The following is a 115,343-nucleotide window of genomic DNA, read 5'->3' as shown; positions in this document are numbered from 1 at the left end:
TGGAAAATGGCGCGACGGTCATCATCTCCAGCCGCAAGGCCAGTGATTGCGATGCCCTGGCCGCCGAACTTGGCCCGGCCTGCATCGCCCTGCCCGCCGATCTGTCGCAGATGGCCGAGGTCGAACGCTTCGCCGCGGCCGTGGCAGAGCGGTTTCCGCGGCTGGATATCCTGTTCAACAATGCCGGCGCAAGCTGGGGCGCCGGCATCGATGCGTTCCCGGAAATCGGCTGGGACAAGGTGATGGACCTGAATGTGAAGTCGGTGTTCTTTCTCACCCAGAAACTGCTGCCGAACCTCGCCGCCGCCGCCAGCCCCGAACAGATGGCGCGCGTCATCAACATCGGCAGCATCGATGGCCAGCATGTTTCCGATCTGGAAACCTACAGCTATGCCGCGTCCAAGGCCGGCGTGCTGCACCTGACCCGGATGATGGCGAAGTTCCTTGGCCCGCGCCACATTGCCGTCAACGCCATCGCGCCGGGGTACTTCCCGTCGAAGATGACCGCCGCCATCGCCGAGGAATTCCGCGAAGCCTTCCGCGCCGCCACGCCGATGCAGCGCTGGGGCAATGAAGACGACATGGCCGGCGTCGCGCTGTTCCTCGCCAGCCGGGCCAGCGGCTTCATGACCGGCAGCGTGATCACCGTCGATGGCGGTTATGCCACGACCGTGTGATGCGGCTGGCGAGCGCCTGCGGGCGCCTCAAGGATTATAGGCGCGTTCGCCGTGCTCGCCCAGGTCCAGCCCTTCCTGCTCGACATCGCGACTGACGCGCAGGCCGGTCACCGCCTTGGCCACATAAATGGCGATCGCCGTGCCGACCGCCGACCAGAGGATGGTGGTGGCCACCGTTGCCAGCTGCACGCCCAATTGGCTGGCCATGTCGAAATCATCGCCGCCGGGGCCGCCCAGTGCGGGTGAATAGAAGATCCCGGTGCCGATGGCGCCGACAATCCCGCCAATCCCGTGGATGCCAAAGGAATCGAGCGAGTCGTCATAGCCCAGCCTGGGCTTGAGCACGGCGACCGCGAAATAGCAGAACATCGCCCCGAGCGCGCCGAGCAGGATCGCACCCAGCGGGCCGGCATTGCCGGCGGCCGGTGTGACCGCCACCAGCCCGGAAACGATACCGGAGGCCAGGCCAAGCGCCGACGGCTTGTGGCCGGCCAGCTTTTCCACAGCGAGCCAGGCCAGCGCGCCCCCGGCAGGGGCCACGAACGTGTTGATCATCGCCAGCGCCGCCGAGCCATTGGCCTCCAGCGCCGAACCGGCATTGAAACCGAACCAGCCGACCCACAGCAGGCCGGTGCCGACCAGCGTGAGGGTCAGGGAATGCGGCGCAGTATTGTCCCTGCCATAGCCGATGCGCTTGCCCAGAAGCAGCGCCGCAACCAGCGCCGATACGCCGGCATTGATGTGCACCACGGTGCCGCCGGCAAAATCGAGCGCGCCCATGGCGAAGAACAGGCCAGAAGAGGCCCACACCATATGGGCGATCGGCAGATAGACCAGCGGCAGCCAGATCAGCGTGAACACCATAACGGCCGAGAATTTGATCCGCTCCACAACCGAACCGAGCACCAGGCTGACCGTGATGGCGGCGAAGGTCATCTGGAAGCAGACGAAGACATATTCGGGGATGACCACGCCGTCGGTGAACGTCGGTGCCGTAGAGCCGGCGGTGATCCCGGCCAGGAACAGCCGATCCAGGCTGGCGATGAACGGCTTCATCGCGCCGGCACTGTCCGGCCCGAAGGCGAGAGAATAGCCGAACACCACCCAAAGCAGCATCGCCAGACACGAGGCCGCTGCAATCTGGGTCATCGTGGCCAGCATGTTCTTGGAGCGGGTCAGGCCGCCGTAAAACAGCTGCAGGCCTGGCAGGATCATCAACAGCACAAGCAGCGTGGATACCAGCATCCATGCCGTGTCGCCCTTGTCGGGAACCGGCACCATATCCTGAGCGAAGGCCGGTGCCGATGCCATGAGCATTGTGCCGGCCAGCATTGCGGGGCCGCGCAGTCTGCCAAAGATACTCGTCATCAACTTCCCCTGCGTTGCGGCATTGTTGCCGCCTGCGTTGCATCGTTCGTGCGGTGGCCAGATGCGCGATGTCGGCCCAGCCTGGCCAACAACAGATGCATGGCTGCCGCGATGCCGGCCGCCCAAGGCTTCTGCGCCGTTCGACCGAAAACATCCCTTAGATGCCCGGCGCTGTCGCCTTGAAACATAAGGCGTTTGACGGTGGGGAGCGTCCCGCTTATCGGCTGAACCGCAAGGCATGGGGCGCGATTGCCCGGCAAGCTCAGGCCATTAAGCGGGATTCATATAAGCCAAATTACGGTGGCGCGGGCCTGGCAAATGGCGCAAGAGACGGTGCCTTCAGCCACCACGACGACGGTTCGTTGCGGGATCGTTCTGGCGGGCTTTGTGGGCGGGAGAAGGATGTGAAGAAGATCGAAGCCGTCATCAAGCCGTTCAAGCTGGACGACGTGAAGGAAGCCCTCAATGAAGTGGGCGTTTCCGGCATCACCGCCATCGAAGCCAAGGGCTTCGGCCGACAGAAGGGCCACACCGAATTATATCGTGGTGCCGAATATGTCGTGGATTTCCTGCCCAAGGTGAAGCTGGAGGTCATCGTTGACGATGATCAGGTCGAACGCGTGGTGGAAGCCATCACCAACGCGGCGCGCACCGGTCGCATCGGCGATGGGAAGATCTTCGTTTCAGCCATCGAATCGGCCGTGCGCATCCGCACCGGCGAGCGCGACAGCGACGCGATCTGATCCGCCCGCCACATACGTTTTCAATACCACCAACCAACATCCAACAGGGGAAGAGCCGAATGGCCACTGTCGCAGACATCTTGAGCCTGATCAAAGACAAGGACATCGAGTGGGTTGACCTGCGCTTCACCGATCCCAAGGGCAAGTGGCAGCACCTGACCATGGTGTCGGGCGTGATCGATGAAGACATGCTCACCGATGGTTTCATGTTCGACGGGTCGTCGATCGCCGGCTGGAAGGCGATCAACGAAAGCGACATGATCCTGATGCCGGATCTGGACGCGACCTATATCGATCCGTTCTCGGCCACCCCGATGCTGATCCTGGTGTGCGACGTGGTCGAACCCTCGACCGGCCAGCTGTACAGCCGCGATCCGCGCAGCACGGCCAAGCGCGGCGAAGCCTATCTGAAGGCCACCGGCATCGGCGACACGGTGTTCGTCGGCCCGGAAGCCGAATTCTTCGTGTTCGACGATGTGCGCTTCGGCCTCGGCTACAACGAAGGCTTTTTCCATCTGGATGACATCGAGCTGCCGACCAATAGCGGCCGCCAGTATGAACAGGGCAACATGGCCCACCGGCCGCGCGCCAAGGGCGGTTATTTCCCGGTGGCGCCGGTCGATTCGGCCGTGGATCTGCGCGGCGAAATGGTCGCCACCATGCTGGAAATGGGCCTGCCCTGCGACAAGCATCACCATGAAGTCGCCTCCGCCCAGCACGAGCTGGGCCTGACCTATGGCAAGCTGGTCGAAACCGCGGACCGCATGCAGGTGTACAAATATGTCGTGCACCAGGTCGCCCATGCCTATGGCAAGACGGCCACCTTCATGCCCAAGCCGATCAAGGACGACAACGGCAGCGGCATGCACACCCACCTGTCGATCTGGAACGGCAAGACGCCGCTGTTCGCTGGCGATGAATATGCCGGCCTGTCGGAAATGGCGCTGTTCTTCATTGGCGGCATCATCAAGCACGCCAAGGCCTGCAACGCCTTCACCAACCCCGGCACCAACAGCTACAAGCGGCTGGTGCCCGGCTTCGAAGCGCCGGTGCTGCTCGCCTACTCCAGCCGCAACCGTTCGGCGTCGTGCCGCATTCCTTATGGCACCGGCGCCAAATCCAAGCGCGTGGAAGTGCGCTTCCCCGATGCACTGGCCAATCCCTATCTCTGCTACACGGCGTTGCTGATGGCCGGCCTGGACGGCATCGAGAACCGCATCCACCCCGGCCCGGCCATGGACAAGAATCTCTATGACCTGCCGCCGCGCGAACTGAAGAAGGTGCCGACCGTGTGCGCCTCGCTGCGGGAAGCCCTGGCCGCGCTCGACAAGAGCCGGGCGGTGTTCACCAAGGGCGGCGTGTTCACCGACGACCAGATTGATTCGTACATCGAACTCAAGATGGAAGAGGTGCAGCGTTGGGAAATGACCCCGGCGCCGGTCGAGTTCGATATGTACTACAGCGCGTAAGCGGCGTGTGGGGAGTGCGCAGCACTCCCCACCGACTCGCGTCGCGCTCGGGCAGCGAGCAACAAAAGGGCGGCCCCAACAGGCCGCCCTTTTTTTGGCTCGTCTGACCCCGGATCAAGTCCGGGGCGGGCATTGCGGCTCCGCCACGCTCTTCCTCTCTCTTGCTTCTTGTACGCAAAACGGACTCGGCGGCTTTGCCGCCGGCCGTTCGGCATTGGGAATCAACCACCCCAACACCCTTCATTCTGGCGCCATATTGTGCACTGCAACAAAGGCGTCGCGCGGTGGGGCGCAGCCCGCTCTACCCAAGCCGACGCTGTCAAATATCTGACATATATATAAAAAAGGGGCCGGAACCTGAGTTCCGGCCCGAGTAAATCCTTGGGGAGGATCGCCATATCGGCCTGTCCCTTTTGCACCGCACAACGCCCAAATTCAATGCGCGAAATGGCGTAGATGGCCAAAAAATTGTCGCAGTCGGCAAAGCCCGACTTTGCGCCGCAACTGGCAGGCGGCGGCCAAGCTGCTATACCCCCCCCATGTCCGATCTGTTTGCCGCCACCCAAAGCTCCGCCGATTATGATGCCAGCCACATCGAAGTGCTGGAGGGGCTGGAACCGGTGCGGCGGCGGCCGGGCATGTATATCGGCGGCACCGATGAACGCGCCCTGCACCATCTCGCCGCCGAAGTGCTTGATAACGCGATGGACGAAGCCGTCGCCGGCCACGCCAGCCGCATCGAGGTCAGCCTGGAGGCCGATGGCAGCCTGACCATCGTCGACAATGGCCGCGGCATCCCGGTCGATCCGCACCCGCGCTTTCCCGACAAATCGGCGCTGGAGGTGATCCTGACCATGCTCCATTCAGGCGGCAAGTTCAGCGGCAAGGCCTATGCCACCAGCGGCGGCCTGCACGGCGTCGGCATCAGCGTGGTCAACGCGCTGTCGGACGACACCATAATCGAAGTGGCGCGCGACAAGCAGCTGTATCGGCAGCGTTTTTCGCGCGGCCTGCCCTTGGGGCCCGTGGAAAAACTGGGTGCGGTCGCCAACCGCCGGGGCACTTCGGTGCGCTTTCACCCTGACGCACAGATCTTCGGGGCGGAGGCGGCCTTCCGCGCCAGCCGCCTGTACAAGCTGGCGCGATCAAAGGCCTATCTGTTCGGTGGTGTCGAAATCCGCTGGCGTTGCGCGGCCGAACGGCGCGATGGCCCCGGCGAAAAGGATGTGCCGGAATCGGCGGTGTTCACCTTCCCCGGCGGCCTCGCCGATCATTTGCGCGAACGGCTCGATGATCGCCCATTGGTGGTGGCCGATCTGTTTGCCGGCCGCGCCGATCTGGCGGCCGGCGCCGATGGCAAGCCGATGGGCGCGGTGGAATGGGCCTGCGCCTGGCCGCAATGGGGGGAAGGTTCGGCCAGCTTTTATTGCAACACCATCCCCACCCCGGATGGCGGCACCCACGAAGCCGGGCTGCGGCTGGCACTGACGCGCGGCCTCAAGAATTTCGCCACCCTGTCCGGCAATAAGAAGGCTGGCGAACTGGCCGGCGAGGATGTGTTTTCCGGCGCCGAACTGATGCTGTCGCTGTTCATCCGCGATCCACAGTTCCAGAGCCAGACCAAGGACCGTCTGACCAGCCCGGAAGCCACGAAGCTGGTGGAAAATGCCATCAAGGATCATTTCGATCACTGGCTGACCGGCAGCGGCGATCGCGGCAAGGCGCTGCTGGCGTTCGTGCTGGAGCGCATGGAAGACCGGCTGCGCCGCCGCCAGGAAGCGCTGGTGAAACGCAAGACCGCCACCAGCAAATCGTCGTTGCGCCTGCCCGGCAAGCTGACGGATTGCGCGCGCGGCGATGCGCCGGGCACCGAATTGTTCATCGTGGAAGGTGATTCTGCCGGTGGCAGTGCCAAGCAGGCGCGCAACCGCAACACCCAGGCGATCTTGCCGATCCGCGGCAAGATCCTGAACGTGGCCAGCGCCAACACCGCCAAGATCGGCGCCAACAGCGAAATCGGCGATCTGATTCAGGCGCTGGGCTGCGGCACGCGCGAACGCTACACGCCCGAAAGCCTGCGCTATGAACGCATCATCATCATGACCGATGCCGATGTCGATGGCGCACACATCGCCACCCTGCTGATGACCTTCTTCTTCCGCGAGATGGCCGGGCTGGTGCGCGATGGCCGCCTCTATCTGGCGCAGCCGCCATTGTATCGCCTGTCGGCCGGCGGCACCGTCGCCTATGCCCGCGACGATGCCCACCGCGCCGAACTGATGGGCACGACGTTCTCCAGCCGCAGCAAGGTGGAGGTCAGCCGCTTCAAGGGCCTGGGCGAAATGAACCCGCAGCAATTGAAGGAAACCACCATGGATCCGGACAGCCGCTGCCTGATCCGGGTGCGCCTGCCCGAAAATGCCGAAGGCCGCGCCGATGTGGCCGATCTGGTCGAACGGCTGATGGGCCGCAATCCGGAGCACCGCTTCAACTTCATCCAGAGCCACGCCACTTCGATCGACGCCGAGGCACTGGACGCCTGACGGCGGCAAAACCGCCAAACTGGATGGATCTATGGCAGCAACAGGCGCGTTGCCTGCCGAACTGGTGGCATGGCGCCTGTCATCCCGATCGCATCCGATCAATCATCCCGTCATCCGGGGGATATTCAGGATGGCAGACAGCAACCGCACGCCAGGACAATCAGGTGCGGGAATATCAGGTCCGCCGGGACGCCACCGCCGGGTTGCCGGTGGCGACATGATCGTCGGGGACGTCCCGGTTGACCAAGGCTCCCGGCTGGACCACGCAATTCCGGCCCACGGTCACACCGGGCAGAAGGATGGCACGGGCGCCGATCTGCGTGCCGGGGCCGACATGCGTATCCACATAGATGCCACGGGTCAGATCGTGGGTGAGGATCACGACCTCCTCCCCGATCACGCAATCCGGCCCGATGTGAACGCCGCGCGGCCACGTGCGATCGATCAGGGCAGTCTCGGCGATCCAGGCGGTGGGATGCACGTCCATGGCCCAGATGCGATCCCGCACAAATCTTTGCCAGTGCTGCCGCAAACTCAATCGACGCATGGTGAACCTTCCCCTGCCGGCGCTGCAATCTCACGGCCCAAGTTCATTTACAAGCGGCCAAAATGGTCGTTATTTGAAGATGTCATGGCCATCGGCTCCCTCAACCGTTTGCGCAAGCTGCGCTTGCTGCTTACTGGCCTGCGCCGGCACTGGTTGCAGTTGCGATCCGGCGTGGCGATTGATCCAACCGCCAGCATCTCGTTGTCGAGCCGGTTCATGGCCGGGCGGCCGGGCGGCGTGCAGGTGGGCGCCTATTCGCTGGTCGCGTTCAAGACGTTGCTGGATGCGCGTGATCTGGCCACCGGCGCCATCAATCCGATCCGCATCGGCCAGCGCTGTTTCATCGGCGGCGGATCGATGATCATGCCGGGCGTCACGGTGGGCGATGAATCGATCGTGGCGGCCGGTGCCGTGGTGTTCGATGATGTGCCGCCCCGTTCGATCGTGGCCGGCAATCCCGCCCGTGTCGTGCGTTCGGACATCAAGGTCGGCAACTTCGGCCGGCTGGAAGGTGCCGACGACAACACACGGCGGATGTACGATCTCTGAGGCGCGATTGCATTTTGGTTGAATCACGTCAGTTCCCTCCCCCTTGCGGGGAGGGCGAGAGACGAGCCGAAGGCGAGGCCCGTGGGGGTTTCGGATGCGGCCATTCGCAGCAACCCCCACCCCCCCGGATCAAGTCCGGGGCAGGCTGCTCGGCTGGCGCCGAGTCGCCCTCCCCGCAAGGGGGAGGGCGTTAACTGCTTCAATTTACGCGCAATCGCCTCTGCGTATTGTGGTCTGCTGGTCGGGCGGGTTTGCTTCAGGATTTGCCAGACGGCCCGCCCGACTGGGCCGCATCAAGCGCCGTGCTGGCCACCAGCCATTCCGCCTCCGCCGCCGCCAGGCTGGCTTCGATCTGGCCGCGCTGCTTGAGCAGCGCCGCGCTGTTGGCTCCGGGCAGCGCGAGCCGCACGTCCAGGCCATCGCGCTCCGCCGTCACCCGGGCAATACGCTGTTCGGCAGCGCTCAACGCCTTGCGCAGCACCGCGGTGGCTTCGCGCTGGGCGGCGGCGCGGCGGCGGGCTTCCTTCGGGTCTTCGCGCGGTGCGGCAGGTGCCTTGGGGGCGTCGGCCTTCTTTGGCGGGCCGCCGACGATCAACGCTTCATAATCATCGATGCTGCCATCGAAATTGCGCGCATGGCCGGCATCGACCAGCACCAGCCGATCGGCGCTGGCTTCGATCATGTGGCGATCATGGCTGACCACCACCACCGCGCCTTCGTAACCATTCAGCGCCTGCACCAGGGCCTCGCGCGTATCGACATCAAGGTGGTTGGTCGGTTCATCGAGGATCAGCAGGTGCGGCGCATCGCGGGTGATCAGCGCCAGCGCCAGCCGGGCGCGTTCACCGCCGCTCATGTGGCCGACCTTCTGTTCGGCCATGCCGCCGGTAAAGCCGAATCGCCCCAGTTGCGCGCGCACCGCCGATGGGTTGGCACCGCGCATCAGCCGGGTCATATGCTCCAGCGGCGTATCATCGCGGTCGAGCTCCTCGACCTGATATTGGGTGAAATAACCGACGCGCAATTTGCCCGGCGCGTGCTTCGATCCGGCCATTGCCGGCAGTTGCCCGCACAGCAACCGCGCCAGCGTGGTCTTGCCATTGCCGTTGCGCCCCAGCAGGGCCAGCCGATCATCGGGATCGAGCGTGAGATCGAGGCCGGTCAATATGGCGGTGCCATCATAGCCGACCGCCGCACCATCGAGTTGCACCAGCGGCGGCTTGAGTGGCGGTGGCGAGGGAAAATCGAACTTCAGACTGGGATCGACCGCCGTTTCGGCAATCGGCTGCATCTTGGCCAGCGCCTTTTGCCGGCTCTGCGCCTGCTTGGCGGTGGAGGCGCGCGCCGAGTTGCGGGCGATATAATCCTGCAGCTTGGCGCGTTGGGTGGCCTGGGCTTCGCGGGCGGCGGCAAGTTGCGCCAGCCGTTCGGCGCGCTGACGTTCGAAACTGTCGTAGTTGCCGGCGTACAGCGTCGCCTTGCCCTGTTCGAGGTGCAGGATGTTATCGACGACATTGTTGAGCAGATCGCGTTCATGGCTGATCAGCAGGATCGTGCCGCGATAGGATTTCAGGAAACTTTCCAGCCACATCGCCGCTTCGAGATCGAGGTGGTTCGACGGTTCGTCCAGCAGCAGCAGATCGGGCTGGCTGAACAGCAGGGCGGCCAGCGCCACGCGCATCTTCCAGCCGCCGGAAAAACTGTCGAGCGGGCGCTGCTGCGCTGCCGCATCAAAGCCCAGGCCATCGAGGATGCGCCCGGCGCGGGCCGGCGCGGTATAGGCGTCGATGGCCACCAGCCGTTCATGCACTTCGGCCAGCCGCAACGGGTCGGCGCCGCTGGCGGCCAGCGCGTCTTCCTCCAGCATCAGCGCGGCGCGCTCGGTGTCGGCGGCCAGCACCGTATCGAACGGTGTGCCCTGCCCGGCCGGCGCTTCCTGCGCGATATAGCCCAGCCGTGTGGCGCGCGGCATGTCGATGCTGCCGGCGTCCAGCTCCTGCTGCCCGGCAATCGCCTTCATCAGCGTGGATTTGCCGGCGCCATTGCGCCCGATCAGGCCGATGCAGGCGCGCGGCGGCAGCGTGGCATTGATGCCATCGAGGATGGTGCGCCCGCCAAGGCGAACGGTAACAGTGGAGATCGACAGCATGCGCAGCGCCCTAGCAGGCCAAGCGCGCTGCGGCTAGGCTATGGCCATGATCGATCGCCGTCTCCTGCTTGTCCTGCCCCTGGCGTTGGCCCTGCCCGCGAAGGCGCAGCCCGCCGATGCGCTGCCAGCCGCGCTGGTGACCTGCTGGCAGGCGCGCGGCGTGCGCTTCACGACGGCGCAGGTGGCGGCGCGCATCGGCGGCAAGGTCGGTCGCGCCGCGCTGGCGGCCGTCGCCGGCGCCTGGACCGACGCCAATGATGACGATCAGGAAACAATGGTCGAAATCGTCTGGGAAGCCGGCCGCCCACCCTCCCCGGCCTGGCCGCTGCTCGGGCGCGATCTGGCCGCCCGCCGGCCGGCGCTGCTGCTCACCCGCGATGGCCATTGGTGGCTGCTGGAGGCGTTGGATCAGGAACGGCTGAGCGTGGGCGATCCGCTGACCGGCGAGGGCCGGGTCATGTCGCTGGAATCGGCGGAATTGATCGGCCGGCCGGTGATTGCCGGGGCCTGAATCCCGGCGTCAGGCGGCGCCCGGCTGTACGTCGTCCGCCAGAAACGCCACCAGCGCGCGCACCTTGGCCTGGCGCCATTGCGGCGTCGGCGCGGTCAGCCACCAGGTGCCAGTGGCCGGTTCGCCGGCATCCAGCATGACCACCCGGCCGGCGGCGAGGTCAGCCGCCGCCAGCAGCGCCGGCACCCGCGTGCGTCCCAACCCGGCCGCCGCGGCATCGATGGCGAGGCCGGCATCGGCAAAGGTGAAGGCGCTGGCCACGCAGGGCGTTTCGGGATCGAGCGGGTGGGCGATGCACGGTGCATCGGCGCCTGCGCCCGGTGCTGCGACGGTGATGCGCCGCTCGGCCCCCAGCGTGCGGCCGTGGATGCCTTCGGCTTGCGGCTCATCGCCATAATGGATCGCCAGATCGAGATTGGCCTGGGTGAAATCGACTTCACCGGCATCGTGGGCAACGATCGAGAAGCGCAGCCCGGGATACAGGCGGCCATAATCGGCCAAGCGCGGTGCCAGCCATTTCGCCACCAGCGCGCGCGGTGCCGCCAGGCTGAGCACCCGGCTGGATTGCCCGGCCTGCATCAGCCGCACCGTCTCTTCAAAGGCCAGAAACCCCTGTTGCAGCGCCGGCAGCGCCTGTTCGGCTTCGGGGGTCAGCTCCAGATTGCGGGTCAGGCGACGAAACAGCACGACGCCCAGCGTTTCCTCCAGCGCGCGGATCTGCTGGCCCACCGCTGCCGGCGTGACCGCCAGTTCATCGGCAGCGCGCGTGAACGACAGGTGGCGCGCCGCGGCCTCGAACACACGCAAGGCATTCAAGGGCAGATGGGTGCGTTTCATCGATCAGTGCACGGCCGGGCGGGCGCCGGGCAATTCCAGCTTGAATTGCGGGATGGCGACCATGAAGCGCTCCCCATCATCGGCCTGCATCACATAGCGGCCGTGCATCCGCCCCGATGCCGTGGCGAGCGGGCAGCCCGACACATAATCATAGGCGCCGCCCGGCGCGATCAACGGCTGCACACCGACCACGCCATCGCCGACGACTTCCTCGATGCGCCCTGTCGCGTCGATGATCGTCCAGCGTCGCGACAACAACCGCACGCCCTGCGTGCCGCCATTTTCCACCCGAACATGATAGGCCCACACATGATAACCGCGGTCCGGATCGGATTGTTCGGGCAGATAATGCGGTGCCACCCGCACGGTGATGTCGGCAGTGGTTTCGGCGTACGGGAAAATCTGCCGGATCATGGCGATTACAGTCCGGCAGCGCCGAGCGCCTGGCCGAGATCGTCGATCAGATCGTCCGGGTCTTCCAGCCCGATCGACAGCCGCAGCATGCCCTCGCTGATGCCCATTTCCGCGCGCACCGCTTCCGAGACGCTATAGTGTGTGGTGCTGGCCGGATGCGTCATCAAGCTGCGCGAATCGCCAAGATTGTTGGAAATATCGATCAGTTGCAGCGCATCGAGCAGCGCGTGTGCCTGCGCACGATCGTCCAGATGCATGGCGATGATGGTGCCGCCCGCCTTCATCTGGCGCCGGGCCAGATCATGCTGCGGATGGCTGGCCAGGCCCGGATAGACCAGGTTCGACACGCGGCTCGCCAGGAAGGTCGCCACCTTCAGGGCATTGTCACACTGACGGCGCACGCGCAGGTCAAGCGTTTCCAGGCTTTTCAGCACCACCCAGGCGTTGAACGGCGACAGGTTCGGGCCCGTGTGGCGCGCAAACGCCAGATAGGTGTCGTTCATCCATTTCTCGCTGCCGACAACCGCACCGGCCAGCACCCGGCCCTGCCCGTCCATCAACTTGGTGGCGCTGTAGGCGACGATATCGGCGCCCAATTCCAGCGGCCGCTGCACGATCGGCGAGGCAAAGGCATTATCGACCATCACCAGCGCGCCGGCATCATGGGCGATATCGGCGATCGCGCCTATGTCGCACAGATCCAGGCCGGGATTGGTGGGCGTTTCCAGGAAAAACGCCTTGGTGTTGGGCCGGCGGGCGTTCGCCCAGGCGTCCACATCGCGGGCATCGACCGTCGTGGTTTCGATGCCAAAGCGCGGCAGGATGGTATCGACCAGCACGCGGCACGATCCGAACAGCGCGCGCCCGGCGACCAGATGGTCGCCGGCGGACAGGGTTGAAAGCAGCATGCCGCTCATCGCTGCCATCCCGGTGGTGGTGGCGCGCGCGGCTTCGGCACCCTCGATCAGGGCGATGCGCTGCTCCAGCATTTCCACGGTGGGGTTCTGCAGACGGCTGTAGGTCATGCCCGGCCGTTCGCCCCGGAAGCGCGCAGCGGCCTCCTCGGCGCTGTCATAGCAATAGCCCGACGTCATGAAGATGGCTTCGGACGTCTCCCCCACTTCGGTGCGCATGGTGCCGCCACGCACCATTTGCGTGGCAGGCCGCCACGTCTTCACAATCTCAGGGTTCTGGCCAGCATTTCGTTTCATGGTGTCCGGGATAGTGCGGCCTTTGTTGCAGTGCAATCAAGCATGGGATTTTTCTTGGGAAAGCTCAGCTTCATTCGGCCGGCAAGGCCGCAGCCGTTGCCGGCGGCCGCTTGGCGTCCCCCTGCACGATCAGCAGATACATCACCGGCGTCACCACACGGCTGAGCAGGGTGGACGACACCAGCCCACCGATGATCACCCAGGCCAGCGGACTGTAAAGCCCGGAACCGGACAGGGCGAGCGGCAGCAGGCCGCCGATGGCCGTCACGCTGGTCAACAGCACCGGCAGGAAGCGCACCTCGCCGGCTTCCTCGATGGCATCGCGCAAAGCCCGGCCGCTTTCCCGCAACTGGGTCGTGAAATCGACCAGCAGCAGGCTGTTCTTGATCTCGATCCCGATCAGCGCGACGAAACCGATGACGGCGGTATAGCTGAGCGAATTGCCGGTGAGGAACAGTGCCACCAGGCCGCCGAACAACCCGAGCGGGATGACCCCGGCCACCACCAGCGTCTCGCGGAAGCGGCCGAATTCGATCACCAGCACCGCCAGGATGCCGAACACCGCCAGCGCGATGATCGGCCCCAGCCCGCCAAAGCTGCGCGCCGCGGTTTCGGCTTCGCCGCCAATGTCGAAGCGATAGCCATCGGGCAGTTCGACTTGGCTGATGGCCTCGACCACCGCCTTGTTGACCTTGGCGGTCAGATAGCCGTCTGCCACCTGGGTATCGACATAGACCACACGGCTCTGGCGTTCGCGATTGATGCGCGGCGGCGCCGAATCCAGATAGGGTGTCGCGATCTCGCGCAGCGGCACCGGGCCGACGCTGCCCGGCACATAGATATCATCCAGCATCCGCACGCTGTGGCGCTCCGCCAAGGGCAGCCGCACCACGACATTGTAGCTGTCGCCTTCCACATCGCGGAACCGCCCGGCCGCTTCACCGGCCAGCGCCAGCCGCAGCGCCCGGCGCGGCGCGCCCGGCTGCACACCCAGCAGCGCGGCCTTGTCGTTGTCCAGCCCCAGATTCAGGCGCGGCTGGTCGACCGCCACGGCATTGCGCACATCGCGCGTGCCCGGCACGCCGCGCATCACCGCTTCCACTTCGCCGGCCAGCCGTTTCAGCACCGGCAATTCCGGCCCGACAATGCGGATCTGGATGGGGGAATCGATCGGCGGGCCGTTCTGGAAGATCTTCACCACATATTGCGCATCCGGGCTGGCATCCAGCTTGGCGCGCAGCCGCTCCACCAGCGCCGGGCCGCCAAATTCATCCCATTTGTTCAGCACCACCAGCACTTCGCCAATGTTGCTGCGCTGGTCGAAATTGCGTTGGTTGTAAAAGATCTGCGGGTTGCCGCGGCCGACATTGGCCATCACCCCCGTCACGGCGGGCTCATCCTTCACCGCAGCTTCCACATAGGCGACGGCGCGGTCGGTGGCCGGAATGGCGGTGCCTTCCGGCGCCGTCACCTGCACGAGGAAATAGGGCGTTTCGGCTGGCGGGAACAGGCTGGAGCCGATGAACGGCACCAATCCCAATCCGGAAATGATCAATACGGTCGCCGCCGCCATCGCCCGCCACGGATGAGTGAGGCTCCAGTGCAGCACCGGCTGATAGAAACGGTGGATGCCGCCATTCACCCATTGCAGGAAGCGGTTGCCTTCCTCCTTCTCTTCACGCGGCAGGATGCGGCTGGCCAGGAATGGCACAATCGTCAGCGATACGAGCAGCGAAGCGGCCACCGTGCCGAGCACCGCCACCGGCAGGCTGCGCGTGAACTTGCCGGCGCCTTCGGGCAGCATGGTCAACGGCAGGAACGCGAACAGCAGCACGAAGGTGCAGCCGATCACCGCCACCGCAATCTGGGTGGTGCCATCCACCGCGGCCTGGCCGCGCGTTTTGCCCATGCGCAGGTGGCGGGCAATGTTTTCCGTCACCACGATACTGTCGTCCACCAGCAGGCCGAGCGCGATGATAAAACCGGAAATCGCCAACTGATTCAGCGTGAAACCGCTCCAGCTGAGCACCGCCACGCCCATCGCCAAGCTGAGCGGCACCGACACCATCACCACGATGCTGGCGCGCCAGCCAAGCGGCAACAGCGTGATCAGCACCAGGCCGAGCGCGATGGCAAAATCCCGGCCGAGCTGGTCGAGCTTGCGCGCGATATCGTCGCTCTGATCAAATCCCACCACCATCTGCACATCCGGCGGCAACAGCGCCCGATAGGCGTCGACCGCCTTCACCGCATTGTTGCGGATGTCGAGCACATTGAGCCCGTCCTTCTGGGTCATCGTCACCCACACCGCACGCTTGCCGTTGTAACGGGCGAAATGCGGTTGTTCCTCGTAAGCCCAGCCGACGGTGGCGATATCCTTCACCCGCACGATGCGGCCCCCCTGGGCGCGCACCGGTTCATCGGCCAGTTCCGCCACCGATTTATAGGCGCCGCCGGCCTGCACATTCAGCCGCGCGTCGCCAGCCTGCACCGCGCCGGGCGGCAGATCCTGCCCGCCGCTGCGCAGCGCGTCGGTCACCGCGGTGACCGGTATGCCCAATTGCGCCATGCGCCCGGTATCCAGCGCCACCCGCATTTCCGGCGTCGGCAGCGCCCACACCCGCGTGCCGCGCACGCCGGGCACCCGGATCAGCCGCTCGCGCAGATCCTTGGCGACCTTTTCCAGCCGCCGGTAACTGGCAGTGTCCGAAACCAGGGCGAATTGCAGCACGGCGGCTTCGGTGGTGCGGGTCTTCTGGAATTCCAGCCGGGTCAGCGCCGATGGCAGGCTGTTGCGGATGGCGTTCACCTCACGCACCACCTCGTCGTAATTCTTTTCCGGATCGCCATCCCAGCTGAATTCGGCGGTGATCACCGCGCTGGAATCGGTCGATCGCGATTGCACCTTCACGATCCCGTCCAGGCCCTGCACGACATCCTCGATCGGCTTGGCAATGGTCGATTCCATGTCTGCCGGCTCGGCGCCGGGCACGGTGGCGATGACGTTGATGAACGGCGACGGGAAATGCGGATCAACCGAGCGCGGGATGGCGAAAAACGCCGACAGCCCCAGCGCCGCCAGCGCCAGAAACACCACCAAAGTGATCTGCCATTTTTCGATGGCAAAACGGATGATTGCGTTCATTTTGCCGCCACAGGGCTGGCGATCTGCACCACCTGGCCATTACGCAGCCGATCGATGCCGGTGGTGACCACCTGTTCGCCCGGCTGCAGGCCCGCCGTGACGATCACGCCGGCCTCTGCCACCTCACCCAGCGCCACCTGCCGCTGCCGCACCCGGCGCGTTACCGGTTCCAGCACATAGACAAAGCCTTCATCGGCGCGCGCCGCAAACACCGCCGTGGCCGGCACGATCAACGGCGCGCCGGCATGCGCTGCGCCCAGCAGCAGTTCCGCTTCGCCGATCTGGCCGGATGCGAGCCGCGCATTGGCCGGCAATTTCACTTCGATGCGGAAGGTGCCGGTGCCATCATCGCCGCGCGCGCCCACTTCGCTCACCTGTCCCGAAAAGGGCGCCGGGCCCAGCGCAGCAATGCGCACCGTCGCCGGTTGCCCCAGCTTCACCCGCGCGGCATCCCGATCGGCGAGCGGCACGCGCAGCACAAAGCCCTGCCCCATCTCGCCCAACGTCAGCACCGCCTGGCCGGGCTGGGCAATCTGCCCCGGCTCGCCCGGCCGGCTGAGCACCACACCGGCCGATGGCGCGCGCAGCACCGCCAGCCCGACATCGAAACCGGCGGCCCGCTGCCGCGCTTGCGCCGCAGCCATGGTGGCGCGCGCCTGCTCGACGCGCGGCGCCGTGATCCAGCCCTTCTTGAACAGATCCTCCAACCGGGTGAGATCGGATTTGGCGCGCACCACTTCAGCCTGCGCCGAGGCCTCGTTCGCGCCCAGAGCGGTGATATCAAGCCGCGCCAGCACCTGGCCGGCCACCACGCGGTCGCCGTCGCGCACCAGGATCGCGGCGATGCGGCCCGGTGTGTTGAACGACAGCGGCGTCTCGCGCTTCAGCCGCACCGTGCCCGACACCAGCAGCACACTGTTGCCGTTGACCAGGCGCACCGTCGCCAGCCGCACCGGCAGGGCCTGCGCCGCCTTGGGCGGCGGCGGCGCCTCGCTGCTGCACGCGGCCAGCGCAACCGACAGCAGGATCACGCCAGGCAGGCGACGAGCCCTACCGGAGGGCACCAACCGATGGGCAAGTTGGTGGGCAAATGCTCGATTGCTCATGGGCGGTGCCTGCGATCCCGGTCGGTTGAGCCGGGCAAGGCCATGTTTGGCCCTGCCCGGCTTTTGATTCCGACTCATATCTAGCCCGTTCATTCATCGTGGCGCAAGATATTTGAGCATTGCTCAGAATGGTCGCAGGCCGCTTCTCTCAATCGTTGATCACCAACGCACACAAGGTCAGCGAAACCCCGTTGTCGTCGGCACTGCCCGGCTCCACCAGCAGTTCCGCCAGCAATTGCCCGGCTATGGTGATGGTTTCATGCGGCAATTGCGCCGCCACGGCGGCCAGTGCGGCCGCAGCGCCGGGGCCATCGAGCCGCACATCAAGCTCGTGGCGGGCGCCGGCCAGCGTCAGGCTGGCCCAATCGCGCGCGCGCAGTTCCTCGATCACCAGGCGGGCCCCATGGGGCAAGGCGATGGCCGCCACGGCGCGCAAGATGGCGGCCTGGGCGCGATCACAATGCGGTCGCATGCGGCCCCTCCCTGGTTGCAGCGACAGGCGAGGCGCTGGCGCTGGCGATATGCGCCAGCACGCGATCGCGCGTGGCGGCGCGCGGTTCCCGGCCACGACGCAGATCAAACACGAAACGCGGATCGCCGGTGGCCATGCGACCAAAACGCGAGGCCGGGATGGCGTGGGCGCGCAAATGGCGCTCCACGACAGGCAAAAGGCACATGTCGTCAACTCCCTTCGAATTGGGCTTAATTGCCGGCCTATCCCTCGCGATTCGGCTGACAAGACACTTTATCCAAGTCAAAATCCTACTAGTCTAGGAAAAAAACTACTGCTATAGGGTCCAAATCGGGCCAGGAGAGGAGGCCCGTGGGTCATGGACAGCATTGCCATCAGGCAGAGGCTGGACGCGCTGATCACGTCGCGCGGTGAGGATTATGCCTCGCTGTCGCGGCGGCTTGGGCGCAACGCCAGCTATATCCAGCAATTCATCAAGCGCGGCGTGCCGCGGCGCTTGTCAGAATCCGATCGCCAATTGCTGGCGCAACATTTTGGAATCGCCGAACATCTGCTCGGCGGCTCACCAGCGGATCCCGGCCGCGCCCTGCTGCCCCGCCCCGGCCTTGCCCGCGCGGCAGAGGATTATGTGCTGGTACCGCAATATCAGCTCAACGCCTCGGCCGGCCCCGGCGCCCTGCCCGGCGTCGAAGTGCCCACCGCCGCCATCGCCTTCCAGGCCGGCTTCATCCGCGACCTTTCGTCCAACCCGCCCGAAGGTCTCGCCGTGTTGGGCGTCGAAGGCGATTCGATGTTCCCCACCCTCGCCCACGGTGATCAGATATTGGTGGACACGAACGACCACCTGCGCCTGCGCGACGGCATCTATGTGCTGCGCAGCGACGACGCCCTGCTGGTCAAACGCCTGTCGCTCAACCCCATCGCCCGGCGCATCACCATCCGTTCCGACAACGAAGCCTACCCAAGCTGGCCCGATTGCGACCCGGACAGCATCACCGTGATCGGCCGCGTCGTGTGGGTGGGGCGGAAGTTGGGATAGGGATTTGCCGGTCAGTAGCCGCTGATCAGCATGTCCAGCGCATTGAGGATGGTTGCATCCGCTGCCGCCAGCGTTGCCACGATCGGCCCGCACTCGCGCTTGGGGATGGTTGCTGCCTGCTGCGTCATCATCACGAATTCATCCCCGCCAATCTGGAATACCGGGTTGAGCCGCCGAATGGGCGGCGGTGCGTTTCGGACCGGTCGCAACGGCACTACAAACCGCGTCTGCATGTCGGCCAGCAGGTTGGATTGGCAATCAAGCAGGAACTCGCCGCCGCCAAACCCTTCATAAACGTCAAATCGAGCCATCAGAATTGGCGGAAACGAGCCAGCGGTAAGCCATGCTGTTCAACATGTTCGTTATAGGCCGAAATCGCCACACGGTTCTCTGCAAGCCAATGCTCGGCCTTCACCTTCGCCACTTGCTCGGCGATGCCGCGCTCGCAGGCCTGCGAAAGATTGATGCCGTGGGCACGCGCCTCTTCGACGAGCCCGCGATCAAGCGACACATTGGTCGGCCGACGGGTGGCCCGAACATCGGGTGCATTAGAGAGCTTGGTAGCCATGGGCACATCCTTGCGCATTGAATATGCCCACCATAGTGGGAAAGCCGCGCGTTGCCAATGATGCCGCCGCCGCCAGCCTGGCAGACCTGACCCTGGGGGCGAATTGACTTTTGCCGCCCACAAGGCGAGATTCGGCCGATGGACAACACGCCCAACCGCCTCGCCGAACCGGCGCGCGAATGGATCGCCAGCCAAGTCGCCAGCGGCGCCTGGCCGGACGAAGCGGCCTATCTGAACGATCTGGTGGCGCGCGACCGGGACGATGTGGAGAAGCTGGCCGCCCTGCACGCGGCGCTGGATGAAGGCGAGGCCAGCGGGCTCAGCGACCTCACCATAGAGGACATCATCGCCCAAGCCCGCGCGCGCAACCTTGCCAAGGCTTAGGCTCACCGCCGCCACGCGGCGCGATCTTGATGCCATTTACGATCATGGCTTTGTCACCTTCGGTCAAGCCACCGCCGATCGCTATGCGGCGATGCTGGTGGCGACGGCACAGTCCTTGCTGGCGTTCCCGTTGATGGGACCGGAAGTGCCAGGCCGCAATCCACCGCTGCGCCGCTTTTCGGCGGAAAGCCATGTGATTTACTATCGCCCCGATGCCGACGGAATCTTGGTAACGCGCGTTTTGCATGCGCGGATGGCAACCCGTGGAAGGGTTTAATTCCAAGGAACGTGGAAGCGACCAAGATGAAAGAGAAATTATTATAGTGTATCGCTAATTAGCTCTATCCTAATTGTTCACTAACAATTCGCGCTGGGAAACCATAATTTATGCCTTACTTGATATTACTAAAATCAGGCAGCGCTTTTATTTGATCTGATGATATACTGTCTGTGACATTGGTTTTAAACTGTTCAGAAACGGCATTTAAAATATCCTGACCAATTTTGTCCTTTGCATCGCCCAAATTTACATCAAGCTCTTGCGCTGTTTGCTCAAACGCCTTATAAAATTGACCCAATATTGGCGCATCCTTCAGAAATTCTGATAACAAATTTGGAATAAAGCGCCTGGCAAACTGCCAAGTCGAAACTTCTGAAATAAATGTTCCAGATCTAGAATGATTTAACATTCCGATAATTCGTTCAAGATCATGACGTACTTTTACGCTATCCAGTTCTTCGCATAGCACCATTTTTTCTAATGTCGCGACTATTTTGTCAAATAGACTGTCGATCGCGAACTCTTTCCTTGCATCGTCGACGATTTGATCGATATCAATATACATTTTCTCATCTTTGGGTGCGAACCAGTGATAATTTAACATGGCGTCGCGGTTATTAATTAGCGACAGTAAATGAGCTTTCCAGGTAGCAAGGCCGTTCCTATGATTGGTTTCGTAATTTCGACAGTTACTTACAAGATCAGAAAGCCACTGTGGCCAATCCTGGCGCGCAACCACCATTCCCAGCGCTTCAAGGTCTTTCAGTAGATCGACATTTGCTTTGGCAACGTTTTCAGGCACGTTTTGCGCCAGAGCATCTAATAGACGATCAAAACTTGTCCGAATGGCCGAATGTCGCTCGTCTATGAGCGCCGCAATATGGTCTGTTGAAGCCTTCAATCGACAACCTCCAACGAGTTCCTAAGCTAACTACTCCGCCGCCATCCCCAGCAGCCCGCCCTGGCGGTCATCCACGTTGGCGGCTGGGGTTTCGCTCATCGCCTTGGCGGCCTTGCGGCTGTCGAAGGCGTTCCACACTTCGTTCCAGTCGCCCTTGGTCGCGGCCTTCGAATATTCGGTCGAGCGCGCTTCGAAGAAATTGGCGTGTTCGACGCCGTTGAGCAGCGGCGTCAGCCACGGCAGCGGGTGTTCCTCGATCATGTAGATCGGTTGCAGGCCGAGCTGCTGCAGGCGCCAATCGGCGATGTAGCGGACGTAGCGCTTGATATCCTTGGGCGTCATGCCGGAAACCGGGCCCTGTTCGAAGGCCAGATCGATGAAGGCATCTTCCAAGCGCACGGTGCGCTGGCAGACGTCGGCGATATCGTCGCGGATGCGGCTGGTGAGCACGCCGGTTTCCGCGCAAAACGCGTGGAACAGCTTGATGATGCCTTCGCAGTGCAGCGATTCATCGCGCACACTCCACGACACGATCTGCCCCATGCCCTTCATCTTGTTGAAGCGCGGGAAGTTCATCAGCATGGCAAAGCTGGCGAACAATTGCAGGCCTTCGGTGAAACCGCCGAACATCGCCAATGTCTTGGCAATATCCTCGTTGTTGCTCACGCCGAACGTGCCCATATAATCATGCTTGTCGCGCATTTCCTTGTAATTCAGGAAGGCGCTATATTCGCTTTCGGGCATCCCGATCGTGTCGAGCAGGTGGCTGTAGGCGGCGATGTGGATCGTTTCCATGTTGGAAAACGACGTCAGCATCATCTTGACTTCGGTCGGCTTGAACACGCTGCCATATTTGTCGTGATAGCAATCCTGCACCTCGACATCGGCCTGGGTGAAGAAGCGGAAGATCTGCGTCAGCAGGTTGCGCTCGTGATCGGTCAGCTTCTGCGCCCAATCGCGGCAATCTTCGCCCAACGGCACTTCTTCCGGCATCCAGTGGATCTGCTGCTGGCGCTTCCAGAAATCATAGGCCCAGGGATATTCGAACGGCTTGTAGCTCTTGGAGGCCTTGAGGAGAGACATGGGGGTAATCCTGATCAGAAGGTCTTGAAAAAATTGGCATTTGGGAGGGGGGCATTTGGGAGGGGGTCGGGGTCACGAGCCGTGGAAGTCGTGGCGCCGGCCCCCTCACCCTCCGGCCGGTCAGCAACCCGGCCGGTGCATTGCCCTGCGGGATGGCAGGGCAAGCCCGAGGCGCTGGCCGCCATCACTGGCAGGCCAGGCATTCATCATAATCGCGCCGCTCCATGGTGACCACCGGCGCCTCGGCCGTGTTGTCGGCCTCCACGCCGCCGGCAAAGCCCGCGCGCTGCACGCTCATCGAGCGCAGATAATAAAGGGATTTGATGCCCAGTTCCCAGGCGCGGTAATGCAGCATCAGCAGATCCCATTTCTCGACATCGGCCGGGATGAACAGATTGAGCGACTGCGCCTGATCGATATACGGCGTGCGATCGGCCGCCAGTTCGAGCATCCAGCGCTGATCAATCTCGAACGCGGTGCGATAGGTGGCCTTCTCCTCGGGCGTCAGAAACTCCAGATGCTGCACCGAACCGCCGCGTTCCAGCATGCTATTCCACACCGCATCGCTGTTCTTCGCCTTGGAAATCAGCAGCTTTTCCAGATAGATGTTCTTGACGACGAACGAGCCCGACAGCGTCTTGTGGGTATAGACATTGGCCGGAATCGGCTCCACGCAGGCCGAGGTGCCGCCGCAGATGATGCTGATGCTTGCCGTCGGCGCGATCGCCATCTTGCAGCTGAAACGCTCCATCACGCCCATGTCGGCGGCGTCCGGGCAGGGCCCGCGTTCAGCGGCCAGGTTCATCGATGCCTGATCGACCTGCGCGCGGATATGCTTGAAAATCTTCATGTTCCAGGCTTTCGCCGGCGCGCTTTCAAAGGGCAGGCCGCGCGCCTGGAAGAAGCTGTGCAGGCCCATCACGCCCAGGCCGACCGAGCGTTCACGCATCGCCGCATAGGCCGCGCGGTGCATCGCCGGTTCGGAACGGTCGATATAATCCTGCAGCACATTATCCAGGAAGCGCATGCAATCCTCGATGAACAGCGGATCGCCCTGCCATTGGTCCCACGTCTCGATGTTGAGCGAGGACAGGCAGCACACCGCGGTGCGATCGTTGCCCAGATGATCCTTGCCGGTCGGCAGGGTGATTTCCGAACACAGGTTGGAGGTGGACACCTTCAGCCCCAGATCGCGCTGGTGCTTGGGCATGGTGCGGTTCACTTCATCGATGAAGATGATGTAGGGCTCGCCGGTCGCCAGCCTTGTTTCGACCAGCTTGGTGAACAACGCGCGCGCATCCACCTCGGCGCGTTTCTCGCCGGTCTTGGGGCTGACCAGATCGAAACTGGTGCCATCGCGCACCGCCGCCATGAACTTGTCGGTCAGCAGCACGCCATGATGCAGATTGAGCGCCTTGCGGTTGAAATCACCCGACGGCTTGCGGATTTCGAGGAACTCCTCGATTTCCGGATGGCTGATGTCGAGATAGACCGCCGCCGAACCGCGCCGCAGCGAGCCTTGCGAAATGGCCAGCGTCAGGCTGTCCATCACCCGCACGAACGGGATGATGCCGCTGGTCTTGCCGTTCAGGCCGACCGGTTCGCCGATGCCGCGCACATTGCCCCAATAGGTGCCGATGCCGCCGCCGCGCGACGCCAGCCAGACATTCTCGTTCCAGGTACCGACAATGCCTTCCAGGCTGTCCGACACGCTGTTCAGATAGCAGCTGATCGGCAGACCGCGCCCGGTGCCACCATTGGATAGCACCGGGGTGGCCGGCATGAACCACAGCCGGCTGATGTAGTCATAGAGGCGCTGGGCGTGCGGCGCATCATCGGCATAGGCCGCCGCCACGCGCGCAAACAGATCCTGATAGGATTCGCCCGGCAGCAGATAGCGATCATCCAGCGTGTCCCGGCCGAAATCGGTGAGCAGCGCATCGCGGCTGCGATCCACCGTCACCGGGAAGCGCCACGGCAGCACCTCGCTGGTGCCCGGCCTCGTCGGCGCTGGTGCCTGCGCAGCCGCCATCGCGCCTTGGGCCAGCGCTGCGAACAGCGTTTCCGTTCCCTCGGCCGGCGCGTCGGTCGGCCGGTCGGCAATGTTCAGGTCGGCGCTGCTGTCTGTCATTCTGAATTCGCTCATTCTTCTGCTGTCCTTGGATCATAGGAGAAGAACAAACCGGGGTCACGCACCAAACGTGTGGCGGTGTGATTTGTCCCCGATATTCACAATTGACCGACCTGGCCCATTGCCCATTCCTCGCCCGACGCCACCAGAATTAGTGCCTGAAGCGTTTCGATACGCAACAGATAGTGCCACAGCAGGTCTGCCGTGCAAGCCAAAAGTTTACTTGACGCCATGTAACGGGCGCCAGACCGGCGCTGTTCCCGGCGATTCCTCCACAGGAAAATTGGCCGGCTATTCTGCATCAAGGGCTTGGCGGAAATTGCTGCAAGGGCCGTGCAGGCCGGCGCGACGGTCGATATGGACGCAGCCACGGTCGCAGCCTATCTTGCCTGGCAAATGCCGCTGCCGCGACGCTGCGGCCACACCACAACAGGGGCCAGTTCATGACCGTGATCCGCGAAGCCGATGTGATCGAATCCGTCGCCGATGCGCTGCAATATATCAGTTACTTCCATCCGATGGATTATATCCGCGCGCTGGGCCGCGCCTGGGAACTCGAAGAATCACCGGCCGCCCGCGACGCCATCGCGCAGATCCTCACCAACAGCCGCATGTGCGCCGAAGGCCATCGCCCGATCTGCCAGGATACCGGCATTGTCGTGGTGTTCGTGAAAGTCGGCATGAACATTCGCTGGGAATCGACCAGAAGCCTTGAAGACATGATCAACGAAGGCGTGCGCCGCGCTTATCTGCACCCCGAAAACAAGCTGCGCGCCTCCATCGTCGCCGATCCGGCCTTCACCCGCGTCAACACCCGCGACAACACGCCAGCGGTGGTGCACGTGGAACTGGTGCCCGGCGACACGCTCGACATCATCGTCTCGGCCAAGGGCGGCGGCAGCGAGAACAAGGCCAAGTTCGCCATGCTGAACCCCAGCGATTCCATCCGCGACTGGGTGGTGAACACCGTGCCATTGATGGGCGCCGGCTGGTGCCCGCCCGGCATGCTTGGCATCGGCATCGGCGGCTCGGCGGAAAAGGCGATGCTGCTCGCCAAGAAATCGCTGATGGACCCGATCGACATGGCCGAATTGAAGGCGCGCGGGCCGACCTCACCCCTGGAGGAGTTGCGCATCGAACTGCATGATGCGGTCAACGATCTCGGCATCGGTGCGCAAGGGTTAGGCGGCCTGTCCACCGTGCTCGATGTGAAGATCCTCGACACGCCGACCCATGCCGCGTCGAAACCCATCGCCATGATCCCCAATTGCGCCGCCACCCGCCACGCCCATTTCGTGCTCACCGGCAATGGCCCGGCCTATCTGGCGCAGCCCGATCTGGCCGATTGGCCGAAGGTGAACTGGACGCCGGACAAGGCCTCGATTCCGGTCAATCTCGACACGCTGACCCCGGCCGAAGTCGCCAACTGGAAGCCCGGCGACCGGCTGCTCTTGAATGGCAAGATGCTCACCGGGCGCGATGCCGCCCACAAGCGCATGACCGACATGCTGGCCCGCGGCGAGACGCTGCCGGTCGATTTCACCAACCGCGTCATCTATTATGTCGGCCCGGTCGATCCGGTGGGCGATGAAGTTGTCGGCCCGGCCGGCCCCACCACGGCGACGCGCATGGACAAGTTCACCGAAGCCATGCTGGCACAGACCGGCCTGATCGCCATGATCGGCAAGGCAGAACGCGGCCCGGCGGGCATCGAGGCGATCAAGCGCCACAAGGCGGCCTATCTGATGGCGGTGGGCGGCGCGGCCTATCTGGTGGCGAAGGCGATCAAGGGCGCCAAGGTTCTGGCCTTTGCCGATCTCGGCATGGAAGCAATTTATGAATTCGAGGTCAAGGACATGCCGGTGACGGTTGCCGTGGATTCTGAAGGCACCAGCGTCCACCAGACCGGCCCGGCCGACTGGCGCGCCCGCATCGCGGCCGCAAGAGAGAAGCAATTGGCATAAAGCGTCGTCACGCCAGCCGTGACGTTTGCGCGATACAGCAACCCACAGCATGATCACCACCCGCCCCGCCGCCATTCTGTTCGATATGGATGGCCTGCTGCTCGATAGCGAGCGGCTGATCCGCGATGTGATGATCGCGGTGATGGCAGACACGGGCTTTGCCATGACGACCGGCGATTTCGCTGCGCTGATCGGACTGCCCGAAGCCGCCATCCGCCTGTGGATGCAGGACCGCTTTGCCGGACTGGACTATGCTGTCATGCGCGCCGCCGTCGCCGCCCGCATCACGGCGCAGTGGGGTCCGCGCCGGCCACTGAAGCCGGGCGCGGCCGAATTGCTGGCACAGGTGCGCGCGGCCGGCATCCCGGCCATGCTGGTCACCTCCACGGCGCAGCGCCAGGCGCACCGCCATCTGCATCACGCCGGCCTGCGCGATCATTTCGTCGGCATCGTGGGCGGCGACGATGTGGCCAACGGCAAACCGCACCCTGAACCTTATCTCGCCGCCGCCGCCTGCCTCGGCCTGGCGCCGGCTCATTGCCTGGCGCTGGAGGACAGCCACAATGGCGTGATCGCGGCCCACGCGGCTGGCGTCCCGGTGATCATGGTGCCCGATCTGCTGCCGGCCACGCCGCCGATCCGCGCGCGGGCGCTGGCGGTGGCACCCGAACTTGCCACGGTTGGCGCCTGGCTTGCTGCGGTGACATGACGCAGCCAGCCCCGTTCAGCCCCCCGAAAGCGGCATGCGTATCTCCTGCAGACCCCAGCAAGGAGCGCCCATGATCCAGTTTTCGCCGCTTGTTCCCTTCAGCCGCCGCGTCGGCTCGCTGCTTGCCGGCCTGGCCGTGGCTGGCTGTGTCGCCAACACGGCGCCCGTTCCGGTGGCCGCCGTCAAGCCGGCCGTCCTGACACCCGTGGCCGCCAGCGACGCGCTGCCTGCCACCGAAGCCGCGGCCGAAACAGCCAGCGCCCAGATGGTCTGGGCTTTGCGCGGCGGGCTGAATGTCGCTGCCTTGTTATGCCAGGATCGTTTGATTACTGATAACTACAACCGAATGCTGAAAGTGCATCGCAATATTCTGGATGAAGCCTATGCCGCCGAACAGCGTCGGTTCCGCGCTCTCCACGGCAATGCCGGGCAGGATCGCCACAGCCGGGCGATGACCCGACTGTATAACGGCTTTGCCAGCGTGCCTGATCGCCGCCGTTTCTGCACCATGGCGACACGGATTGTGGCCGATATGGTCGCCATGCCATCGGCGCTGGTGGCGGCCAACGCACGGCGCGCGCTCACCACGCTGGAACCGGGCGCCGTGCAGTTGGTGAACAGCGCCAATTAGCGATTGAGCGCCGCCACGATGGCATCGAATGCCGGCACGGTCACCGCCATGTTGCCGCGGTTGCTGGCCACCGGGTGGCTGCCCAATCGGGCGATGACCACGCCGGCCTTGCGGTCGATATAGATGGCCTGGCCATGGATACCCAGGGCCATGGTCTGCCCGCCGGCGCGGTGCCACCATTGACTGCCATAATTGCCATCGAGATTGCCCGGATATTTCGTCGCCACAAACGCCGCTGGATCGCCACCGGCAAAGATGCGCTCGACAGCGGCCGGCGGCACGATCTGCTGGCCATCATGGCGACCGCCCAGCCGCATCATTTCGCCAAAGCGGGCGATGTCGCGCAGGGACGCCATCAGGCCGCCGCCGCCAAAGGCCGTGCCGAGGCGATCGACGCCGATCGCCGCATCCTGCTCCATGCCCAGAAGTGACCAGTAACGCGCCTGGATCTGCGCGGCCAGGCTCTGCCCGGTCACCCGTTCGATGATCCATTGCAGGGCATTGGTGTTGGGCGTGCGATAGACGAAATCCTGCCCATGCGGCCCATTCTGGCCCAGGCTGGCGGTGAAGCTGTGGTGGCCATCCGGCCCGTCATAGTCGACGGGACGCGGGCCCCAGGCGCCGGCAATGCTCATGCGCTGCACATCGGTCAGCCCGGTTTGCCCGGCGACATAATCCTCGTTGAACGCCAGGCCGGTGCGCATGTCGAGGATCTGCCGGATCGTGGCATTGCCCAGCCCAGTCCCTTTCAGTTCAGCCACATAAACCTCTGCCTTCGCATCGGGATTGAGCGTTCCCTCATCGATCAGCGTTTCGGCCAACGTGCCGACAAAGCTTTTGGTCACCGAGAACAAGATATGCTGCGTCTCCGGCCCGGTGGCGCCGAACCAGCGTTCATACACGACCACACCATCCTTCATCACCAGGATCGCATCGGTGTAGGTGGCAGCGAGGCTGTCCCGCCAGGTCATAGCCTGACCGTCCAGCGTGGTCAGCGGCACATTGTCCAGATCAGCGCGCAAGGCCCGTGGCAGCGCCGCCACCGGGCCGCCGCGCGCAATGTTGGCCGTCGGCACCAGTTCGCGCATGTGGCTGTATCCCCAGCGGAACTGTGGGAAACGCCACATCGATCCATCATCCCAGCGCACTTGCTTGTCGGCCGGGACGGGCAAGCCCTGCATCCAGCCCATCGCCACTGGATCGGTGTCGGCTGCGCTTTGGCGGCCATCCTGCGCGTGGCCGGGAACATGAAGCGATGCAGCTATGGTCATGATCATCAATGCGTGGCGCAACGCCTCGCCCTCCCCTTGGTCTGTTGTTGCAGGGATGCTAGGCCGGGCCATTGCAACCGGCAAGGAGCCTCCATGCGCATCCTCTTCATATCGTTTGCCCTGCTTGCCGCCGCACCGGCCTGGTGCGAAACGCCGGAACAGCGGCTGGCGGCCGCCGGCCTCAGGCTGCCGCCGCCCAACAGCCCCATCGGCCTTTATGTGCCGGCCGTGCAGTCCGGCAAATTGCTGTTCCTGGCCGGCCACACCGAATGCCCGGTCAAGGCCACCGGCAAGCTGGGTGCAACCATGGATGTCGCCGCCGGCAAGGCCAACGCCGCCAGCGTCGCGCTGTGCATGCTGGCCACGCTGAAGGCCCAGCTTGGCGAATTGAGCCGCGTCAAGCGCGTGGTGCGCGTCATGGGCCTGGTCAACGCCACGCCGGACTTCACCGATCACCCCGCCGTGATGAACGGCTTTTCCGAAGTGATGGTGACGGCCTTTGGCGAGGCGGGCAAGGCGCCGCGCACCGCCGCCGGCGCCGGCAGCCTGCCGCGCGGCATCCCGGTGGAGGTGGAAGCGATTGTCGAGCTGAAATGAGCGGCGAAGACCTGCCCGCCATCCTCGCCCACGCCTGGAGCCTGCTGGTGCGCGGCGGCGCCGACCGCAAGAGCCCGCTGCACACGCCAGCCGTGGCCAGCGTCGATGCCGCCGGCCTGCCGCAGGCCCGGGTGATGGTGCTGCGCAAGGCCGATCCGATGACGGCGGCCTTGCGCTTCCACACCGACGCGCGCAGTCCGAAGGTGGCAGAGCTGGATGGACAGCCGGTGAGTGTGCTGGCCTATCATCCGGGTGAGAATATCCAGTTGCGCATCGCTGGGCTGGCCCGCGTCGGCCGCAATGAAGCCGACGTCGATCAATATTGGCAGCAATCGACCACCTTTGCCCGGCGCTGTTATCTGGCCGAACAAGCCCCCGGCACCCCCCTGCCCGGCCCGGCTTCCGGCCTGCCGGCCTGGGCGGAAGGCCTGCAACCCAGCGAAGACCAAGTCGCTCCGGCGCGGCCGAATTTTGCCGTGCTGTGGGTGAACGTGACGGCGATCGACTGGCTGCACCTGGCCAACAGCGGGCATCGCCGGGCGCGGTTCAGCGCGGCGGACGGCTGGGTGGGGGCGTGGGTGGCGCCGTGAGCGCGTTGGATTCGACGCGCGGGTGATGGGCCCCGGCGTTCGCCGGGGTGACGGGGATGGCGATTTATCGGGTCAACTTCTTGTACGTCAACGCATGCGGCCGGTCCGCGGCATCGCCCAGCCGCCTGCGCTTGTCTTCTTCATAGGCCTGGAAATTGCCTTCGAACCATTCGACATGGCTGTCGCCTTCAAACGCCAATATGTGCGTGGCCAGCCGATCGAGGAAGAAGCGATCGTGGCTGATCACCACGGCGCAACCGGCATAGCTTTCCAGCGCTTCTTCCAGCGCGCGCAGCGTTTCGACATCAAGATCGTTGGTCGGTTCGTCGAGCAGCAGCACGTTGCCGCCCTTCACCAGCATCTTGGCCATGTGCACGCGGTTGCGTTCCCCGCCCGACAGCAGGCCGACCTTCTTCTGCTGATCCGGCCCCTTGAAGTTGAACGCGCCGACATAGGCCCGCGTCAGCACTTCGTTCTTGCCGAAATAGAATTTGTCGTTGCCGCCGGAAATCTCTTCCCAGACATTCTTGTCGCCGGCCAACGCGTCGCGGCTCTGATCGACATAGGCCATCTTCACCGTTTCACCGATGACGATGTCGCCGCTGTCCGGGGTTTCCTGACCGGTGATCATGCGGAACAAGGTCGTCTTGCCGGCGCCGTTGGGGCCGATGATGCCGACGATGCCGCCCGGCGGCAGGCTGAACGACAGATTCTCGAACAGCAACTTGTCGCCATAGCTCTTGGTGAGATTGGTCGCCTCAATCACCTTGTTGCCCAGGCGTTCCGGGATCTGGATGAGGATCTGGGCTTCGCCGAGGCGGCGGTTGGCCTGTTTTTCCACCAGTTCGTCAAAGGCCTTGATGCGGGCCTTGCTCTTGGTCTGGCGGGCCTTGGGGCTGGCACGGATCCACTCCAGCTCCTGCTTGATCGCCTTTTCGCGGCTGGCATCTTCACGATCTTCCTGGGAAAGCCGCTTCTGCTTGGCTTCCAGCCAGTCGGAATAATTGCCTTCGAAGGGAATGGCGCGGCCGCGATCAAGCTCCAGCACCCATTTCACGACGTTATCGAGGAAATAGCGATCGTGGGTGACCAGGATCACCATGCCCTTATATTCTTTCAGATGGTTTTCCAGCCACGACACGCTTTCGGCATCGAGATGGTTGGTCGGCTCATCGAGCAGCAGGATTTCCGGCTTTTCCAGCAGCAGCTTGCACAGCGCGACGCGGCGCTTTTCGCCGCCCGAAAGCCGCTCCACGCCGCTGTCACCGGGCGGACAGCGCAGCGCGTCCATGGCGATTTCCAACTGGTTGTCGAGCGTCCAGCCATCGACCGCGTCGATCTTTTCCTGCAGCGTGCCCATTTCCTCGAGCAGCTTGTCGAAATCGGTATCGTCCTTGGGATCGGCCATTTCGGCGCTGATCGCGTTGAAGCGGTCCACCAGATCGGCCACGGGGCGCACCCCGTCCATCACATTGCCCTTCACGTCCTTGGTCGGATCGAGATGCGGTTCCTGCGGCAGATAACCGACGCGCACGCCTTCGGCGGCCCAGGCCTCGCCCTGAAATTCCTTGTCCAGCCCGGCGATGACTTTCATCAGAGTCGATTTGCCGGCGCCGTTCGGCCCGATGATGGCGATCTTGGCGCCGGGCAGGAACGACAGGGTGATGTCCTTGAAACAGGGCTTGTTGGCACCCGGATAGGTCTTGGACAGGCCCTTCATGACATAGGCATATTGGTAGGCCACGGTTTGGCTCCGGTCGCAAATTGGTGGGGAAATGACGGTGAAGCCCTTAGCCGATGGCGTGCGCGCGCGCAAACCGGGGGCCGCAGTTTCCGGCAGATCAACCTGCGCACAACCTGCCCGCCCCACACGCCGAACTGCAACCAGCACTTGTGCAGCAACCCCCGGCAATGCCAAACCGATGCCCAAGGGAGACACGCCATGACGATCAGGACCATCATTGCCGCCACCTTGGCGCTCGCCACATCGGCGCAGGCCGCACCCGATGACCGCATCGCCATCGCGGCCAAGCTGCGCGATACCGCGCTGGCCAGCAACCCGGCCTGGCCGCTGCTCGTCGATCTCACCGACAGCGTCGGCCAGCGCCTGGCCGGCAGCGAGGCCGAAGCGCGCGGCCGCGCCTGGGCCAAGGCCGCCATGCAGAAACTCGGCCTCGTCAACATCCGCGAGGAAGCCTTCCCCATCACCTTCTGGCAGCGCGGCCAGGAAAGCGCCCGCGTGCTGGGTAGCAACCACAGCCTGGCCATCACGGCGCTGGGCAATTCGGGCGCGACGCCGGCCGCCGGCCTCACCGCGCCGGTCGCCTGTTTCGATACGCTGGCCGCCCTGCGCGCCGCCCCCGATGCGGCGGTGAAAGGCCGCATCGTCTTCATCGATCATCGCATGACCGTCACGCAGGATGGCAGCAGCTATGGCATCAACGGCGGCGTGCGCCGCGCCGGCCCGGCCGTCGCCGCGCAGAAAGGCGCCGCGGCGGTGATGATCCGCAGCCTGGGCACCGATCACCACCGCAACCCACACACGGGCAGCACGAGCTTCCCCGCCGGCACACCGGCCATCCCGGCGGTGGCGCTGGCGCTGCCCGATGCCGAGCTGGTCGGGCGCTTGTGCGCGCGCGGGCCTGTGCAGGTGCATCTGGTCTCCACCCCGACCAGCCAGCCCGGCCAATCGGCCAACATCAGCGGCGAGATCCCCGGCAGCGTTCCCGGCGAGATCGTCGTGCTGGGTGGGCATCTCGATAGCTGGGATATCGGCCAGGGCGTGTTCGACGATGGCGCCGGCGTCGCCATCACGCTCGCCGCGGCTGCCACCATCAAGGCGAGCGGACCGCAACCGCGCCGCACCGTGCGCGTCGTGCTGTGGGGGTCCGAAGAAATCGGCGTGGTCGGCGGGCGCGCCTATGGCGAAGCCCATAAGCAAGAGAATATCGTGCTGGCCGGCGAAAGCGATTTCGGCGCCGATCGCGTCTGGCGGGTGGAATCGCGCGTGGCCGCGACCGGCCTGCCCTTGTTCAGCGAAATCGCCGCCGCGTTGGCGCCGCTGGGCGTGCAGCCGCAGCCGGGCAACGACAGCGGTGGCGGTGCCGATGTGGGCCCGCTGGCGGCGCTGGGCAGCGGCGTGCTGGAACTGGCGCAGGATGGCACCCGCTATTTCGATTATCACCACACGCCCGACGACACGCTCGACAAGGTGGACCGCGCCCAGCTCGATCAGAATGTCGCCGCGTGGACCACGGCGATCTGGCTGGCCGCCAGCGATGATCGCCCATTGCGCACCAAGCCGTGAGCGGTTGAAGACGGCCGCTGGCCATGCTCTAACCGTCTCGAAACGGGGAGGCAGACATGCGGGGCAAATATCAGATCGCGGCGATGGCGGCATTGCTGGCCAGTTCAGCGCACGCCACCGATTTCCGCATCACCCTGCCGGCCACCGGCGTGGACGCCAGCACCGATGGCCGCATCATCCTGGTGATCACGCCGGATGCGTCGTCGGAACCGCGTTTCCAGGTCAAGCTCGGCGCCGATGCGCCGCAAGTGCTGGGCATCGATGTCGATGGGCTGAAACCCGGCGGCGCCGCGATGATCGGCGCGGGCGTGCTCGGCTATCCGGCGGAATCCCTCAGCGCCGTGCCGGCCGGTGACTATATGGTGCAGGCCGTGCTGCACAAATATCAGACCTACAAGCTCAGCACTGGCCACACGGTGAAACTGCCGGCGGCGCGCGGTGCCGGGCAGAACTGGCGTCTGGAACCGGGCAACATCATTTCGGAGCCGATGAAGATCCGCTTCAATCCGCAGGCCAAGGATATTGTCACCATCCCGCTGACAAAGGTGCTGCCGCCGATCGCCGAGGCGAAGGACAGCGAATTTATCCGGCATTTCAAATATAAATCGGAGCGCCTGACCAAATTCTGGGGCACGGATGTGTTCATCACCGGGCACATATTGGTGCCCAAGGATTTCGACAAGCACCCCGAAGCGCGTTACCCGCTGGTGATCAACCACGGGCATTTCCCGGACGATTTCGGCGGTTTCAGCACCACGCCGCCCGATCCCAACGCCAAATGCGTGCCCGCCGCGCGCTTCTCGGAACCGTGCTACAACCGCATTGAGGCGCAGGAGGCCTACGACTTCTACAAGAAATGGACGTCCCCGGATTTCCCGCGGATGCTCATCGTGGAGATCGACCACAGCAATCCCTATTATGACGACAGCTATGCGGTGAACTCCGCCAATCTCGGCCCCTATGGCGATGCCATCATGAAGGAATTCGTGCCGGCCCTGGAAAAACAATATCGCGGGATCGGCGAAGGCTGGGCGCGCTTCACTTACGGTGGCTCCACCGGCGGTTGGGAAGCGCTGGCCGTGCAGCTTTTCTACCCGGATGATTTCAACGGCGCCTTTGCCGCCTGCCCCGATCCCATTGATTTCCGCCAATATACCAACATCAACCTCTATGAAGAGAAGAATCTGTTCTTCAAGGAGGGCCCCTTCAACAAGGTGCCGCGCCCGGCGCACCGCAATTATCTCGGCCAGGTTGATTATACGGTCGCGGAAGAACAGCGGCTCGAACTGGTGCTGGGCACCCACAGCCGCTCCGGCCAGCAGTGGGACATCTGGGAAGCCGTCTATTCCCCGCAAGGCGCCGACGGCTATCCGCAGCGCATCTTCGACAAGCGCACCGGCGTGATCGATCCCAAGGTCGCCGCCTATTGGCGCGAGAATTTCGATCTCGTCCACATCATGAAACGCGACTGGAAGACGCTCGGCCCCAAGGTGAAGGACAAGATCAACCTCTATGTCGGCGACATGGACAATTATTATCTGAACAACGCTGTCTATCTTGCCGAAGATTTCCTGCGCAGCGCCGAACCGAAATTCACCGGCGAAATCCTCTATGGCGACCGCGCCGAGCACTGCTGGAACGGCGACCCCACCCAGCCCAACAAGATCAGCCGCCTGCGTTATAACAGCATGTATGTCGGCAAGATGATGAAGCGCATCGAAACCACCGCCCCGCCCGGCGCCGACCTGAAAAGCTGGCGCTACTGATGGCACGCGCCCGAACCCCCACCCGCACCCCCACCGCCGAACTGCCGCTGCGCGGCCTCTACGGCTTGCAGCAACGCGTGCTGGCCTTCACGCTGCTGGTGCCGCCGCTGATCTGGCTGATCCCCTGGCCCCAGGCCTTGCGTGTGCTGTCGCTGCTGCTGCCCTTGATGTTCCTCGCAATCGGCCTGCTGGTCGTTGTCCTGCTGCGCTGCCCGGCCTGCACCAAGGTCCTGATGCTCAGGGGCCTGATCCTGGCCCCCCGCCACAAATGCCCGCACTGCCGGGAAGTGGTGGCCTGAACTTGACCTCGTCTCTCCGAAGTTGATGCGGCGCGTCGTCCCGCCGAACGCCATGACCCAACGCCGGGGCCTTGCAGGCGCGGATGAAGAACCAAGAAGCAGCCTCCGCCCCGGATCAAGTCCGGGTTGACTTAGGCAGGGGCGAGCCCACTGCACCCATCAGTTTTCCATTGCTCACACACTGCTGGGCCAGCCCATCTACACTGTCTTGCAGTATCTGTCCGGCCGAGGGCAAGGGCGCTGCGCTCGTCCTGCCCCGCTGCAACACCGAAGGGATGACGCTCCACCTTGCCGAGATATCCGCTGCCGTGGCGCCCGGCGCCCATGCCGTGCTGATCCTTGACCAGGCAGGCCGGCACATCTCGGCGGGTCTGGTCATCCCGGCCAACATCACCCTGCGACTGCTGCAGGCAAAATGCCCCGAGCTCAACCCCGTCGAAAACGTCTGGCAGTTCATGCGCGACAACTGGCTGTCAAACCGTATCTTCAAATCCTACGACGACATCCTCGACCATTGCTGCTTCGCATGGAACCGCCTCACCGATCAGCCTTGGCGCATCATGTCCATCGGACTGCGCCAATGGGCGCATGGGTGAGTATCAGTCAGAGTTGGTATTATGGAAGCTTTTTGCTCCCCCGGAACGCGGGATACCGCTTGCCCGCGCAGATGGTAAATTATATTGAGATATCGGTTGTGGTGCGTTTTGATGGGGCGGTGGCCGGCATCCCAACTCCGGCTGCGGGTGAAAACGGTTCACTTTCGCGGTTATGATTGCTGCACGCAAGTTATTTGCGGGCAAGCCATGAAGCTGTTCCGGAAAGGTTATAGATATGAAAAAAATTGCTTTCGCCGCGATGCTTTGTGCGAGTGCTTCGTTCTCGCCGGTTCATGCACAAGTTGCGGCGGCTTGTCCGACTGCTGCGCAGCTTTGTCCGAGTACTCCGCCCTCACAATCAAATGATACCGGTACTGTAACTTCTATTAATCAGCAGCCGACAGTTAAAGTAGAGATAAACTTAAACGTCCCGGGCAAAACGGGAAGGCGGCGTATAGTTGTGGAACAGATTTTGCTCAACAAAAGGTCTTTAATTGGACTTGCCACTGGCCCGAGCGGCCCGATGGCAGTTGTTGACCCAAAACTTTCAGAAAAGCTTGTAGGTGCGACCTGCACATATCTTCCTTCGCCGAATCTCCCCACTGCTGAATGCACGAAGTAATTTGTTGATGCGGCACCGCGCCAGGGCAGGCTTTTATGCTGTTCCGGCGCAGTGCCACCTATCAAGTCCGGCAACGAAGGCGGGTCGTGAGCGATAAGCGGTTGCGGCTACGATTGCATTGGCGGCTTTATCCAGGCCGACAACTTCGTTTTTGACAATGTCGGCGCGACCGTTCCCGAGCCCGCCAGCTGGGCGATGCTGATCGCCGGTTTCGGCCTGACCGGCGCCGCCATGCGCCGCCGTCGTGTTGCCGCCAACATCGCCTGAACCAGGCAGGAGCGTCGACGGAAGGGGCGGCCGGCGACGGCTGCCCCTTTTCCTGCCGGAATCCTGCGCATCGTGATCAGGTCCACGCTCCGGCGGCGAGCTGTTCATCGGCAGGCGGAAGCCGAAGCATTATTGATGTTGGCGTCGTCCGTGCAGATTGATGACGCGCGGGCATATGCCCAAAGGCGGGTCTTGGCAGAACCAGACGTTCAGCGACCCCGCCAGACATGACGGCATTGTCCCATGGCCAGCCATCGTGCTGCGACCGGCTTGAAGTGAACGAACCGCTGCTTCCGGGAAGCATTCGATCGTGCGGGAACGTCAAACTCTGGGGAGCAAGCAGACCGTTATGTTGCGCATCACCACCTCGACCGCCAGCGCGCATGATAGCGAAAGTGGGTGCAGGGCCTCAGGCCCTGCCCGCCGGAGGCTAATCTTCCTTTAATTTCAACCTCCAGGCGCCCACCCCGGCGCGGCCAGCACGAAGCCCGCAAAATCGAAGCCCGGTGCCACCACGCAGCTGACCAGTGCCCAGCCGTCGCGCGCTTCGGCGGCTTGCCAGTGGCCGGTAGGGATGGTGAGTTGCGGGGCGTGGCCGGCCAGCACGTCGCCGCCGAGGATGGTCCACACCGGCGCGGCATCGTCGGCCGGCGCGCAGCCCACCCACAGGGGCGAACCCGCGTGCCAGCACCAGATTTCGGTGGCGTCGACCGTGTGCCAATGGGAGCGCTGGCCCGCATCCAGAAGGAAATGGATCGCGGTCACGACCGCTCGCCCATCCCCGGCCACGCGCAAAGTCTCGCGATACCAGCCGCCTTCGGGGTGGGGAAACAGGCCCAGCGCCGCGATCAGGCGCTGGGCTTCGTCCAAATCACGCGGCCTTGTCGGCGATCATCAGGCGTTCCGGCTGTTTCAGGCCGGCGACGACATCCTTGTCGACTTCGATGCTTTCCAGGCCTTCGATACCCGGCAGATCGAACATGGTTTCCAGCAGGATGCCTTCCATGATCGAGCGCAGGCCACGCGCGCCGGTCTTGCGTTCGATGGCGCGTTTGGCGATGGCGGAGAGCGCATCGACGCTGAAGTTGAGCTTCACGCCTTCCATTTCGAACAGGCGGGCATATTGCTTGACCAGTGCATTCTTCGGCTCGGTGAGGATCTTGATCAGCGCCGGTTCGTCCAGGTCTTCCAGAGTGGCGATCACCGGCAGACGGCCGATGAATTCCGGGATCAGGCCGAAGCGCAGCAGATCTTCCGGCTCGCACTTGCGCAGCAGTTCGCCGACGCGGCGTTCATCCGGCCCGGCGACATGCGCGCCAAAGCCGATGGAGCGGCCCTGCATGCGATCGCCGATGATGCGATCGAGGCCGGAGAAGGCGCCGCCGCAGATGAACAGGATGTTCGTCGTGTCCACCTGCAGGAATTCCTGCTGCGGATGCTTGCGGCCACCCTGCGGCGGCACCGATGCCGTGGTGCCTTCCATGATCTTCAGCAGGGCCTGCTGCACGCCTTCGCCGGACACGTCGCGGGTGATCGACGGATTGTCGGACTTGCGGCTGATCTTGTCGATTTCGTCGATGTAGACGATACCGCGCTGGGCGCGTTCGACATTGTAATCGCTGGCCTGCAGCAATTTCAGGATGATGTTTTCAACATCTTCCCCCACGTAACCGGCTTCGGTCAGCGTGGTGGCGTCGGCCATGGTGAACGGCACGTCCAGGATGCGCGCCAGCGTTTGCGCCAGCAACGTCTTGCCGCAGCCGGTGGGGCCGACGAGCAGGATGTTGGACTTGGCCAGTTCAACCTCGGAGCCCTTGCCGCCGTGGTTCAGGCGCTTGTAGTGATTGTGGACCGCCACCGAAAGCACGCGCTTGGCGTGGAACTGGCCGATCACATAATCATCGAGCACCTTGCAGATTTCGCGCGGGGTCGGCACGTCGCCGGATTTCTTCACCAGCGCCGTCTTGGTTTCCTCGCGGATGATGTCGTTGCACAGCTCCACGCATTCATCGCAGATGAACACGGTCGGCCCGGCGATCAGCTTCCTGACCTCGTGCTGGCTCTTGCCGCAGAAGCTGCAGTAGAGGGTGCCTTTGCTGTCGCTGCCGCCCAGCTTGGTCATGGTCGTCCTTCCTCACGCCGGTCGGCCCCTACCGGCTTACAAACACGCCAGATTTGCCACTGACATGACAGTTTAACGGCAATTCGCCCTTGACCGCAAGGGCAGCCGCACGCTGCCCCACCAAGGGCAACAGCAATTAACTGTAATTTTGCACGACTTGGCAGTGTGCCATCACGCCGCCAACGAATCGCCTTCGGTCGGCAACGGCCGCTTTTCGGTGACTTCGTCGATCAGGCCAAAATCCTTGGCTTCCTCGGAGCTCATGAACTTGTCACGCTCCATGGCCTTTTCGATGACGTCCAGATCCTTGCCGGTGTGCTTCACATAGAGATCGTTCATGATGCCACGGATGCGCAGGATTTCGCGCGCCTGGATTTCGATGTCGGTGGCCTGGCCCTGTGCACCGCCCGATGGCTGGTGCACCATGATGCGGCTGTGCTTGAGCGCCTTGCGCATGCCGGGCTCGCCAGCGGCGAGCAGAAAGCTGCCCATCGACGCTGCCTGGCCAACGCACACCGTCGCCACCTTGGGCCGAATATATTGCATCGTATCATAGATCGCCATGCCCGAGGTGATCACCCCGCCCGGCGAGTTGATGTACATGTAGATGTCCTTCTTCGGATTTTCCGATTCCAGGAACAGCAACTGCGCCACGACCAGCGAGGCCATGCCGTCTTCGATCTGGCCATTCACGAACACGATGCGATCGCGCAGCAGGCGCGAGAAGATATCGAACGACCGTTCGCCGCGGTTCGAGCTTTCGATGACGATGGGAACGAGACCGGCGTTGGGACCATAGGGCGGAACAATCATGGGAATCTCCTCTGGCACCCTAGTTCGGACGTTTGCCAGCCAAGTTCAAGGGGGCACAGTGCCGCCAAAAACAACAGGCCCCCGCACGGCGGTGCCGGCGGGGGCCTGCAAAGCGAACGTGAACGTCAGGCCGTCTTCTTGGCGGCCTTCTTCGGCTTGGGCTGCGCCGCTTCGGCGGCCGGCTCTGCAGCCTCAGCCACAGGTTCGGCAACAGCTTCCGCATCGGCCTTCTTGGCGCGCTTGGCAGGAGCCTTCTTCGCTGGTTCAGCTTCCGCGACCGCTTCGACAGCCGCTTCGGCAACCGGTTCGTCAGCCTTGGCCTTCTTGGCGGCAGCCTTCTTCGGCTTTGCCGGCGCATGATCGTGATCATGGTCGCAATCCGGGCCATGCACATGGCCGGGATGGCCATGGGCCGCGCCAGTCGGCGATTCGTCTTCGCTTTCGATGGCAGCTTCCAGCTCGTCGCGGGTCACGCTGCGTTCCGTCACATCGGCCTTGCCGATCAGGAAATCGACCACCTTGTCTTCATACAGCGGCGCGCGCAGCTGCATGGCGGCCATGGCGTTTTCCTGGAAGAACTTCACCACCTTCTGCTGTTCGGCCGGGGCATAGCGCCCGGCTTCCTGGCCGATCAGCCGGTTCATTTCGGCCTGGCTGACGCTGATGCCGTTGCGCTGGCCGATTTCCGACAGCAGCAGCCCCAGACGCACGCGGCGCACGGCGATGCGGCGATAATCATCACGCTCGGTTTCGATCTGCGCGCGCGAACCTTCCGGATCGGCATCCTTGGCGGCTTCGGCTTCCAGCGTCTGCCAGATCTGATCGAATTCGGCATCGACCATCGATTCGGGCACATCGAAATCGTGACGCGACGCCAGCGTATCGAGCAGCTTGCGCTTCATGTGGGTGCGCGACAGGGTGCCCAGCTCGTTATCCAGTTGATCCTTCAGGATCTCTTTCAGCGCATCGAGGCTGTCGAGCCCGAAGCCCTTGGCAAATTCATCATCCAGCGCGGTTTCGGCCGGTATTTCCACGCCGGTCACGGTCACGGCAAATTCCGCCGCCTTGCCAGCCAGATTGGCGGCGCCATAATCGGCCGGGAAGGTCACCTTGATGGTGCGATCCTCGCCCACGGTCGCGCCCATCAACTGGTCTTCGAAACCCGGGATCAACTGGCCGGAGCCGATCGTCACCCGCATGCCTTCGCCCTTGCCGCCGTCGAACGGCACGCCGCCAACGCTGCCTTCGAAATCGATCACCACCGTGTCGCCGCCAGCCGCGGCATGGCCTTCCGGCGCCGGCTCGCTGCGCTGCGACGATTCGGCCAGGCGGGCGAGCGCCGCATCCATGGCGACATCGTCAGCCGGCACCACCAGCTTTTCCAGCGCCAGCTCGTCGATCTTCACATCGTCGATGGTCGGCAACACTTCGAGGCTGACGGTGAAGCGCGCATCGCCATCATCAGCGAGTTCGCCATCCACATCGACCTGCGGCTGGGTGGCGGGGCGCAGGCCGTGATCGGCGAGCACCTGGTTGACGCCATCGTTCAACGCCGCCTGCAACGCCTCACCACGCAGGGCCGCGCCGTGCATCTTCTTGACGAGGTTCGGCGGCACCTTGCCCGGGCGGAACCCCGGCATCTTGATGGTTTTCGACACTTCGGCCAGGCGGGCATCGACCTTGGCAGCGATGATATCGGCGGGGATCACCAGCGAATAAGCGCGGCGCAGGCCCTGGTTGGTGATTTCGGCAATCTGCATCGAAAAACCCGTCTTCCTGTCAAATTCAGTGAACATTCCCCCACGCGTCCGTGGCAAAAATGGTGCGGGCGAAGGGACTCGAACCCCCACGTCTTTCAACACCGGAACCTAAATCCGGCGCGTCTACCAATTCCGCCACGCCCGCACCCGGGGCTGGAAGCGGACGCGTATACCAGTGTGACCGGTCAGCGCAAGGCAACAAAGCCCGTCAATATTCGCGCGCGATCCCGGCGCGGCGCGCGCGGAAAGAAAAACGGCCGGCGCCGCGCAAGCTGCCAGCCGGTTGGACCATGGGGGCGGCGCGTCAGACGAGATTGAGCGAAAGCGCCGTGCCGGCAAAGCCCGCCAGCACCAGGCCGACCACCGATGCCACCAACCGCTTGCGTTTTTGCGGGGTGCCGACAAAGCGCTGGATCATCGGATGATCGTTGCGGCCGGTGGCGGCCCAGGCCATCAGCGCGATCCACAGCGCGAAGGAAAACAGCGACACCACGTTGAGCACCGCCAGCAGATGCTTGTCCGGATGGCCATTCACATAGGCGACCGCAGCGGGCAGGAAATTGAACACGCACAGGAACACGAAGCCGCCCCAGATGAGCCAGACCGCCGTTGCGCTTGCCGCCATTGCCTTGCTCCCGACCAATCGCTCGGCAGGCCCTCGCCCGCCGGTCGACTCAGTTCCCCCGCACGCAAAGGTTTACGTATCGTTAAGATTCTGGCAAGCAAATTCCCAACCATTTTGACATGCTTCTGCAAAGTGCCGCCCAAGGCGACACAATCGTCAAAAAAATCGGGTCAACCCAGCAGCCAGGTGCGCAGCAGCAGCGACACGGCGCCGACGATGGCGACACTGCCGGCCCACAACGCGGCGAACCAGAACAGCCGTCTGGCCAGGCGCGGCGTGGCCTCGGGCTGCCCCCCCTCCGGCTCACCCCCCAGAGGATCAGCCATAGAATTCGGCCCCGACCTTGCCGCGGAACAGCCAATAGGCATAGCCGGTATAGCCCAGGATCACCGGCAACAGCAGGACGACACCCACCAGCATGAAGCTTTGCGCATTGGCCATGGTGGCGGCCTGCCAGATGGTCACCTGCCCCGGGATCGCCCACGGGAAGATCGAGATGCCCAAGCCGATGAAGGTGAGCAGGAACAGCGCCTGCGCGAGGAAGAACGGCGCCATTTCGGCCCGGCGTTTCAGGGCGCGCACAAACAAGAAAGCCGTCACCGCCACCAGCAACGGCACCGGCGCCGAAAAATAGATCCCGGGGGCTTCGAACCAGCGGCTGAAATAATCATGGTTGAGGAACGGCGTGGCGAGGCTGACCGCGCCGACCGCGACAATGCTGGCCGCGCCACAGCGCCACGCCATGCGATAGGCGTGATCCTGCACCGCGCCTTCGGTGCGCCAGATCAGCCAGCAGGCCCCCAGCAGCGCATAGGCCGCCACCACCGATGCGCCGGTGAGCAGGGAAAACGGCGACAGCCAATCCCACCAGCCGCCGGCATAGCTGCGCCCCGAAACCTTCACGCCTTGCAGCACCGCGCCCAGGATGACGCCCTGGCAAAAGGCCGCCAGGGTCGATCCGCCGAAAAACGCGAAATCCCACAGCCAGATGCGGGTGGTGCGCGACCGGAACTTGAACGCCACACCGCGGAAGATCAGCCCCAGCAACATCATGATCAGCGGCGCATAAACCGCCGGCATCAGGATCGCATAGGCCAGCGGAAACGCCGCAAACACGCCGCCGCCGCCCAGCACCAACCAGGTCTGATTGGCATCCCACACCGGCTTGATGGTGGCGATCGCGGTTTCGCGCTCCGGCCCCGGCGCCATCACCGGAAACAAGATGCCGATGCCCAGATCAAAGCCATCGGTGATGACATAGACGAAGATGGCCAGGCCGATGATGCCGGCCCATACCAGGGTCAATCCAGGATCAGGCGCCATGCGATCATTCCGCCAGTTGGAAACCGAACGGCGAGTCCGGTGGCAAAGCCCCCACGTCGGCGGCCTGTTCGGGGTCGGGCATCTGTTCGGCCGGCGTCGGTTCGCCTGCCATCAGTTTCAGGATGAACCAGCTGCCCACGCCGAACACGAAGAAATAGACGAGGATGAAGGCCATCAGCGACGCTGCCACCGCCGGGGCATCCAGCGGCGAAGCACTCTGCGCCGTGCGCAGCACGCCAAAGATCGTGAAGGGTTGCCGCCCGGTTTCGGTGGTGATCCACCCGGCCAGCACGGCGACAAACCCGGCCGGCCCCATCGCCAGCGCCAGCCGGTGCAGCAGCGGCGTTTCAAACAGCCGCCCGCGCCAGGCACCCCACGCCGCCCAGGCGCCAAGCAGCAGCATCAGCATGCCCAGCCCGACCATCACGCGAAACGCATAGAAGGGCAGGGCAACCTTGGCGCGATTGTCCGGCGCCACCTTGTCCAGCCCCATGGTGGAGGCTTCCAGATCATGTTGCAGGATCAGGCTGCCGATGGCCGGGATCTCCACCTTGTAATGCATCTGCTGCGCCGCATCGTCGGGCACGCCGAACAGGATCAGCGGCGCGCGGCGATCATGGCTTTCATAATGGCCTTCCAGCGCAGCGATCTTGGCCGGCTGGTGCGCCAGCGTGTTGACGCCATGTTCGTGCCCGGCCAGCACCTGCAGCGGCGCCGTGACGGCGACCATGGCCATCGCCATGGCAAACATGATCTTCGTCGCCGGCTGGGCCGCGCGGCCAAGCTTGCGATCCTTCAACAGGTGGAACGCGCCCACCGCGCCGACCACCAAGGCCGTGGTGAGATAGGCGCCCAGCAGCGTGTGCGTCAGCCGATAGGGCATGGAAGGGTTGAAGATCACCTCCAGCCAGTTGGTGGCATAAAATTGCCCATTGGCAGCAATGGCATAGCCTTGCGGCGTCTGCATCCAGCTGTTGACGACGATGATCCAGAAGGCCGACACGGTGGTGCCGAACGCCACCAGGCAGGTCGCCATGAAATGCAGTTTCTTGCCGACCCGATCGAGCCCGAACAGCATGACGCCCAGAAAGCCCGATTCCAGGAAGAAGGCCGACAACACTTCATAGGCCATCAATGGGCCGATCACCGGCCCCGCCTTGTCGGAAAAGGCCGCCCAGTTGGTGCCGAACTGATAGGCCATGACGATGCCGGAAACCACGCCCATGCCAAAGGCAATGGCAAAGATCTTCAGCCAATATTTGAACAATTGCAGATACACATCGCGGCCGGTCTTCAGCCACAGGCCTTCCAGCACCGCCAGATAGCTCGCCAGGCCGATCGAGAAGGCCGGGAAGATGAAATGGAACGAGACGGTGAACGCGAACTGGAACCGCGCCAGCGACAGGGCAGAAATATCATCGAACATGTGAAGGTCCGTTCGCTCCTTCCCGCCGGCGTTGCAGCCGTGTAGGCGCATCCATCGGGATCAACAACGGCCCTATGGCGGGGAATCATGGCGACTGACATTGAAATTGCGCGCGCAGCGACATTGCGCCCCATCGCCGACATCGCCGCCGCCATCGGGCTGGGCAGCGCCGACATCGAACCGCACGGCCATCACATCGCCAAGCTGGCGACCGCGACGCTGGCCGATCTGCGTGACAAGCCTGCCGGCAAGTTGATCCTGGTCACGGCGGTGAACCCCACGCCGGCCGGCGAAGGCAAGACCACCACCACCATCGGGCTGGCAGACGCGCTGAACCGCATCGGCCGCCGCGCGGTGATCGCCCTGCGCGAGCCCAGCCTTGGCCCGGTGTTCGGCCGCAAGGGCGGCGCCACCGGCGGCGGCCAGGCGCAGGTGCTGCCGATGGAAAAGATCAACCTGCACTTCACCGGCGATTTCCACGCCATCACCTCAGCACACAATCTGCTGAGCGCCATGCTCGACAATGCGGTGCATTTTGGCCTCGCCATGCCATCGGGCTTGCCCGTAAACCCGCGCAGCATCACGTGGAAGCGCGTGTTGGACATGAACGACCGCGCCTTGCGGCAGATCGTGTCGGGCATGGGGCAAGGCAACCACCCGTTGCGTGAAACCGGCTTCGACATCACCGTGGCTTCCGAAGTGATGGCGATCCTGTGCCTGGCCGAAGATGTGGCCGACCTTCAGGCCCGCCTCGCCCGCATACGCGTCGCGAAAGACACCGCCGGCAATCCCGTCACTGCTGGCGACATCGGCGCGGCCGGCGCGATGGCGGCGCTGCTGGTGGAGGCGATGCAGCCCAATCTGGTGCAGTCCATCCATGGCTCCCCTGCCCTCATCCACGGCGGGCCGTTCGCCAACATCGCCCACGGCTGCAACAGCGTCATCGCCACCAGCGCGGCGCTGGCGCTGGGCGAATTCGCCGTCACCGAAGCCGGCTTCGGCGCCGATCTGGGCGCGGAGAAATTCTGCCACATCAAGTGCCGTTCCGCCGGGCTGGCGCCCGCTGCCGCCGTGGTCGTCGCCACGGTGCGCGCGCTGAAATATCATGGCGGGATGGCGCTGGCCGATCTGGGCACGCCCGACCCGGCTGCGCTGGGCCGCGGCCTCGAGGTGCTCGCCCGCCATGTCGAAAATCTGCGCAGCCTTGGCCTGCCTGTCGCCGTCGCCCTCAACGCCTTCACCAACGATCATGCCGACGAACAGCAACAAGTGCTCACCCACTGCCGCGACACGTTGGGGGTCGCGGCCCACCTCTGCCGCCATTGGGCCGATGGCCCGGCCGGTGCGGAAGAATTGGCCCGCAGCGTCGCCGCCCTCGCCGACGCCAACACCGACCCGCAACGCACTTTCACCCCGCTCTACGCCACCGGCACCGACGTGCTCGACGCGCTGACCCTTGTGGCCACGAAAATCCACCGCGCCGGCCATGTCACCCTGTCCCCGACCGCGCAAAAGCAACTCGCCGCGCTGCGCGCCGAAGGCCTCGCCAACCTGCCGGTCTGCCTCGCCAAGACGCCCTACAGCTTCACGGCGGATGAAAAGGTCCGCGGCGCCGTCTCCGGCCACGACCTCCCCATCCGCGAACTCCGCCTCGCCGCCGGCGCCGGCTTCATCGTCGCGCTGGCCGGCGACATCGCCACCATGCCCGGCCTGCCGAAAACGCCGTCGGCCATCGGGATTCATCTGGATACGCAAGGCCGGATCGAGGGGCTGAGCTGAGGCCCGGCAGCGCTCACTGGCCGGTGGACATGCCCCGTCCTGCTGCATGCGGCTCGCCGCCAGCGCGCGCCTAGATCAGATCACCCCCCGCGGCCGAGGCCGTCGTGCCATGCGCCTGATAGGCCTTGATGACGTTGCGGCCCACGGTCCAGCGGTGCACTTCATCCGGGCCATCGACCAGGCGTTGCGAACGGATATGGGTGTACCAACTCGCCAGCGGCGTATCCTGGCTGTAACCGAGCGCGCCGTGCAACTGGATGGCGGTATCGACCACCTTGTGCACCATGTGCGCCAGGAACACCTTGGCGATGCTGTTCTCCTGCCGCAGGTCCATGCCCTTTTCGGCCTTGTAGGCGATGTGGAGCAGCATCAGCCGCGCCATGTAAAGTTCGCTGGCGCATTCGGCGAGCATGAACTGCACGCCCTGGCGCTCGTGCAGCGGCTTGCCGAAGGTGGAGCGCTGGGTGACATGCGCGGTGGCCAGATCGAGCGCGCGCTGTGCCATGGCGACATTGTGCATGCCGTGCCTGAGCCGCCCATAGGCCAGCCGGTGCTGCCCCATGTTGAAGCCATTGCCTTCGCCGCCGAGCAGATTGTCGGCCGGCACCACCAGATCCCGGATCTCGATCTCGCTGTGGCCGCCGCCCATCACCTGGGACAGCGGGCCTTCGATTGCCATGGTCTTGATATCGCGCTTGATGATGTATCCGGGGTTGGGCAGTTCGACGATGAAGGTCGAAAACTGGCGATGGCGCGGCGCATCGGGATCGGTGCGTGCCATGACAACCGCCAGATCGGCCGCGCTGGCCGCCGACGAGAACCATTTTTCGCCGTTCAGCACATAATTTTCATTGCCGTCCTTCACCGCGGTGGTGCGCATGCCGGTGGCATCGGCGCCGGCGGCTTTCTCGGTCATCGAATAACAAACGCGCTTTTCGCCATTCAGCAGGGGTTTCAGGAACTTTTCCTTCTGGAACTCGGTGCCATGCGCCAGCAGGGTGAGCATCGTCGCATCGTCCGGCCCCTGGCTGTTCATCGACAGCGCGCCGAGATGGGACTGCCCCAACTCCATCTGCACCAGCGCATTGGCCAATGGCCCCAGCCCCATGCCGCCATATTCCTTGGGAATGAACGGCAACCACAGACCTGCGCTGCGCGCCTTGGCCCGCAGCCGCGCCAGCACCGTCTGGTAATCACCGCCGTCGTGCAGCTCCTTTTCCGCCGGCCGGCATTCGTCGTTCACCCATTGCCGCACCCGCTCACGAATGGCCTTGGCTTCGGCTGGAATTTCGAAATCGATCGACATGGTTTGGCTCCCCGCCCGGTTGTCGGCGCATCATATCGGGCGGGCACAGCCAGGCAACCTATCACCCGCCCCTCAGAAAAATTGTCCCAGCGGCAGCCAGCCGAGCAGGCGCAGCGCCAGACGTTGCAGCGCATTGGTGCCGGGTTCCGGCTGGATCAGGCGATCGTCCTCCCGCCAGGCCAGGCTGTCGCCGCACGCCTCCACGGCCCAGGCAAAGCGCGGCAGGCCGGCGTCCAGCGCTGTCGTCAGCCGGCCGGCCAATTCGGGCGAGTCGATCAGAAAGCCCAATTCGGTGTTGAAGCGCAGCGAGCGTTCATCGACATTCATCGATCCGACAAACAGCCAGCGGCCATCGACCACCAACGTCTTGGCATGCAGGGCCGCCGCGCTGCTGCGGAAAAAGCTGCCTCTGTCCGGCTGACGGCGCAATCGGCGCGGAATCAGGCCCAGCCGGGCGCGCGCGCCGCCCACCCCGCGCATTTCCCACAGGCGCACCCCCATCGCCAGCAGGCGCCGCCGCCACGGCGCATACCAGGCGTGGACCAGCGCGACATTGTTGGAAACCAGGCTGTTGGTCAGCACATCGACCTGCACCCCCCGTCCGGCCATGTCCGCCAGCACCGCGGCCACCGCCGGTGTCGGGATGAAATAGGCCGAGACCAGCAGGAAGCGCTGTGTCACCGGGCCCAGCGCAGCCAGCAATTGCGGCAACAACAGGCTGGACTGCGGCACGCGGTCGCTGATCTTGCCGGGCGGATCAGACAGGATGCGCACCGGCGCCCAGATGAAATCCTGCGCCGCATCGATCATCGCCAGCGTCGGCGGACTGCCGGCGGCGGCCAGATAGGCGTTGCGCAGCGGGCTCGGCTGCGGTGACGGCGTGCCCTGCACCCACGGCACCGGCACGGCAACATCCCAGTAACGCTGAAAATCGCCCTCCATGTCGCGCGCAATCGCGCCGATGGCCAGCACATCCAGATCGGCCGCCAACCCTGGGTTGCCGCCATCGAAATAGACATCGCCGATGTTGCGCCCGCCGATCACGGCGGCGATGCCGTCCACCGCCAGCGCCTTGTTGTGCATGCGCCGATTGAGCCGCGAAAAATCGAACAGCGCATTCATCCAGCGCCAGCGCCGCAGCCGCGCCGGGTTGAACAGCCGCAGTTCCACCTGCGCCATCGCCCAGCGATCGGCCTGCGGCGAACCGAAATCATCGAGCAGCAGCCGCACCCGCACGCCGCGTCCCGCTGCTGCCACCAATTCGTCCAGCAACAGCCGCCCGGCCACATCATCACGCCAGATATAATATTGGGCATCGATGCTGATCCGCGCCGCCCGCACCAATGCGATCCGCACCGCCAGCGCTGCCGGGCCATCACTCAGCAATTGCACGCCGCTTTGACCGGCATGCGTTGCACAATATGGTGCCATCCACGCCGTCATGCCGACAACCGCACCCAGATCGGCAGATGATCGGATGCGGCGCGGGCCAGGGCCGTGGCATGCACGCCGGCATCGGCCACATCCAGGGCATGACTGGCAAAGGCCCGGTCCAGCCGGCCGAGCGGCAGCCGCGCCGGGAAACTGGCGGGTAGGCGGATTTCGCGCCAGTGCCGCGCCAGTTCGTCCAGCGCCGCGCCGCGACCGCGCCATTCGTTGAAATCGCCCATCACCAGTTCCGGCGGGTTGCCTGGCGCGCTCGCAATGGCCGCCACCATGGCGCGGGTCTGCCGCGCCCGCCACAGGCCCGACAGATCGAGATGCGCCCCCACCAGCCGCAACGGCATCTGGCCATGCATCACATCGGCCAGCACGGCGCCGCGCGGCTCCAGCGCCGGCAAGTGGATGGGGGCGCAATGCGTCAGCCGTGCAGCACCACGCACCAGCACGGCATTGCCATGCCAGCCCAGCGCCGCATGATCGCCGAGCGGTGCCGCCACCCAGCCACAAGCCGCCAGCATTTCGCCCGACAACACGGAACGGCGCACCCCGAACCGCGTGTCCGCCTCTTGCAGCAGCACCACATCGGCGGCGATTTCGTCCATCACATCCAATATGCGCTGCGGCGACCGCCGCCCATCGCTGCCGACGCCCTTGTGGATATTGTAACTGGCGACGGTCAGCGTCACGGCTTGCACTCGACAAGAAAGGACAGTATTGTTGACCCAATAATCAGATAGTGGGGAGCGACCATGGTCGCCGATTTGCCGCCCGTTTCGCTCGACGACAAATATCGCTTCCGCGATGGCCGGGTGTTCATGTCGGGCGTGCAGGCGCTGGTGCGCCTGCCGCTGGTGCAGAAATGGCGTGATGCCGCCGCCGGTCTGAACACGGCCGGGTTCATCTCCGGTTATCGCGGATCACCGCTGGGCGGCTATGATCAGGAATTGTGGCGCGCAAAACAATATCTGAAAGCGCAGGATATCCACTTCGTTCCCGGCGTGAACGAAGAATTGGGCGCCACCGCCGTCTGGGGCACGCAGCATGTCGCGCTCAACCCCAAGGCGACAAAGGATGGCGTGTTCGGCATCTGGTATGGCAAGGGGCCGGGCCTTGATCGCGCCATGGATGTGCTGAAGCACGCCAATGCCGCCGGCACATCGGCGCATGGCGGGGTGCTGGCCATCGTCGGTGACGATCATGGCGCCAAATCCTCCACCCTGCCGCACCAGAGCGACCATAATTTCCAGGCCGCCTTCGTGCCGTTCCTCAGCCCGTCGAGCGTGCAGGAATTCGTCGAATACGGCCTGCTCGGGATCGCCATGAGCCGCTTTGCCGGCACCTGGGTCGGCTTCAAGGCCACCGCCGACACGGTGGAAACCAGCGCCACCATCGATCTGGCGCATGAAAACCGCCATATCATCCTTCCGGAATTTGAATTCCCCGATGGCGGTGTGCACATCCGCCGCGGCGATATCTGGCGCGAGGAAGACACGCGCCTGCAACGCTACAAGGGCTTTGCCGCGCTGGCCTTTGCCCGCGCCAACGGCATTGATCGGCTGATCTGGGATTCTCCCAACCCGCGCATCGGCATCGTCACCACCGGCAAGGCCCACGCCGATACGATGCAGGCGCTCGCCGAACTCGGCATCACCGAACCGGTCGCCGCCGCCATCGGCCTGCGCGTCTACAAGGTCGGCATGCCGTGGCCGCTGGAGCCGGACGGCATCCGCGGCTTTGCCGAAGGCCTCGAAGAAGTGCTCGTCATCGAGGAAAAGCGCGAATTCATCGAACATCAACTGAAATGGCAGCTCTACAACTGGCGCGAAAGCGTTCGACCGCGCGTCGTCGGCAAGCGTGACGAGCGCGGCGACTGGCTGCTCAGCCCGGACAATGAACTGACCCCCGGCGTCATCGCCAATGTCATCGCCGCGCGCCTGCAGCATTTCCACGACACGCCGCGCATCCGTGCCGCCATCAGCTTCTTCCGCGACCAATCGGCAAAATCTGCCGCCTATGAAACCCCGATCAAGCGCAGCCCCTATTTCTGTTCCGGCTGCCCGCACAACAGCAGCACCAAGCCGCCCGAAGGCGGCCGCGCGCTGGCCGGCATCGGCTGCCACATCATGGCGATGTGGATGGACCGCGCCGAAACCTTCACCCAGATGGGCGGCGAAGGCGTCACCTGGGTTGGCGAAGCGCCGTTCGTTTCGGAAAGCCACGTGTTCGCCAATCTCGGCGACGGCACCTATTTCCATTCCGGCCTGCTCGCCATCCGCCAGTCGATCGCGGCGGGCGTCAACATCACCTACAAGATCCTCTACAACGATGCCGTCGCCATGACCGGCGGCCAGAAGCATGACGGCGAGCTTGGCGTCGATCAGATCGCGGCGCAGATGCTGGCCGAACATGCCAAGAAGGTCGTCATCCTCACCGAAGACCTCACCCGCTACAAAGGCGTGACCATCCCCGGCAGCGTGCGCCTGCTCGATCGCAGCGCCCTGCCCGCCATCAGCCAGGAATTCGCCGCCACCCAAGGCTGCACGGTGATCATCTTCGATCAGACCTGCGCCGCCGAAAAACGCCGCCGCCGCAAGCGCAAGCTGATGGTCGATCCCGACCGCCGCATCTTCATCAACCCAGCCGTCTGCGAAGGCTGTGGCGATTGTTCGGTGCAATCCAACTGCGTCTCCGTGGAGCCGCTGGAAACCGAATATGGCCGCAAGCGCCGCATCAACCAATCGAGCTGCAACAAGGATTACAGCTGCGTGCAGGGCTTCTGCCCCAGCTTCGTCACCATCGACAGCGCTGCAGTCAAGAAATCCAGCGCTGAATTCAGTGTGGATGGCCTGGAAGAACCGCACCCGCCCGCCCCCGGCGCCGGATACAATATCATGGTCACCGGCATCGGCGGCACTGGCGTGCTCACCGTGTCGGCACTGCTCGGCACCGCCGCGCATATCGAGGGCCTGGCCAGCACCACCGCCGACATGGCCGGCCTCGCCCAGAAGGGCGGCGCGGTTTACAGCCATGTCCGCATCGCGGCATCGGCAGGCGATCTCCTGAGCCCACGCATCATGGCCGGCAATGCCGATCTGGTGCTGGCTTGCGACGCCGTCGTTGCCGCCGACATGCCGACGCAAACATTGATGGTGCCCGATCGCACCGCCGTTGTTGCCAATGCCGATATCGCGCCGACCAGCGATTTCGTGCGCAACCGCGATTATGATTTCCGCACCGCCGCCGTCGAGCGCGCCATCCGCAAGGCATCCAACCCCAATGCCTGCGATTTCGTCGCGGCCGACACCGTCGCCACCGCCCTGCTTGGCGATGCCATCGGCAGCAACATCCTGCTGATGGGCTATGCTTGGCAAAAGGGCCTGATCCCGCTGAAGCGCCAGAGCATCGAGGCCGCGATCGAACTGAACGGCGTCGCCATCCCCTTCAACAAGCGCGCCTTCGCGCTGGGCCGCCTGCTTGCCACCCGCCCGGATCAGGTGCTGGCATTGGTGGAGGCCTCCCGCGGCCCGCAGCCGGAACCGCCCGCCACCAATCTCGACGAGATCATCGCCCGCCGCACCGCCGATCTGACCGCCTATCAGGACGCCGCCTACGCCGCCCGCTTCGGCAGCGTCGTGGAACAGGCCCGCAACGCCGGCGGCGACGCGCTGGGCGAAGCGGTCGCCCGCAGCCTCTACAAGCTGATGGCCTACAAGGACGAATATGAAGTCGCCCGCCTCTACAGCGACGGCCGCTTCCGCACCGCCTATGATGCGCAGTTCAGCGCTGGCAAGCCGCGTTTGCTGCTGGCCCCGCCGCTGATCGCCCGCACCGACCCCGCGACCGGCCGCCCGAAGAAAATCAGCTTTGGCCCGTGGATCTTCACCGCGTTCGGCGTGCTCGCCAAGCTGAAATCCCTGCGCGGCACCGCGCTCGATCCGTTCGGCTATAGCCAGGAACGGCGGCACGAGCGCGCCGATATCGCCGCCTATGCAGCCGACGTGGCCCGCCTGATCAGCGATGTGAATCCCGCCAACATCGGCCTGGCGCTGGCCATCGCCAAGCTCCCCATGGATGTGCGCGGCTTCGGCCCGGTGAAGGCCAAGGCGCGCGACGAGGTCGCCGCCCGCCGCGCTGCCCTGTGGGCGAAATGGCCGGGCGTCGCAGCACAAGCGGCGGCGTGATCCTGAGCTGAAGGCCCGGCCGCCGGCGCCTTCAGATCATGCGGGCCGCCGCCGGCAAGGCGTCCGCCTGTTCCCACCACGCCCCTTCCGCGTGGCGCTGGAACAGGTCCGGCGGCAACACGCTTTGCCGCACGTTGACGTGCACCTTTGCCCCGACCGCGTGCAGCCCCGGCGAGCCGAGCCGGGCATCGAACATCATCGCATCATAATCCGGTTCGATCTCGTTCGGGCTGTGCACAAAGCGTGGCACCCCCAGGAAATCGTAGACCTGATCGAGCACGCCCTGCGGATCGGCGGTGAGGCTTTCATAACGCACCAGCAACAGCCGATCATGGTGCGGATCGAACACCGCTTCGCGCAGCGCGTGCAGCGCATAACCGATCATGCCATTGCCGGCGAGCAGGGCTTCGGTGCGCGAATAGACGGTGCCGCCAGGGTCGAACTTGAAGATGCCCGACGGTTGCAGCGCGTTGCGGCGCGTCAGTCGCTCGACGGAATCGAGGATCCACGCCGGGTTGCGCACACAGGCGATCACCTTGGCCTTCGGCCACAGCGTCGCCAGCAGCGCCATTTTCGAACACCACAGCCGGTTGGTATCGATGATCAGCTTGTGGGGATGAAGATCGGCATAATAATTGTCGACGACACCGCGCAGCACCCGCAGCCGCTGGTCATCCTCGATGAACACGCCGCCTTCATTGGCCTGGCTCATCTGCGACAGCAGCCCGGTGACCAGGCTGCCGGCCGGGCTCGTCATCGCGGCATGAAGGAACGGGTTCTGCCGCAGCAGCGCCGCCAGCAGCGTGGAGCCGGAACGCGGCAACCCGGAAATGAAGTGCAGACCGTTGTTCATGGTCATATCCTCAGGATGCGAAGCCGGCCAACAACATTGCCCAGCGCGACGGTTCGGGCATGCCGCCGACGCTGCCAGCAACCAGATCGTGAGGACCGGTCTGGGTGACCGCATAGGTTTGCACACTGCCGGTGTAGGCAAAGTTTGCAGCATCAGCCGCCGTGCTCGCCAGCGTCGCCAGCGAAGCGCCAGCCAGCAATATCATTCGGAACATAAAGCAACTCCAAAGCGCCGCGAAATTTTTCGTGGGATTTGGGGTCTTGGCTATGCCTTCGCACTTTATCAACAATATAGGCTGCCATGTTCGTGACGAAGATGCCCATTTTAGGCAAACAGCCCGCCAATGCGCGTGTCCGAGCTGGTCCGGAAATGCAAAACCGGCGGCGCCCGCTGGGGACGCCGCCGGCCGTGTCAATCGTGCCCCGCGATCAGGCGGTGCGCAACCGGCGACGGCGCAACATCGCGCCGACGCCGCCAAATCCGGTGATCAGCATCGCCCAGCTCGACGGCTCGGGAACGCCGCCAGCCGCGCTGAATAGATCGATCGAGGCCGAACCGTCGCCGCTGTTGATCCCCGCCGTCAGCACGGTATTGGTCGCGCTGGCCGCCAGGAAGGAGCCGCCACCGCCGCCGCCGGTGTAGTAGCTACCGCCACCGCCGGAGAAGCCGCCGCCGCCGCCGAAGCCGCCGTGGTAGCCAGTTTTGGCGTCGCCACTGCCGCCGTTGAAGCCATTCGGGCCACCGCGGCCGCCTCGACCCGCTCTACTGCCGCCGTCCGAGAGCCATCCGCCACCGCCACCGCCATAAGCAGTGGAGCCGCCTTGGCCGCCGGAGCCACCGGTGCCGCCAGAATATTCTGAATTGGTGGTGCCGCCGCCGGTGTAGGCGCGGCCATACCCGCCGCTGTTGCCGCTATAGTCGCCGCCGCCGCCGGCGGCGATCGCGTGCGGCGTTGACAGATCGGTATAGATGAATGTGCCGCCGCCGCCGCCGCCGCCATAGGTGCTGCTGCCGGCGGTGGCGCCCAAGCCCTTGCCGCCGACAATGATATTGAGCACCGTCCCGCTGGTCAGCGACAGCCGGCCAAAGACGAACGCCCCGAGTCCGCCTTGGTCACCACCGCCCTGCGCGCCGGCAGCACCCAGCGTGTAGATGCCGGTCTGGGTGATCGTGTAGCTTTGCGCAGCGCCGGTATAATTGAACGTCACGGCCTCAGCCGCCGTGCTCGCCAGCGCCGCCAGCGAAGCGCCGGCCAGCAGAATCATTCTCATCATGGATGTAACCCCTCGATGCCGCATGCCCCCATGGCCGCGTGCGGGCACACCAGAAGAGGTTATCTTGTGGCCGTGCAAGCATCAAAATGGGGCAGAACTCGCGACAAATATCTATCGTTATCAATTGATTAGACAGGTTCCGAGAATCGCTCCGCATGGCCTGCGCAATGCGGCAAGCCTTGCCCTTCTTCAGGCGGATTCCGGCAGTTGCGGCGGCGCGAAACCGGCGGCCGCCCGCCGGCTAGGCTGCCGGTGCGACAGCGTGCGCGCCAGTTTCGGCCCGCGTGATCCGCCGCACCGTCGCCAGGGTGGACAAGAGACTGGCATAGGCCCGCGGCGCATGCACCGGCACAACATTGCGCGTGCGGACGGCGGCGACGCCATCATCCATCCGCTCGATCAAGCCGCGATCGATCAGCCGGTTGACCTTGCGCCGCACTGATTCCGCCGGCAGGCCGATCCGCCGCGCGATGGCGCGCACCGTCACCGATTGCCGCCCCCCGGCCGGCAAGTCGCTGTCGATCCAGGCATCGGCGCGCGACAATTGCGGATCTTGCGCCAGGCTGCGCCCGCTTTCGACATAGATGGTGAAATAGATGACGGCACTTTCGCGGTCGCTGCCGAATATGAGCGATCCGGACAGCATCGTGCGCGCCAGATATTGGCAGACGATCAGGCCAGCCAGCGTTTCGGATTGGGCAAGCCGATCGAAATCATGATCGAGCGCGGCACGCAGTTCGGCGATGGCGGCGGGATCATAGCCATTTTCAAGCACCAGTGCCCGCAACTGCGCCACCAGCAGCGCCAGTTGCGCCGCCAGCCCGCCCGGATGGCCGGCAGAAGCCGCGATATCATGTTCGGGAATCAACAGGATGACGCCATCATCATCCACAAGGCAGCCGCCGGCGGCATGCAGATCGGCAATCTTGCGGCGCACCGTTTGCATATCAAAGCCGAGTGCGGCGACGATGGCGGCGATCTTGACCGGGCGGCAATCCCGGGGCGCCACCAGGCCATGGCGATACGCCGCCGCCAGCGCCGGGCTATCGAACAGATGCGCGGTATTGGCGATCCGGATGAACAGGCCGATTGCGGTGAGCCGCGTGTCGCCGCCGAAAAAGCGCAGCAGGTTGCAGATGATATCCAGCGACCAGGCATCGACGATACGCGCGATGGCGCGCAGCGGTGGCCCCGGATCAGGCGCGGCCACGGCCGGACCAGACACGGCGTGCTGCATCACCGGCCGCGATCCCCAGCGCCGCCCCCAAGGCAGATTTCAGCAGGTTCCATTGCCACAAGATCAATCACCCGATTGCAGCACCGAACACCGTGCCGCATCCGACTGTCATGCTATTGTGTTTTAATCCATGATCTTGGCCGCCTTGCACGGGCCAAAGATGCCCATTTTGGGCACATGACCCGGCCATGCGTGCGTCCGCGGTGATCCGGACATGCCAAGCCGGCGGCGTCCGCTGGGGACGCCAGCGCAGCACCGACCAGCCGAATCACGTGCGAAACGAATTTGTCCACAAACGCCACGATTTTCGGGGCTGGCGGGTGATGCCGCCACGACGATTCGCCTTGTAAAATGTAAATACTGTTATGTTCACGCCGAGCATGCTCATTGTGAGCATGTCCATTTTCGATGTGCTTGTCCGCCATGGCACGGCTTTCGGCCCGCGACCCCGGATCAATTCCGGGCCGACATGCCGCTTCTGTATGCAGATCTCAAACAGTCGCACCGCTATCCGACGTTGTATTTATGGTATTTTCTGGCGTTGTGGTGCGCGGTGGCGGTGGGGGAAGGCGCGTGGCTGTATACGGCTGTATACGGCTGGACTTGCGGCTTGGGTCATGAATGGCGCCGGCAGGCTGCAGTTGCGCGACGCGCGTGGCAGGCTGACTCGGCGTTGCAAATTGCGTAAGCGGAACATCCCTTGAACGACTTTGAGTAAAGCATGCATATTTGGGGCAAGGTCATCCGTGCAGCCGCCGTTTCCGTAAGCATCACATTGACGGCCCTGGCGCTGATGTCGCAGCAGGAGGGGCTGGATATACCCTTGCCTTACTGGGAGCTCGGAGCGCTGTTGCCGATGGTGCTTTCAGGGATCATCACCTGGCAAATGGCCCGCAAGGCCGAGCGCATTGAGTGGCTCTATACCGAATTGACCTATGCCTATATGCAGATGAAGGCGCTGGCGCAAACCGATCATCTGACCGGCCTTGCCAACCGCGCCACGTTTCTGGAGACGGCGGAACAGTTGCAGGCGCAGCAGCCAGGCCGCATCCTCATCATCGACCTCGATCATTTCAAGTCGATCAACGACACGCATGGCCATGCTGTTGGCGATGATGTGTTGCGTGGCATCTCCCAGACCTTGCTGCGCTGTGCCCGCAACGACCATCTGATCGGGCGCATTGGTGGTGAGGAGTTTGCCGTGTTCATGCCCGACGCCGATGATCAGGCCGCCGCCGCGTGCGCCGAAGCGATCAGGACCGGCATCGAACAGGTCATGATCCTCGATCGCGACAATCACCCCATCCAGATCACCGCCAGCATCGGCATTTCGGGCCAGCATAGCGCCAGCCTGCCCGATGCCGTGCAAGCCGCCGATATGGCGATGTACCGCGCCAAACGCGCCGGTCGCAACCGGGTGCGCGTGGCCGCCTAGGCGCGAATGCATTCCTGAAATCCCGCGCAGGCTGAGCGGGTCAATCAACACGCAAGTGGATGCAAACAGCGGGCGTGATGGGGGCAGACCCCCTGCCCTCAGCCCCCGATATCGATTGCGAAACAGCCGTTGTTGTTGATTTCCAGCTTCTTGCAGCCGCCCATCGCTTCGTTGCGGGTGGGGAAAGGGCCGACCTGCAGGCGGTATATGCCGCCAAACTTGCTGACCTTGGGCTTCAGGCCCTTCAAATCGCGCTTTTGTGCGGCGGCCAGCCTGGTCCACGCGGTCATGGCGCTTTTCTGGTTGGGATAGCTGCCGAGCTGGATGCGCCAGCCGGTTTCCGGCGGCGGCCGCGGCGCCTTGGGACGCGATTTTTCGGCGGGCTTCGGCACGGTCCGTTCGGCCACCCACACCGGCGGCGGGGCTGGCGGTTCGGCGGGGGATGCCAGCGTGGCGGGCGGCGGCGTGGTTTCGGGCGGTGCCGATCCCATCTGGGTTTCGCCGGTCGAGCCCGCATTGGCGGCATTCAGCGCAGCGGCGTTCAGGGCGGCGGTGCTGCTGCCGGTCTCGACTGTGGCCGGCGCGTTCGCCACCACGGCAACCGGCGACGGCGGCGCGGTGGGCGCATCCAGCGGCGGCGGCAGGATCGCCGACTGGAATTGCGCCGGCACGCTGCTGTTGTTGGCCAGCGCCGTGGCGATCTGCCAGCCATTGGCCCGATCGAGCGGCTGGATGACCTGCGAAAGTTCGTTCAGCGCCTTGGTGGCTTCGGGCAGACCTTGGGCGGCGGCGCGCACCAGATAGGCATAGGCCAGCGGCATGGATTTGGCCGCGCCATCGCCGTTCCAATGCACGATGCCCAGCACATATTGCGCCCGCATCTCGCCGCGGTCGGCTGCGGACTTCAGCCAGCGCACCGCTTCGTCCTTCTCTGCCGCCTGGAACAGCAGGATGCCCAGATTGGCCTGCGCCGGCAGATGCGCCTTCACCGCGGCACGGCGATACCAATCACGGGCAATCACCTTGTCCAGCACCACGCCGCGGCCGAGTTTATAGGCCTGGCCCATGTTGAACATGGCATCGGGATCGCCCTTTTCGGCAAAGGGCAGCCACATGGTCACCGCATTGTCCCATTTGCTGGCGCGCCACAATTCCACGCCCTGACGCACCGATGGCGGTGGCGGTTCGGCGCGCGCCGGGGCCGAGGCCGCCGGACGGCTGGCGCGCCGGTTCCGCTTCTTCTTGCGGGGGGCGGCGAGCGCAGGGTCGCCGGCCACCAGGGCCAGCACCAGCAATGCGCCAATCGCCTTCAACACTGCCAAGCCAACTCTCCGCCCTTGATTGTCATGCGAACCCGTCCCGTGGTGGGCAACCCGTCAAATGGCGTGTTGCCTGCGCCGTGGAACACTCGTCCATCGATACGCCATGGCGCGTGTTCGTCAAAGACTGCAATGTCCGCTGGCGCGCCGAGTTGCAAGGTTCCGGCGACCAGACCAAAGCGCCGGGCCGGATTCAGGCTCAACATGGCGATCAGGCGCGGCAAATCGATCACGTCGTCACGCACCAGGCCCAATCCCAGCGCCAGCAATGTTTGCGCGCCGGCCATCCCGGCCCGCGCATCGGCAAAGGGCTGGCGCTTGTCTTCCTGGCTTTGCGGATCGTGGCCGGATGCCAATATGTCGATCGCGCCCGATCGCACGCCTTCGATCACCGCCAGCCGGTCGCGCTCATCGCGCAAGGGCGGCGACAGGCGGGCAAAGCTGCGGAAGCCGGATACCGCCATGTCGTTGAGCAGCAGATGCGCCGGTGTGATGCCCGCGGTCACATCCACCCCCCGCGCCCGCGCCGCCAGCAACGCCGCGAGGCCTTCGGCCGTTGTCACCTGGCGGATGTGCAGCGCCGCGCCCGTCGCCTCGGCCAGGCGGCAATCGCGCGCAATCGCCAGCGCCTCGGCAAAGGCCGGTGCCGCCGCCAGCCCCAGCCTTGTCGCATATTCGCCGCTGGTCGCCACCGCGCCGGCGGTGAGCGCCGCGTCCTCGGCGTGGGACACCACGGTCAAGCCAAAGGCGCGGGCATAGGCGAGCAGCCGGTGCATGACACGGGCATCGGCAATCGCCCGCCGCCCGGTCGCCACGCCCACCGCGCCCGCCGCCTGCGCCAGCCCGATCTCGGCCAATTCGACGCCCTGCAACCCCCGCGTTGCGGCGGCCAGCGGATGCACCCACACATCGGGCTTGCCGGATCCTTGCGCATAGGCAACCAGCGCCGGATCATCGAGCGGCGGCGATTGATCGGGCATCAACACCACCCGCGTGATGCCGCCGGCATGGCAGGCCGGCGGATGGGCGCGAAACACGCCGACATCGATGAGGCCCGGCGCCACCACCAGCCCGCGCGCATCGATCACCTGGGCGTGGCTGGGCGGCTCGGCATGCCCGATGCCGACGACCATGCGATCCTGCAGCAGGATGGTGGCGATGCCATCCTGTCCGCTGGCCGGGCAGATCACCCGGCCATTGATGATGGCGATGGGGGTAGCAGGCGTCATGCCCAGCCCTTCACGCCACGCCGACGGCGGGTGAGCACATCGAGACAGGCCATGCGCACGGCAACACCCATCTCCACCTGTTCGCTCACCGCACTGCGGGCGATATCATCGGCGATGGCGCTTTCGATCTCCACGCCGCGGTTCATCGGGCCGGGGTGCATCACCAGCACATCGCCCGCCGCCCGCGCCAGCCGAGCCTCGGTCAGGCCATAAAAGCGGAAATATTCGCGCGGGGACGGCACATAGGCGCCCTCCATCCGTTCGGTTTGCAGGCGCAGCATCATCACCACATCGGCATCGCGCAAGCCCGCATCCATGTCGGTGAAGCTGGTGACGGCATAGCCATCCAACCCATCGGGCAACAGGGTCGGCGGGGCGACGGCGCGCACTTCGGCGCCCATGCTGGCGAGCAACTGGAAATTCGATCGTGCCACCCGGCTGTGCAGGATGTCGCCGCAAATCGCGACTTTCAGCCCGGCGATGCGGCCCTTGCGGCGGCGGATGGTCAGCGCATCCAGCAGCGCCTGTGTGGGGTGTTCGTGCCGGCCATCGCCGGCGTTGAGCACCGGGCAATCGACCTTTTCCGAAATCAGTTGCACCGCGCCCGACGAGCCATGGCGGATGACGATCATGTCCGGGTGCATGGCGTTCAGCGTCAACGCCGTATCCAGCAGCGTCTCGCCCTTCTTAAGGCTCGATCCCGACACGCCCAGATTGACGACATCGGCGCCCAGACGCTTGCCGGCGATTTCAAAGCTCAGCAACGTGCGCGTGCTGTTTTCGAAGAAAGCATTGATCTGCGTCAGGCCGCGCAGCCGCTCGTCGTGTTTGGCGGCACGCGACCGGTTCATCTCCACCCATTGTTCTGATTCATCGATCAGAAACGCAATCTCCCACGGCTTCAACTGGGCGATGCCAAGCAGATGATCGTGCGGAAACGGATGAACGCCGTCTGCCAATGCGGGGTGGGAGGGCGCGCGTTCCATGCGCGCCATTCCTATCGCCCGCGGGCGGAGCCGGCAACCCTGTGCCAGGCCGCGCCCATCAACGCCCTCCCCGCAAGGGGGAGGGAGCAGATTGCATCAATCTTTGCGCCAGCGCAGCACCGGCAGCACGCTGGCGAAATCATCGCGCCACACGCTCATGCCCGGCCGCGTTTGCAACGCCCGCCAGTCGCCGCCGCCCGCCACCAGCGCATCCATCCGCTGGCGATTGCGGCTGAAGGCCACCCAGGTCGATCCCGCCGTCACCCAGCCCGGCCGGCCGCCGGGCGGTGGCGGCAGTTGCAGCACCCGCGTCTGCCAGCCACCATCGCTGGCAATTGCGGCCAGCACCGGTTCCAGGTTCAGAAACCGGTTGGAGATGTGCACCATCAGTATGCCATTCTCGGCCAGCGCCCGGCCATAAAGCGCAAAGGCTTCGGCGGTCATCAGGTGCAGCGGTATCGCATCCGACGAAAAGGCATCGATGGCCAGCAGATCAAGGCTGGCTGGCGGCGCATCGGCCAGGGTGAGCCGTGCATCGCCCACCACGATCTTCATGTCGGGCTTGCAGCGCGCGATATAGCGGAAGCGCTGCCTGGCGATCTCGACCACCAGCGGATCGATCTCCCACGCGGTCCAGCGCTGGCCGGGTTTGGCGTGGCAGGCGAGCGTGCCGGTGCCGAGCCCGACCACCCCGATGCGGGCATCCGCGCCCATCGGGGCCAGCGCGCGACCGATGCCGGCTTCGCGCAGATAATAGGTCATCGGTTCGGTGACGAGTTCGGGGCGCAGCGATTGCGCGCCGTGCATGGTGGTGCCGTGCAGCAAGGCGATATAGCCGGCCTTGGGCCGCGCATCGACGGTGTAGACCCCGAAGAAGCTGCGCTGGCGTTTGCCGGCAACGTCCGTTTCGATCTGCACCATGCCACCGATCGCCAGCATCAGCGCCGCCAGTGCCACCACGAACGACATGCGCCGTCCGATCAGCAACAGGGCCAGCGCGGCGGCCATCGCCACCGCCACGATGCTGCGCAGCGGCCAGGCGTTGCTGCGATCCAGCCCGGCGAAACCGAACCGCGTCGCCGCCGCCCAGCACAACAGCGCCACGGCCAGCAACATGATCGCTCGCCAGGCCGGGCTTGCCGCCAGCTTGCTCCACGCCCGGCCCGGCAACAACGCTGCCGCCACCAGCAGCAACAGCGGATGTTCCCAGGGCCAGGGAAAGACCATCGGGGCGATCAGCGCACAGAACAAGCCGCCCAGCGCACCGCCCAGCGACATCCACAGATAGAAGGTCGTCAGCCCCGCCGGTTCCGGCCGATCTTCGGCCAGCGTGCCGTGCAGCGCCACGCACAGCAGCAGCAGCAACAGCAGCCCGGCCAAGGCAAACAAGGTCGCCACCTCTGGCCCGCCCGACAGGCACGCCCAACTGCCCAGCAGCACCAGCGCCAACGGCGACAGGCCTTGTGCCGCCCGGGTCAGCCGCGGCCCGGCGGCGGAGAACACCGCCACGAAACTCAGCAGATACAGCGCCAGCGGCACCACCCATAGCAGCGGCATCGCCATGATATCGGTGGTCAGATGCGTGGTGGTGGACAGCAGCAGCGCCGACGCCACCGCCGCCAGCAGCGCCCAGTGCAAGCGGCGCTGCAGCGGGATCACCGGGGCCGGCGCGCGCGCCCGGGTTTGCTGCGCGCCGGCTGCACCCTGCGCCATGAAGCCACTCAGTGCGGTCAATCCCGCCAGCAGGACAAACCCGGCCGACCACGCCCAGCGCTGCGCCGACAAGCCGGCCAGCGGCTCCACCAGCAAAGGATAGGCGATCAACGCGGCGAAGCTGCCGAGGTTGGACGCCGCATAGAGGAAATAGGGATTGGCCGCGGCCGCATCATCGGTGCGCGCAAACCACGCCTGCAACAAGGGCGCCTGCGCCGACACCACGAAAAACAGCGGCCCGATCGATGCGCACAGCAGCCCGATCAACCACAGTTGCGGATCGACACCATCAGCCGCCGGAAACCAGTTCGCCATCCCCACCGGCAGGGTCAGCGCAGCGAGCGCGAACAGCCCCAGATGCACCAGCAATTGCCGGCGCACGGCCAAGCGTTGCAACCGATCAGCATAGATATAGCCGCCCAGCAGCGCCGCCTGGTAAAACAGCATCGCCGTGTTCCACACATTGGGCGATCCACCCAGAATGGGGAGCACCACCCGCCCGAACAGCGGCTGCACCAGGAACAGCAGAAAACTCCCGGTCAGGATGGTGACGATGTAAACCGGTCGCAGGTTCTGGCTGGCACGGGCCGCAATCGCAGTCATATGTTCCCCCTGCTCGGTCGCATATTGCAGCCATATGGTGGCCGCCACCAACAAACCGTTAACCAGCGCTGTGGGTCCACACGCTTGCCGGCCCCGCCGCCCACCGTTAAGCACCTTCGCCATGGCCAGCGCAGTCCGCCCGTGGGTGCCCAAATGGGTAATCGTCATCGCATTCTACAACGAGGCGCGCTTCATCGCGCCAACCATCGCCTGCGCGCTGGCGCAGGACCGTGACGACATCATGCTGGTGTGTGTGGACAATGGCTCCACCGACGCCAGCGCCGGAATCGTGGCCGACGCCATCAAGGATCACCCGCGCGCCATGCTGGTGAGCGAAACCGCGCAGGGCCACACATTTGCGCTGCGCAAGGGCACGGCGCTCGCGCACGACATGGGCGCGCAGAACATCGCCTATTGGGATGCCGACACCTTCTATCCGCCGCACTATATCAGCCGCGCCGATGCCTTGCTGGGCGATGATCCGCGCATCGTCGGCGTCCAGGCGTTCGACATCTATGGCGAATATGCTGTGCCCAAGAACGTCATCATCCGCCATCGCATGGCGATCACCGCGTCATTGCTCACCGGCCAGGGCCACACCGGCACCTTCGGGCAATGTTTTCGTCTCGCGCCGCTGCTCGCTGCCGGCGGGCCGAAGAATGATGATTGGCCGTTCGTGCTCTATGATCACGAATTGATCCATCGCATGCTGAAACAGGGCCGGCTCACCCACGCGGCCGATCACGTCTGCTGGCCGGCGCCGCGCCGCACGGTGAAGGGTCATGTGCGCTGGAACCTCACCGAACGCCTGCTCTATGCGCTGACGCCTTATGCCGTGAAGGACTGGTTCTTCTACGGCTTTCTCGGCCCCCGCCTGCGCAGCCGCGGCATGTTCGAAGCGGGCTTGCGCGTACGGGATTGGGAATGAGTCATGCGACTGAAACCTTGCTGCGCCATGCAGGCACGATGACCCGCATTCTCGCCCTCACCGCCGCGCTGCTTGGCGCCTTCCTTGCCGCCCCCACCGCTGCCGCCCCGGTGCTGATGATCGCCATCGATGGCCTGCGCCCGGTGGAATGGCAAGGCAAGGCCAATGGCCTGGCGCTGCCGGCCCTGCGCGGCCTCGCCGCCGGCGGGGTGAGCGCTGCGGTGACGGGCGTGCTGCCCACGGTCACCTTCCCCAGCCACGCGACCTTGATGACCGGCGCTGTGCCGCGCCGCCACGGCATCGGCAACAATCTGACCTTTGATCCATACCGCCGCAATGATGATGGCTGGTATTGGTATGCCAGCGATTTCAAGGCGCAAACCCTGTGGCAGGCTGCTGTTGGCAACGGCAAGCGCGTGGTGAATGTCCACTGGCCGATCAGTGTCGGCCTGTCGGGCCTGGCCGCAAACCTGCCGCAGATCTGGCGCAAGGGCACGCCCGACGACGACAAGCTGATCGCCGCCCTCTCCACCCCCGGCCTGCCCGCAGCCTTGGTCGCCGAAGCCGGCCCCTACCCGCCCGGCATCGATGAAGGCATCGCCGCCGACGAAGCCCGCGCCGCGCACGCCATCGCCTTGATCCGCCGCATCCAGCCGGATTTCGCCACCGTGTACCTCACCGCCTTCGATCATGAACAGCATGAGGCCGGCCCGGATTCCGCCGCCGCCCGCGCCATATTGGTGCGCATCGACACCGCCGTCGGCAAGCTGGTGGCGACGGCGCGCGCGGTGAATCCGGAGACGGTGGTGGTCATTGTCTCCGACCACGGCTTTGCGCCGATCAACCGCACCACCAACTTGTTCCTGCCGCTGATCAAGGCCGGTCTCATTCGCCTGACGCCGGATGGCAATGGCATCGCCAGCTGGGATGCGATCCCCTGGCCGGCCGGCGGCAGCGCCGCGATCGTGCTGGCCCGGCCCGACGATGCGGCGCTGAAGGCCCGGGTGGCAGCGGTGCTGGCCGAAACCGCGCGTGACCCGGATGCCGGCATCGATCGCGTGCTGGATGGCGCCGGTATTGCCGCCGCCGGCGGAACCGCCGACGCGGCCTTCTGGGTCAACAGCAAGCCCGGTTGGGCGATGGGCAATCGCCTGTCCGGCGCCCAGGGCGAGCCGACCGCCTCGAAAGGCACCCATGGCTATTTCCCCGACGTGCCGGCCATGCGCACCAGCCTGATCGCGAACGGTCCGGGGATTGCGCCCAGGGATCTGGGCCTGATCGACATGCGCGGCATCGCGCCGGCGGTGGCGGCGAAATTGGGTGTGACCCTGCGCGACGCGGAATTGCCGGCCGCGTTTTAATGTCAAACGCCCTCCCCCTTGCGGGGAGGGCGACTCGGCGTCAGCCGAGCGGGGTGGGGGTTCCACATGTGGCCGCGGGCGTACCCCCACCCCGCTCGCGCCAAGGGGCGCGAGTCGCCCTCCCCGCAAGGGGGAGGGAGTTGGCCCTGACTTGTCCCTGGGCGACGACAAAGATGAGGTTGACGCTGCCAACGCCGCGCCCATTCTCCCCCAAAAGGGAGACACACCATGCAACTGAACTGGAGCCGCGACGATCTGGCGTTCCGCGATGAAGTGCGCGCGTTCCTTGATGCCGAACTCACCCCCGATCTGCGCGCCGCGGCCGCCGGCATGACCAGCGTCTACGCGCCGCCGCACATCGCGCTGGCCTGGCAGAAGAAATTGCACGCGCGGGGCTGGGTGGCGCCCAGTTGGCCGACCGAATGGGGCGGCTGCGACTGGTCGGTCGCCCGCCGCTATATCTGGGCGCGCGAAACCACGATGGCCGGCGCGCCGCCGCTGTCGCCGATGGGGCTGGGCATGTGCGGGCCGGTGCTGCTGCATTATGGCACCGACGCACAAAAGCGCCGTTTCCTGCCGCCGATGCTGGCCGGCGATGAATTCTGGTGCCAAGGCTATTCGGAGCCCAATTCAGGCTCCGATCTCGCTTCCCTGCAGATGCGGGCGGAGCGCGACGGCGATGATTTCATCTGCACCGGCGCGAAGATCTGGACGACGCACGCCCATCATGCCGACTGGATTTTCTGCCTGGTGCGCACCAGCCGCCTCGAAAAGCCCCAGCTTGGCATCAGCTTCCTGCTCATCGACATGAAATCGCCCGGCGTGTCCGTGCGCCCGATCATCTCGCTGTCGGGCGAGCATGTGCAGAACCAGGTGATGTTCGATGACGTGCGCGTGCCCGTGGCCAATGTGGTCGGCCACATCGACGATGGCTGGACCGTGGCCAAATATCTGATGGAGTTCGAACGCGGCGGCCACGCCTATGCGCCGTCGATGGTGCAGCGCGTCGCCAGCCTGCAACGCCATCTGGCCGAGGCAGCGCTGCCCGTCACGATGAACGGCCGCATCGCTGCGCTGCGCATGGAGATCGAAGCGCTCGATGCGCTGGAGCTGCAATTCAACGCCGGGCTTTCCAACGGCGCTGCCCCCGGCCCGATGGCGTCGGCGCTGAAAATCCTCGGCACCGAACTCAGCCAGCGGCTGACCGAACTGGAGGTGGAGGCCGCCCTGCCCTATGCCCCCATCTATCAGCCGCACCGCACCCTGCCCGGCGGCGCCGTGCCGGATTTCACCGCTCCGGCCGATGGCCTGGGCGTCGGCCCGGCCTGGGCCGCCAAGGCCCTGCCGAAATATTTCAACGACCGCGCCGGTTCGATCTATGCCGGCACCAACGAAATCCAGCGCGGCATCCTGTGGCAATATCTGGCACGGCGGAATGGGTGAAAATCACCTCTCCCCCTTGGGGAGAGGTCGAGAGACGCCCCAGGCGGCCCGGGAGAGGGGTTGCAACTTTGGCGACGGAGGACGTCACCCCTCTCCCGCCGCGCTACGCGCGAGTCGACCTCTCCCCAAAGGGGAGAGGTGAAGTGCTTACCGCCCCACCAATATCTCCCGCACGCTGCCACAACGGAAGCTCTGCACGAACAGATAGACCGACAGGAACAGCGCCCCGCCCAGGAACGCCAGCAGCGCCAGCGCAAGGCCGGCCGGGTTGAGGCCATGCCGCCAGCCCACCCACAGACCGGAGAAGGTCAGCATGAACATGAAATCCATGTTGAACTGCCCCTGCCAGCCACCGGCCGCGATCTGCCCGAAAAACGCCGGGAGCAAATTCTGATCCGCCATCAGGATCGGCGCGGTATAGGCCGACAGGGTGATGAAGATCAGGATGCAGAGCAGGCGCAGCGGCAACATGGTTATTCCTTTCGAGTTGCCCGCACCGTCGCCCGCCCGGATAAGCGCGGCAATTACCCTTGAGGTCAATTGCCGGTAAATTGCCCCGGCCTCTTGTCGCGAAAGGCGGCCAGCGCCTCGGCAAAATCCGCGCCTTGTGTCGCCAGCAGCCATTGATCGGCATCGGCGTGCAGCACTGCGGCGTCCAGCGCATGTGCAACCGCATTGATGCTGCGCTTGATCATCTGCACCGCCAGCGGCGGCAGCGCCGCCAGTTCCTGCGCCAGCGCCAGCGCCCGTGCATCCAGCGCATCGGCCGGCAGCAGCTCGTCGATCAGGCCCCAGCCGGCCAGCGTTTCGGCATCGAACAGCGCGCCGGTCATCACCATGCGCTTGGCCCGCGCCGGGCCGATCAGTGCCACCAATGGCCCCAGTGCATTCCACATCAGGTTGATGCCGATCTTCACCTCGCCATAGCCCAGCCGCGCGCCCGCCGCTGCCAGCCGGAAATCGCATGCCGTGGCGATGCAGGTCGCCCCGCCGGTGGCGATGCCCTGCACGGCGCACACGGTCGGTTGATCGATGCCCATCACGGCGCGCATCACCCGCGCGCCCAATTGCGCGCCGCGCCGCGCCTGCGCCAGCGGCATCGGGCTGGCCATCCGCGCCGCCATCTCGGCCAGATCGGCGCCGACCGAAAAATCCCGGCCGTCGCCGCGCAGCACCACCGCCCGCACATCGCCGCGCCCGCGCAGATCATCGGCAATCCGCTCCAGATCGGCCAGCATCGCCTGGGTCAAGGCATTGCGGCGTTCGGCGCGATCAAGCGTGATGGTGGCGATGGTGTCGTGAACATCCAGCGTGATCATCTCAACACTCCACCACGTTCACCGCCAGCCCGCCCTGACTTGTTTCCTTGTATTTCTGGCTCATGTCCACGCCGGTTTGCCGCATGGTTTCAATCACTTCGTCCAGCGTCACCCGGCCCTGCCCCGGCCGGTGCAGCGCCAGCCGCGCCGCGTTCGCCGCCTTCACCGCGCCGATGGCGTTGCGTTCGATGCAGGGGATCTGCACCAGGCCGCCCACCGGATCGCAGGTCAGGCCCAGATTATGCTCCATACCGATTTCGGCGGCATTGGCGACCTGCTGCGGGCTGGCATTCCACACCGCCGCCAACCCCGCTGCCGCCATCGAGCACGCCACGCCCACCTCGCCCTGGCAGCCCATTTCGGCGCCGGAAATCGAGGCGCGCTGCTTGTACAACAAACCGATGGCGCCGGCGGTGAGCAGAAACCGCTGTCGCTGCGCGCCCGTCTCGCAATAATGCCGCATCACCGCGGGCAGAATGCCGGCGGCGCCGTTGGTTGGCGCGGTCACCACCTGGCCGCCGGCGGCATTTTCCTCGTTCACCGCCATCGCATAGACATTCAGCAGGTCGAACAGGCGTTCCGGCTCGTTGCGGCTGCGCCCATCCTGAAGCTGCCGCCACAATTGCGGCGCGCGCCGCTCCACTTTCAGCCCGCCGGGCAAGGTCCCTTCCGTACGCAGCCCGCGGTCGATGCAGGCCAGCATCACGGCGGCGACCATGTCCAGCCCGGCCAGCGTTTCGGCGCGGGGCCGCATCGCGTCTTCATTGGCCAATATGATGGCATCGAGCGGTTGGCCCAGCCCGTCCGCCAGCGCCAGCAATTCGGCGGCGCTGCCAAACGCATGCGGCACCGCATGCCCGCTCATCACCCGATCGGCCGGCACTTCCTGTTCCAGTTGCCGCCGGCTGGCGATGAAGCCGCCGCCGGTGGAAAACCAGTCCTCCAGCCAGAGCAGATCATCGCCGGCCCACAGCGCCACCTGGCAGGCATTGGGGTGCAGCAGATCGCGCGTGTCGTAATCCAGCCTTATGTCGGCATCGGGCGCGAACGCCAGCGCGCGCCCCGAAACGTCCAACGCGCCACCCGCCTGCAATGCCGCCAGATCACGCGCCGCCGTGTCTGAATCGATCGTTTCCGGCGCGTGGCCGATCAGCCCCAGCGCGATCGCCCGCAGCGTGCCGTGCCCATGCCCGGTGAAGGCCAGGCTGCCTTGCAGCGTCACCACCAGCCGGGCATCGGCCGGCCAGTCGATCCCGGCCAGCGACCGGCGTACGCGCCCGCCGATCCGCATCGGCCCCACCGTGTGCGAACTGGATGGCCCCACGCCAACCCGGAACATGTCGAGCACTGACAACATCGGTGTAACCTGCCCCAGTGCGGCCGGCGGGGCAATGGCCTGCCGATATGCCGAGACTGGGCAGGGCGCCGCAACACGCTTACGATTCGTCGGCATGGACACCACCCTGATCGACCAGGCCGCCCGCCTGCTCCGCCACGAAGCCACCGAGGCCCGCCTGCGCCAATCCCGCGCTGGGCAGCCCGTGGACGGGTGGGACAAGCTGGAACAAGCCGGCCTGCCGCTCGCCCTTGCTGCGGAGGCCGACGGCGGCCTGAACCTCGATCCCGTCACCATATTGGCCATCGCCCGCGCCCATGGCCTTGCGGGGGCGCCATGGCCGTTGGCGGGCGCCATGCTGGCCGCCGCGCAGCAGCGGCCGCAGGACGATTGGGCCGCCGCACTGGCCACCGCCGAAATTGCCGGCCTGTGTGAAACGGTGCTGGCGATGACGCTGGACTGGACGCAAACCCGCCAGCAGTTCGGCAAGCCGCTGTCGAAGAATCAGGCGGTACAGCATGAACTCGCGATCATGGCCGCCGAAACCGCCGCCGCCGGCGCCGCCGTAGGGGTTGCCGCGCTGGCGCTGGCTGCGGGCACACCACATCATGCCGCAGCCGCCAAGGCCCGCGCCAGCGAAGCGGCCGGGCAAGTCGCCGCGCTGGCCCACCAGCTCCATGGCGCCATCGGCGTGACCGCCGATCACCGTCTGCACCTGTTCACGGCCAAGCTTTGGCAGCGGCGCGACCAACAGGGCAGCGAATATCAGCACCAGGCGGCGCTCGGCCAGGCCGCGCTCAGCGCTGGGAGCGTCTGGGCGCTCGCCACCGCAGAAACCCCGTCCGAAGCGCCAGCCGGTGACACCACGGCAGACCGTTTCCGCTTCCCCGCCGTCCCCGAAACCCCGGCCCGCGCTGCGCTGCGCGCCGACGTCCGCGCCTTCCTCGCCGCCGAACTTGCCAGCATCCCGGCGGAAACCCGCGCCCATAGCTGGAACGGCCACAGCCCGGATTTCTCGCGGCTGTTGGGCGCGCGTGGCTGGATCGGCATGTGCTGGCCGCGCGAGCACGGCGGCCAGAAGCGCAGCGCGCTTGATCGGCTGGTGGTGATCGAAGAACTGCTCGCCGCCGGCGCACCCGTGGCGGCGCACTGGATCGCCGACCGCCAGACCGGGCCGCTGCTGCTCAAACTCGGCACGCCCGAACAGCAAGCCCATCTGCCCGCCATCGCGCGCGGCGAATTATATGCCTGCATCGGCATGAGCGAGCCCGGCGCCGGATCGGACCTCGCCGCGCTCTCCACGCGCGCCCACCGCACCGCCGATGGCTGGCGGATCCGCGGCACGAAATTGTGGACGACCTTCGCGCACAAGGCGCATCTGATGTTGCTGCTCTGCCGCACCGGAGACGGTGTGCGGCACGAAGGCCTGTCGCAGTTGCTGGTGCCGATGGACACGCCGGGCATCAGCATCCGTCCGATCATCGATCTGATGGGCGAGCATCATTTCAACGAAGTGCATTTCGATGATGTGCTGGTCCCCGCCCACGCGCTGGTCGGCGCTGAAGGCGCTGGCTGGGCGCAAGTGATGGCCGAACTCGCCTTTGAACGCTCCGGCCCGGAACGCTTCCTGTCCACCATGGTGCTGCTGGATTTGCTCGTCGCGGCGCTCGGCCCCGATGCCCCCGCCGCTGCGCATGCCGCCATCGGTCGGCTGACAGCGCATCTGATCGTGCTGCGCCAGATGGCGCGTGGCATGGCGGCGCTGCTGGCGGCCGGCGAGGACCCGGCGCTGGAAGCCGCCATCGTCAAGGATCTCGGCGCGACGTTCGAACAGGCCATCCCCGAAGTGGCGCGCGCGCTGCTGCCGCTGATCCCGTCACCGCCCGCATCGCTGCTGGCCACGCTGGACGCCACCATCCAGATCGCGCCGATGGTGTCCCTGCGCGGCGGCACGCGTGAGATCCTGCGCGGCATCATCGCGCGCGGGCTGGGTGTGCGGTAAACATCTGCAAGCAAGGGAACCCGCCATGACCGACCTCGTCCTCTACGAACCCGACGGCCCGATCGTCACCCTCACCCTCAACCAGCCGGAACTGCGCAACCCGGTGTCCGATGACGACATGGTCGATGCCATACTCGCGGCGCTCGCCCGGCTGGAGCGCGATCCGCAGGCGCGTGTCGCCATCCTCACCGGGGCGGGCAGTGCCTTCTCATCGGGCGGCAATCTGAAGAAGATGGCCAGCGGTGATGGCCTCGCCAGCGCCGCGCCGATCACCACGCGCCGCAATTACCTGACCGGCATTCAGCGCCTGCCGCGCGCCTTTGCGGCGCTGGAGGTGCCAATTGTGGCCGCCGTCAACGGCCCGGCCATCGGCGCCGGCTGCGACCTGACCTGCATGTGCGACATCCGCATCGCCGGGGAGAGCGCCAAATTCGCCGAAAGCTTCGTCAAATTGGGCATCATCCCCGGTGATGGCGGCGCCTGGCTGCTGCCATATGTGGTCGGCCACGCCAAGGCCGCCGAACTGGCGTTGACCGGCGACCTGATCGACGCGGCAGAGGCCTTGCGCATCGGGCTGGTGTCGCGCGTGGTGCCCGATGCCGAACTGCTGAGCGCAGCGCGCGCCATCGCCGCCAAGATCGCAGCCAATCCGCCGCAAGCCGTGCGCATGACCAAACGCCTGCTGTGGGAAGCCCGCACCGCCAGCCTGGATACGATACTGAACCTGTCGGCCGCCATGCAGGCGCTGGCGCACACCACGGATGACAATCGCGAGGCGATGGCGGCATTTCTGGAAAAGCGGGCGCCGCAGTTCACGGGGCGGTAGGGCCGGCTCTGCGGACAAGCCCCACCCCCAGCCCCTCCCGCAAGCGGGAGGGGAGCAGAAGGGCCGAGCCCACACGGCGCCCCTCCCGCTTGCGGGAGGGGCTGGGGGTGGGCTTTCGTTACCCCGCCACCCGCCGCCGATGCAGCGCAGCAAACCCAAAGATCACCATCACCGGCTGCCCGAAAGGGGCCGATTGATCACGCACACACGGCTCCCCTCCCGCTTGCGGGAGGGGCTGGGGGTGGGCTTTCGTTACCCTGCCACCCGCCGCCGATGCAGCGCAGCAAACCCAAAGATCACCACCACCGGCTGCCCGAAAAACGCCGCCAGCCCCAGCTCGACGCCGCCCAGCGCACGCCACAGCAATTCCGCCGCCAGCAGGCCCGCAACCAGGAACAGCGGATCCCGGCTCACCTGCCGCGCCCGCAAAGCCTGCACCGCCCAATCCACCAGCAGCCGCGCCAGGCACCAGGCAATCAGCAGCCAGCAGATATTGCCCGGCAGGCTGGCCGCATCGCGCCAGGACCCCAGAAAACCGCCACGATGCGCCTGCGCCACCAGCCACAGCGCCGCCAGCCCCAGAAAAAGGCGCGTGAACCACGCAGCCCCGGCCGGCACCGCGGCGCGTGCAATATCTTGACCCATATGTCCATTATGGATGTAACTTCCCGGCAGGCCAACAGGCCGAACGTCTCACCCGCGGCAGTTTTGCGCCGGTGTGACGAAAAGGACTCAGCCAATCACGCCGCCCGCCCGCAACGCGTCCACATCCGCCCGCCCCAGCCAATCGCGCAGCACCTCGTCCGCATCCTCGCCCACGCGCGGCGGCGGGCGGCGCATGGTGGCCGGCGTCGCGGAGAGTTTGCCGGGGAAGGCGACGCTGGGGATGGTGACGCCATCATCGCGCACGAATTCATGCACCGTGCCACGCGCCGCCACGAACGGATCGGCGAACACTTGCGAAATATTGTTCACGGGGCCGCACGGCACGCCGGCCGCGACCAGCCGGTCGATCAACGGCAGGCCCGGCTCGCCCGCCACCAGCCGCTGCACTTCGGCTTCGATCGCGTCGCGGTTGATCAGCCGGGCGCGCGCCGTGACGAAGCGCGGATCGTCCGCCAGTTCGGGCACGCCCATGGCGCGGGCGAAGCTGCGGAACTGGCCATCATTGCCGATGGCGATGATCATTTGCCCATCGGCGACCTTGAACAGCGTGTAGGGCACCACCGTCGGGTGGCGATTGCCCATGCGGCCCGGATCGACGCCGCCGACCAGCCAGTTCATCGCCTGATTGGCCAGATTGGCGATCTGCGTATCCAGCAGGCTGATGTCGATCTGCTGGCCTTCGCCCGTCGCCTCGGCATGGCGCAGCGCCGCCAGGATCGAAATGGTGGCATAGAGCCCGGTGCCGATATCGGCCATCGCCACACCGGCGCGCAACGGCCCGCCGCCCTCCTCGCCCGTTACCGACATGAAGCCGCCCATGCCCTGCGCCACGAAATCATAGCCGCCGCGCGCCGCATAAGGCCCGGTCTGCCCGAAGCCAGTGACGGAGCAATAGACCAGTGAGGGCTTGATGGCGCGCAGGCTCGGCCAATCCAGGCCATATTTCGCCAGGCCGCCGACCTTGAAATTTTCGACCACGATATCGGCTTGGCAAGCCAGATCGCGCAGCAACGCCTGGCCAGCCTCGTGCGTGAAATCCACCGCGATGCTGCGCTTGTTGCGATTGGCGGCGAGATAATAGGCCGAGGTGCCGATCTCGTCCTGCCCATCCGCGCCCTGCAGGAACGGCGGCCCCCAGGCGCGGGTGTCGTCGCCGCGGCCGGGCACCTCCACCTTCACCACGTCGGCGCCCAGATCGGCCAGGATCTGCGTACACCATGGCCCGGCCAGCACCCGCGACAGATCGAGCACACGAATGCCGGCAAGCGCGGCGGGGGTGGTTATGGCGGTCATCTACGCGCGATCATCCCAAAGAAAAAAGCGGTGCCGGCTCCGAAGAACCAGCACCGCTCCTAGCCCCCGACCGGGGTAGCTCTCAAAACTTGCTTGGCAAATGCCAAGGCCCAACAATCCGGCGCGATTCGATGAAACAATGTTACAGTGGTTGCTGTCAATGCGCCAACTCGAAAATCGCCGCCAGACCTTGTCCGCCGCCGATGCACATGGTTTCCAACCCGTGACGTCCACCGCGCCGCTGCAATTCATGCAACATCGTCGCCAGGATCCGTCCGCCCGTCGCGCCGATCGGGTGACCCAGGCTGATGCCTGACCCATTCACGTTCAAACGGTCCGGATCGTGCCAGCCCCAGCCTTTCAGCACGGCGAGCACTTGCGGCGCGAAGGCCTCGTTCAATTCGACCAGATCGAGATCGTCCCAGCCCAGCCCGGTGCGCGCAAACAGCCGTTCCACCGCCGGCACCGGGCCAATGCCCATGCGGCTGGGATCGCAGCCTGCCGCTGCCCAGCCGGTCAACCAGGCCATCGGCGTCAGCCCCAGCGGCGCCAGCATGTCCTCCCCCACCACCAGGCAGGCCGAGGCGCCGTCATTCTGCTGGCTGGCGTTCCCGGCCGTCACCACGCCGTCCTTCTCGATGCTCTTGAGCAGCGCGAGGCTTTCCGGCGTCGCATCGGCGCGGATGCCCTCGTCGGCGGCAAACACCAACGGCGGCCCCTTTTTCTGGGCAATTTCCACCGGCACCAGTTCGGCATCGAACTTGCCGTCCGCCCAGGCTTGCGCGGCGCGCTGGTGGCTTTGCGCGGCATAGGCGTCGCATTCTTCGCGACTGATGCCATAATCCTTGGCCAGATTGTTCGCGGTTTCGATCATGCCCGAAATCACGCCATAGCGGCTGATCGGCTGGCTCATCACCCGGCCGCGCACCAGCCGGTCGTGAAAGGTCGTGCTGCCCATGCGCGCGCCATTGCGGTGATCGGTGGAATAATATTCGACCTGGCTCATGCTTTCGACACCGCCGGCGACCACGATGTCCGCCGCGCCGGTCTGCACCCGCATCGCGGCATCGATCACCGCCTGCAGGCCGGAACCACAGCGTCGGTCCAGCGACACGCCCGGCACGGATTCCGGGAAACCCGCCGCCAGCCACGACCAGCGCGCCACACACGGCGCTTCGCCGTTGGGATAGCCGTGCGCGAACACCACATCATCAACGCGTTCGGGATCGATGCCGGTGCGCGCCATCAGCGCCTTCAGGATGATCGCGCCCAGTTCACCGGCTGGAAGGCTGGCCAAGGACCCGCCAAAACGGCCAACCCCCGTGCGGATCGGTGAAACAATGGCTGCGCGTCTCATCAATTTCTCTCCCGCATCATGGCTTTCGCAATGATCGTCTGCTGGATCTGGCTGGTGCCCTCATAAATCCGCAGCAGCCGCACATCGCGATAGAAGCGCTCGACCTTGTATTCGGCCATGTAACCGGCGCCGCCGTGCACCTGCACCGCGCGGTCGGCAATCCGCCCCACCGCTTCGCTGGCATGCAGCTTCAGCACCGAACATTCCCTGGCTGTCACCAATCCGGCATCGAATCGCGCTGCGGTGCGCTCCAGCAACGCCTCGGTGGTCAGCCGGTCGACCTCCATGTCGGCGAGCATGCCCTGCACCAGTTGGAAATCGCCGATGCGCTGCCCGAATTGCTGGCGCTCCATGGCATAGGCCAGGCTCATCTCGATCAGCCGGTCGGCCATGCCCAGCGCCACGGCCGCAATATGGATGCGGCCACGATCGAGCACCTTCATCGCCGTGCGAAAGCCCTGGCCGGGCACGCCGCCGATGATGTTCGCGGCGGGCACCAGCACGTCTTCCAAGATGACATCGCAGGTCTTGGCGCCGCGCTGCCCCATCTTGCGATCCGGCTTGCCCAGCGAAATCCCCGGACTGTCGGCCGGCACGATGAAGGCGCTGATGCCGGCGGCGCCCTTCACCGCTTCGGTGCGCGCCATCAGCGTGAAGACGGTCGCGCGCGGCGCATTGGTGATATAGCGTTTGGTGCCGTTGATCCGGTAATGCGTGCCTTCCAGCACCGCCGAACAGCGCAAGCTTGCCGCATCCGATCCCGCCCCCGGCTCGGTCAGCGCGAAACTGGCAATCGCCTCCCCGGTGGCAAAGCGTGGCAGCCATTCGGCCTTTTGCGCCGCCGTCCCGTCGATCATGATGCCCTGGCTGCCAATGCCCACCGTGGTACCGATCAGGCTGCGGAAGGTGATGCTGGCCCGGCACAATGTGCGCACCAGCGCGGCTTCTTCCGCCATGGTCAGCCCCAGGCCGCCGTGGCTTTCGGGGATGGACAGGCCAAACAGGCCCATCGCCTTGAATTCGGCAACGATATCGGCGGGGATATCATCCCCTTCTTCCACCGCATCCTCGGCCGGAATCAGCCGTTCATCGACATAGCGGGCGAGCTGGTCTTTCAGCAGCCCGAAGGTCTCGGCATCCATCGCTCACTCCACTTCGGCACTGATCGCCACCGTGCCATCACAGCGCAGCGCCGCCAAGCCATCATCCTTGCGCTGCAACACCACCTTCTGCCCGGCAAAGACCGGCGCGACGGCCTTGAAGGCGAAGCGTTTGGCCGGGCCATTGCGCCGCTCCCAGGCCCCCAGCAGTTGCGCCGCCACCAGCGGCCCGTGCACGACCAGGCCGGGATAGCCCTCCTCGCCTTGCGCATAGGCCAGATCATAATGGATGCGGTGGGCATTGGCCGTGGCGGCGGAAAACAGGAACAATTGCACCGCATCCGGTGTGAAGCCAGCATCCCCCACCGGCGGCGGGCTGGCCGGCACCGGCAGCGGCACCGGATCACCGGCCGCGCGCCAGACGATGGTCTGCACCTCGGTCAGCGCGATCTCGCCATCCTGCCAGATCTGGATGCGCACCCGGCCCAGCAGCAGCGTGCCGGATTTGCCCCGTTTCAGATCCAGCGCCTCCAGCACGCGCATCTGCATGGCGGGCGCGCCGGCAATCAGCGGCCGGTGAAATTCCATCTCGGCGCCGGCAAACATGCGGCGCGGCAGGCTGACCGGCGGATAGAAACCGCCGCGCGCCGGATGGCCATCCACCCCGCGCGGCCCCGGTGGCGGCAGGAACAGCGCCAGATGCCCCAGCGGCGGCCAGCCCAGATGTTCCGCATCCCAGCCCAACGCCTCGGCAAAGCGCAGCACATCGGCCGCGTGCAGCATGTCCTCACGCCATTCCGGCTTGCCAATCCAGCTCTGCCAGTGCGCAAGATCCGCGTCGGAAACATGTGGGGTCATGCCACCAGCCCCGCATCGTGCAGCCGGCCGATCGCGCCGCTGTCCAGCCCCAGCACGTCGGCCAATATTGCATCCGTATCGGCGCCCAGATCTGGCGCCGCCCGCACCGCACCGCGCGCCTCGCCGGCCAAACTGGCCGCCGGCCCGGCGGCGGGATAGGTCAGGCCTGATGGATGGGCGATGGTCTGAAACTGCGGGTTGTGCGTGAACAGCCGTGCATCCTCGCGCACTGCCTGGCCCAGCGTCTGATACGGCCCCCAGGTGACGCCGGCCGCATCCAGCGCCGGCCCGAGTTCGGCCAGCGTCCGCGCCGCCATCGCGGCTTCGAACAACGGAAACAGCAGCGCGCGATGGGTAAAGCGCGCGCCTTCATCCGCAGTGAAATCCGCGGCCGTCCCCGTTGCCACCCCGGCCACCGCTTCGCCCAGCCCCAGCGCCGCCACCAGCCCGCGCCATTGTTTCGGCGTGATCGCCACCAGATAGAGGCGCGCGCCGCACGCAGTGACGAAATCCCGCCCGAACGCCCCGAACAGATCATTGCCCAGCCGCCCCCGATCGCCGTGCAGCAGCGCTTCGGCGGCAAAGCCCAGGTGCGACAGTGAGGTGGCAGCCAGGTCTGACAATGGCACACGAATTTCCGCGCCCTCGCCCGTCGCTCGCCGCCGGTGCAGCGCGCTGACCATGGCAAAGGCCGCCCATGCCCCGCCCAGCAGATCCCACGCCGGCAGGACCGCGTTGACCGGGCGCGTGCCATCCACCGGCCCGGTCATGTCCGGCACGCCCACCGCAGCATTCACCGTGTAATCCAGCGCCGGCTTGCCATCTGCCCAGCCCATGATGCGCGCCGTGATGATATCAGGCCGCCGCGCGGCCAGATTGGCGTGGGACAGGAAACCCTCCACCGGAAAATTGGTGAGGAACAGGCCGGCGTCATCGCCCGGCGCCGTGGCCAGCGCGACCGCCAGTTCCCGGCCCGCCGCCCGCGCCAGATCGATCTGGATGGACTGCTTGCCCTTGTTCAGCCCTTCCCAATAGAGGCTGTCGCCGGCAGCACTCAAGGGCCAGCGCTTGAAATCCGGCCCGCCGCCGATCTGATCGATGCGGATGACGGTAGCGCCCATCTGCGCCAGATAAAGCCCGCCGGTGGGGCCAGCGACGAAGGCGGCGGCCTCGATGACGCGGAGATTGGGGAGAAGCGAATACATGCTTACGTCCCTCTCCCCTCGCGGGAGAGGGCGAATCGCCGAAGGCGAGCGGGGTGAGGGGGCGCCGCCTGTGCCAACATGAAATCACCCCTCACCCCGCCGCGCTGGCGCGCGAGTCGCCCTCTCCCGCAAGGGGAGAGGGAATGGATCACACCCGCTCAACAATGATCGCCGGCGCCATCCCGCCCGCCGCGCACATCGTCACCAGCCCGCGCTTCAGGTCGCGGCGCTCCAGTTCGTCCAGCACCGTGCCGATCAGCATCGAACCGGTCGCGCCGATCGGGTGGCCCAGCGCAATCGCGCCGCCGTTCACATTCACCTTGTCACGATCCAGCTTCAGATCACGGATGAACTTCTCGGCGACCACGGCGAAGGCTTCGTTGATTTCCCACAGATCGATATCGTCGACGGTCAGCCCGGCCTTGGCCAGCACCTTGCGTGCCGCCGGCACCGGGGCGTTGAGCATCAGCGTCGGGCAATCGCCCATGTTGGCCATGGCAATGATGCGGGCACGCGGCTTCAGGCCGTTCTTGTCCGCATAGGCCTTGCTGGCCAGCAGCACGGCGGCCGCGCCATCGACCACGCCCGACGAATTGCCGGCATGGTGCATATGTTCGATCTTCAGATCGGGATAACGCGCGTTGATCAGCTTGCGGAAGGTGGTGCCTTTCTGGTCGAGCGGCATGTCGGCCAGCTTGGCAAAGCTCGGCTCCAGCGCCGACAGGCCTTCCATCGTGGTTTGCGGGCGCGGAAACTCCTCGCGGTCCAGCGCCAGCGTGCCGTCTTCGCGATAGACCGGGATCACGCTCTTGGCGAAGCGGTTCTCGGCAATCGCGATGGCAGCACGCTTCTGGCTTTCCAGCCCCAGCGCATCGACATCGGCGCGGGAAATGCCTTCCATCGACGCAATCGCATCGCCGCACACGCCCTGATGGCTTTGCGGGTGATGCGCCTGCAGGCGGGCATTGCCGCTGCCCATCATCATTGGCGCCAACCCGGCGGCGCGCTCTTCCTGCGCCATGGTGGCGGTATAGCTCATCATCTCGGTGCCGCCGGCGATCAGCAGATCTTCCATGCCGCTCATGATCTGCGCCGCCGCCAGATTCACGCTGGTGATGCCGCCGCCGCAGAAGCGGTCCAGGGTCATGCCGCTGGCCTTCAGATCATAGCCGGCATCCAGCGCCGCCATCCGGCCGAGATCGCCGCCCTGCTTGCCCTTCTGGGTGGAGGTGGACCAGATGATATCGTCCACATCGGCGGTGACGAGATCGTTGCGCGCCGCAATCGCCTTCAGCACGGCGGCGGCCAGATGCTGGGGGTGCATGTCCGCCAGGGCGCCCTTGCCCACCTTGCCAATGCCCCGCGGCGTGCGAACGGTATCGATTATATAGGCTTCGGCCATTGCTCTGCTCCCTTGGATTGCGGGAGCACCCTACGCCGATGCGCGGCGGCGTCGATTGCGGTTTTTGGCAGGCGTGGGGCTTTGGGGTAGATTGCAGTTTGATTGAAGCGCCTTGGCTCCCTCCCTTCAAGGGAGGGCGACCCGGCGCCAGCCGAGCGGGGTGGGTTAGCCTGCCAGTGGCCACACACAACACCCACCCCGGGCCTCGCCTGCGGCTCGTCTCTCGCCCTCCCTTGAAGGGAGGGAGCTTCCTCGCTCCGACTTGAACGCAATCGACCCTAGATTTCGTTCGCCCGCGCGAATTTCGCGATGAATTCGCCGGCCCGGAACGCCAGCGCCTCGATGGTCTGGGTCGGCTGGCCGCGGCCCGACGTCACCATGCTGGACCCGTCACACAGGAACAGATTCTTCACATCGTGCGAGCGGTGATATTTGTCGACCACCGACGTTCTTGGATCATTGCCCATCCGGCAGGTGCCGAGCAGGTGCACGCCGCCGCTGGTGTTGCCGACCTCGCCCGGCACGATCTGGCTGGCGCCAGCCGCATCCATGATCTCGACGGCGCGTTCCACCTGCCAGTTGGCATGGCTGATATCATCCGGATGGTCCTTGTAGGTCACCCGCATCGCCGGCACACCCCAGGTATCTTTCAGCTCCGGATCGATATCCACCCGGTTGGTCTCCACCGCCAGCGACGTGCCATGGCCGGCAACCGTCATCCAGTAAGTGTAGGATTCCAGATATTCCTTGAAGCCCGGGCCCCAGCTCGGCGTGCCCTTCGGCACGCTCTGGCCCCAGGTCAACGGTCCGCCGGAACGGGCATCAAAGCCGCCGCCGCCATAAAATCCGCGCTTTGGATCGCTGTCATAATAATCGTGCATGATGCGCGTGACATTGGCGCCCTTGTATTCGTTCAACGGCTTGTCGAACCGCGCCGCCGCGCTGCCGCCCTTGTTGAACATCAGATATTTGCCCACCGCGCCGCTGCTGTTGGCCAGCCCCTGCGCAAAGCTGCCGGTGGCCGAATTCAACAGCAACCGCGGCGTTTCCGATCCATTGGCGCACACCACCACGGCGCGGGCCTTCTGAAATTGTTCCTTCTTGTCCCGATCGAAATAATGGACCCCGGTGGCGCGGCCGGCCTTGTTCATGCCGATGCGGAACACATAGGCGTTGGCGCGCACCTCGCACTTGCCGGTGGCTTCGGCTTCGGGGATGACAGTCCACACCGACGATCCCTTGGCCTCCACTTCACAGGCGAAGCCGCCGCACAGGCCGCACTGGATGCACGGCGATCGGCCTTTATACTCCACCGAATTGATCGCCATCGGCGCCGGAAACGGGTGCAGCCCCAGTTTGCGGGCGCCGCGTTCAAACAACACGCCCGATGCCTTCACCGGCAGCGGCGGCATCGGATAGGGTTTGCTGCGCGGCGGATCGAACGGGCTGGCCCCGGCCAGGCCCGATACGCCGACTTCCCATTCCACCTTGGTGTAATAGGGCTCCAGCTCGGCATAGGTGATCGGCCAATCGACCAGATCGGCCCCGGCAATCGCGCCCAGCCGGCTGCGTTCGATGAAATCAATCTCGTGCAGGCGCCAGAAATTGGCATTGAAATGCGAACTGCTGCCGCCCACCACCTTGGCATAGGTCAGCGGGTTGCGGCCGGCGACGGGCGCCGCCTTTTGCGCCGGATCGCTGCGGAAGCTCTGCGGGCTGGTGGCCGGATCGTTGGTGATGCCGGACAGGAACCGATATTTCAGCTCGTCATGCTCGAATTCGTGCGACGCCAGCCGCGGGCCCTGCTCCATCACCACGACGCTGTTGCCGGCACGCGCCAGTTCCCGTGCCACGATGCCGCCGGCCGCCCCGGATCCGACAACGATGAAATCGACCGTTTCGCTGGTCCTGTAGGTCTTGCGTGCCATGAATTGTCCTTCAGGCCGTGTAGGGCTTGGTGCCGGGATAGGGTTCGAACCCCGGATAATCCGTGTCGTAAAATCCGAACGGCGGCATCCAGCTGTGGTTGTTCTCCACGCCCAGCAGGTTCCACCCGGCATAATCACTGTTGCCGCCATATTTCGGCAAGGCGATCAACCCGAGCACGGTCAGCCGACGCACGGCCATGAAGAAGGGCGTCCGGTCCACATCATGCAGCCAGGCGATCTGCATCGCATCGGATGCGGCGGCAAACGGCTTGCCGCCATGCGCCTTGGCAAAGCGGCCCTGAAATTCGGCCATTCCCTGCCGGAACGACGGCAATTGCGCCCCAAAGAAACTGCCGAGCGCATTGTCGATGAAATAGATCACCCGCGCTTCCTTCGCGCCCGGCGTCTTGCCGCTCGGCACGATCTGGCCGGCAATGGCCTCGATATCGGCCGCCTCGGCTGGGCTCAGCGTGTTCAGCCTGGTGGGCGGCGCGTCGTTCGCATCGCTGTGGCCACCGTGCTGCGCCGCATAGGCAATCTGCGGCCAGTTCATCGCAATCCAGCCGGTGCTGCCCAGATTGGCAATGGCCACCAGGAATTTCCGGCGCGAGGCCGTTGGCAATTCCATGAAACGCTCCGATCAAACCCCAACCAATCCGCACATGTTACCGCCCGTCCGCCGCGCACCAATGGGGTGAAGCGCGCATGGAGCCAACGAACATGGCGCTAATCCCGGAACATCAACCGCCGGATCTGCTTGAACGGCAGATCGCCGTAGGTCAGCAGCGTGTCGTGGAAGTTCCGCATCGCATAATGCACCCCCATCCGCCTTTTGTACTCGTCGCGCAGCTTGATGATCTCCAGCTCGCCGATGATCTCGCGCCCAGGCGAGGACGGCGACTGCGAATCCCGCTGCACTTCGATGAAGGCGTTGGTCGGCTCCATCCCCATCTTGTCGACATAGGCCTGCACGGCCTGGTCGAAGGTCATTTCGCCTTTTGCCATGCGCAGCTTGGTCAGGATGCGTTGCACCCGCCACATGCGCATCTGCCGGCGCGCCATCCTGGTCTTCAGCGCCTCCATGTGGGGCAGGGTCTCGTAATAGCCCTCCTCCTCCATCAGCCGCTCAAGATAGAACGACCAGCTCTGGCTGAAATAGGCGCTGCGATAGGCCCGCCGCATCGGCCGCGTCACATGCCGGATGCGCGCGGCGATCTGCACATTGTGCCCCAGCCATTCGTGATAGGAAATCACGTGCGTCCAATAGGGGTTATAGGCCTTGATGCGGCTGGCGCATTCGGCCGGAGTCAGCGAGTCCTCCAGCGGCGTCAGAATATAATAGCCTGATTGCCGCCCCGCCACGGTTGGCCCGCCAGTGGCCCCGCCAAACGGCAAGATGCGCCGCGCCATCGGCGGCGATTCCCGCGCGCCATAATCGATATAATCCGGGATGGTGACGATATGTGCGCCCGGCCCCTTCAGCCAGGCGCCCATCATGTCGACATAACGCTGCGCCATCGGAATCACTTGGCTCCACGGCGGCGCCTCGCTCTTCATCACCTCCCACACGGTGCGCAAATCGCCGCTGGGATGAATCTGCCGCGCCAGATCGCGCATTTCGGCGGTGAGCTGCGTCTCCTCCGCTTCGGCAATGCGCAGGATCGTTTCGGTGTCATAGCCGTCGAGCTGTTCCTGCACCGTCTCGTAAAACGAAATCTCCGCCGGCTTCCACGCCGGGGAGCGGGTCGATCGCGGCAGCAGATCGCTTTTCAACCAGCGCTCGAAATCATCGACCGCTTGCATGGCCGGCCCCGCTGCCGCCACCAGCTCGGCCTTCAGCGCCGGACTGTCCACCACGGCCCTGGGCACATAATCGCGCAGCAGCAGCCGCGCATAGCCGGCCTGGACAATGGCATTTTCCGTCCAGGTGCGCGCCGGGTTCTTCAGGTTCAACTTCGCCCGCGCCAGCACCGCCGGCAGGCGCTGCAGTTCCGCCACCGCCTGCCGCACCGCCGCATCCGGCAGCGCGCCCGGCCGCAGGAACAGCGCATTGGTCTGCCCCAGCGCAAACACCATGGCCGGGTTCACCTCGTGCAGCCGCAGCGTCTCCATCTCGAACAGGCGCGTGCGCACATGCGCCACCAGCAGATCATGATCCACCTGCTCATCCAGATCCAGCGACCCCCGATCGATCCGCCCCGCCTCGTCCAGCACCGCCCGATAGCTGGCAATCGCCGCCGCCTGGGCCGACGTGCCGGCGTCGCCCTCCTGCACCGCCAACGCTCTGGTGATCACGGCGTCCAGGGTGGGCAAGGGCGCCTGCGCCGCGACCTGTGCTGGCGGGAAGCTGATGAAACAAAGCGCCAAAAGGCCGCCAGACAATCGCAACATCACCACGCACCCCCAGCGCCCCTGTCCTTCGCGGCCAGCGCTGCGCCAAAGGCTATTTGCCGGGTGGCGCCTGGTCAATGCATCGATGTTCAGCGGTTTGACTGGCAGCCAGGCGGCGGATCAGCAACCGCGGATCATCCCGCAGATGTTGGCCCGTAAACACGTCTCCACTTTGGCGTTGCCCGGTCGCATGCGAACCGAACCGATCATCAACACATCTGCCATGATCGTCTTTCCCTGTCCTGCACGCAGACACCATATCCCCCGCATATCATTGCCATTCTTGTCCGTCTTGCACTCGCAAAATATTCAATGTTTCACAAGTATTTCACAAATTCATAGCCTTGACGTCCTTACTATCGTTGCTTAACAACCAGAATTGTTTCTCGGGGGGAATCAGTCAATATGTCTGCCATTTCACGACGTGTCGGCAGTGCAATACTGACGGCCGCAATGTCCTGCCTGCTCGCGTCATGCGCCATGCCTGATCGCCTGCACGTCACCCAAGGCGAAAACCCCAAATATGTCGATCAGGATGTGCGATTCCGTACAACCTATTATTATCGCGTCTTCGATTATTGCGCCTCGGCCAATATCGCGTTCGGCAATGGCAGCCCGACCCCCATCGCCTACACCCAAATCATTCCCAACACCGATGCGCTCTACCGCTACCGGATGACCGGCAAGGCCTCGGCGATCTTCACCAAGATCCGCTTTGAATCCGGTGTCCTCAAGGCTTGGCAGATCGATCCATGGGGCGCCCGCACCGACTTCAAGGCCGAAGGTGATCCCGCCTATACCCCATCCCCGGTCGGCCCGCCCAGCCGGGCCAGCACCGATGAGAGCTTTGCCCGCTTCGAGGCGCTGATCAAAATCCGCGCCGCCGTCCCAGACGAAGATAAAGCGAGTATCACGGCTGTCGAAAATGCCATCGCCAGCCTGCTCCAGGCTGTCACCGGGTTAAGTGTCTCCCCCGTCGCAATGAAGGCCACCGTCAAAAGCGTGTCGGCCACACTTGCTGCAGATTTGGTCGAACCCGGCAAGACGCATAACGCAGCCGTCGCTGCGGCCAACGGCCTTGCCGATGCGACAGCAAAAAAGGCCGCTCTCGACGCTGCCAATGCCGCACTCGCAACAGCCACTGCCGCCGCCGAAGAAAAGGCCGTCAAATCCCTGTCCAACCTCATCCAGCCCGTCGCCACCGATTGCGCCACCGGCTTCACCCGCCAGCGCGGCTTCCAGGTGCTCGGCCCCGAAGGCATGCGCACCTTCAATCCGCAGGATCGGCTGATCATGGCGGTCAGCTTCGATGCCAAGCCGCTCATCCAGACGCTGCAGGAATATAGCGGCCGCATCCTCAGGCCCAAATCCACCGAGGCTGAACGCCTGCTGCCGCTCGCCCGCGAAAATCTCGCCCTGGCCGAAGCCCGCCGCGCCGCCGACGCCGCCAAGCCCGCCGATGCCGCCAATGTCGCCACCATCTTCGACGCCGCCATCACCAAGCTATCGCCACCGCCCAAACCGGCCGCGCCTGCCCTCCCCGCCACCGGAGCCTCGCAATGATCCGTCCGCTGCGCCCCGTCCGCCCGCTTGTCCCACTCCTCGCGCTCGCCCCGCTGCTGCTCGCCGGCTGTGCCACCCGCTATGAATCCGCCAGCCTGTCCGGCGGCGCCATGATGCGCATCGATGTCGAGGTCTACAAAGGCCCGCTCAGCATCCCTGTATCCGGCCAGATCGGCCAGATGGGCGCTGTGGTTTCCGAAAGCATCCGCGCCGCTGCGCAGTGGCACGAAGCCAGCGTCAAGCTGGCCATGGCCACTTACGCCGCACACCCGCCATATCGCGCCAATTTCAGCGACGAGGCTCTCGAACGCGCCAGTTCTGTGCCGGAGCTCGCGCGAACAGCCCAAGCAAGGGATGCCGGCGACAGGCTCGTCAATTTCGAGAACATGATGTGCGTCAATGCCGGCGTTGGCAGCGCTGGGTTGCCGGCCGCCATCAACAGGCAGGATTGCGCTGCCCTGCAAGATGCCATTACGATTGCCCGCCAGGTCATACTTTCTGGCTGCAACCTCATCGCCCAGAAGGATTTCATCCTGCTGCTGGGCAAACCAACTTATGTTCCGGTGCAGACTTGTAGCGAGTATGGCTATCTCACCATCGAGGAACCCAGAAAAACTGTAAGGCAGAAATATTACGATACCCAACAGGCCGAAGACAAACAGGAAAGACTTTACAGCGAAGAGGACATCAAAAGTCAGTTGGAGAAAGACGCCGGCGTCATCACCATCGCAGTCGACAATTATGCCGCTCTGCTGCGGTCAGCGGGATTCCGGACAGCCTTTTCAAACGTCCGTTACGTTCCGCAGGATCGCACCGTGCGCTCCGCCATCATCGGCTTCGGCTTCGTCAATGCGGAGTATGGCAACCAGATCCAAGGGCGCATCGCTGTCCTCACCAAGCAAATCAGCGCCTCCCCCACCAACGCCCGCCTGCTCCCGACCGCCGATTATCTGCGCGACAGCAGCAACACCCGCTTCCTGCAACTGGCCGAATGGCTCGATGGCGACGGTGATCGCTTCGGCCTGCCCAATCCCGGCAGGCTCGATGTCGAAGATCGCGTGCGCCTCGCCCAGAGCCTGACCAACGATTATTACTGGCAGAATGTCTCGACCGTCTATGGCTCCGGCCGCGGCAAGACCGGCATGGCGTTCATCAAGGATGATATCGGCAATTGGGATTTGAAAAGCTTCACCAGCGATCCCACCGAACTCCTCGCCGCCTACCGCGATGTCACCAGCGCCGCGCTGAAAAGCGCCGTCAAGCTTGCCACCTCGGCAGCCGCCCCCGGCGCCAAGGCGTTGGGGGCGGCCGGCGAGAAATTGAGCGTGGCCCGCAGCCTGCGCGACCTGGCCACCCAAGTTGCCAGCCCCGAATCCGGCGACGGCGGCAGCGCCGAACAAACCGCCCGGCTACGCACCCGCCTGGTCAACGACCTCAACGACCTCAAGAAGCAATTCGCCGATGCCCCCGCCAAGCGCAAAAAGGACGCCGACGAGAAAGAAATCATTCTGAATGACAAGAAGAACACGGAAGCCAATGAAAAATCTGCGTTGGAAAAGCGTCAGGGAGAACTGACCGTCGCCAAGAAAGCCTATGACGACTGCGACAAGAATATAGATTGCAGCGCACTGAACACGGCCTATCTGAAAGCCGTCACTGACAAGGCTGCAGCAGAGAAGAGCTTGGCCACTGCCGAGCAGGCGCGCATTGAAGCCGAGAAGGCCAATGACGCCGCCAAACTCGCACTTGCCAACATCGAAAAGGATGCCCGCGCCGCCCTCGCCGCGCAGCTTGACCGCCAGGCCGACATTATCGCCGCCCTCGAACTGCTTGCCGTCCCGCCGGAGCTCGCCACTACGCCGGCAGCGACAACCGGCACCACCCCGCCGTGATGCAGCCTCAATAACTCTTCGGCAGCCCCAGCACGTGCTCGGCCAGATAGGCCAGGATCAGGTTGGTGGATACCGGCGCCACCTGGTACAGCCGCGTTTCGCGGAACTTGCGTTCGATGTCGTAATCGGCGGCAAAGGCAAAGCCGCCCAGCGTCTGCATCGCCGCCTCGCCGGCCTGCCAACTCGCCTCCGCCGCCAGCAATTTGGCGGTGTTGGCCTCCGCGCCTGCCACTTCGCCCGATTCATATCGGCGGCAAGCGTCTGCCACCACCAGCCGCGCCGCGCTCATGCGGGCGTGGGCCATGGCGAGCGGGAACTGGATGCCCTGGTTCTGGCCGATGGGGCGGCCGAACACCTGGCGTTCGCGCGCATATCCACAAGCGCGGTCCAGAAAAAACCGCGCATCGCCAATGCATTCCGCCGCGATCAGGATGCGTTCGGCATTCATGCCTGAGAGGATATAGCGAAAGCCCTGCCCTTCCACGCCGATCAGATTGGCGGCCGGCACGCGCACATCATCGAAAAACACCGCGGTGGTGCCGTGGTTCATCATCGTGTCGATCGGGCGGATCGACAGCCCGGCGCAGTCGCGCATGTCGAGCAGGAACACGCTAAGCCCATCGGTGCGCTTGGCCACCTGGTCCTTCGGCGTGGTGCGGGCGAGCAGCACCATCAGATCGCTGTGCTCAGCCCGGCTCGTCCAGATCTTCTGGCCGTTGATCACATAATCGTCGCCATCGCGCACCGCCATGGTGCGCAAACTCAACGTGTCTGATCCCGATGTCGGCTCCGTCACGCCAAAGGCTTGCAGGCGCAATTCGCCGCGCGCGATGGCGGGCAGATAGCGCGCCTTCTGCGCATCATTGCCGTGACGCAGCAGCGTGCCCATCACATACATTTGTGCGTGCGCCGCCGCGCCATTGCCGCCGCTGGCGTGGATTTCCTCCAGCACCGCGCACGCCGCCGACAAGGGCAGGCCCGAACCGCCATATTCGGATGGAATCAATGCCGCCAGCCAGCCTTCGCGGGTGAGCGCAGCGACGAATTCGGATGGATAGGCGCGCGCCGCATCCTTGGCGCGCCAATATTCGCCAGGGAAATCGGCGCACAGCCGGATGATGGCTTCGCGAATGTCGGTAAAATCAGTCATGCCCGCATCTGGCCCGCCTCGGCGCGCGGGCGCAAGCCCTTCCGATACGCAGGCTTGCCGGCCGGCGGCGCGGCGGGCAGCATGGCGCCATGGATGCCCTGCCCTGCCTGCTCGATTGGCTGCGCCCGCAACTGGGAACGCGGCCGTTCATTCTGGGCCTGGCCGGCGCGCAAGGCTCCGGCAAATCCACGCTGGCCGCCGGCATCGCGCGCGCCTTGCAGGCCGATGGGCTGGCCGCAGCCGCCGTGTCGCTGGATGATTTCTATCGGCCGCGCCGTGATCGTCTGGCGCTGGCCACGCGCATCCATCCGCTGCTCGCCACGCGCGGCGTGCCCGGCAGCCATGATGTGCCGCTGTTGATGCACGCGCTTTGCCAGGTGCGCGCCGGCCAGCCGGTGGCACTGCCGCGCTTCGACAAATTGGCCGACGATCGCCTGGCACCGCAGCATTGGCAGCCGCCGGCGCGCATCGATGTGCTGGTGCTGGAAGGCTGGTGCATCGGCGCCCGGGCGCAACCGGCGGCGCTGCTGCACGATCCGGTCAACCCACTGGAGGCCGACGAAGACCCCGCCGCCGTCTGGCGCGCTCACGCCAATCAGGCGCTGGCCGGGGCCTATCAACGGCTGTGGAACCGGCTCGATGCGCTCGCCTTCCTCGCTGCGCCCGATTGGAAAACCGTGCCGCGCTGGCGCGCCGAGCAGGAGGCGAGCCTCGCGCGGGCAACCGGCCGAACGGGAATGGACGCGGCGGCCATCACGCGCTTTTGCGCGCATTACGAACGGCTTACCCGTTGGCAGTTGGCGACGACGCCGCTCCATGCCGGCCTGACCCTGCATCTGGATGCGGCGCGGCGTGTGCGTGCAACACCAGCGCCGACAGGCCGAGCCAGGCCGTGAACATCAGCGCATAGGGCCAGCGCCGCGGCAACAGCCGCGCCACCAGCAATGTCACCGCCCCAGTGCCGGCGAGCGCCAGCAGTTGCGCAGCCGCCGCGCGCGTGCCGCTGCCGGTCAGCGCCGTCTGGATCGCCGCGCTGGCCCATTGCGCCGGCAACAGCGCCAGCAGCCAGGGCGGCAGCACCCCCGGCATGGTCGTGGCAGTCGCCAGCATCGCCGCCTCCCCGCCCACCACGAACAGCGCGATCATCCAGCCCCGGCCGGGATAGGCGCGGGCAAACAGCGCGCCGCGCGCCGCAAAGCTGAAGCTGGCGATGATCAAGGCCAGCGCGGTGGAGAAGGGATGCGGCAGCGCCATGCCCAACAGCCGCGCCGCCAGAACCAGCCCCGCCCCGGCGATCAGCGCCAGCACGACGCCCGCCCGCAGCCGCCCGGTGATCGCAGCAGCGATCATGCCAAGGCCCATCAGGGTCACGGCCAGGATCGGGCCGCTCAGCATGGCAGGCGCCGGCCCAGCCGGGGGCGAAGTGACATTGGCATCATCGCCGGCACCTTGGTCGAGCCGCTGGATGGGCAGCGGCGCAAACTTGCCAACCGGGCGCCGCCGGGTGAACATGCGCCGCCACAGCCGCAAAAGGATCGGCCCATGTCACACGAAGTCAGTCGCCGGCTTGTGCTGGCGGGATCAGCGGCGGCGGCCTTGCCCGCCACCGCCGCGCCGGCGCTGCGCGTGGATGGGCAGCGCTTGCGCACCACGCTCGAAGGCCTCAGCCGGTTCGGCCGTCCCGAAGGCGGGACCTTTGCCGACGGGGTCAGCCGCACCGCCTATTCCGATGCCGATATCGGCGGGCGCGCCTATGCCATGGGGCTGATGCGCGAAGCCGGCCTGAACCCGGTGATCGATCCGGCCGGCAACATCATCGGGCGCCGCGCCGGCACCGACAAGGCCGCCAAGCCGATCATCATCGGATCGCACATCGACAGCGTGCGCGCCGGCGGCAATTTCGATGGCGATGTGGGTTCGATGGGCGCACTGGAAGTGCTGCGCACGCTCGATGATCGCAAGATCAAGACGCGCCACCCGGTGGAACTGGCGATCTGGTCCAACGAGGAAGGTGGCACCGTGGGCAGCACGGCCTTTGCCGGCCGGCTGGGCCCCGACGCGCTCGACAATCTCTATTACGGCATCAAGCTGCGCGACGGGTTGAAGCGCATTGGCGGCGATCCGGATCGTCTGGCCCAGGCGGCGCGGCCCGCGGGCTCCATCCACGCCTATCTGGAACTGCACATCGAACAGGGCGGCATCCTGGACAAGGACCATATCCCCATCGGCGTGGTGGACGGGATCGTCGCCATCGACCGCTATGAAGTGACCATCACCGGCTTTGCCAATCACGCCGGCACCACGCCGATGCCCGGCCGCCGCAACGCCCTGATCGCCGCCGCCCGCCTGATCGAAGCGGTGGACAGCATCGTGAAGCGCGAACCCGGGCGGCAGGTGGGCACGGTGGGGCAATTGGCGGTGTTTCCGAACGCCCCCAACGTGATTCCGGGCCGGGTGGAAATGACCGTGGAACTGCGCGACCTGTCCGACACCAAGGTGATCGCCCTCGGCGCGGCGGTGCAGGCCCGCGCCCGCGAAATCGCCCTTGAGACCGGCACGGACATGCACTTCCGCCTCTCCGAACGCGTCCTCCCCGCGCTGGCCACGCCGGCCATCCAGGCCCATATCGAGGCCGCCGCCAAAAGCCTCGGCCTGGCCTTCATCCACCTGCCCAGCGGCGCCGGCCACGATGCGCAACTGCTGGCCAAACTCGGCCCGATGGGCATGATCTTCGTGCCCAGCATCGACGGCATCAGCCATTCGCCGAAGGAGCTTACGCCATGGAGCGACTGCGCCAATGGGGCGAATGTGTTGTTGCACACGCTGCTGGCGGTGGATGCGGCGGGGGTGTGAGGGATAGGTAGCGGCGGGAAACTCGTCGTCGTTGAGCTATCCGGTACGCGGTCACGCGGCAATCGGATCGTCCTCGTCGCTAACCTTGCCGGTACCAAACCGCCGGCTCAAGCTACGATAAGCGTTGCTGACTGCGTCACGCCATCCGTCTGCTGCGAGGCTCAAACTTTCGGGCTCAAGGGCTTTCTTCACATCGTCGGAAGTCCATTCGCGGACTAGTTGCTTTGCCTGTGCATAAATCACGGCATAACCAACCCGTCCCATAACTAGCCGTTCCGCCCACTGCCGCGAAAGCTCACGCACTAGTTCAGGATCATCGTAAGTCGCGTATCGAAGCTGAAGGTGCTCCTGGGCACCGGACACTGCTGAATATGTTAGATTCACAAACAGCTGATTCCTCTCACGGATATACCGCGCTGCTTTGCTCGTCAGTCCCTTCTCTGCAACCTCGTCGGGGTCACTAAGCGGGATGATTTCTGGCGCCTGTTCCAAGTTGGTAGAGATGTTAGCGCGCTTAGCGCCACTGGGATTGAAAATGAGGTCGGTCGGGGTGATTGGCGGCCTATCGCCACCATTACCCGATCCTTCCTTGTGGCCAGGCTTGGCACCCCGTGCACCACCATCCTGGACAAGTTGGGAGCCATCGTCTGCTTCACGAGGACTTTGGGTCTTCACCCGAAGTTCGTTCAGCAGATCTTGTAGTTCCTTCCGCAGATCGTCAGTGGACCCAGACGACTTCGGCGCTAGGGAATTGATGATATCGACAAGCCATTCCGGGCGATTACGAAAAACAAGTTCGGCAAACCCATCGACAGTCAATTGCCGCTGATCACCTCCCGAAAGTTGAATGAACCGGCGATAGGGTTCATGTCTCGCAGCAAAATTATCTGGTAGCTCGACATGCACCGAGATGTGGCGCGCGCCGAACGGAATGCCAAACGCCGGCGCATCTGCGGCCCATTTCCGACCCTTAATTACATCGTACATCTCTCCACGAAAAACTATCGCGGCCGTACTGAGCGATGAAGTGAGCGAGCCGGAAATTGACTTGTTGTGCGCCCCGTTCTGGTAGGATGGATCGTAATAATAGTAGATTTTGAAACCTTCCCCTACATCGACCGCCTCAACACGACCGAATGAATCAGCACGATCAGGAATCGACTTGAATTGCCGTCGCCCGTCGCGCGGGTGCGTGCCCTCATGAAGCACAATTTCAACACCTTCAGGAAGCGTATAAAAACGGTGATACAACGTCGTTGTGATCCACTGCCGATCCTGCGCCGGGTCGCCATCATACGGATCAGCCACTGTGTCCTGATCAGGTCGATTGCCGAAAAGGACTACCTCAGTCCAATCTTCATCAAGCCGATACTCTGATTCTTCATGAACTTGTTCAGTCACATCGACAACTTCCTCGAAGGAGTCCTCAACGGGAACCCACACCTTGCCATATATGCCATCGCGCTTGCCAAGGATGACCTGGCTCACCACCCTGTCCCGACACGAACGATATCGCATCCCAAGCGTGTTTGACGGCAAGGAAGCGACCTTTGCTCCAATGCCAAAGTTGCCTTCGAGTGCCATGTCCTTGCCGAGCGAGGCGGCAAGGTCGCAAATGTGATCAAGCTCGGTGCTGCTCATGCCCGGCCCTGTATTCCAGATAGTAAGTTTTCTGGCGCTCCCGCACTCGGGCACCGTCTTCCCTCTGATCTCCACCAAACGTCGCCCCAATGGCGCCTTTGCGGCAGCCTCAACGGCATTCATGACGAGTTCGCGCAGCATCATGGTCTTGGGGCACTGCTCGATCTGACGCGACACCGTGAAGTCGATATCGCGGATCGTCAGGGGAGTAATCTGCTTAATGTGACTCACGATATGACTCCAAGCGTTAGAGCTTAAATTCGCCGCCGCCACGGCCAGCAGTTTTTCCAAACCTTGATTCAACCTCAACTACGGCGTCGCGCAGCGCCTTCATGATCTTACGCACCTCGACATCGTCATAAACGTAGGCCTGCCTGTTCGACAGATTGCCGATAAGCCGGATCGTCTCGAGCGCCTTATTTGTACGCTTTTCAGCCAGTTCCCGGAACTTGGCGTGCTTCTTGTCGTCAATGGTCATGCGAGAATCACCAAATATGTACGGCCTATGTTGATTGAATGACATATTCGGACATATATAGTCAACACATATACCATACATTTTTCGATTATTTGAAACATCCAACCGCTCCGACCAGCAATCGCCGGCGTGTCGGGGCCGTTGGCGCAGCCGGAGATGAAGGGCTTCATGCTGCCGGCTACGGGATACACGAGTCGCTAGCGCGGATAACGAAAGTGGGTGCAGGGCCTCAGGCCCTGCCCGCCGGAGGCCCTCTTCTGTTAAACCCTGTTCATCGATTCAGACAGCGGCGGGCCGGGACGGATGGACATATAGTCCCAAGACAAGCCCAACCGGGAGACGCACAATGGACATGCCGCACCGCCTTTCCGCACCCCGCATCGCGCCGTTGGAGCCTGACGCCTGGGAGCCGGCGCTGCGACAGGCGTTGCTGGGCAATCGGCCGGCCGAAATGGGCGCGGAAGAAGCGCCGGTGTTCAACATCTTCAAGACCTTGGCCAATCATCCCAAGCTGGCGCAGGCGTTCGGAGCGTGGGGCGGGCAGGTGTTGTTCCGATCATCGCTGGATGCACGCACGCGGGAGATGGCGATCTTGCGGGTCGGCTGGCGGGCGCGGGCGACCTATGAATGGCATCATCATGTTGCCATCGGCCGCGATCATGCCGGGATGAGCGCGGCGGATTTCGACAAATGCAAGGCCGGGCCGGCGCCGGGCAGCGACGCGCCTGACGACGTGCTGCTGCGCGCCGTGGACGAGTTGATGGATGATCATTGCATCAGCGATGCGACGTGGCAGCAACTGGCGACGCGGTTCAGCCAGCAGCAGTTGATCGACCTGGTGTTTGCCGTGGGCCAGTACAATATGGTCTCGATGGCGTTGAACAGCTTTGGCGTGCAGTTGGAGGATGATTACAAGGTGGGGAGCGCGGGTTAGGCGCTGAACGCCGGGGCAGCCCGGCCTGTCCTACGCGCCTCATTTCGGGTTACGCTGTTGCCGCCAATCCTGCGGCTGCGCGATCGGTTCAAGATATATCTTCAGCCGCGGGAATCGCTGCAAGAACAGGGCAATTTCGGCAAAACGGTCAAAACTGCGCGACCGGGCGGCGGCCACCACCCGGAGGCGCGCTGTCCGTCAAAGTCCCCCTTCCCATGCGGCGAGTCGGGGTGTCCAATAGGCAGGACGTTGTTTGCATCAGGGGGATGGAATGAAGTTGCTGCTGTTATCCACGGCCATGGCGATGGCGATGGCGATCACGGCCGGGGCGGCGCAGGCGCAGGACGCCGCGTACATGCCGGTGAGCATCGATGCGGCGAAGGGCAAGCTGCTGCTCACCCTGCCGGCGCTCGATACCGATGTGCTTTATTACGTCAGCCTCGCTTCGGGCGGCGGTTCGGTGGAATTGCCGTTCGATCGCGGCACGGTGGGCCAGGCGGTGGTGCGCTTCCGCCGGGTGGGCGGCAAGATCCTGATGGAGGAGCAGAATCTGGCCTTCCGTTCGCTCAAGGGCGATGCGGCGAACCAGGCCGGCGTGGCGGCGAGCTTCCCGACCGGGATCGTCGCCAGCCTGGCCATCGAGAGCGAAGCCGGTGGCCGCATCGTGGTCGATGCAACGCCGCTGCTGGCGCGCGATGCCGGCGGGGTGGAGGCGGCCTTGCGCCGCACCAACCAGGGCAATTTCCGTTTTGATGCCAGCCGCTTCGCCCTGCATGCGCCGCAAACCAGGGCCTTCTCGCTCAACACCGAGATCGAGACCATCGCGACCTTCAGTGCCGACAATCCCGGCGCGCGGGTGCGCGATGTCGCGCCCGATCCGGAGCATCTGACGATGCGGGTGCATCACAGTTTCCTGAAGGCCCCCACCGGCTACACGCCGCGTGTCGCCGATCCGCGCATCGGGGTGTCCGCCATCCGCTTCAAGGATTTCAGCCAGAGTTTCCAGAACGGCATCGACACGGAATGGGTGACGCGCTGGCGGCTGGAGAAGAAGGACCCAGGCGCGACCCTGTCGGAACCGGTGAAGCCGATCACCGTCTATTTCGATCTCGCCATCCCGGCGCCAATCCGCCACGCCATGAAACAGGGCCTGCTCTGGTGGAACAAGGCCTATGAAGCGGCGGGTTTCAAGAACGCCATCGTCGCCCTCGACGCGCCGGCCGACATGGACCCGCAGGATATCCGGTACAATTACATGCAGTGGATCAACCGCGACGAGCGCGGTTTTTCGTCGGGCGGTAGTTTCCGCGATCCGCGCACCGGCGAGATCTTGGGCGCCAAGGTGCGCATGGATTCGCACCGCATCCGCACCGTCGCCAATTATTTCGATGCCTATGCCGGCGGCCTGCCCGGCGACGGCAGCGGCGTGACGGTGGCCGATGCGAGCCTGGTGAACGGCAGTTTCGAGGCGATGCCGAAGGGCCAGCGCGACATGGTGCTGCTGCGCCAGGCGCTGCTGACCGCGCATGAATATGGCCATGCGCTTGGTTTTGGCCATAATTTTGCGTCCAGCCACAATGATCGCGCCTCGGTGATGGAATATCCCACCCCGCGCGTGACGGTGAAGAACGGCAAGCTCGACCTGTCCGAAAGCTTCCAGAAGGCCATCGGCCCCTATGACACGATGATGGTGCGGTTTGCCTATACGCCTTTGAAGGATGAGAAGGCCGGGCTGAACGCGATCATTGCCGACATGCGCAAGCAGGGCCTGCTCTATGTGCCCGACACCGATCCGCGCTGGACCTGGTATGACGATCGCAACACGCCGGTGGAGGGCCTGACCGAGGCGCTGGCGGCGCGGCGGATCATGCTGGCCAATTATGGCCCGGACAGCGTGCTGCGGCCCGGTGAGCCGATTGGCGAACTGCGCAATCTGCGGTTGTGGATGGCCTATCTGCATCACCGTTATCAGGTTGAATCGGCGGTGAAATATATCGGCGGGCTCTATACGGACATCAAGGTGAAGGGCGAGCCCGGCCCGGCGACCAGCGCCATCCCGGCCAAGCTGCAACGCGACACGCTGGCGCTGCTGTTGGGCACGCTGTCGCCGGCCGAGTTGACGATTCCCGAAAAGCTGCTCGCCGATCTGACCCCCGATCCGGGCCGCAATCTGGAGGATCTGTCCGACGATCCGGTGTTCAACCAACTGCAAGCCGCACGCATTTCCGCCGCGCTGGTGGTGGAACCGCTGCTGGCGCCTGACCGCGCCATGCGGCTGGTGGCATTGCAGGCGCGCGGGCTGGAGGGGGTGACTCTGCCCGATCTGATCGACAGCCTGATGGCGGCGAGCTGGAATGCGCCTGCGCCGGCCAAGGCGGGTGACGCGGCACTTCTGCGCGTGGTGCAGAAGACGGTGCTCGACGGTCTGATGATCCTCGGCGCGTCCGCCACCACCGCGCCGGAAGCCCGCGCGCTGGCCTTGCAGACGCTGGATGGCCTGGCCAAGACGCTGCCCGCCCGCACCGGCGATGCCCTGGGTGCGGCCTTCAACAAGCAGACGGCCGCGGACATCGCCGCCTATCTTGCTGACCCTACGGCCAAGGCACCCAAGTCCGTCTCCGTCCCCTGGGGCATGAGCCCGCGCAGCCGCGCGCCGCAGCCACCGGGGCCGCCACTCGGATAAGCCCACCCCCCGGCCCCTCCCGCAAGCGGGAGGGGAGAAGATTGACCGGCAGCACATGTCTCCCCTCCCGCTTGCGGGAGGGGCCGGGGGTGGGGAAGGACGAAACCCAAAGAAAAAGGCCGGCACCTCGCGGCACCGGCCCTTTCATCAACAACGCCGAATCAATCACTTCACCTTGGCGAAGTCTTCGTAATTGATCCCCAGCTGTTCCAGATACGTCTTGTATTTGGCCGGATCGTAGTAGAATTTCTCTTGCTGCGGCCGCATCTTGCCCATGATGTCGGCATTCAGCCAGATCGCCGGCTTGTCTTCCGGGGTGAGCAGCGGATCATATTTGTCGCTCTTGAACTGCACATCCTGTTGATAGGCCTTGGCATCGGTGATGATCTTCGGCGTGGTCAGCAGATCGAGGATGGTCATGCCCACGGCCTTGGAAGCGACCACCACACCCTTGTGGGCGATCGGCGTGGCCATGGCGATCGCCGATTGGCGGTTGTGGCCGATGGCATTGGGGATGTTCGATGGGTAGCGGATGGTAACCGTGGGCACCGTCCACATGATGTCGCCGATGTCATCGGAACCGCCGCCCGTCGATTGGCCGCGGCTGTCCGGGGTGGACAGTGGCGCCAACTTGGAGGTGAGCGGCTCGACCTTGACGCCATTGGCCACCTGCATCGCCTTGGCAAAGCCCTGGTCCGCGGCGCTCCACGTGGGCAGGCCGGCGGCGGCGAAATTGGCATAAAGCGCTTCGGCCAGCGGCTTGTTGCCATAATTGGGCGCGGCATAGCCCAGGGTGCGCTGGGTCACCGTGGTCCCGGTCGCCATCGCCGCCGCCTTGGACAGGGTGTTGCCCAGCTCATAAAGCTCGCGGATCTTGGCAAAGCTGTTCTCGCGGAAATAATACCAGACACTGGCCTTTTCCGGCACGATGTTGGGCTGGCCGCCGCCTTCGGTGATCACATAATGGCTGCGCTGGGTGATCGGCAAATGTTCACGGCGGAAATTCCATGCGATGTCCATGATTTCCACGCCGTCCAGCGCGCTGCGCCCGTCCCAGGGCTGGCCGGCGGCGTGCGCCGTCTTGCCCTTGAACGTATATTCCACGCTGACCATGCCGTTGTTGCCGGCCGGACCCCAGCCAGTGCCCAGATCGCGGCCGACGTGGGCAAAGATCGACGCATCGACATCCTTGAACATGCCGGCGCGCACATAATAGGCCTTGGTGGCGAGCAGTTCTTCGGCGACGCCCGGCCAAAGCATCAACGTGCCCTTGATGCCGGACTTCTCCATCACGTCCTTGGCGGCGAGCGCCGCGACGATCATCATCGGCAGGCCGCTGTTGTGGCCTTCGCCATGGCCGGGGCCGCCTTCGACCATCGGTTTCATGTCAACGACACCGGGATATTGCGACAGGCCGAGCAGGCCATCGATGTCACTGCCCAGCGCGATCTTCGGGCCGGGGCCGTTCGACCAGGTGGCGGTGAAGGCGGTCGGGATACCAGCAACACCGCGCACCACGGTGAAACCATTCTTTTCCAGGATACCGGTCAGATATTCGCTGGTCTTGTGCTCCTGAAAGCCCGGCTCGGCATAGCTGAACACCATGTCGACCATTTCCTGGGCCAGCTTGGTGCGCGCCTCCACGCCTTCGGCAATCGCCTTCTTCTGCGCCGACGTGGCCAGCGCGAACGCTGGGCTTGCAACTGTTCCGGCCATCACCGTCGCCGCCAGCAATGCGGCGAGCATCTTGCCCTTGTTCATAACTTCAACCCCCGTGAGATAGCTGATCAATATTCGAAGCGCACACCCATACGGTAGACACGCCCCAGCACATCATACAGGCCACGGTTGGTCATTGGATAGGCCGGCGTGTTGTTGCCGGTCGGGCCGTTGCCAACCAGCACCGGATCGCTGTTCAGCAGGTTGCGGACCGACAAGAACAGATCCGCCTTCGAACCGGCCACCTTGATCTTCTTGGTGACCGAGGCGTCGACAAACCACTGCCCGCTGATGCGGTTGGTGTTGATCGTGCGGTTGGCCGGCGTGGAAGCCGGGCAACCGGTGGTGCATTCGAAGAAGTTGTTGTTGTAGACGCCGCTGGAGATGCCGCGACCGGTCATGTTGAAGATCCAGCTGTCCAGCTCGTAATTCGCGGTCAGGCGGTAATTCCATGCCGGCACGCCGTCACCCTGGTTCTTGCCGGCCACGTCTTCGGGCACGTCGATCCCGTTGTTGAAAATATTGTCGATATAGTGGCTGGCCAGGGCGCGCAGCGTGGCCTTGCCGCCGCCAAGATCAAAGCGATAGCTGGCCTCGAAATCGATACCGCGCACCTTCACGTTGGCGAAGTTGAACGGCACCAGCCGGATGCCGGTGATCAGGCTGCTGGCCGCCACCGGGCCGTTGAAGGTGATGAACGGGCAGATATCGGCGCGGTTCTGTTCCAGGCACAGCGTCGTGATGGTCTGCGCCGAAATCGTGCCGATGGCGCCCGCCAGATTGATGTCGAAATAATCGATCGAGGCGGCAAAGCCGGGCAGGAAGCTGGGCGTGAAGACGCCGCCGACACCCCAGGTCATCGCCACTTCCGGCCGCAGGGCCGTATTGCCGGTGGTCTGTTCGGTGAACTGATCGGAACGCTGACCGCCGCCGGCCAGCGGCACGTTCACCGTGTTGGTACGGGCGGTGCCGGGGGCGAACAATTCGGCCAGGTTTGGCGCGCGGATATCGCGGCTGCGCACGATGCGCAGTTTGAAATCATCGATCACCTGCCAGGTGGCGCCGGCCTTCCAGGTGGTGACGCCGCCCGACGTGGAATAATCGGTGCGACGGATGGCGCCGTTGAAATCAAGCCCCTTGGCCAGCGGCACCACGGTTTCGATGAAGCCTTCCTTCACATCGAAGGCACCGGCCGTGACGAGATAATTGCCATAGAGCCAGCCCGCGTTGAACTGCGGATCGACGGAGCCATTCACACGCTCCCGCCGATATTCGCCACCGAACGCGAACGATACCGGGCCAGCCCAGGTTTCGAACAGATCGTTGGTGGAGAAGCTGATCGCTGCCACATCCTGGCGCAAGGTCTGGAGACGCTGCGGCTGCGCGCCGTTGTTCATCACATAATCGATCGCGGCCTGGGTGACGCCGCCGATGCCGATACGGTTCAAGGGCACGCAGCCATTGGTCGGGTTGGTCAGCGTGGAGCGGCAGACAATGGTGCCGGCGGCAATGCCGGCCGCGTTGCCCGCCGGGGCACGCACCGCATCCTGCGCCAGCGTAACGCGATCATTGCGCCAGGTGTTGGTGAGCGTTTCGTTGGTGCGGGCGATACCGGCCTGATAATAGGCCGCATATTTCCAACTGCCCTTGCCGATTTCGAACTCGCCATCGGCGCCGGCGACAAAGCGATAGACTTCGCGGGTATTGTTCGAACCGGCTGCCGGGAAGCCGTTGTTGCTGGTGCCGATGCTGATGTTGCTCAGGTTCAGCGTCGTCATCTGCGACACCAGTGCGGTGGGCAGGAAGGCGTTGTCACGCTGAATGGTGATGCCGGTGCTCGGCGTCTGTTGATAGAAGCTGCGGCCGTTGTATCCGGCATAGGCATATTGCACGAACGGCACGAATGCCGGGCTGACTTCAAAGCTCAGGCGGCCGAACAGGTTGCCGCGCTCTTCATCGGGCGCCAGGCTGTTGGTGCTCCAGTGGCCCTGACGGCTGATCAGATAATCTCCGCCGACCATCCATTGGCCGCGGTTGGGGCCATAGGTGAACTGGTTCAGGCTGGCCTGACCATTCACGATATTGCCGAAATAGGTGCCGCGCAGCGGGCCGGTGTTGATCAGGCCGCCCGGCGTGAATTGATAGGTACCGATACCGCTGGCCACCAGACGCTCAGGCTGACCGTTGCCGGCCACGAACGCCGGATTGTCGATCTGGAAGAAGCCCGAATTCTGCCAGGGGCGATCATAGGTATCCACACCCTTCTGGGTGAAATAATCGCCAGCCAGCAGCAGCTTGCCGCGACCATCGGCAAAATCGAAGCCGCTGGTGATGCGGAACGTGTGGTTGGGCACATCGCCGTAATCGGTGATGCCGAATTCATACTCGGCGCGCAGGCCCTTGAACTCGCGATTGAGCGAGAAGTTGATCACGCCGCCGACGGCATCGGAGCCGTAGGCCGAAGAAGCGCCGCCGGTGACGATTTCGACGCCCTTGATCAGGCCCTGGGGAACGGTCTGCGTGTCGACGATCCCGACCGGCGTGGAGGCCACGGACCGCTGACCATCGATCAGCACCAGAGTGCGCGCCGAACCAAGCGAGCGCAGGTTGACCGACGCGATGCCGGCCTGGCCGTTCGACAGCGAGCCCGAGTTGGTGGACGAGGATTGCGAACCGCGCACCGACGGCAGCGTGTTCACATAATCGCCGATATTGGCCTGCGGCTCGGCCTTCAGTTCAGCCTCCCCGATCACCGACACCGGGATCGGCGAATCATAGCCGGTGCGCGAAATGCGCGATCCGGTCACGGTGATGACTTCGCTTTCCGCTTCCGCTTCCGGCGCAGCCTGCGCCGTGGTTGCGGGCGCAGCCTGAGCCAGCACAGCGGCTGGCATCAGCAAAGCCAAGCTGGCGACGCCCAATTTCAGCATCGTGCGCAGTTCGGCGAATTCGTGATTGCGTGTCGTCATTGAAAAACCCCCAGCTTGCGATCCAGAATCCAGCGAAGATCACGCATGATACAGCGCGCCGCGATGTGTCATTTGCATGACTGGCCCGGTTACGGCGTTACGTCTTTTGGCGTAGGCGGCGCCATCAGCCGGTGCCACCGGGCTCAGGCACCGGGCTCAGGCTCCGGGCAGCGGCACCAATTGTGCCGGGTCGTCGGCACGGAACTGCAAGGTCCGAGTCACCCCGGCGCGGCGCACATTCACCTGCGTGGCATGATCGGCATGGGTTTCCCCAAACAGTCCGCCGCTGATCAGCAACGTCTCCGGCAGACCCTTCAACCGGCCGGCAAAGCGCAGCACCACCGTATCACCCGCCAATTCCTGGCCCACAAACACCAACGGCACTTCGGCAATGCGAAACGCGCGCCCGACATAGGCAATCAGCGCCTTTACGGCTTCCGGATCGTCCAGACTCGGCTGCGAATCGGGCGCGATGTTTGCCAGCACCGGTTCCACATCGTGCGCCGCCATGCGGTGCGTCACCGTCACGACGCCGGTCGCCGCGTCGATTTCCACCACCGACAAGGTGGCGTGGCCACGATGTGCCGCCACAGGCCCGGTTACCAGCCCGGCCGCCAGCAACGCCAGCGCCGCCAGGCCGATCAATCGCTTCAATTGTCGTCCTTCTTCTCAGGCACCTTCTTGATCGGCCTTGTTCTGGTGCTGTCGGGCGTCACTTCCAGGTCGCTGTCAGCCATGCGATTGTCGCCACCGGCCGGATCGTCACGCACCTTCAGCACGGCCGGTTCGATGGCGCGCGGATAGCCATTGTTGCTGCGATCCGCGTCGGCCGTCTCCCACAGCGGATCGATCTCCGCCGATTTCAGCGTCTTGGCCGTCACATGCTGCCAGGTGACATTGCGTGCGTTGTAACGCCACACTTCGGCCGGGATGCGGATGGTTTCGGTGCTGCCATCGGCATAATCCAGTTTCAGGATCACCGGCATCACCAGGCCACCGATGTTGCGGAAGCTGAAGTGATAGAAATGATCCTTGAAGTTCAGCGCTGCAGCTTCGACCGGGTCCAGTTTCTTCTGCAGGGCCTCATAATCCTTGCGATCCTTGGCCGTCACGGTGAAGCGATCGGTTTCGTCATAGAAATCGCGGGTGGCCGGATCACGCGCCACCACCGGCGGCTGCGTGTTGCGCACCACGGTCAGCGGCGTCGGCTCGGCCTTGTTGCGATCCTTCGCCCAGGCCTTCTCCACGTCGGGATTGCGGCTGTCGATCCGGGCTTCGACCACCTGGTCGAGCGCGATATCGACATGGTCGGTCGAATAGAACCAGCCGCGCCAGAACCAGTCGAGATCGACACCCGAAGCCTCTTCCATGGTGCGGAAGAAATCATAGGGCGTCGGCCGCTTGAAGCGCCAGCGGCGGGAATATTCCTTGAAGGCGAAATCGAACAATTCCCGGCCCAGGATGGTTTCACGCAAGATCACCAGTGCGGTGGCCGGCTTGGCATAACCGTTGTTGCCGAACTGCAGCAGGCTGTCGCTCTGCGTCATCAACGGCACCTGATCGCGGCTGACCATATATTCGACGATGTCGCGCGGCTCGCCGCGGCGCGCCGGGAAATTCGGGTCCCAGGTCCGCTCGGCTTCGAACTGCAGGAAGGTGTTGATGCCTTCATCCATCCAGGTCCACTGGCGTTCATCGCTGTTGACGCTCATCGGGAACCAGATGTGGCCGACTTCGTGGATGACCACACCGATCAGGCCATATTTGGCGCGTTCGGTATAGGTGAGTTGGCCGGTTTTCTTGTCCTTCACCGGGCGCGGGCCGTTGAAGGTGATCATCGGATATTCCATGCCGCCCACCGGGCCGTTGACGCTTTGCGCCACCGGATAAGGATAGGGGAACGCAAATTTGCCATAGCTGTCGATGGTGTGGGCGATGGACTTGGTGGAATAGGCATCCCACAGCGGGCGGGCTTCCTTCGGATAGAAGCTCATCGCCATCACCAGCGGGTTGGCCGGGTCGTCCTGTTTGACGCCCATCGCATCCCAGACGAACTTGCGGCTCGACGCCCAGGCGAAATCGCGAACATTCTTCGCCGTGAAATGCCAGGTGCGGGTGCCGCTGGCCTTTTGCTTCTCGGCGGCAAGCGCTTCGACGGGGGTCACGATATAGACCGGTTCCTTGGCGGTACGGGCCTGATTGAGGCGGGCGCGCTGCGCGGCGGACAGGATATCCGGATTGGCCAGTTCGCCGGTGCCCGAAATCACGTGATCGCTCGGCACCGTGAGGCTGACATCATAATCGCCGAATTCCAGGGTGAATTCACCGCCGCCGATGAAGGCCTTGTTGTGCCAGCCTTCATAATCCGAATAGACCGCAGCGCGCGGGAACCATTGCGCGGCCAGGAAGATGCAATTGCCATCCTCATCCGGCTTGGTGAAGCATTCGTACCCCGAACGGCCGCCGATGATGCGGGTTTCCATCATCGGGAAGCTGAATTCGATTTTCACGGTGGTGGCAGCGCCGCTGGCGAGGGCGCCGGGCAGATCGATGCGCAGCAAGCTGTCCACCACGACAAATTTCAGGGCACGCCCCGAAGCATCTGTCACCTTCAGATTGTTGAAGCCGCCTTCCCATTCCTTGAAACGCATGGCGCGGCGCACGGCAGTCATGCCGATCTGGCCGCCGGGGCTGACCGTTTCGGACCGTTCACCAATCGAATTGCGCTTGCTTTCGTTCTGATCGAGCATCATCCACAGATACTTCAGCGCATCCGGGCTGTTGTTGTGGTAGTTGACGATTTCGGTGCCGCTGATGCTGCGGGTCGCTTCATCCAGCCTGGCGGTGATGCGATAATCCACCTTCTGCTGCCAGTAACGATACCCTGGCGCGCCGGCGGCATTGCGATAATCGGTGGGGGTCGGCCAATCCTCGCCTTCCAGCTGGCGGAACTTGTCGACGAAATTGCCCTTGGTCTGCTCGATCGGCCCCGCAGTAGCCGCAGCCAGGCCCGACACCGCAAAGCACAGCAGCGCCGCCTGCGCCCACATCCGCACCATCCTCTGCATATCGTGCATCCCCTGCCTTCGCCCTTGCGCCGGCCACACCCGCCAGCAACACCGCCAATTGCCCGGCTTGCCCGGGCTTGGCAAGCCATCGCCTGACTTGACGATCGCGCCGTTCGCCGCATTGATGGCAGCACAACCTGTCGTGCAATCAGGCTGGTGTTCAGCCCAGGAAGGACCATCATGTTCGCTCGCCTCTGCCTTGTCGCCGCGCTGCTCGGCGCGCCCGCTGCGGCGCAGCCGGTGCCGCCGGAAATCGCGGCCCGCATCGATGCCCAGATGCAGGATTGGGCAGCGAAGAACCATGTGCCCGGCCTGGGCTGGGGCATCGTGCGGCGCGGTCAGGGCCTGGTGCATGCCGGCCAGGCCGGCGTTGCCGATGTCGCATCGGGGCGCAAGGTTGCCGCCGACACACGCTTTCGTATCGCCAGCATGACCAAGGCCTTCACCGCGCTGACATTGTTCGACCTCGCGGCCGAAGGCAAATTGCGGCTGGATGACAAAATCATATCCGTTCTGCCGGAAACAGCCAATTGGGCCGGCGCGCTCACCGTCACCGATCTTGTCCACCACATGGCCGGATTCGTAACCGACGATCCCTGGGGCGACCGGCAGACGCCCCTGCCCGAAGCCCAGTTCACCGCCCTGCTGGCCATCGGCGTGCCATCCACGCGCGCGCCGGGCCTGATCCATGAGTATAGCAACCTCGGCTATGCCATGATCGGCCGCACCATCACCAATGTGAGCGGCCAGCCCTTCGAAGCCGAAATCACCCGCCGCCGCTTTGCGCCGTTGGGCATGACGGCCACCAGCTTCAACCTGGCTGATGTGCCGGCGGGAAAGCTGGCAACCGGCTGGCGCTGGGAAGACGGCAAATGGCAACGGGAACCGGACATGGCGCCCGGCGCGTTCGGGGCGATGGGCGGCGTGATCACCACGGTGCCGGATTATGCCCGCTGGATCGATCATCTGCTTTCCGCCTGGCCGGCAGCAGCACCGGGCAGCGAAGAGCCGAAGGCGCGCGTCATCGTGCGGAACCTGTTGCGCGGCGAAGGCTCCCCGCGCCGGATGCAGCGCCCCACCGCCATGTCCGCGGCGCAGACCTGTGACGTCGCGGTGGTCTATGGCGGCGGCCTGCGCGTGGGCGACGATTGCAGCCTGGGCCGGGTGGCGTTCCACGGCGGCGGCTATCCCGGTTACGGCAGCCATATGCTGATCGTGCCGGAAAGCGGCTGGGGCGTGTTCGTGTTCACCAACCGCACCTATGCCCCGGCCGCTGCCCCGGCCTGGGATGCCATGCTGGCCTTGCAGGGTGCTGGCCTGATCAAGCCGGACATATTGCCGATTTCGCTGCAACTGGCCCGGCTGGTCGAACCGCTGCACCGCATCTGGACCAGCGGCACCGTGGCGACCGAGCCGAAATCGCTGGCGGTGAACCTGTTGATGGATCGCGACACCGCCCACCGCGCCGCGGACATCACTGCAATGCAGGCGCGCAGCGGCCCCTGCCCGCAGCCGCCCGGCGTGCGGGCACAGGGCGCGCTGGAAGGCGATTATCTGTGGCACTGCCAGAACGGCACATTGGTTGCGCATGTGTTGCTGGCGCCCACGCCGACCCCGCAGATCCAGGCGCTTGACTGGTCGTTCGCGCCGAAGAAATAGGAAAGACGGCCGTGACTGCGGGGCGGATGAGGGAACCAGGCCTTTCCGGCGCGAACCTGCCCCAGGCACCGCATATGCCGCCCTGGGTGTAGCCGCCAGAAGCGGCGCATGGCGCCGAGCGCAATGCGGCGGTCGCGCAGATTTCGGTTCAGATCAGCGCGGATCTGTTCGGCCCGCAACGGGACATTGCGTGACTGCGCATATTCGCCACCGCCGCCCACATGAAGCCGCGCTCTGCACGATCAGCCACCGCCGCAACGCCCAGGCACGGTGCGAACGCCTTCGCAAGCGAGACAGACCATCAATATCTGGGCGATCCCGGCAGCGCCTCCGGCTTTCAGCCACAGCCAGGCAGCGGCCAGGCAGCGGCCAGACTGGGGATGTTGGCGCACGAAAGGGCGATCATGTCCGGTGGCGTTGCTGGTTCAACAAGCCGAACAATTGTCCCCCGCAGGACGGGCCTGACGACAATGACCAGGCCGCCACAGTGCGGCCGATCCGGTTCTTGCGGGCTTGCGGTACATGGCCATTCGGCGGTCAAATCGCTCCAAGCCGTTCCAGCTTGGGCAACATCTCTGCCCGAAACCGCAACTGCATGTCATCCAGCAAGGCAAGTTGGGCCGAATCGTCAGACAATGGCTTGCCATCGACCAGCAACCGCCGACCATCGGCTACGAGCAGGTCGTTGATGAAAGCAGATGCTGATTCCATGCCACAAATATGAGCATGCAGAAACAGCATATCAAAACGGCTTACCGGCAAGCCTGCACCAATAACCGGTGCCGCCAAAGCGCCTGATTCATCGGCATGGACCGCTCGAGCCACCAGCATGCGGTTGAACGCGCGCGCATTTTCCAGCTCTTCGATGCCAGGGGGTTTCATTGGACATGGCGCAATCGACCCGGCCGCGACCAGAACGAGCAGTGCTTCCCATAGCTGCTCTGCCGATAAGTTCGACAGAGCCGGATCGGCCTCGATCTGCTGCAGTGACACGCGAGAACAGTCCGCAGCAACCAGCACCTTCATCAAGGGCTCGTAAATTTCTCTCCGCAAACTCGCCTCACCCAACGGTGTCATCACGGTCTTCGGTGCGATATCGCTTGATGCGAGCACGGCAAACGGAAATGTCTTCTGGGCAAATCGGAGCTCTGACGGCGAAAGCGAGCGTCCGCCTTTCACATAGATATCGCGCCGAAACTGCTGGTTGATCACATAGTCTCTGGTCGTTTCACGCAGGATCGGGTTCGAAATGCTGCCGAGCAACGTCTGAGCGTCCTTGGGGAGATAGATCGTTTCCAGATTCTCGATCAGGCTGGCCGAAGCACCATAGCCGAGCTTTGCGTTCGACATCGCGCCAGCCACCTCACTGAATGCCATGGGCAACCAGTGTTGATTGAAAAACTCATGCGCGAGATACTGCCGATCGCTGTTGCGGATGTGTGTCAGACGTTCTTCCATCTGCGGGTTCACAGAGAAATATCGCGCTCCAGCGGCAGCGACCCGTCCGGCAAAGTCAATGGACTGATCAACGCGTGCCAGCAACGGGCCAGTGGCTTCACGCTGGGAAAATTCGTTCATCAGATGCCGCAAAGGCAACCCGGGTGACCAACCAGGAATGGAATTGTAGCTGACGTACAGGATGCCGCCCGGACGCAGCCGGCGTGAAGCAATGTCCAGGATAGCTGAACGGCTTTCCGTCGACACCCAAGACCAGATGCCATGCAATACAATGATATCAAATGTTTCAAGCTCTGGCCGTGCGGCAAGACACTCAAAGCTGTCGTCATAGATTGCCACCGGCTGCGACAAGGGCTCGACCAACAACTGGGCATTTGCCGCATGGGACGCGTTGAAATCGGTGCCTGCATATCGACCGGGCATCACCGCTGCATGGACCGCAAGGGACAAACCCTGACCATAGCCCAATTCAAGATAGGATGGGGCCGAACCGACCCCATGGCTTTGGCCACCCGCAAGCAGACAGAGCAGCAGCCGCGGCACAGACAATTCAGGAAAATAGCCAGACAGATAGGTTATGTCTGTAATGTAATCATTCTGCATTCACTTCGCTCCGAAAAAAAAGGGCGCGCCACCTTTTGGCAGCGCGCCCTATTCTTCGTCAACCTGGTTAGAAGTTGAAGCCGAGCCCAGCGCGGATCGATGCCGCATTGTTCCCACCGCCAAAGCTGTAACCACCGCGAACAAACATGTTCAACTTGCTGTTGACGACAGTATCCACACCGGTCTCGATCGTGCCGAACCCGTCGGGGCTGAAGCCGCGCACTGTGAAGGCGTCACCGCCGCCAGCAAACCGCATCGTACGGATGGCGCCGATATCACCTTGATACGTGTAGCTGAGGTTCAGCAACGGCCGCACCAACAACCCACCGGCAGAACCGAACTGGCCATTGATGCGTGCACCCAAGGTCGGCCGGAAGATCGACTTGGAGGCTTCGTCGACGCGGAGCGCAAAGCCCCCGCCGATCGAACCATCCAGCTCGACAGCTTCATTGGTCTCCCAGTTGCGGATCGCAGCCTTCGCGAACGGTGTGATGGTCCAGTTGTTGCCAACCGTGAAGCGGTAACCCGCTTCGAGGCCAGCATCCAGCTGAGTGCCCCGGAACTCGCTGCCCAGGCTACGCGACAGAAGAGACAGCTCACGTTCAACCGAGAAACGGCTGAAACCGTAAGCAACGTTGCCCTGCACGTAAAACTGGCCAAAGCCCTTCACCACATGAGCACCCACGGTCCAGGTCCGGATGCGCGCCGTTTCAGGCGAGATGCGGGCCGTGACATCGTGCTCACCATAGGACGCTCCGATCCCGATCACGCCATCGGTCGCGAACGCAATGTCACCACCAAACGCCAGACCATAAGCCGTGGACCGGATGCCAGACGCACCAGCGGTGTCATCACCGTTGAAGCGGCTGAAATCGCCCACCGGGGTGGCCCACAATCGCGAAGTGAGTGCTTCCCCTGCGAGCAGCGACGTGATCGCGATGGCCGGTGCCTGGTTCAGGACCAGGTTCTGATCGACCGCCGAGATGGAGGCGTAGATATCACCCGAGGACAGCTCGCTGAACACTTGCGCCGCCTGTGCCGACGTCAGGCGCCAATCCAGCGCGTTCACCACGTTGGCAACATCCTGGGCATTGGCCAGCGCACGAACGGTCGGGAACGCCGCTCCACCGGCGGCATCCGAAAGGATTGCCGTGGTGATCGCCGGGATTGCACTGTTCAATGCCGTTGCCGCCGCCTGGGCGTTGGTACCCACTGCAACCGTCGAATAAGCAGTGCGTCCGGAAACCAGGCGGACCGTGCGGGTCGCAGCATCGTTCACGACCCGGAAGGTCACGAACGGCGAAGCGATGCTCGACGAAACCGTGGCCGTCACGTTGCCAGCGCCAGTGTAGGTCGCCAGCGTCGTGCCATCTCCATCGCGGAAGATGCTGTCTCGTGACACCACAACCCGTATCGTACCGGCCAGCGAAAGATCACCGGTGACATCGATGCGTGAAGGCGTTGAACCCGTTGCTGCCAACGTGCTTGCCGCGTTGGTGAAGTACGGGATGGACACCCCGCCGGTCAGCGGACCGAGCAGTTCGGAGGAGGCACCACTGGCGCCCACACTTGCCGGCGTGAAGCGCGTGAGGGCGCCCGTCGCTCCGACAACCAACGTACCGGCGGCCGTTTGCGTGAAGTTGCCGGTTTGGTTCACCGTCAGGCCGATGATCCGCTCCGGACCGACCGAAACGAAGCTGTCACCCACCGCCTGCGTGGCAACCGGGGCCCGCCGGCCCAGGACAAGCGTGGCTGCGTTATTGACGTTACCGCGAATGCCGAAGGTGCTCGCCGGCGTTTCGGGCTGGCGAGCCAGCTGCACTTCACCGCCGTCGATGGCAAACGTACCAACATCAAGCGTCCATGCGGCTGGCACTGTGGAGGTTGCCGCAACAAAATTTGCACCGTTGATCACGAAGGTGCCGGCATCCTGCTTGCGCAACAGATTGACCCCGGCGACACGGACCGCGGTCACCGGATTGGGACCGAATTCCGTGACGGCCTCTCTCGACAAGGTCAGCGACGGTGTACGGGTTGGCGCCACGCCAGTCTGGGTGACGGCATCAGCACCCAACCAGCCAGAGCCGCGCAAATTGACCGTCGTATCGGTCAAACGCTCGCCCGTCAGGCTGGTTTGTGCAGTGATGTTGCCCAACGTGACCGAGCCGCTGTTGAGGTTGACCGTCGCGACGATGTTGCTCGTCTGCACCGTCTGCTCCACGCCCGTGAACGGATTGGTGACCACGTTGGTCGCCCCCGTCACGTTGATGGCGCGCGCAATGCCGTTCTGATCGAACGTGTAGGTCTGACCGGCCCGCTTGTCTGGCGCCGTGTAGGTAAACGCATTGGAGTTGTCGGTCCGTTCGGTTACCCGGGTGCCCAGATCCAGGCTCTGGCCCAGCGTTGTCGTGCCGGTGATGAAGCCGGCGTTGGTCACGGTGCCCGTCGCACCGGCCACGCCGACGCTGCCGACAACGCCGCCCGCAGCGTTGGTGATGGTTGCGGTCCCCAGGCGCGGCGTGCGGACGGTTGTGCTGGTTTCAACCTGCAGTGCCGCGTTGTCGAAGCGGGTATTGACCACCGTGCTGCTGGTATCGAACCCGACAGCGGTTGCGAAAAGACCACCGCCGGCACGACCGCTGTTGGTCAGGCTTGCCGTCGTCAGCGAGCTGACACTGGCGGCACCGTCGATCTTGCCCGCGTTGGCCAGCGACGAGGCGCCGCCAACGGCCGTGTTGACCGTGGTGGACGTGACATTGCGCTGGGTGCCCAAGGTGGTGCCCGTCGACGTGTCCACGCTGGTCGTCTTCGAATTTGCGCCGATCAGGCCAACACCGATTGAACCAACCCGGCTGCCGGCAGCAATGGTCGCCGTCGAACCGCCAAGACCAGCGACACCGGCCGTGCTGGTTGCAATCGTTCCCGTCGCCTGCAGCGCAGCCGGGGTTTCGATTGACAAGGTCGCAGTGCCGCCTGTTGCCGTGCTGATCGTCGTCACCGTTCGCACGGCTTTGGCGCCCACAGCCAGAGTGTTGCCAACCACTGGCACGCCAAGACCAGGGAAGGTTTGCGAGGAACTGGCGCCCAGCTTGCCGGCATAGGTGTCAACGGTCGTCGTATCGTTGTTGTTGCCGGAGGCCGTGACAAATACCCCGCCAGCAGCCGACCCGGTCAACGCGGCGCTCGCGTTTCCAGCCGCAGACGTAACGTTGAGAGAACTGCCGACCGTGCCGGCCACAGTGGCGGTGGAATTGCCGGCCACATTGGACGAAACGTTGCGCGCACTGTTTGACGCAGTGACCACACCGGCGCTGCGGCTGTACTTCGACTCGTTCTGGAACTCGGAGCTGCTGCCACTTGTCGAGACAGACAGGCTGCCGGCGAGCTTGGCTGCCGCGGCGATGTTGGCCGTTGCCAGTACAACGCCGGTTACCGAGGAGCCACCGACCGAACCAGCCGATACGGCCAAGGTGGCCGTTCCGCCGCTGAGCACGTTCTTGCCGGCGTTGGTTTCGGTCAAGGTCGTCGTGGTATCGACAAAGGCTTCGGTGGTCTGTGCCAGGCCGCGTGTGAACTTGCTTTCGGTCGCAAAGCGACCATTTGCCGTTACAAATGCCGAACCATCGATGATGCCGCCATCCACCGCCAGGCTGGCATTGTTGCCGTTCAGAAACACGGAGGCGCCGCCACCCGCATTGCTGACGCCGACGCGGCCGGCAATGGTCGCCGATGCCAGTGACGTGCCTTCGCGAACACTGGTGTTGTCCTGCGTCTGGGTGAAGCCGAAGCTGCCCTTGCCGTCGGTACCGAGCACCCGCGTGTTGTTGAAGCCGTTGCTGGTGGTGTTCGAAGACTGGTTGCCCGCCGTGAGCGTGACGCTGCCGAACACGGCACCGCCGCTCACGACCGACGCGGTCACATTGCCCTGGCCCGTGAGCGAGACATTGCCCGTGGTTGCCGGATTGAAGTTGGTGGTACCAATGGCGCCGCTGATGCGGGCGTCGATATTGCCGCCAACCCGCGTCGTGGCGGTCGTGCTGGTTTGGCTGTCCACCGTGGTGGTAACAGCCGGTGTGGTATCAACCGCAAAGACGGTCGTTCGCACGGTGTTGTTGGCAAAGCTGTTGCTGATGAGGCCAGCAGCCGAGCTGGCAGTCAGGCCGCCACGGATCGCACCGTCGTTGGTGATGCTCACGCCCTTGATGCCGTTCAGGGAGACACTGGTCGTGGGATCGCCGATCAGGCCCGCAGCGTTGTTGATCAGCGTGGCGGTGCCGCCGATCGCAATCTGCTGGGAACTGCCCGCAATCGTGTCGGTGGTCACGGATTGCTTGTCACCCGCAACAGTTGCGAACGAATTGCTGTTCGTTTGCGCGCCGGTTATCACCCGGGCGGAGAACAGCGACGTGTTGCCGGCAACGGTCCCGCTGTTGGCAAGGCTGGCATCGCCATCCGAGCTGGCAAACAGCGACTCGATCCGGCCGCCCGTCGCCACAGTTGCCACAGCCGTGCCACCGGTTGCCGAGCGTGTGGTGCTGGATTGCGCGGTGTTCCCGGTCTGGACACCCTTGGCATCAAATGTGAAGGTCGATTTTGAATCGCTGGCTGTGCGCGTGCCATTGGCAAAAACCTGGACGAGACCGGTGGTGCCCACAACGCCAATGCCGACATTGCCAGCCCCGCTGTTCAGCGACACGGTGCCGGCCTTGCCCGCCACATCAACCAGGATCGGACCGCCAGCATTGCGTGCCAGCGAGGTTGACTGCGAAGAAAGCTGGTTGCCGGTTTTTGCATCAAAGCTGTTGGCCGAGCTGTTGTCATTCAGCGTGGTGTTGGCCGTGATGAACAAGCCGCCCGTCGTCCCCGCGATCGAGGCTGTCGCGCCGTCCGCGCCGGCACTGGCGTTGACGTCGCCCGTCGAACCCGTTTGCGCCACAGACACAGTCAACTTGCCGCCCTGGAACACTTGCTTGCTGTTGGACGAGGTGGCTGTCGTATTGAAAGTGGTCGGATCAAACGTCTGTTCGTCGGTCGAACTGAACAAAACGCGGTTTGTCGAAACATCCACGCTGCCGGGCACCGTGC

Annotated in this window: 94 protein-coding genes, 1 tRNA gene and 2 pseudogenes (2 of these 97 cut by a window edge); 36 read left to right on the top strand and 61 right to left on the bottom strand. The window is 64.5% G+C overall.

What is annotated here, in order from left to right:
- A protein-coding gene (locus ABWP22_RS06055; protein WP_353199060.1) for an SDR family oxidoreductase crosses the window boundary here: on the top strand, positions 1–677 show its 3' portion. It extends 94 nt beyond the left edge of the window; 677 of the gene's 771 nt are visible here — the last part of the coding sequence; the start codon falls outside the window, past its left edge; its stop codon occupies positions 675–677.
- A gap of 27 nt (positions 678–704) precedes the next feature.
- Here ABWP22_RS06055 and ABWP22_RS06050 read toward each other — a convergent pair whose 3' ends face one another.
- Positions 705–2,045 carry an ammonium transporter gene (locus ABWP22_RS06050; RefSeq protein WP_502951091.1) on the bottom strand — a complete coding sequence of 447 codons (1,341 nt, stop codon included), beginning with the start codon at positions 2,043–2,045 and terminating at the stop codon, positions 705–707.
- A 404-nt stretch (positions 2,046–2,449) separates the two neighbouring features.
- Here ABWP22_RS06050 and ABWP22_RS06045 point away from each other — a divergent pair, with 404 nt between their 5' ends.
- The 3 genes from ABWP22_RS06045 to parE all read left to right on the top strand — a co-directional run bounded on the left by ABWP22_RS06045 (position 2,450) and on the right by parE (position 6,800).
- Positions 2,450–2,788: a P-II family nitrogen regulator gene (locus tag ABWP22_RS06045; protein ID WP_353199059.1), complete on the top strand. Its 339-nt coding sequence runs from the start codon at positions 2,450–2,452 to the stop codon at positions 2,786–2,788.
- A 59-nt stretch (positions 2,789–2,847) separates the two neighbouring features.
- Positions 2,848–4,257 (top strand): type I glutamate--ammonia ligase, encoded by a 1,410-nt coding sequence (glnA, locus tag ABWP22_RS06040; RefSeq protein WP_353199058.1) that lies wholly within the window; start codon positions 2,848–2,850, stop codon positions 4,255–4,257.
- Positions 4,258–4,796: 539 nt separating this feature from the next.
- Complete coding sequence (gene parE, locus ABWP22_RS06035) at positions 4,797–6,800, top strand: DNA topoisomerase IV subunit B (RefSeq protein WP_353199057.1); 2,004 nt, start codon at positions 4,797–4,799, stop codon at positions 6,798–6,800.
- 175 nt (positions 6,801–6,975) lie between these two features.
- Here the strand turns inward: parE and ABWP22_RS06030 are convergent, their stop codons facing one another.
- Positions 6,976–7,287 (bottom strand): acyltransferase, encoded by a 312-nt coding sequence (locus tag ABWP22_RS06030; RefSeq protein WP_353199056.1) that lies wholly within the window; start codon positions 7,285–7,287, stop codon positions 6,976–6,978.
- Positions 7,288–7,431: 144 nt separating this feature from the next.
- On the opposite strand from ABWP22_RS06030, the gene ABWP22_RS06025 reads away from it, so the two are divergent.
- Positions 7,432–7,896, top strand: a complete 465-nt coding sequence (locus tag ABWP22_RS06025; protein WP_353199055.1) for an acyltransferase — start codon at positions 7,432–7,434, stop codon at positions 7,894–7,896.
- Between the two features lie 256 nt (positions 7,897–8,152).
- Here the strand turns inward: ABWP22_RS06025 and ABWP22_RS06020 are convergent, their stop codons facing one another.
- Positions 8,153–10,045, bottom strand: a complete 1,893-nt coding sequence (locus ABWP22_RS06020) for an ABC-F family ATP-binding cassette domain-containing protein (protein WP_353199054.1) — start codon at positions 10,043–10,045, stop codon at positions 8,153–8,155.
- 46 nt (positions 10,046–10,091) lie between these two features.
- On the opposite strand from ABWP22_RS06020, the gene ABWP22_RS06015 reads away from it, so the two are divergent.
- A complete protein-coding gene (locus ABWP22_RS06015; RefSeq protein WP_353199053.1) occupies positions 10,092–10,556 on the top strand; it encodes a hypothetical protein in 465 nt (154 codons plus the stop codon).
- Positions 10,557–10,565: 9 nt separating this feature from the next.
- Here the strand turns inward: ABWP22_RS06015 and ABWP22_RS06010 are convergent, their stop codons facing one another.
- From ABWP22_RS06010 to ABWP22_RS05980, 7 genes are all read right to left on the bottom strand, one after another.
- Entirely contained in the window at positions 10,566–11,393 is an 828-nt protein-coding gene (locus ABWP22_RS06010; protein ID WP_353199052.1) for a LysR substrate-binding domain-containing protein, read from the bottom strand.
- Positions 11,394–11,396: 3 nt separating this feature from the next.
- On the bottom strand, positions 11,397–11,807 hold the full coding sequence (apaG, locus tag ABWP22_RS06005; RefSeq protein WP_353199051.1) for a Co2+/Mg2+ efflux facilitator ApaG/CorD: 411 nt from the start codon (positions 11,805–11,807) through the stop codon (positions 11,397–11,399).
- A 5-nt stretch (positions 11,808–11,812) separates the two neighbouring features.
- Positions 11,813–13,018 carry an O-succinylhomoserine sulfhydrylase gene (gene metZ / locus ABWP22_RS06000; protein WP_353199050.1) on the bottom strand — a complete coding sequence of 402 codons (1,206 nt, stop codon included), beginning with the start codon at positions 13,016–13,018 and terminating at the stop codon, positions 11,813–11,815.
- Positions 13,019–13,088: 70 nt separating this feature from the next.
- Positions 13,089–16,163, bottom strand: a complete 3,075-nt coding sequence (locus tag ABWP22_RS05995) for an efflux RND transporter permease subunit (RefSeq protein ID WP_353199049.1) — start codon at positions 16,161–16,163, stop codon at positions 13,089–13,091.
- Positions 16,160–17,194, bottom strand: coding sequence for an efflux RND transporter periplasmic adaptor subunit (locus ABWP22_RS05990; protein ID WP_353199048.1), 1,035 nt, complete (start codon positions 17,192–17,194; stop codon positions 16,160–16,162). The genes ABWP22_RS05995 and ABWP22_RS05990 overlap by 4 nt, the downstream gene beginning before the upstream one ends.
- A 223-nt stretch (positions 17,195–17,417) precedes the next feature.
- Positions 17,418–17,741 carry a hypothetical protein gene (locus ABWP22_RS05985; RefSeq protein WP_353199047.1) on the bottom strand — a complete coding sequence of 108 codons (324 nt, stop codon included), beginning with the start codon at positions 17,739–17,741 and terminating at the stop codon, positions 17,418–17,420.
- Positions 17,725–17,946 carry a hypothetical protein gene (locus tag ABWP22_RS05980; protein ID WP_353199046.1) on the bottom strand — a complete coding sequence of 74 codons (222 nt, stop codon included), beginning with the start codon at positions 17,944–17,946 and terminating at the stop codon, positions 17,725–17,727. Before ABWP22_RS05980 ends, ABWP22_RS05985 begins: the two co-directional genes overlap by 17 nt.
- Positions 17,947–18,099: 153 nt before the next feature.
- Between ABWP22_RS05980 and ABWP22_RS05975 the strand changes: the two genes are divergently transcribed.
- Positions 18,100–18,780: a S24 family peptidase gene (locus ABWP22_RS05975; protein ID WP_353199045.1), complete on the top strand. Its 681-nt coding sequence runs from the start codon at positions 18,100–18,102 to the stop codon at positions 18,778–18,780.
- 11 nt (positions 18,781–18,791) lie between these two features.
- Here ABWP22_RS05975 and ABWP22_RS05970 read toward each other — a convergent pair whose 3' ends face one another.
- Together ABWP22_RS05970 and ABWP22_RS05965 are read right to left on the bottom strand one after the other, a co-directional pair.
- Positions 18,792–19,091 carry a CcdB family protein gene (locus ABWP22_RS05970; RefSeq protein WP_353199044.1) on the bottom strand — a complete coding sequence of 100 codons (300 nt, stop codon included), beginning with the start codon at positions 19,089–19,091 and terminating at the stop codon, positions 18,792–18,794.
- A complete protein-coding gene (locus tag ABWP22_RS05965; protein ID WP_353199043.1) occupies positions 19,091–19,348 on the bottom strand; it encodes a type II toxin-antitoxin system CcdA family antitoxin in 258 nt (85 codons plus the stop codon). The genes ABWP22_RS05970 and ABWP22_RS05965 overlap by 1 nt, the downstream gene beginning before the upstream one ends.
- A 138-nt stretch (positions 19,349–19,486) precedes the next feature.
- Between ABWP22_RS05965 and ABWP22_RS05960 the strand changes: the two genes are divergently transcribed.
- Complete coding sequence (locus ABWP22_RS05960; RefSeq protein ID WP_353199042.1) at positions 19,487–19,732, top strand: ribbon-helix-helix domain-containing protein; 246 nt, start codon at positions 19,487–19,489, stop codon at positions 19,730–19,732.
- Complete coding sequence (locus ABWP22_RS05955) at positions 19,719–20,009, top strand: type II toxin-antitoxin system RelE/ParE family toxin (protein ID WP_353199041.1); 291 nt, start codon at positions 19,719–19,721, stop codon at positions 20,007–20,009. The genes ABWP22_RS05960 and ABWP22_RS05955 overlap by 14 nt, the downstream gene beginning before the upstream one ends.
- A gap of 115 nt (positions 20,010–20,124) precedes the next feature.
- Here the strand turns inward: ABWP22_RS05955 and ABWP22_RS05950 are convergent, their stop codons facing one another.
- From ABWP22_RS05950 to ABWP22_RS05935, 4 genes are all read right to left on the bottom strand, one after another.
- A complete protein-coding gene (locus ABWP22_RS05950) occupies positions 20,125–20,913 on the bottom strand; it encodes a hypothetical protein (RefSeq protein WP_353199040.1) in 789 nt (262 codons plus the stop codon).
- A gap of 30 nt (positions 20,914–20,943) precedes the next feature.
- Entirely contained in the window at positions 20,944–21,996 is a 1,053-nt protein-coding gene (locus ABWP22_RS05945) for a ribonucleotide-diphosphate reductase subunit beta (protein ID WP_353199039.1), read from the bottom strand.
- Positions 21,997–22,180: 184 nt separating this feature from the next.
- The gene (locus ABWP22_RS05940; protein WP_502951094.1) at positions 22,181–24,028 is read right to left on the bottom strand and encodes a ribonucleoside-diphosphate reductase subunit alpha; all 1,848 of its coding nucleotides are present in this window, start codon (positions 24,026–24,028) and stop codon (positions 22,181–22,183) included.
- A 197-nt stretch (positions 24,029–24,225) separates the two neighbouring features.
- Positions 24,226–24,498: a hypothetical protein gene (locus ABWP22_RS05935; RefSeq protein WP_353199037.1), complete on the bottom strand. Its 273-nt coding sequence runs from the start codon at positions 24,496–24,498 to the stop codon at positions 24,226–24,228.
- 72 nt (positions 24,499–24,570) lie between these two features.
- On the opposite strand from ABWP22_RS05935, the gene ABWP22_RS05930 reads away from it, so the two are divergent.
- The 3 genes from ABWP22_RS05930 to ABWP22_RS05920 all read left to right on the top strand — a co-directional run bounded on the left by ABWP22_RS05930 (position 24,571) and on the right by ABWP22_RS05920 (position 27,431).
- Positions 24,571–26,091, top strand: coding sequence for a fumarate hydratase (locus tag ABWP22_RS05930; protein WP_353199036.1), 1,521 nt, complete (start codon positions 24,571–24,573; stop codon positions 26,089–26,091).
- 49 nt (positions 26,092–26,140) lie between these two features.
- Complete coding sequence (locus ABWP22_RS05925; RefSeq protein ID WP_353199035.1) at positions 26,141–26,800, top strand: HAD family hydrolase; 660 nt, start codon at positions 26,141–26,143, stop codon at positions 26,798–26,800.
- A 70-nt stretch (positions 26,801–26,870) separates the two neighbouring features.
- Positions 26,871–27,431 (top strand): hypothetical protein, encoded by a 561-nt coding sequence (locus ABWP22_RS05920; RefSeq protein WP_353199034.1) that lies wholly within the window; start codon positions 26,871–26,873, stop codon positions 27,429–27,431.
- Here the strand turns inward: ABWP22_RS05920 and ABWP22_RS05915 are convergent.
- Positions 27,428–28,702 carry a serine hydrolase domain-containing protein gene (locus ABWP22_RS05915; protein ID WP_353199033.1) on the bottom strand — a complete coding sequence of 425 codons (1,275 nt, stop codon included), beginning with the start codon at positions 28,700–28,702 and terminating at the stop codon, positions 27,428–27,430. The two genes, ABWP22_RS05920 and ABWP22_RS05915, sit on opposite strands and share 4 nt — an antisense overlap.
- A 93-nt stretch (positions 28,703–28,795) precedes the next feature.
- On the opposite strand from ABWP22_RS05915, the gene ABWP22_RS05910 reads away from it, so the two are divergent.
- The gene (locus tag ABWP22_RS05910) at positions 28,796–29,299 is read left to right on the top strand and encodes a RidA family protein (protein ID WP_353199032.1); all 504 of its coding nucleotides are present in this window, start codon (positions 28,796–28,798) and stop codon (positions 29,297–29,299) included.
- Positions 29,296–29,889 carry a pyridoxamine 5'-phosphate oxidase family protein gene (locus tag ABWP22_RS05905; RefSeq protein ID WP_353199031.1) on the top strand — a complete coding sequence of 198 codons (594 nt, stop codon included), beginning with the start codon at positions 29,296–29,298 and terminating at the stop codon, positions 29,887–29,889. Before ABWP22_RS05910 ends, ABWP22_RS05905 begins: the two co-directional genes overlap by 4 nt.
- A gap of 64 nt (positions 29,890–29,953) precedes the next feature.
- Here ABWP22_RS05905 and ettA read toward each other — a convergent pair whose 3' ends face one another.
- Positions 29,954–31,633, bottom strand: a complete 1,680-nt coding sequence (gene ettA, locus ABWP22_RS05900; protein ID WP_353199030.1) for an energy-dependent translational throttle protein EttA — start codon at positions 31,631–31,633, stop codon at positions 29,954–29,956.
- A gap of 198 nt (positions 31,634–31,831) precedes the next feature.
- Here ettA and ABWP22_RS05895 point away from each other — a divergent pair, with 198 nt between their 5' ends.
- From ABWP22_RS05895 to ABWP22_RS15670, 6 genes and pseudogenes are all read left to right on the top strand, one after another.
- The gene (locus tag ABWP22_RS05895; RefSeq protein ID WP_353199029.1) at positions 31,832–33,196 is read left to right on the top strand and encodes a M20/M25/M40 family metallo-hydrolase; all 1,365 of its coding nucleotides are present in this window, start codon (positions 31,832–31,834) and stop codon (positions 33,194–33,196) included.
- Between the two features lie 56 nt (positions 33,197–33,252).
- On the top strand, positions 33,253–34,962 hold the full coding sequence (locus tag ABWP22_RS05890; RefSeq protein ID WP_353199028.1) for an alpha/beta hydrolase: 1,710 nt from the start codon (positions 33,253–33,255) through the stop codon (positions 34,960–34,962).
- The gene (locus tag ABWP22_RS05885; RefSeq protein ID WP_353199027.1) at positions 34,962–35,261 is read left to right on the top strand and encodes a hypothetical protein; all 300 of its coding nucleotides are present in this window, start codon (positions 34,962–34,964) and stop codon (positions 35,259–35,261) included. The genes ABWP22_RS05890 and ABWP22_RS05885 overlap by 1 nt, the downstream gene beginning before the upstream one ends.
- 209 nt (positions 35,262–35,470) lie before the next feature.
- Positions 35,471–35,857 (top strand): annotated as a pseudogene (locus ABWP22_RS05880) (transposase); the annotation flags it as partial.
- A 235-nt stretch (positions 35,858–36,092) separates the two neighbouring features.
- On the top strand, positions 36,093–36,479 hold the full coding sequence (locus tag ABWP22_RS05875; protein WP_353199026.1) for a hypothetical protein: 387 nt from the start codon (positions 36,093–36,095) through the stop codon (positions 36,477–36,479).
- A 153-nt stretch (positions 36,480–36,632) separates the two neighbouring features.
- Positions 36,633–36,746 (top strand): annotated as a pseudogene (locus ABWP22_RS15670) (PEPxxWA-CTERM sorting domain-containing protein); the annotation flags it as partial.
- A 447-nt stretch (positions 36,747–37,193) separates the two neighbouring features.
- On the opposite strand, the gene ABWP22_RS05865 reads toward ABWP22_RS15670, so the two are convergent.
- From ABWP22_RS05865 to ABWP22_RS05825, 9 genes are all read right to left on the bottom strand, one after another.
- A complete protein-coding gene (locus ABWP22_RS05865) occupies positions 37,194–37,616 on the bottom strand; it encodes a cupin domain-containing protein (RefSeq protein ID WP_353199025.1) in 423 nt (140 codons plus the stop codon).
- 1 nt (position 37,617) lies between these two features.
- A complete protein-coding gene (gene clpX / locus ABWP22_RS05860) occupies positions 37,618–38,868 on the bottom strand; it encodes an ATP-dependent Clp protease ATP-binding subunit ClpX (protein ID WP_353199024.1) in 1,251 nt (416 codons plus the stop codon).
- Positions 38,869–39,039: 171 nt separating this feature from the next.
- Entirely contained in the window at positions 39,040–39,681 is a 642-nt protein-coding gene (gene clpP / locus ABWP22_RS05855; RefSeq protein WP_353199023.1) for an ATP-dependent Clp endopeptidase proteolytic subunit ClpP, read from the bottom strand.
- 125 nt (positions 39,682–39,806) lie between these two features.
- Positions 39,807–41,441 carry a trigger factor gene (gene tig, locus ABWP22_RS05850; RefSeq protein ID WP_502951093.1) on the bottom strand — a complete coding sequence of 545 codons (1,635 nt, stop codon included), beginning with the start codon at positions 41,439–41,441 and terminating at the stop codon, positions 39,807–39,809.
- A 60-nt stretch (positions 41,442–41,501) separates the two neighbouring features.
- Positions 41,502–41,586 (bottom strand) — tRNA-Leu (locus tag ABWP22_RS05845).
- A 159-nt stretch (positions 41,587–41,745) separates the two neighbouring features.
- Positions 41,746–42,066 (bottom strand): superinfection immunity protein, encoded by a 321-nt coding sequence (locus ABWP22_RS05840; RefSeq protein WP_353199021.1) that lies wholly within the window; start codon positions 42,064–42,066, stop codon positions 41,746–41,748.
- Positions 42,067–42,236: 170 nt separating this feature from the next.
- Entirely contained in the window at positions 42,237–42,392 is a 156-nt protein-coding gene (locus ABWP22_RS05835) for a DUF2474 family protein (RefSeq protein ID WP_353199020.1), read from the bottom strand.
- Positions 42,385–43,389, bottom strand: a complete 1,005-nt coding sequence (cydB, locus tag ABWP22_RS05830; protein WP_353199019.1) for a cytochrome d ubiquinol oxidase subunit II — start codon at positions 43,387–43,389, stop codon at positions 42,385–42,387. Before cydB ends, ABWP22_RS05835 begins: the two co-directional genes overlap by 8 nt.
- A 4-nt stretch (positions 43,390–43,393) precedes the next feature.
- Positions 43,394–44,815: a cytochrome ubiquinol oxidase subunit I gene (locus ABWP22_RS05825; RefSeq protein ID WP_353199018.1), complete on the bottom strand. Its 1,422-nt coding sequence runs from the start codon at positions 44,813–44,815 to the stop codon at positions 43,394–43,396.
- 87 nt (positions 44,816–44,902) lie between these two features.
- Between ABWP22_RS05825 and ABWP22_RS05820 the strand changes: the two genes are divergently transcribed.
- Positions 44,903–46,594 (top strand): formate--tetrahydrofolate ligase, encoded by a 1,692-nt coding sequence (locus tag ABWP22_RS05820; RefSeq protein ID WP_353199017.1) that lies wholly within the window; start codon positions 44,903–44,905, stop codon positions 46,592–46,594.
- 70 nt (positions 46,595–46,664) lie between these two features.
- Here ABWP22_RS05820 and ABWP22_RS05815 read toward each other — a convergent pair whose 3' ends face one another.
- The 3 genes from ABWP22_RS05815 to ABWP22_RS05805 all read right to left on the bottom strand — a co-directional run bounded on the left by ABWP22_RS05815 (position 46,665) and on the right by ABWP22_RS05805 (position 50,029).
- Complete coding sequence (locus ABWP22_RS05815) at positions 46,665–47,900, bottom strand: acyl-CoA dehydrogenase family protein (protein ID WP_353199016.1); 1,236 nt, start codon at positions 47,898–47,900, stop codon at positions 46,665–46,667.
- 72 nt (positions 47,901–47,972) lie between these two features.
- Complete coding sequence (locus ABWP22_RS05810) at positions 47,973–49,292, bottom strand: phospholipase D-like domain-containing protein (protein ID WP_353199015.1); 1,320 nt, start codon at positions 49,290–49,292, stop codon at positions 47,973–47,975.
- A gap of 47 nt (positions 49,293–49,339) precedes the next feature.
- Positions 49,340–50,029 carry an endonuclease/exonuclease/phosphatase family protein gene (locus ABWP22_RS05805; protein ID WP_353199014.1) on the bottom strand — a complete coding sequence of 230 codons (690 nt, stop codon included), beginning with the start codon at positions 50,027–50,029 and terminating at the stop codon, positions 49,340–49,342.
- 63 nt (positions 50,030–50,092) lie between these two features.
- Here ABWP22_RS05805 and ABWP22_RS05800 point away from each other — a divergent pair, with 63 nt between their 5' ends.
- Complete coding sequence (locus ABWP22_RS05800) at positions 50,093–53,524, top strand: indolepyruvate ferredoxin oxidoreductase family protein (protein WP_353199013.1); 3,432 nt, start codon at positions 50,093–50,095, stop codon at positions 53,522–53,524.
- Between the two features lie 31 nt (positions 53,525–53,555).
- Here the strand turns inward: ABWP22_RS05800 and ABWP22_RS05795 are convergent, their stop codons facing one another.
- From ABWP22_RS05795 to ABWP22_RS05780, 4 genes are all read right to left on the bottom strand, one after another.
- Entirely contained in the window at positions 53,556–54,377 is an 822-nt protein-coding gene (locus tag ABWP22_RS05795) for a sulfotransferase family protein (protein WP_353199012.1), read from the bottom strand.
- A gap of 10 nt (positions 54,378–54,387) precedes the next feature.
- Positions 54,388–54,591 carry a hypothetical protein gene (locus ABWP22_RS05790; RefSeq protein WP_353199011.1) on the bottom strand — a complete coding sequence of 68 codons (204 nt, stop codon included), beginning with the start codon at positions 54,589–54,591 and terminating at the stop codon, positions 54,388–54,390.
- Between the two features lie 214 nt (positions 54,592–54,805).
- Complete coding sequence (locus ABWP22_RS05785) at positions 54,806–55,651, bottom strand: PEPxxWA-CTERM sorting domain-containing protein (RefSeq protein WP_353199010.1); 846 nt, start codon at positions 55,649–55,651, stop codon at positions 54,806–54,808.
- 241 nt (positions 55,652–55,892) lie between these two features.
- Positions 55,893–56,888, bottom strand: coding sequence for a MarR family transcriptional regulator (locus tag ABWP22_RS05780; protein ID WP_353199153.1), 996 nt, complete (start codon positions 56,886–56,888; stop codon positions 55,893–55,895).
- Positions 56,889–57,357: 469 nt separating this feature from the next.
- Between ABWP22_RS05780 and ABWP22_RS05775 the strand changes: the two genes are divergently transcribed.
- Positions 57,358–57,576, top strand: a complete 219-nt coding sequence (locus tag ABWP22_RS05775) for a hypothetical protein (protein WP_353199009.1) — start codon at positions 57,358–57,360, stop codon at positions 57,574–57,576.
- 198 nt (positions 57,577–57,774) lie between these two features.
- The gene (locus ABWP22_RS05770; protein ID WP_353199008.1) at positions 57,775–58,323 is read left to right on the top strand and encodes a GGDEF domain-containing protein; all 549 of its coding nucleotides are present in this window, start codon (positions 57,775–57,777) and stop codon (positions 58,321–58,323) included.
- Between the two features lie 98 nt (positions 58,324–58,421).
- Here ABWP22_RS05770 and ABWP22_RS05765 read toward each other — a convergent pair whose 3' ends face one another.
- From ABWP22_RS05765 to ABWP22_RS05750, 4 genes are all read right to left on the bottom strand, one after another.
- Complete coding sequence (locus ABWP22_RS05765; RefSeq protein WP_353199152.1) at positions 58,422–59,639, bottom strand: SPOR domain-containing protein; 1,218 nt, start codon at positions 59,637–59,639, stop codon at positions 58,422–58,424.
- Complete coding sequence (locus ABWP22_RS05760; protein ID WP_353199007.1) at positions 59,633–60,871, bottom strand: dihydroorotase; 1,239 nt, start codon at positions 60,869–60,871, stop codon at positions 59,633–59,635. The genes ABWP22_RS05765 and ABWP22_RS05760 overlap by 7 nt, the downstream gene beginning before the upstream one ends.
- A complete protein-coding gene (locus tag ABWP22_RS05755) occupies positions 60,868–61,857 on the bottom strand; it encodes an aspartate carbamoyltransferase catalytic subunit (RefSeq protein WP_353199006.1) in 990 nt (329 codons plus the stop codon). The genes ABWP22_RS05760 and ABWP22_RS05755 overlap by 4 nt, the downstream gene beginning before the upstream one ends.
- Positions 61,858–61,953: 96 nt before the next feature.
- On the bottom strand, positions 61,954–64,173 hold the full coding sequence (locus ABWP22_RS05750) for a fused MFS/spermidine synthase (protein ID WP_353199005.1): 2,220 nt from the start codon (positions 64,171–64,173) through the stop codon (positions 61,954–61,956).
- Positions 64,174–64,294: 121 nt separating this feature from the next.
- Between ABWP22_RS05750 and ABWP22_RS05745 the strand changes: the two genes are divergently transcribed.
- The 3 genes from ABWP22_RS05745 to ABWP22_RS05735 all read left to right on the top strand — a co-directional run bounded on the left by ABWP22_RS05745 (position 64,295) and on the right by ABWP22_RS05735 (position 67,905).
- On the top strand, positions 64,295–65,101 hold the full coding sequence (locus tag ABWP22_RS05745) for a glycosyltransferase family 2 protein (protein WP_353199004.1): 807 nt from the start codon (positions 64,295–64,297) through the stop codon (positions 65,099–65,101).
- A complete protein-coding gene (locus tag ABWP22_RS05740; protein ID WP_353199003.1) occupies positions 65,098–66,462 on the top strand; it encodes an alkaline phosphatase family protein in 1,365 nt (454 codons plus the stop codon). Before ABWP22_RS05745 ends, ABWP22_RS05740 begins: the two co-directional genes overlap by 4 nt.
- Before the next feature lie 228 nt (positions 66,463–66,690).
- Positions 66,691–67,905: an acyl-CoA dehydrogenase family protein gene (locus tag ABWP22_RS05735; RefSeq protein ID WP_353199002.1), complete on the top strand. Its 1,215-nt coding sequence runs from the start codon at positions 66,691–66,693 to the stop codon at positions 67,903–67,905.
- Between the two features lie 147 nt (positions 67,906–68,052).
- On the opposite strand, the gene ABWP22_RS05730 is transcribed toward ABWP22_RS05735, so the two are convergent.
- The 3 genes from ABWP22_RS05730 to ABWP22_RS05720 all read right to left on the bottom strand — a co-directional run bounded on the left by ABWP22_RS05730 (position 68,053) and on the right by ABWP22_RS05720 (position 70,581).
- Positions 68,053–68,376 carry a hypothetical protein gene (locus tag ABWP22_RS05730; RefSeq protein ID WP_353199001.1) on the bottom strand — a complete coding sequence of 108 codons (324 nt, stop codon included), beginning with the start codon at positions 68,374–68,376 and terminating at the stop codon, positions 68,053–68,055.
- A 65-nt stretch (positions 68,377–68,441) separates the two neighbouring features.
- Complete coding sequence (locus ABWP22_RS05725) at positions 68,442–69,224, bottom strand: enoyl-CoA hydratase/isomerase family protein (RefSeq protein ID WP_353199000.1); 783 nt, start codon at positions 69,222–69,224, stop codon at positions 68,442–68,444.
- 1 nt (position 69,225) lies between these two features.
- Positions 69,226–70,581 carry an L-serine ammonia-lyase gene (locus ABWP22_RS05720; protein WP_353198999.1) on the bottom strand — a complete coding sequence of 452 codons (1,356 nt, stop codon included), beginning with the start codon at positions 70,579–70,581 and terminating at the stop codon, positions 69,226–69,228.
- Between the two features lie 94 nt (positions 70,582–70,675).
- On the opposite strand from ABWP22_RS05720, the gene ABWP22_RS05715 reads away from it, so the two are divergent.
- Together ABWP22_RS05715 and ABWP22_RS05710 are read left to right on the top strand one after the other, a co-directional pair.
- Positions 70,676–72,562, top strand: a complete 1,887-nt coding sequence (locus ABWP22_RS05715; RefSeq protein ID WP_353198998.1) for an acyl-CoA dehydrogenase family protein — start codon at positions 70,676–70,678, stop codon at positions 72,560–72,562.
- A gap of 25 nt (positions 72,563–72,587) precedes the next feature.
- The gene (locus tag ABWP22_RS05710) at positions 72,588–73,388 is read left to right on the top strand and encodes a crotonase/enoyl-CoA hydratase family protein (protein ID WP_353198997.1); all 801 of its coding nucleotides are present in this window, start codon (positions 72,588–72,590) and stop codon (positions 73,386–73,388) included.
- Between the two features lie 252 nt (positions 73,389–73,640).
- Here ABWP22_RS05710 and ABWP22_RS05705 read toward each other — a convergent pair whose 3' ends face one another.
- The 10 genes from ABWP22_RS05705 to ABWP22_RS05660 all read right to left on the bottom strand — a co-directional run bounded on the left by ABWP22_RS05705 (position 73,641) and on the right by ABWP22_RS05660 (position 85,588).
- Positions 73,641–74,033 (bottom strand): hypothetical protein, encoded by a 393-nt coding sequence (locus ABWP22_RS05705; protein ID WP_353198996.1) that lies wholly within the window; start codon positions 74,031–74,033, stop codon positions 73,641–73,643.
- Between the two features lie 87 nt (positions 74,034–74,120).
- Positions 74,121–75,347, bottom strand: a complete 1,227-nt coding sequence (locus ABWP22_RS05700; RefSeq protein WP_353198995.1) for a CaiB/BaiF CoA transferase family protein — start codon at positions 75,345–75,347, stop codon at positions 74,121–74,123.
- 157 nt (positions 75,348–75,504) lie between these two features.
- The gene (locus ABWP22_RS05695) at positions 75,505–76,704 is read right to left on the bottom strand and encodes an acetyl-CoA C-acetyltransferase (RefSeq protein ID WP_353198994.1); all 1,200 of its coding nucleotides are present in this window, start codon (positions 76,702–76,704) and stop codon (positions 75,505–75,507) included.
- Positions 76,704–77,846 (bottom strand): acyl-CoA dehydrogenase family protein, encoded by a 1,143-nt coding sequence (locus ABWP22_RS05690; RefSeq protein ID WP_353198993.1) that lies wholly within the window; start codon positions 77,844–77,846, stop codon positions 76,704–76,706. The genes ABWP22_RS05695 and ABWP22_RS05690 overlap by 1 nt, the downstream gene beginning before the upstream one ends.
- A gap of 3 nt (positions 77,847–77,849) precedes the next feature.
- Positions 77,850–78,662, bottom strand: a complete 813-nt coding sequence (locus tag ABWP22_RS05685) for an HTD2 family dehydratase (RefSeq protein WP_353198992.1) — start codon at positions 78,660–78,662, stop codon at positions 77,850–77,852.
- Entirely contained in the window at positions 78,659–79,867 is a 1,209-nt protein-coding gene (locus tag ABWP22_RS05680; protein WP_353198991.1) for a CoA transferase, read from the bottom strand. The genes ABWP22_RS05685 and ABWP22_RS05680 overlap by 4 nt, the downstream gene beginning before the upstream one ends.
- A 148-nt stretch (positions 79,868–80,015) precedes the next feature.
- On the bottom strand, positions 80,016–81,269 hold the full coding sequence (locus tag ABWP22_RS05675; RefSeq protein ID WP_353198990.1) for an acetyl-CoA C-acetyltransferase: 1,254 nt from the start codon (positions 81,267–81,269) through the stop codon (positions 80,016–80,018).
- A gap of 278 nt (positions 81,270–81,547) precedes the next feature.
- A complete protein-coding gene (locus ABWP22_RS05670) occupies positions 81,548–83,197 on the bottom strand; it encodes a GMC family oxidoreductase (RefSeq protein ID WP_353198989.1) in 1,650 nt (549 codons plus the stop codon).
- Positions 83,198–83,207: 10 nt separating this feature from the next.
- Entirely contained in the window at positions 83,208–83,825 is a 618-nt protein-coding gene (locus ABWP22_RS05665) for a gluconate 2-dehydrogenase subunit 3 family protein (RefSeq protein WP_353198988.1), read from the bottom strand.
- A gap of 98 nt (positions 83,826–83,923) precedes the next feature.
- Positions 83,924–85,588: a DUF885 family protein gene (locus tag ABWP22_RS05660; RefSeq protein WP_353198987.1), complete on the bottom strand. Its 1,665-nt coding sequence runs from the start codon at positions 85,586–85,588 to the stop codon at positions 83,924–83,926.
- Positions 85,589–86,068: 480 nt separating this feature from the next.
- Between ABWP22_RS05660 and ABWP22_RS05655 the strand changes: the two genes are divergently transcribed.
- Both ABWP22_RS05655 and ABWP22_RS05650 read left to right on the top strand, forming a co-directional pair.
- Positions 86,069–87,151, top strand: coding sequence for a hypothetical protein (locus tag ABWP22_RS05655; protein ID WP_353198986.1), 1,083 nt, complete (start codon positions 86,069–86,071; stop codon positions 87,149–87,151).
- Positions 87,148–89,043 carry a hypothetical protein gene (locus tag ABWP22_RS05650; RefSeq protein ID WP_353198985.1) on the top strand — a complete coding sequence of 632 codons (1,896 nt, stop codon included), beginning with the start codon at positions 87,148–87,150 and terminating at the stop codon, positions 89,041–89,043. Before ABWP22_RS05655 ends, ABWP22_RS05650 begins: the two co-directional genes overlap by 4 nt.
- A gap of 7 nt (positions 89,044–89,050) precedes the next feature.
- Here the strand turns inward: ABWP22_RS05650 and ABWP22_RS05645 are convergent, their stop codons facing one another.
- Positions 89,051–90,193, bottom strand: coding sequence for an acyl-CoA dehydrogenase family protein (locus ABWP22_RS05645; RefSeq protein ID WP_353198984.1), 1,143 nt, complete (start codon positions 90,191–90,193; stop codon positions 89,051–89,053).
- Positions 90,194–90,282: 89 nt separating this feature from the next.
- On the opposite strand from ABWP22_RS05645, the gene ABWP22_RS05640 reads away from it, so the two are divergent.
- The gene (locus ABWP22_RS05640) at positions 90,283–91,089 is read left to right on the top strand and encodes a kinase (RefSeq protein WP_353198983.1); all 807 of its coding nucleotides are present in this window, start codon (positions 90,283–90,285) and stop codon (positions 91,087–91,089) included.
- Here the strand turns inward: ABWP22_RS05640 and ABWP22_RS05635 are convergent.
- On the bottom strand, positions 90,977–91,705 hold the full coding sequence (locus tag ABWP22_RS05635; protein WP_353198982.1) for a hypothetical protein: 729 nt from the start codon (positions 91,703–91,705) through the stop codon (positions 90,977–90,979). The genes ABWP22_RS05640 and ABWP22_RS05635 overlap by 113 nt on opposite strands.
- 30 nt (positions 91,706–91,735) lie before the next feature.
- Between ABWP22_RS05635 and ABWP22_RS05630 the strand changes: the two genes are divergently transcribed.
- Positions 91,736–93,046 carry a Zn-dependent hydrolase gene (locus ABWP22_RS05630; protein ID WP_353198981.1) on the top strand — a complete coding sequence of 437 codons (1,311 nt, stop codon included), beginning with the start codon at positions 91,736–91,738 and terminating at the stop codon, positions 93,044–93,046.
- Between the two features lie 51 nt (positions 93,047–93,097).
- On the opposite strand, the gene ABWP22_RS05625 is transcribed toward ABWP22_RS05630, so the two are convergent.
- Complete coding sequence (locus ABWP22_RS05625) at positions 93,098–94,978, bottom strand: ATP-binding protein (RefSeq protein WP_353198980.1); 1,881 nt, start codon at positions 94,976–94,978, stop codon at positions 93,098–93,100.
- The gene (locus ABWP22_RS05620) at positions 94,935–95,165 is read right to left on the bottom strand and encodes a hypothetical protein (protein WP_353198979.1); all 231 of its coding nucleotides are present in this window, start codon (positions 95,163–95,165) and stop codon (positions 94,935–94,937) included. Before ABWP22_RS05620 ends, ABWP22_RS05625 begins: the two co-directional genes overlap by 44 nt.
- 346 nt (positions 95,166–95,511) lie before the next feature.
- Between ABWP22_RS05620 and ABWP22_RS05615 the strand changes: the two genes are divergently transcribed.
- Positions 95,512–96,099: a carboxymuconolactone decarboxylase family protein gene (locus tag ABWP22_RS05615; protein ID WP_353198978.1), complete on the top strand. Its 588-nt coding sequence runs from the start codon at positions 95,512–95,514 to the stop codon at positions 96,097–96,099.
- 271 nt (positions 96,100–96,370) lie between these two features.
- Positions 96,371–98,782, top strand: coding sequence for a zinc-dependent metalloprotease (locus ABWP22_RS05610; RefSeq protein WP_353198977.1), 2,412 nt, complete (start codon positions 96,371–96,373; stop codon positions 98,780–98,782).
- Positions 98,783–98,947: 165 nt separating this feature from the next.
- On the opposite strand, the gene ABWP22_RS05605 is transcribed toward ABWP22_RS05610, so the two are convergent.
- The 4 genes from ABWP22_RS05605 to ABWP22_RS05590 all read right to left on the bottom strand — a co-directional run bounded on the left by ABWP22_RS05605 (position 98,948) and on the right by ABWP22_RS05590 (position 106,538).
- Positions 98,948–100,543 (bottom strand): amidohydrolase, encoded by a 1,596-nt coding sequence (locus ABWP22_RS05605; RefSeq protein WP_353198976.1) that lies wholly within the window; start codon positions 100,541–100,543, stop codon positions 98,948–98,950.
- Positions 100,544–100,569: 26 nt separating this feature from the next.
- Complete coding sequence (locus tag ABWP22_RS05600; protein WP_353198975.1) at positions 100,570–103,470, bottom strand: TonB-dependent receptor plug domain-containing protein; 2,901 nt, start codon at positions 103,468–103,470, stop codon at positions 100,570–100,572.
- A 156-nt stretch (positions 103,471–103,626) separates the two neighbouring features.
- A complete protein-coding gene (locus ABWP22_RS05595; protein ID WP_353198974.1) occupies positions 103,627–104,124 on the bottom strand; it encodes a DUF6702 family protein in 498 nt (165 codons plus the stop codon).
- A complete protein-coding gene (locus tag ABWP22_RS05590) occupies positions 104,121–106,538 on the bottom strand; it encodes a M1 family metallopeptidase (protein WP_353198973.1) in 2,418 nt (805 codons plus the stop codon). The genes ABWP22_RS05595 and ABWP22_RS05590 overlap by 4 nt, the downstream gene beginning before the upstream one ends.
- Positions 106,539–106,718: 180 nt before the next feature.
- Here ABWP22_RS05590 and ABWP22_RS05585 point away from each other — a divergent pair, with 180 nt between their 5' ends.
- Complete coding sequence (locus ABWP22_RS05585; RefSeq protein ID WP_353198972.1) at positions 106,719–108,197, top strand: serine hydrolase domain-containing protein; 1,479 nt, start codon at positions 106,719–106,721, stop codon at positions 108,195–108,197.
- Positions 108,198–108,734: 537 nt separating this feature from the next.
- Here the strand turns inward: ABWP22_RS05585 and ABWP22_RS05580 are convergent.
- Entirely contained in the window at positions 108,735–110,258 is a 1,524-nt protein-coding gene (locus tag ABWP22_RS05580) for a methyltransferase regulatory domain-containing protein (RefSeq protein ID WP_353198971.1), read from the bottom strand.
- Positions 110,259–110,325: 67 nt separating this feature from the next.
- Positions 110,326–115,343: the 3' portion of an autotransporter outer membrane beta-barrel domain-containing protein gene (locus ABWP22_RS05575; RefSeq protein WP_353198970.1), read on the bottom strand. It continues 1,390 nt past the right edge of the window; only the last 5,018 of its 6,408 coding nucleotides appear in the window; the start codon falls outside the window, past its right edge; its stop codon occupies positions 110,326–110,328.

It is taken from the genome of Sandarakinorhabdus sp. (assembly GCF_040398665.1).
Lineage (GTDB): Bacteria > Pseudomonadota > Alphaproteobacteria > Sphingomonadales > Sphingomonadaceae > Sandarakinorhabdus.
Note: the sequence above shows the minus strand (reverse complement) of the source record. Positions and strands in the feature narration are given on the sequence as shown.

Bases quoted from the DNA above. Each gene is read 5' to 3' on its own strand.
- ABWP22_RS05620 (WP_353198979.1), bottom strand. From the start codon at position 95,165: ATGACCATTGACGACAAGAAGCACGCCAAGTTCCGGGAACTGGCTGAA.
- ABWP22_RS05585 (WP_353198972.1), top strand. From the start codon at position 106,719: ATGTTCGCTCGCCTCTGCCTTGTCGCCGCGCTGCTCGGCGCGCCCGCT.
- ABWP22_RS05925 (WP_353199035.1), top strand. From the start codon at position 26,141: ATGATCACCACCCGCCCCGCCGCCATTCTGTTCGATATGGATGGCCTG.
- ABWP22_RS05790 (WP_353199011.1), bottom strand. From the start codon at position 54,591: ATGTTCCGAATGATATTGCTGGCTGGCGCTTCGCTGGCGACGCTGGCG.
- ABWP22_RS05760 (WP_353199007.1), bottom strand. From the start codon at position 60,871: ATGACGCCTGCTACCCCCATCGCCATCATCAATGGCCGGGTGATCTGC.
- ABWP22_RS05675 (WP_353198990.1), bottom strand. From the start codon at position 81,269: ATGGCCGAAGCCTATATAATCGATACCGTTCGCACGCCGCGGGGCATT.
- apaG (WP_353199051.1), bottom strand. From the start codon at position 11,807: ATGATCCGGCAGATTTTCCCGTACGCCGAAACCACTGCCGACATCACC.
- ABWP22_RS05750 (WP_353199005.1), bottom strand. From the start codon at position 64,173: ATGACTGCGATTGCGGCCCGTGCCAGCCAGAACCTGCGACCGGTTTAC.
- ABWP22_RS05680 (WP_353198991.1), bottom strand. From the start codon at position 79,867: ATGTATTCGCTTCTCCCCAATCTCCGCGTCATCGAGGCCGCCGCCTTC.
- ABWP22_RS05645 (WP_353198984.1), bottom strand. From the start codon at position 90,193: ATGACTGATTTTACCGACATTCGCGAAGCCATCATCCGGCTGTGCGCC.
- ABWP22_RS05915 (WP_353199033.1), bottom strand. From the start codon at position 28,702: ATGACCATAGCTGCATCGCTTCATGTTCCCGGCCACGCGCAGGATGGC.
- ABWP22_RS05800 (WP_353199013.1), top strand. From the start codon at position 50,093: ATGGTCGCCGATTTGCCGCCCGTTTCGCTCGACGACAAATATCGCTTC.
- ABWP22_RS05885 (WP_353199027.1), top strand. From the start codon at position 34,962: ATGGCACGCGCCCGAACCCCCACCCGCACCCCCACCGCCGAACTGCCG.
- ABWP22_RS05630 (WP_353198981.1), top strand. From the start codon at position 91,736: ATGTCACACGAAGTCAGTCGCCGGCTTGTGCTGGCGGGATCAGCGGCG.
- ABWP22_RS05705 (WP_353198996.1), bottom strand. From the start codon at position 74,033: ATGGGTCAAGATATTGCACGCGCCGCGGTGCCGGCCGGGGCTGCGTGG.
- ABWP22_RS05995 (WP_353199049.1), bottom strand. From the start codon at position 16,163: ATGAACGCAATCATCCGTTTTGCCATCGAAAAATGGCAGATCACTTTG.
- ABWP22_RS06025 (WP_353199055.1), top strand. From the start codon at position 7,432: ATGGCCATCGGCTCCCTCAACCGTTTGCGCAAGCTGCGCTTGCTGCTT.
- tig (WP_502951093.1), bottom strand. From the start codon at position 41,441: ATGCAGATTGCCGAAATCACCAACCAGGGCCTGCGCCGCGCTTATTCG.
- ABWP22_RS05640 (WP_353198983.1), top strand. From the start codon at position 90,283: ATGGATGCCCTGCCCTGCCTGCTCGATTGGCTGCGCCCGCAACTGGGA.
- ABWP22_RS05775 (WP_353199009.1), top strand. From the start codon at position 57,358: ATGCCGCTTCTGTATGCAGATCTCAAACAGTCGCACCGCTATCCGACG.
- ABWP22_RS05650 (WP_353198985.1), top strand. From the start codon at position 87,148: ATGATCCGTCCGCTGCGCCCCGTCCGCCCGCTTGTCCCACTCCTCGCG.
- ABWP22_RS05930 (WP_353199036.1), top strand. From the start codon at position 24,571: ATGACCGTGATCCGCGAAGCCGATGTGATCGAATCCGTCGCCGATGCG.
- metZ (WP_353199050.1), bottom strand. From the start codon at position 13,018: ATGAAACGAAATGCTGGCCAGAACCCTGAGATTGTGAAGACGTGGCGG.
- ABWP22_RS05965 (WP_353199043.1), bottom strand. From the start codon at position 19,348: ATGGCTACCAAGCTCTCTAATGCACCCGATGTTCGGGCCACCCGTCGG.
- ABWP22_RS05590 (WP_353198973.1), bottom strand. From the start codon at position 106,538: ATGCAGAGGATGGTGCGGATGTGGGCGCAGGCGGCGCTGCTGTGCTTT.
- ABWP22_RS05660 (WP_353198987.1), bottom strand. From the start codon at position 85,588: ATGTTGCGATTGTCTGGCGGCCTTTTGGCGCTTTGTTTCATCAGCTTC.
- ABWP22_RS05610 (WP_353198977.1), top strand. From the start codon at position 96,371: ATGAAGTTGCTGCTGTTATCCACGGCCATGGCGATGGCGATGGCGATC.
- ABWP22_RS06010 (WP_353199052.1), bottom strand. From the start codon at position 11,393: ATGAAACGCACCCATCTGCCCTTGAATGCCTTGCGTGTGTTCGAGGCC.
- ABWP22_RS05905 (WP_353199031.1), top strand. From the start codon at position 29,296: ATGAGCGGCGAAGACCTGCCCGCCATCCTCGCCCACGCCTGGAGCCTG.
- ABWP22_RS05920 (WP_353199034.1), top strand. From the start codon at position 26,871: ATGATCCAGTTTTCGCCGCTTGTTCCCTTCAGCCGCCGCGTCGGCTCG.
- ABWP22_RS05895 (WP_353199029.1), top strand. From the start codon at position 31,832: ATGACGATCAGGACCATCATTGCCGCCACCTTGGCGCTCGCCACATCG.
- ABWP22_RS05655 (WP_353198986.1), top strand. From the start codon at position 86,069: ATGCCTGATCGCCTGCACGTCACCCAAGGCGAAAACCCCAAATATGTC.
- ABWP22_RS05740 (WP_353199003.1), top strand. From the start codon at position 65,098: ATGAGTCATGCGACTGAAACCTTGCTGCGCCATGCAGGCACGATGACC.
- ABWP22_RS05780 (WP_353199153.1), bottom strand. From the start codon at position 56,888: ATGCAGCACGCCGTGTCTGGTCCGGCCGTGGCCGCGCCTGATCCGGGG.
- ABWP22_RS05945 (WP_353199039.1), bottom strand. From the start codon at position 21,996: ATGTCTCTCCTCAAGGCCTCCAAGAGCTACAAGCCGTTCGAATATCCC.
- ABWP22_RS05970 (WP_353199044.1), bottom strand. From the start codon at position 19,091: ATGGCTCGATTTGACGTTTATGAAGGGTTTGGCGGCGGCGAGTTCCTG.
- ABWP22_RS05725 (WP_353199000.1), bottom strand. From the start codon at position 69,224: ATGATCACGCTGGATGTTCACGACACCATCGCCACCATCACGCTTGAT.
- ABWP22_RS05975 (WP_353199045.1), top strand. From the start codon at position 18,100: ATGGACAGCATTGCCATCAGGCAGAGGCTGGACGCGCTGATCACGTCG.
- ABWP22_RS06015 (WP_353199053.1), top strand. From the start codon at position 10,092: ATGATCGATCGCCGTCTCCTGCTTGTCCTGCCCCTGGCGTTGGCCCTG.
- ABWP22_RS05770 (WP_353199008.1), top strand. From the start codon at position 57,775: ATGGCCCGCAAGGCCGAGCGCATTGAGTGGCTCTATACCGAATTGACC.
- ABWP22_RS05820 (WP_353199017.1), top strand. From the start codon at position 44,903: ATGGCGACTGACATTGAAATTGCGCGCGCAGCGACATTGCGCCCCATC.
- ABWP22_RS06050 (WP_502951091.1), bottom strand. From the start codon at position 2,045: ATGACGAGTATCTTTGGCAGACTGCGCGGCCCCGCAATGCTGGCCGGC.
- parE (WP_353199057.1), top strand. From the start codon at position 4,797: ATGTCCGATCTGTTTGCCGCCACCCAAAGCTCCGCCGATTATGATGCC.
- ABWP22_RS05825 (WP_353199018.1), bottom strand. From the start codon at position 44,815: ATGTTCGATGATATTTCTGCCCTGTCGCTGGCGCGGTTCCAGTTCGCG.
- ABWP22_RS05730 (WP_353199001.1), bottom strand. From the start codon at position 68,376: ATGTTGCCGCTGCGCCTGCTCTGCATCCTGATCTTCATCACCCTGTCG.
- ABWP22_RS05665 (WP_353198988.1), bottom strand. From the start codon at position 83,825: ATGGAATTGCCAACGGCCTCGCGCCGGAAATTCCTGGTGGCCATTGCC.
- ABWP22_RS05795 (WP_353199012.1), bottom strand. From the start codon at position 54,377: ATGAACAACGGTCTGCACTTCATTTCCGGGTTGCCGCGTTCCGGCTCC.
- ABWP22_RS05715 (WP_353198998.1), top strand. From the start codon at position 70,676: ATGGACACCACCCTGATCGACCAGGCCGCCCGCCTGCTCCGCCACGAA.
- ABWP22_RS05615 (WP_353198978.1), top strand. From the start codon at position 95,512: ATGGACATGCCGCACCGCCTTTCCGCACCCCGCATCGCGCCGTTGGAG.
- ABWP22_RS05745 (WP_353199004.1), top strand. From the start codon at position 64,295: ATGGCCAGCGCAGTCCGCCCGTGGGTGCCCAAATGGGTAATCGTCATC.
- ABWP22_RS05670 (WP_353198989.1), bottom strand. From the start codon at position 83,197: ATGGCACGCAAGACCTACAGGACCAGCGAAACGGTCGATTTCATCGTT.
- ABWP22_RS05960 (WP_353199042.1), top strand. From the start codon at position 19,487: ATGGACAACACGCCCAACCGCCTCGCCGAACCGGCGCGCGAATGGATC.
- ABWP22_RS05985 (WP_353199047.1), bottom strand. From the start codon at position 17,741: ATGCGACCGCATTGTGATCGCGCCCAGGCCGCCATCTTGCGCGCCGTG.
- ABWP22_RS05700 (WP_353198995.1), bottom strand. From the start codon at position 75,347: ATGACCGCCATAACCACCCCCGCCGCGCTTGCCGGCATTCGTGTGCTC.
- clpX (WP_353199024.1), bottom strand. From the start codon at position 38,868: ATGACCAAGCTGGGCGGCAGCGACAGCAAAGGCACCCTCTACTGCAGC.
- ABWP22_RS05840 (WP_353199021.1), bottom strand. From the start codon at position 42,066: ATGGCGGCAAGCGCAACGGCGGTCTGGCTCATCTGGGGCGGCTTCGTG.
- ABWP22_RS05875 (WP_353199026.1), top strand. From the start codon at position 36,093: ATGAAAAAAATTGCTTTCGCCGCGATGCTTTGTGCGAGTGCTTCGTTC.
- ABWP22_RS06020 (WP_353199054.1), bottom strand. From the start codon at position 10,045: ATGCTGTCGATCTCCACTGTTACCGTTCGCCTTGGCGGGCGCACCATC.
- ABWP22_RS06030 (WP_353199056.1), bottom strand. From the start codon at position 7,287: ATGGACGTGCATCCCACCGCCTGGATCGCCGAGACTGCCCTGATCGAT.
- ABWP22_RS05755 (WP_353199006.1), bottom strand. From the start codon at position 61,857: ATGGAACGCGCGCCCTCCCACCCCGCATTGGCAGACGGCGTTCATCCG.
- clpP (WP_353199023.1), bottom strand. From the start codon at position 39,681: ATGATTGTTCCGCCCTATGGTCCCAACGCCGGTCTCGTTCCCATCGTC.
- ABWP22_RS05685 (WP_353198992.1), bottom strand. From the start codon at position 78,662: ATGACCCCACATGTTTCCGACGCGGATCTTGCGCACTGGCAGAGCTGG.
- ABWP22_RS05940 (WP_502951094.1), bottom strand. From the start codon at position 24,028: ATGGCGGCTGCGCAGGCACCAGCGCCGACGAGGCCGGGCACCAGCGAG.
- ABWP22_RS05890 (WP_353199028.1), top strand. From the start codon at position 33,253: ATGCGGGGCAAATATCAGATCGCGGCGATGGCGGCATTGCTGGCCAGT.
- ABWP22_RS05980 (WP_353199046.1), bottom strand. From the start codon at position 17,946: ATGTGCCTTTTGCCTGTCGTGGAGCGCCATTTGCGCGCCCACGCCATC.
- ABWP22_RS05600 (WP_353198975.1), bottom strand. From the start codon at position 103,470: ATGACGACACGCAATCACGAATTCGCCGAACTGCGCACGATGCTGAAA.
- ABWP22_RS05720 (WP_353198999.1), bottom strand. From the start codon at position 70,581: ATGTTGTCAGTGCTCGACATGTTCCGGGTTGGCGTGGGGCCATCCAGT.
- glnA (WP_353199058.1), top strand. From the start codon at position 2,848: ATGGCCACTGTCGCAGACATCTTGAGCCTGATCAAAGACAAGGACATC.
- ABWP22_RS05690 (WP_353198993.1), bottom strand. From the start codon at position 77,846: ATGGATGCCGAGACCTTCGGGCTGCTGAAAGACCAGCTCGCCCGCTAT.
- ABWP22_RS05580 (WP_353198971.1), bottom strand. From the start codon at position 110,258: ATGCAGAATGATTACATTACAGACATAACCTATCTGTCTGGCTATTTT.
- cydB (WP_353199019.1), bottom strand. From the start codon at position 43,389: ATGGCGCCTGATCCTGGATTGACCCTGGTATGGGCCGGCATCATCGGC.
- ABWP22_RS05910 (WP_353199032.1), top strand. From the start codon at position 28,796: ATGCGCATCCTCTTCATATCGTTTGCCCTGCTTGCCGCCGCACCGGCC.
- ABWP22_RS05735 (WP_353199002.1), top strand. From the start codon at position 66,691: ATGCAACTGAACTGGAGCCGCGACGATCTGGCGTTCCGCGATGAAGTG.
- ABWP22_RS05605 (WP_353198976.1), bottom strand. From the start codon at position 100,543: ATGAACAAGGGCAAGATGCTCGCCGCATTGCTGGCGGCGACGGTGATG.
- ABWP22_RS05785 (WP_353199010.1), bottom strand. From the start codon at position 55,651: ATGATGAGAATGATTCTGCTGGCCGGCGCTTCGCTGGCGGCGCTGGCG.
- ABWP22_RS05835 (WP_353199020.1), bottom strand. From the start codon at position 42,392: ATGGCTGATCCTCTGGGGGGTGAGCCGGAGGGGGGGCAGCCCGAGGCC.
- ABWP22_RS05695 (WP_353198994.1), bottom strand. From the start codon at position 76,704: ATGAGACGCGCAGCCATTGTTTCACCGATCCGCACGGGGGTTGGCCGT.
- ABWP22_RS05815 (WP_353199016.1), bottom strand. From the start codon at position 47,900: ATGTCGATCGATTTCGAAATTCCAGCCGAAGCCAAGGCCATTCGTGAG.
- ABWP22_RS05710 (WP_353198997.1), top strand. From the start codon at position 72,588: ATGACCGACCTCGTCCTCTACGAACCCGACGGCCCGATCGTCACCCTC.
- ABWP22_RS05635 (WP_353198982.1), bottom strand. From the start codon at position 91,705: ATGTTCACCCGGCGGCGCCCGGTTGGCAAGTTTGCGCCGCTGCCCATC.